The organism is Brevibacterium sp. UCMA 11754 (assembly GCF_021532275.1).
Classification (GTDB): domain Bacteria; phylum Actinomycetota; class Actinomycetes; order Actinomycetales; family Brevibacteriaceae; genus Brevibacterium.
Map to the genome: position 1 here is coordinate 1 of NZ_JACBOT010000024.1, position 115,343 is coordinate 115,343.

Annotated in this window: 95 protein-coding genes, 1 tRNA gene, 3 rRNA genes and 1 pseudogene (1 of these 100 running past the window's edge); 26 read left to right on the top strand and 74 right to left on the bottom strand. The window is 62.2% G+C overall.

The window, feature by feature from the left end; genetic code table 11:
• The 7 genes and pseudogenes from HX613_RS12080 to mraZ all read right to left on the bottom strand — a co-directional run.
• Positions 1–141, bottom strand: a pseudogene (locus HX613_RS12080) (phospho-N-acetylmuramoyl-pentapeptide-transferase); the annotation flags it as partial.
• Entirely contained in the window at positions 138–1,604 is a 1,467-nt protein-coding gene (locus HX613_RS12085; protein ID WP_235345564.1) for a UDP-N-acetylmuramoyl-tripeptide--D-alanyl-D-alanine ligase, read from the bottom strand. The gene HX613_RS12085 and the pseudogene HX613_RS12080, both read right to left, overlap by 4 nt.
• Position 1,605: 1 nt before the next feature.
• Complete coding sequence (locus HX613_RS12090) at positions 1,606–3,168, bottom strand: UDP-N-acetylmuramoyl-L-alanyl-D-glutamate--2,6-diaminopimelate ligase (RefSeq protein ID WP_235345565.1); 1,563 nt, start codon at positions 3,166–3,168, stop codon at positions 1,606–1,608.
• Positions 3,168–4,949: a peptidoglycan D,D-transpeptidase FtsI family protein gene (locus HX613_RS12095; protein ID WP_235345566.1), complete on the bottom strand. Its 1,782-nt coding sequence runs from the start codon at positions 4,947–4,949 to the stop codon at positions 3,168–3,170. The genes HX613_RS12090 and HX613_RS12095 overlap by 1 nt, the downstream gene beginning before the upstream one ends.
• Positions 4,950–4,998: 49 nt before the next feature.
• A complete protein-coding gene (locus HX613_RS12100) occupies positions 4,999–5,565 on the bottom strand; it encodes a hypothetical protein (RefSeq protein WP_143923788.1) in 567 nt (188 codons plus the stop codon).
• Entirely contained in the window at positions 5,562–6,524 is a 963-nt protein-coding gene (gene rsmH / locus HX613_RS12105; protein ID WP_235345567.1) for a 16S rRNA (cytosine(1402)-N(4))-methyltransferase RsmH, read from the bottom strand. The genes HX613_RS12100 and rsmH overlap by 4 nt, the downstream gene beginning before the upstream one ends.
• A gap of 166 nt (positions 6,525–6,690) precedes the next feature.
• Positions 6,691–7,122, bottom strand: a complete 432-nt coding sequence (mraZ, locus tag HX613_RS12110) for a division/cell wall cluster transcriptional repressor MraZ (protein WP_009883133.1) — start codon at positions 7,120–7,122, stop codon at positions 6,691–6,693.
• Positions 7,123–7,510: 388 nt separating this feature from the next.
• Here mraZ and HX613_RS12115 point away from each other — a divergent pair, with 388 nt between their 5' ends.
• The 4 genes from HX613_RS12115 (at position 7,511) to HX613_RS12130 (ending at position 12,220) form a co-directional block, all read left to right on the top strand.
• On the top strand, positions 7,511–7,678 hold the full coding sequence (locus HX613_RS12115; RefSeq protein ID WP_235345568.1) for a hypothetical protein: 168 nt from the start codon (positions 7,511–7,513) through the stop codon (positions 7,676–7,678).
• 63 nt (positions 7,679–7,741) lie between these two features.
• Positions 7,742–8,731: an AAA family ATPase gene (locus tag HX613_RS12120; RefSeq protein WP_204235976.1), complete on the top strand. Its 990-nt coding sequence runs from the start codon at positions 7,742–7,744 to the stop codon at positions 8,729–8,731.
• 4 nt (positions 8,732–8,735) lie between these two features.
• Positions 8,736–9,884 carry a DUF58 domain-containing protein gene (locus tag HX613_RS12125; protein WP_235345569.1) on the top strand — a complete coding sequence of 383 codons (1,149 nt, stop codon included), beginning with the start codon at positions 8,736–8,738 and terminating at the stop codon, positions 9,882–9,884.
• Entirely contained in the window at positions 9,848–12,220 is a 2,373-nt protein-coding gene (locus HX613_RS12130; protein WP_235345570.1) for a transglutaminase family protein, read from the top strand. Before HX613_RS12125 ends, HX613_RS12130 begins: the two co-directional genes overlap by 37 nt.
• 314 nt (positions 12,221–12,534) lie before the next feature.
• Here HX613_RS12130 and HX613_RS12135 read toward each other — a convergent pair whose 3' ends face one another.
• From HX613_RS12135 to dinB, 3 genes are all read right to left on the bottom strand, one after another.
• On the bottom strand, positions 12,535–13,200 hold the full coding sequence (locus tag HX613_RS12135; RefSeq protein WP_235345571.1) for an SDR family NAD(P)-dependent oxidoreductase: 666 nt from the start codon (positions 13,198–13,200) through the stop codon (positions 12,535–12,537).
• 390 nt (positions 13,201–13,590) lie between these two features.
• The gene (locus tag HX613_RS12140; RefSeq protein WP_235345572.1) at positions 13,591–14,001 is read right to left on the bottom strand and encodes a DUF3040 domain-containing protein; all 411 of its coding nucleotides are present in this window, start codon (positions 13,999–14,001) and stop codon (positions 13,591–13,593) included.
• A 130-nt stretch (positions 14,002–14,131) separates the two neighbouring features.
• Entirely contained in the window at positions 14,132–15,391 is a 1,260-nt protein-coding gene (gene dinB / locus HX613_RS12145; protein ID WP_235345573.1) for a DNA polymerase IV, read from the bottom strand.
• 66 nt (positions 15,392–15,457) lie between these two features.
• On the opposite strand from dinB, the gene HX613_RS12150 reads away from it, so the two are divergent.
• Both HX613_RS12150 and HX613_RS12155 read left to right on the top strand, forming a co-directional pair.
• Positions 15,458–16,000 carry a hypothetical protein gene (locus tag HX613_RS12150; protein ID WP_235345574.1) on the top strand — a complete coding sequence of 181 codons (543 nt, stop codon included), beginning with the start codon at positions 15,458–15,460 and terminating at the stop codon, positions 15,998–16,000.
• Positions 15,997–17,211 carry a polyprenyl synthetase family protein gene (locus HX613_RS12155; RefSeq protein WP_235345575.1) on the top strand — a complete coding sequence of 405 codons (1,215 nt, stop codon included), beginning with the start codon at positions 15,997–15,999 and terminating at the stop codon, positions 17,209–17,211. The genes HX613_RS12150 and HX613_RS12155 overlap by 4 nt, the downstream gene beginning before the upstream one ends.
• A 33-nt stretch (positions 17,212–17,244) precedes the next feature.
• Here HX613_RS12155 and HX613_RS12160 read toward each other — a convergent pair whose 3' ends face one another.
• Positions 17,245–17,595 carry an Rv2175c family DNA-binding protein gene (locus tag HX613_RS12160; protein ID WP_235345576.1) on the bottom strand — a complete coding sequence of 117 codons (351 nt, stop codon included), beginning with the start codon at positions 17,593–17,595 and terminating at the stop codon, positions 17,245–17,247.
• 156 nt (positions 17,596–17,751) lie between these two features.
• Between HX613_RS12160 and HX613_RS12165 the strand changes: the two genes are divergently transcribed.
• A complete protein-coding gene (locus tag HX613_RS12165; protein ID WP_235345577.1) occupies positions 17,752–18,870 on the top strand; it encodes a lytic transglycosylase in 1,119 nt (372 codons plus the stop codon).
• Positions 18,867–20,945, top strand: a complete 2,079-nt coding sequence (locus tag HX613_RS12170; RefSeq protein WP_235345578.1) for a protein kinase domain-containing protein — start codon at positions 18,867–18,869, stop codon at positions 20,943–20,945. The genes HX613_RS12165 and HX613_RS12170 overlap by 4 nt, the downstream gene beginning before the upstream one ends.
• Positions 20,946–21,089: 144 nt before the next feature.
• Here the strand turns inward: HX613_RS12170 and HX613_RS12175 are convergent, their stop codons facing one another.
• From HX613_RS12175 to gcvH, 4 genes are read right to left on the bottom strand one after another with little or no spacing between them, the layout of a single operon-like run.
• Positions 21,090–22,484, bottom strand: coding sequence for a class II 3-deoxy-7-phosphoheptulonate synthase (locus HX613_RS12175; protein ID WP_235345579.1), 1,395 nt, complete (start codon positions 22,482–22,484; stop codon positions 21,090–21,092).
• 10 nt (positions 22,485–22,494) lie between these two features.
• Positions 22,495–22,938 (bottom strand): bifunctional nuclease family protein, encoded by a 444-nt coding sequence (locus HX613_RS12180; RefSeq protein ID WP_235345580.1) that lies wholly within the window; start codon positions 22,936–22,938, stop codon positions 22,495–22,497.
• A gap of 52 nt (positions 22,939–22,990) precedes the next feature.
• A complete protein-coding gene (locus HX613_RS22715; protein ID WP_328284958.1) occupies positions 22,991–24,010 on the bottom strand; it encodes an FHA domain-containing protein in 1,020 nt (339 codons plus the stop codon).
• On the bottom strand, positions 24,010–24,414 hold the full coding sequence (gcvH, locus tag HX613_RS12190) for a glycine cleavage system protein GcvH (RefSeq protein ID WP_143923801.1): 405 nt from the start codon (positions 24,412–24,414) through the stop codon (positions 24,010–24,012). Before gcvH ends, HX613_RS22715 begins: the two co-directional genes overlap by 1 nt.
• Before the next feature lie 232 nt (positions 24,415–24,646).
• Here gcvH and HX613_RS12195 point away from each other — a divergent pair.
• Positions 24,647–24,723 (top strand) — tRNA-Pro (locus tag HX613_RS12195).
• 175 nt (positions 24,724–24,898) lie between these two features.
• Here the strand turns inward: HX613_RS12195 and HX613_RS12200 are convergent.
• Positions 24,899–26,134: an MFS transporter gene (locus tag HX613_RS12200; protein WP_235345581.1), complete on the bottom strand. Its 1,236-nt coding sequence runs from the start codon at positions 26,132–26,134 to the stop codon at positions 24,899–24,901.
• A complete protein-coding gene (locus HX613_RS12205) occupies positions 26,131–27,561 on the bottom strand; it encodes a sodium:proton antiporter (protein WP_235345582.1) in 1,431 nt (476 codons plus the stop codon). The genes HX613_RS12200 and HX613_RS12205 overlap by 4 nt, the downstream gene beginning before the upstream one ends.
• A gap of 281 nt (positions 27,562–27,842) precedes the next feature.
• Here HX613_RS12205 and HX613_RS12210 point away from each other — a divergent pair, with 281 nt between their 5' ends.
• Positions 27,843–29,243, top strand: coding sequence for a sugar porter family MFS transporter (locus HX613_RS12210; RefSeq protein WP_235345816.1), 1,401 nt, complete (start codon positions 27,843–27,845; stop codon positions 29,241–29,243).
• Positions 29,244–29,318: 75 nt separating this feature from the next.
• Here the strand turns inward: HX613_RS12210 and HX613_RS12215 are convergent, their stop codons facing one another.
• Together HX613_RS12215 and HX613_RS12220 are read right to left on the bottom strand one after the other, a co-directional pair.
• Entirely contained in the window at positions 29,319–29,819 is a 501-nt protein-coding gene (locus HX613_RS12215; protein ID WP_235345583.1) for a DedA family protein, read from the bottom strand.
• A gap of 192 nt (positions 29,820–30,011) precedes the next feature.
• On the bottom strand, positions 30,012–31,226 hold the full coding sequence (locus HX613_RS12220; protein WP_235345584.1) for a metal-dependent hydrolase family protein: 1,215 nt from the start codon (positions 31,224–31,226) through the stop codon (positions 30,012–30,014).
• Between the two features lie 198 nt (positions 31,227–31,424).
• On the opposite strand from HX613_RS12220, the gene HX613_RS12225 reads away from it, so the two are divergent.
• On the top strand, positions 31,425–35,420 hold the full coding sequence (locus HX613_RS12225) for a non-ribosomal peptide synthetase (protein WP_235345585.1): 3,996 nt from the start codon (positions 31,425–31,427) through the stop codon (positions 35,418–35,420).
• Complete coding sequence (locus HX613_RS12230; protein WP_235345586.1) at positions 35,413–36,711, top strand: M1 family metallopeptidase; 1,299 nt, start codon at positions 35,413–35,415, stop codon at positions 36,709–36,711. The genes HX613_RS12225 and HX613_RS12230 overlap by 8 nt, the downstream gene beginning before the upstream one ends.
• Positions 36,712–36,790: 79 nt before the next feature.
• Here the strand turns inward: HX613_RS12230 and HX613_RS12235 are convergent, their stop codons facing one another.
• Positions 36,791–37,480 (bottom strand): GNAT family N-acetyltransferase, encoded by a 690-nt coding sequence (locus tag HX613_RS12235; RefSeq protein WP_235345587.1) that lies wholly within the window; start codon positions 37,478–37,480, stop codon positions 36,791–36,793.
• Complete coding sequence (locus tag HX613_RS12240) at positions 37,477–38,793, bottom strand: MATE family efflux transporter (RefSeq protein ID WP_235345588.1); 1,317 nt, start codon at positions 38,791–38,793, stop codon at positions 37,477–37,479. The genes HX613_RS12235 and HX613_RS12240 overlap by 4 nt, the downstream gene beginning before the upstream one ends.
• A 334-nt stretch (positions 38,794–39,127) precedes the next feature.
• Here HX613_RS12240 and HX613_RS12245 point away from each other — a divergent pair, with 334 nt between their 5' ends.
• Positions 39,128–41,659, top strand: coding sequence for an HNH endonuclease signature motif containing protein (locus HX613_RS12245; protein ID WP_235345589.1), 2,532 nt, complete (start codon positions 39,128–39,130; stop codon positions 41,657–41,659).
• 76 nt (positions 41,660–41,735) lie between these two features.
• Here the strand turns inward: HX613_RS12245 and HX613_RS12250 are convergent, their stop codons facing one another.
• Both HX613_RS12250 and HX613_RS12255 read right to left on the bottom strand, forming a co-directional pair.
• Entirely contained in the window at positions 41,736–42,935 is a 1,200-nt protein-coding gene (locus HX613_RS12250) for an acetyl-CoA C-acyltransferase (RefSeq protein WP_235345590.1), read from the bottom strand.
• Positions 42,936–43,010: 75 nt separating this feature from the next.
• Entirely contained in the window at positions 43,011–43,754 is a 744-nt protein-coding gene (locus HX613_RS12255; protein ID WP_198396432.1) for an SDR family oxidoreductase, read from the bottom strand.
• 412 nt (positions 43,755–44,166) lie between these two features.
• On the opposite strand from HX613_RS12255, the gene HX613_RS12260 reads away from it, so the two are divergent.
• From HX613_RS12260 to HX613_RS12280, 5 genes are all read left to right on the top strand, one after another.
• Positions 44,167–45,390 carry an ABC transporter substrate-binding protein gene (locus HX613_RS12260; protein WP_235345591.1) on the top strand — a complete coding sequence of 408 codons (1,224 nt, stop codon included), beginning with the start codon at positions 44,167–44,169 and terminating at the stop codon, positions 45,388–45,390.
• A gap of 85 nt (positions 45,391–45,475) precedes the next feature.
• Positions 45,476–46,342 (top strand): branched-chain amino acid ABC transporter permease, encoded by an 867-nt coding sequence (locus HX613_RS12265; protein WP_198396434.1) that lies wholly within the window; start codon positions 45,476–45,478, stop codon positions 46,340–46,342.
• Positions 46,339–47,484, top strand: coding sequence for a branched-chain amino acid ABC transporter permease (locus HX613_RS12270; RefSeq protein ID WP_235345592.1), 1,146 nt, complete (start codon positions 46,339–46,341; stop codon positions 47,482–47,484). Before HX613_RS12265 ends, HX613_RS12270 begins: the two co-directional genes overlap by 4 nt.
• Positions 47,484–48,254 (top strand): ABC transporter ATP-binding protein, encoded by a 771-nt coding sequence (locus HX613_RS12275; RefSeq protein WP_235345593.1) that lies wholly within the window; start codon positions 47,484–47,486, stop codon positions 48,252–48,254. Before HX613_RS12270 ends, HX613_RS12275 begins: the two co-directional genes overlap by 1 nt.
• Positions 48,254–48,958, top strand: coding sequence for an ABC transporter ATP-binding protein (locus HX613_RS12280; RefSeq protein WP_235345594.1), 705 nt, complete (start codon positions 48,254–48,256; stop codon positions 48,956–48,958). Before HX613_RS12275 ends, HX613_RS12280 begins: the two co-directional genes overlap by 1 nt.
• Positions 48,959–49,022: 64 nt before the next feature.
• On the opposite strand, the gene HX613_RS12285 is transcribed toward HX613_RS12280, so the two are convergent.
• The 24 genes from HX613_RS12285 to HX613_RS12400 all read right to left on the bottom strand — a co-directional run bounded on the left by HX613_RS12285 (position 49,023) and on the right by HX613_RS12400 (position 74,041).
• Complete coding sequence (locus tag HX613_RS12285) at positions 49,023–49,643, bottom strand: L-threonylcarbamoyladenylate synthase (RefSeq protein ID WP_235345595.1); 621 nt, start codon at positions 49,641–49,643, stop codon at positions 49,023–49,025.
• 84 nt (positions 49,644–49,727) lie between these two features.
• Entirely contained in the window at positions 49,728–51,005 is a 1,278-nt protein-coding gene (locus tag HX613_RS12290; RefSeq protein WP_235345596.1) for an AI-2E family transporter, read from the bottom strand.
• Positions 51,006–52,517, bottom strand: coding sequence for a ribosome biogenesis GTPase Der (gene der / locus HX613_RS12295; protein ID WP_235345597.1), 1,512 nt, complete (start codon positions 52,515–52,517; stop codon positions 51,006–51,008).
• A complete protein-coding gene (cmk, locus tag HX613_RS12300; RefSeq protein WP_235345598.1) occupies positions 52,514–53,173 on the bottom strand; it encodes a (d)CMP kinase in 660 nt (219 codons plus the stop codon). The genes der and cmk overlap by 4 nt, the downstream gene beginning before the upstream one ends.
• A complete protein-coding gene (locus HX613_RS12305; protein WP_235345599.1) occupies positions 53,170–54,297 on the bottom strand; it encodes a prephenate dehydrogenase in 1,128 nt (375 codons plus the stop codon). The genes cmk and HX613_RS12305 overlap by 4 nt, the downstream gene beginning before the upstream one ends.
• Positions 54,294–55,154 (bottom strand): pseudouridine synthase, encoded by an 861-nt coding sequence (locus HX613_RS12310; RefSeq protein ID WP_232488296.1) that lies wholly within the window; start codon positions 55,152–55,154, stop codon positions 54,294–54,296. The genes HX613_RS12305 and HX613_RS12310 overlap by 4 nt, the downstream gene beginning before the upstream one ends.
• 18 nt (positions 55,155–55,172) lie before the next feature.
• Positions 55,173–55,805: an SMC-Scp complex subunit ScpB gene (scpB, locus tag HX613_RS12315; protein WP_235345600.1), complete on the bottom strand. Its 633-nt coding sequence runs from the start codon at positions 55,803–55,805 to the stop codon at positions 55,173–55,175.
• Positions 55,802–56,653 (bottom strand): segregation and condensation protein A, encoded by an 852-nt coding sequence (locus HX613_RS12320; RefSeq protein WP_268826865.1) that lies wholly within the window; start codon positions 56,651–56,653, stop codon positions 55,802–55,804. Before HX613_RS12320 ends, scpB begins: the two co-directional genes overlap by 4 nt.
• Positions 56,650–57,519, bottom strand: coding sequence for a ParA family protein (locus HX613_RS12325; protein WP_235345602.1), 870 nt, complete (start codon positions 57,517–57,519; stop codon positions 56,650–56,652). Before HX613_RS12325 ends, HX613_RS12320 begins: the two co-directional genes overlap by 4 nt.
• 39 nt (positions 57,520–57,558) lie before the next feature.
• Positions 57,559–58,506, bottom strand: a complete 948-nt coding sequence (gene xerD / locus HX613_RS12330; RefSeq protein WP_235345603.1) for a site-specific tyrosine recombinase XerD — start codon at positions 58,504–58,506, stop codon at positions 57,559–57,561.
• A 10-nt stretch (positions 58,507–58,516) separates the two neighbouring features.
• Positions 58,517–59,206 carry an NUDIX domain-containing protein gene (locus HX613_RS12335; protein WP_235345604.1) on the bottom strand — a complete coding sequence of 230 codons (690 nt, stop codon included), beginning with the start codon at positions 59,204–59,206 and terminating at the stop codon, positions 58,517–58,519.
• 12 nt (positions 59,207–59,218) lie between these two features.
• Positions 59,219–60,901 carry a CTP synthase gene (locus HX613_RS12340; protein WP_268826220.1) on the bottom strand — a complete coding sequence of 561 codons (1,683 nt, stop codon included), beginning with the start codon at positions 60,899–60,901 and terminating at the stop codon, positions 59,219–59,221.
• Positions 60,902–60,909: 8 nt separating this feature from the next.
• A complete protein-coding gene (locus HX613_RS12345; RefSeq protein ID WP_235345606.1) occupies positions 60,910–62,046 on the bottom strand; it encodes a group 1 glycosyl transferase in 1,137 nt (378 codons plus the stop codon).
• 33 nt (positions 62,047–62,079) lie between these two features.
• Positions 62,080–63,225 carry a glycosyltransferase family 4 protein gene (locus tag HX613_RS12350; protein ID WP_235345607.1) on the bottom strand — a complete coding sequence of 382 codons (1,146 nt, stop codon included), beginning with the start codon at positions 63,223–63,225 and terminating at the stop codon, positions 62,080–62,082.
• On the bottom strand, positions 63,222–64,946 hold the full coding sequence (gene murJ, locus HX613_RS12355; protein WP_235345608.1) for a murein biosynthesis integral membrane protein MurJ: 1,725 nt from the start codon (positions 64,944–64,946) through the stop codon (positions 63,222–63,224). Before murJ ends, HX613_RS12350 begins: the two co-directional genes overlap by 4 nt.
• On the bottom strand, positions 64,943–65,824 hold the full coding sequence (locus HX613_RS12360) for a hypothetical protein (RefSeq protein WP_235345609.1): 882 nt from the start codon (positions 65,822–65,824) through the stop codon (positions 64,943–64,945). Before HX613_RS12360 ends, murJ begins: the two co-directional genes overlap by 4 nt.
• A 1-nt stretch (position 65,825) precedes the next feature.
• The gene (locus HX613_RS12365; RefSeq protein ID WP_235345610.1) at positions 65,826–66,782 is read right to left on the bottom strand and encodes a copper transporter; all 957 of its coding nucleotides are present in this window, start codon (positions 66,780–66,782) and stop codon (positions 65,826–65,828) included.
• Positions 66,775–68,013, bottom strand: a complete 1,239-nt coding sequence (gene steA, locus HX613_RS12370) for a putative cytokinetic ring protein SteA (RefSeq protein ID WP_235345611.1) — start codon at positions 68,011–68,013, stop codon at positions 66,775–66,777. Before steA ends, HX613_RS12365 begins: the two co-directional genes overlap by 8 nt.
• A gap of 15 nt (positions 68,014–68,028) precedes the next feature.
• Positions 68,029–69,732 (bottom strand): DNA repair protein RecN, encoded by a 1,704-nt coding sequence (recN, locus tag HX613_RS12375; RefSeq protein WP_235345612.1) that lies wholly within the window; start codon positions 69,730–69,732, stop codon positions 68,029–68,031.
• Positions 69,733–70,674, bottom strand: a complete 942-nt coding sequence (locus tag HX613_RS12380) for an NAD kinase (RefSeq protein WP_235345613.1) — start codon at positions 70,672–70,674, stop codon at positions 69,733–69,735.
• On the bottom strand, positions 70,671–71,474 hold the full coding sequence (locus tag HX613_RS12385; protein ID WP_235345614.1) for a TlyA family RNA methyltransferase: 804 nt from the start codon (positions 71,472–71,474) through the stop codon (positions 70,671–70,673). The genes HX613_RS12380 and HX613_RS12385 overlap by 4 nt, the downstream gene beginning before the upstream one ends.
• Complete coding sequence (locus tag HX613_RS12390) at positions 71,471–71,713, bottom strand: hypothetical protein (protein ID WP_235345615.1); 243 nt, start codon at positions 71,711–71,713, stop codon at positions 71,471–71,473. The genes HX613_RS12385 and HX613_RS12390 overlap by 4 nt, the downstream gene beginning before the upstream one ends.
• Positions 71,706–72,743, bottom strand: a complete 1,038-nt coding sequence (locus tag HX613_RS12395) for an HAD-IIA family hydrolase (protein WP_235345616.1) — start codon at positions 72,741–72,743, stop codon at positions 71,706–71,708. Before HX613_RS12395 ends, HX613_RS12390 begins: the two co-directional genes overlap by 8 nt.
• The gene (locus HX613_RS12400; protein WP_235345617.1) at positions 72,740–74,041 is read right to left on the bottom strand and encodes a hypothetical protein; all 1,302 of its coding nucleotides are present in this window, start codon (positions 74,039–74,041) and stop codon (positions 72,740–72,742) included. Before HX613_RS12400 ends, HX613_RS12395 begins: the two co-directional genes overlap by 4 nt.
• Between HX613_RS12400 and HX613_RS12405 the strand changes: the two genes are divergently transcribed.
• The 4 genes from HX613_RS12405 (at position 73,979) to HX613_RS12420 (ending at position 79,445) form a co-directional block, all read left to right on the top strand.
• Positions 73,979–74,746, top strand: a complete 768-nt coding sequence (locus tag HX613_RS12405) for a hypothetical protein (RefSeq protein WP_235345618.1) — start codon at positions 73,979–73,981, stop codon at positions 74,744–74,746. The genes HX613_RS12400 and HX613_RS12405 overlap by 63 nt on opposite strands.
• A gap of 998 nt (positions 74,747–75,744) precedes the next feature.
• Positions 75,745–77,223, top strand: a complete 1,479-nt coding sequence (locus tag HX613_RS12410; protein WP_235345619.1) for an aldehyde dehydrogenase family protein — start codon at positions 75,745–75,747, stop codon at positions 77,221–77,223.
• Between the two features lie 13 nt (positions 77,224–77,236).
• Positions 77,237–78,799 (top strand): GMC family oxidoreductase, encoded by a 1,563-nt coding sequence (locus HX613_RS12415; protein WP_235345620.1) that lies wholly within the window; start codon positions 77,237–77,239, stop codon positions 78,797–78,799.
• 229 nt (positions 78,800–79,028) lie between these two features.
• On the top strand, positions 79,029–79,445 hold the full coding sequence (locus HX613_RS12420; protein ID WP_235345621.1) for a PaaI family thioesterase: 417 nt from the start codon (positions 79,029–79,031) through the stop codon (positions 79,443–79,445).
• A 138-nt stretch (positions 79,446–79,583) separates the two neighbouring features.
• Here HX613_RS12420 and HX613_RS12425 read toward each other — a convergent pair whose 3' ends face one another.
• The 15 genes from HX613_RS12425 to argC form a co-directional block, all read right to left on the bottom strand.
• Positions 79,584–81,380: a BCCT family transporter gene (locus HX613_RS12425; RefSeq protein WP_235345622.1), complete on the bottom strand. Its 1,797-nt coding sequence runs from the start codon at positions 81,378–81,380 to the stop codon at positions 79,584–79,586.
• 338 nt (positions 81,381–81,718) lie between these two features.
• Positions 81,719–81,837 (bottom strand): 5S ribosomal RNA (rrf, locus tag HX613_RS12430).
• A 160-nt stretch (positions 81,838–81,997) separates the two neighbouring features.
• A 23S ribosomal RNA gene (locus tag HX613_RS12435) occupies positions 81,998–85,114 on the bottom strand.
• Positions 85,115–85,549: 435 nt separating this feature from the next.
• Positions 85,550–87,081: ribosomal RNA gene (locus HX613_RS12440) — 16S ribosomal RNA — on the bottom strand.
• Together the 16S, 23S and 5S rRNA genes form the textbook arrangement of a ribosomal RNA operon.
• A 541-nt stretch (positions 87,082–87,622) precedes the next feature.
• Positions 87,623–88,024: a YccF domain-containing protein gene (locus tag HX613_RS12445; RefSeq protein WP_235345623.1), complete on the bottom strand. Its 402-nt coding sequence runs from the start codon at positions 88,022–88,024 to the stop codon at positions 87,623–87,625.
• Between the two features lie 298 nt (positions 88,025–88,322).
• The gene (gene tyrS, locus HX613_RS12450; RefSeq protein WP_235345624.1) at positions 88,323–89,609 is read right to left on the bottom strand and encodes a tyrosine--tRNA ligase; all 1,287 of its coding nucleotides are present in this window, start codon (positions 89,607–89,609) and stop codon (positions 88,323–88,325) included.
• 124 nt (positions 89,610–89,733) lie between these two features.
• The gene (locus tag HX613_RS12455; protein ID WP_235345625.1) at positions 89,734–89,991 is read right to left on the bottom strand and encodes a type II toxin-antitoxin system RelE family toxin; all 258 of its coding nucleotides are present in this window, start codon (positions 89,989–89,991) and stop codon (positions 89,734–89,736) included.
• Between the two features lie 9 nt (positions 89,992–90,000).
• A complete protein-coding gene (locus HX613_RS12460) occupies positions 90,001–90,246 on the bottom strand; it encodes a type II toxin-antitoxin system prevent-host-death family antitoxin (protein WP_235345626.1) in 246 nt (81 codons plus the stop codon).
• A gap of 82 nt (positions 90,247–90,328) precedes the next feature.
• The gene (gene argH, locus HX613_RS12465; protein WP_235345627.1) at positions 90,329–91,801 is read right to left on the bottom strand and encodes an argininosuccinate lyase; all 1,473 of its coding nucleotides are present in this window, start codon (positions 91,799–91,801) and stop codon (positions 90,329–90,331) included.
• Between the two features lie 102 nt (positions 91,802–91,903).
• The gene (locus HX613_RS12470; protein ID WP_235345628.1) at positions 91,904–92,455 is read right to left on the bottom strand and encodes an arginine repressor; all 552 of its coding nucleotides are present in this window, start codon (positions 92,453–92,455) and stop codon (positions 91,904–91,906) included.
• Entirely contained in the window at positions 92,452–93,375 is a 924-nt protein-coding gene (gene argF / locus HX613_RS12475; protein WP_235345629.1) for an ornithine carbamoyltransferase, read from the bottom strand. Before argF ends, HX613_RS12470 begins: the two co-directional genes overlap by 4 nt.
• Positions 93,376–93,468: 93 nt before the next feature.
• Positions 93,469–94,686 carry an acetylornithine transaminase gene (locus HX613_RS12480; RefSeq protein WP_235345630.1) on the bottom strand — a complete coding sequence of 406 codons (1,218 nt, stop codon included), beginning with the start codon at positions 94,684–94,686 and terminating at the stop codon, positions 93,469–93,471.
• Entirely contained in the window at positions 94,679–95,680 is a 1,002-nt protein-coding gene (gene argB / locus HX613_RS12485) for an acetylglutamate kinase (protein ID WP_235345631.1), read from the bottom strand. The genes HX613_RS12480 and argB overlap by 8 nt, the downstream gene beginning before the upstream one ends.
• Positions 95,677–96,855 (bottom strand): bifunctional glutamate N-acetyltransferase/amino-acid acetyltransferase ArgJ, encoded by a 1,179-nt coding sequence (gene argJ, locus HX613_RS12490; RefSeq protein WP_235345632.1) that lies wholly within the window; start codon positions 96,853–96,855, stop codon positions 95,677–95,679. The genes argB and argJ overlap by 4 nt, the downstream gene beginning before the upstream one ends.
• Positions 96,852–97,961 (bottom strand): N-acetyl-gamma-glutamyl-phosphate reductase, encoded by a 1,110-nt coding sequence (argC, locus tag HX613_RS12495; protein ID WP_235345633.1) that lies wholly within the window; start codon positions 97,959–97,961, stop codon positions 96,852–96,854. Before argC ends, argJ begins: the two co-directional genes overlap by 4 nt.
• Before the next feature lie 44 nt (positions 97,962–98,005).
• Between argC and HX613_RS12500 the strand changes: the two genes are divergently transcribed.
• Both HX613_RS12500 and HX613_RS22220 read left to right on the top strand, forming a co-directional pair.
• Entirely contained in the window at positions 98,006–98,980 is a 975-nt protein-coding gene (locus HX613_RS12500) for a quinone oxidoreductase family protein (protein ID WP_235345634.1), read from the top strand.
• Positions 98,981–99,356: 376 nt separating this feature from the next.
• Positions 99,357–99,488: a hypothetical protein gene (locus HX613_RS22220; RefSeq protein ID WP_268826841.1), complete on the top strand. Its 132-nt coding sequence runs from the start codon at positions 99,357–99,359 to the stop codon at positions 99,486–99,488.
• 112 nt (positions 99,489–99,600) lie between these two features.
• Here HX613_RS22220 and HX613_RS12505 read toward each other — a convergent pair whose 3' ends face one another.
• The gene (locus HX613_RS12505; protein WP_235345635.1) at positions 99,601–100,056 is read right to left on the bottom strand and encodes a helix-turn-helix domain-containing protein; all 456 of its coding nucleotides are present in this window, start codon (positions 100,054–100,056) and stop codon (positions 99,601–99,603) included.
• Between the two features lie 37 nt (positions 100,057–100,093).
• Between HX613_RS12505 and HX613_RS12510 the strand changes: the two genes are divergently transcribed.
• Positions 100,094–100,417: a hypothetical protein gene (locus HX613_RS12510; protein ID WP_235345636.1), complete on the top strand. Its 324-nt coding sequence runs from the start codon at positions 100,094–100,096 to the stop codon at positions 100,415–100,417.
• A gap of 44 nt (positions 100,418–100,461) precedes the next feature.
• Here the strand turns inward: HX613_RS12510 and HX613_RS12515 are convergent, their stop codons facing one another.
• The 10 genes from HX613_RS12515 to HX613_RS12560 form a co-directional block, all read right to left on the bottom strand.
• A complete protein-coding gene (locus HX613_RS12515) occupies positions 100,462–100,971 on the bottom strand; it encodes a hypothetical protein (RefSeq protein WP_235345637.1) in 510 nt (169 codons plus the stop codon).
• A 4-nt stretch (positions 100,972–100,975) separates the two neighbouring features.
• A complete protein-coding gene (locus HX613_RS12520; protein ID WP_235345638.1) occupies positions 100,976–101,905 on the bottom strand; it encodes a hypothetical protein in 930 nt (309 codons plus the stop codon).
• 52 nt (positions 101,906–101,957) lie between these two features.
• Complete coding sequence (locus HX613_RS12525) at positions 101,958–102,800, bottom strand: HNH endonuclease signature motif containing protein (RefSeq protein ID WP_235345639.1); 843 nt, start codon at positions 102,798–102,800, stop codon at positions 101,958–101,960.
• Positions 102,801–102,836: 36 nt separating this feature from the next.
• Positions 102,837–105,161 (bottom strand): DEAD/DEAH box helicase family protein, encoded by a 2,325-nt coding sequence (locus tag HX613_RS12530; protein ID WP_235345640.1) that lies wholly within the window; start codon positions 105,159–105,161, stop codon positions 102,837–102,839.
• 2 nt (positions 105,162–105,163) lie between these two features.
• Positions 105,164–107,068 carry a site-specific DNA-methyltransferase gene (locus HX613_RS12535; protein ID WP_235345641.1) on the bottom strand — a complete coding sequence of 635 codons (1,905 nt, stop codon included), beginning with the start codon at positions 107,066–107,068 and terminating at the stop codon, positions 105,164–105,166.
• Positions 107,069–108,031: 963 nt separating this feature from the next.
• Entirely contained in the window at positions 108,032–109,336 is a 1,305-nt protein-coding gene (locus HX613_RS12540; RefSeq protein ID WP_235345642.1) for an MFS transporter, read from the bottom strand.
• Positions 109,333–110,667, bottom strand: a complete 1,335-nt coding sequence (locus HX613_RS12545; protein WP_235345643.1) for an MFS transporter — start codon at positions 110,665–110,667, stop codon at positions 109,333–109,335. The genes HX613_RS12540 and HX613_RS12545 overlap by 4 nt, the downstream gene beginning before the upstream one ends.
• A 36-nt stretch (positions 110,668–110,703) precedes the next feature.
• Positions 110,704–111,852: a galactonate dehydratase gene (gene dgoD / locus HX613_RS12550; RefSeq protein ID WP_235345644.1), complete on the bottom strand. Its 1,149-nt coding sequence runs from the start codon at positions 111,850–111,852 to the stop codon at positions 110,704–110,706.
• Positions 111,853–111,900: 48 nt separating this feature from the next.
• Positions 111,901–112,515 (bottom strand): 2-dehydro-3-deoxy-6-phosphogalactonate aldolase, encoded by a 615-nt coding sequence (locus tag HX613_RS12555; RefSeq protein WP_235345645.1) that lies wholly within the window; start codon positions 112,513–112,515, stop codon positions 111,901–111,903.
• Complete coding sequence (locus tag HX613_RS12560; protein ID WP_235345646.1) at positions 112,508–113,488, bottom strand: 2-dehydro-3-deoxygalactonokinase; 981 nt, start codon at positions 113,486–113,488, stop codon at positions 112,508–112,510. Before HX613_RS12560 ends, HX613_RS12555 begins: the two co-directional genes overlap by 8 nt.
• 76 nt (positions 113,489–113,564) lie before the next feature.
• On the opposite strand from HX613_RS12560, the gene HX613_RS12565 reads away from it, so the two are divergent.
• On the top strand, positions 113,565–114,365 hold the full coding sequence (locus HX613_RS12565; protein ID WP_193078926.1) for an IclR family transcriptional regulator: 801 nt from the start codon (positions 113,565–113,567) through the stop codon (positions 114,363–114,365).
• Positions 114,366–114,547: 182 nt separating this feature from the next.
• Here HX613_RS12565 and HX613_RS12570 read toward each other — a convergent pair whose 3' ends face one another.
• Positions 114,548–115,343 carry the 3' portion of an AbgT family transporter gene (locus HX613_RS12570; RefSeq protein ID WP_193078925.1) on the bottom strand. Its footprint extends 821 nt past the window's final position, so only the last 796 of its 1,617 coding nucleotides appear in the window; the start codon falls outside the window, past its right edge; it ends in the stop codon at positions 114,548–114,550.

A 115,343-nucleotide genomic window follows, 5' to 3' on the forward strand; every position in this document is an offset into this window, starting at 1 on the left:
CGCGTTTCGTGGCATGTGAGGTCGGACCGTCATCACGGACGAACTGGCCGTAGCCTCGTTTGACCAGAACACGGATGACAGTGGCGTGCCGACCAGTGCCAGGATCAGTGCCAGGCAGGCGGCGAGCAGTACGGCGATCATTGGGCCCCCGATACACCGGCGATTTCATCTCCGAGATAGCGCAGACCGGCATCTCTGGAGGATTTGAACAGGACGATGTCCCCGGGTGCCAGTTCCGCACTCAGCAGGTCCTTCGCTTCGGCAGCGGTCGCGACCCAAGCCGCTTCGTTGCCCCATGAACCTTCGAGGTTCGCAGCGTTGAAGATGGGCTTCGCTCCGTCACCGACGACGATGGTGCGGGTGATGTTGAGTCGCACCACGAGCTCGCCGATATCGGAGTGTGCGGAAACGGATTCGTCGCCGAGCTCTAGCATCTCGCCGAGGACGGCGAACGTTCGACGTGGTCGGCTGTCTTCGTCGCCGCGGCCCATCGACGCCAGCGTCTTCAGAGAGGCGCGCATCGATTCCGGGTTCGCGTTGTAGGCATCGTTGAGCACGGTCACGCCCGACGGTGAGTCGATGAGCTCCATGCGCCAGCGGCTCGCGGCCGAGGAGGTTGAGAGCGTGGTCACAATGGACTTCACGCCCACCCCACAGGCGTGGGCGATAGCTGCCGAGGCAAGGGCATTGCCCACGTGATGTTCACCGATCAGAGCCAGACGAACGTCCTGCGGCTCCTCTCCTGGCAGGTTCAGCGAGAAGGCGGCGTGTCCGGAGGCGTCTGTCGACACGCCTGTTCCACGCACGACGGAGTCCTCACTGGCAACCCACTCGGGCAGCGATTCCCGTTGTGAGAACCACAAGGTCTCGACCTCAGGTGAGAGCACCTCACGCATCCCGGCCACTCGTGAGTCGTCGGCGTTGAGGATCGCGACAGAACCTGGCGTGAGGGACTCCACGAGTTCGGCCTTGGCACGGGCCGTGTTCTCGATCGACCCGAAAACGCCCGAGTGGGCGGTGCCGACCGCGAGTTCGACGGCGATGTCGGGGCGGACAAGGCTAGTCAGGTATGCGAGGTTGCCGATGGAACGGGCACCCATCTCCAGGACTAGGAAGCGCGTGGTCTCCCCCGCCTGCAGTGCAGTCAGGGGCACGCCGACCTCGTTGTTGTAGGAGTTTGGCGGCCACACCGTCTCGGCCTCGCCGGCGAGCAGATCGGCAGCGAGATCCTTCACTGTGGTCTTGCCGACAGAACCGGTGATCGCGATGACCGTGATCTCACCGACCTCACGCAGTGCCTCGATGTTGGCCTTGGCCAGCTGGCCAAGTGCTTCCGTGGCATCGGAGACGAGCACGGTGGGCAGGGTCGCATCGTCGAGGGTGGGAACGGATTCGCCGATGATCAGCGCTGCGCCTGCCTCCACGGCCGCTGCTGCGAATTCGATGCCGTCGAAGGACTCACCTCGGCGGGCAACGTAGATATCGCCGGGTCCGACTTCTCTCGAATCGGTAACCACTCCGGCGGACAATTTGGTCTCGGGGTCTACGCCGTACAACTCGCCGGAGACGGCGGTTGCTATTTCGGCTGCACTCAGTCGCTTCATATCAACTGTGAACTTTACCTGTTTGTGCGCCGCCAAGTCGCGTGCACAGCGCCGAGCGTGTCCTCGACCGGTCGTCGAAGTCGGTCACCACCCCGCCTGCGGACTGCCCGGTTTCGTGCCCCTTCCCTGCGATGAGCACGGTTGTGGAGGCTCCGGCAGCAGCGATCGCCTGGTCGATGGCGGCCCCTCTTTCTGCCACTTCAATGACTTTCTTCACACGTGCACCTCCGGTTGAGATCTCAGCATCGATGCCATCTTTGATGGCGGCCCGGATCGCTGCCGGGTCCTCGGTGCGCGGATTGTCATCGGTGAGAACGATCACGTCGGCTCCCCGAGCGGCTGCCTGGCCCATTCCGAATCGCTTGCCTCTGTCCCGGTCACCGCCGGCGCCGAATACGATCACCAGTTCGTCGCTGTCGGCGTGGAGTGACTCCAGCGCCTTCTCGATCGCATCGGGGGTGTGGGAGTAGTCGACGATCGCGCGTGGGAGGAGTTGCGGATGAGACTGGCCCTCGGCGCGTGGTCCGCTGACGTCGATGATCTCCATCCGTCCGGGGACCGATGCGACGAAGGTTCGACCGATTGCGTTGAGGTCGGTGGCCGGAATTCCGGCTTCCAGCAGCATGGCTGCGGCCAGTGCAGTGTTCGTGACGTTGAAATCCCCCGGCAGCGGGGATCGCAGTGCGATGCCCTCAGCATCGGGTCCGTCGAGGTGGAGGACGAAGTCTGATTCTCCTGGAGTGTGTTCGATCCGCCAGTCGCTGCGATCGTCGCGCCCCAGCGTGCGCACCGGCACCTGTGCGGCCTCGACCATCTTCTCGCCCCACCTGTCCTCGACGACGATGACGGCGGTGTCGGAGAAGGCGCGAGTGAACAGCTCGGCTTTGACGCCGAAGTATTCGTCCATGGAATTGTGGAAGTCGAGGTGGTCCTGGGAGAGGTTCGTGAAACCTGAGACAGCGAAGTGGGCACCGTCGACGCGGTGTTGGCTCAGCGCATGCGAGGACACCTCCATGGCACAGGTGTCGACATCAGCGGCGCGCATCTTCGCAAACAGTGCATGCAGCTCGGGAGCTTCGGGAGTCGTGCGCACGCTTGCCTCGGTGACACCGGCGATCAGCGTAGCCACGGTCCCGATGACACCGGTGCGATGACCGAGGGCCTCAAGCATGCCGTCGACCAGATAGGTCGTCGTCGTCTTTCCGTTGGTTCCGGTCACACCGATCAGCTGGGGACGCCCCGAGGTGCCGTACACGGCGGCCGAGACATAGCCCAGAACGGCCCGCGGGTGCTCCACGATCAGCCCGGTCACCTCGGCGAGAGTCTGCGGTTCGACGCTGTGGGCGATCATGTCCCAGCCGCTCGCGTCGGTGAGGATCGCAGTGACCCCGCGATCGATGAGATCCGGTGCGAACTTCGCTCCATGGACGTTCGCGCCCGGCAGCGCGGCATAGAGTTGGCCGGGCGCTGCCGTGCGCGAATCGTGAGAGACTCCCTCGACCTCACGGTCAGGATCTCCATGAATGGTTCCAGGGGCTGCCGGCAGCAGCTGTGAGATGCGCATTATTTCCATTCTCGAGCAGGGAGCTGGGGATCTGCGGTCGACGGTGGGATCTTCAGGTGCCGCATGGCGAAGCCGGCGACATCGGAGAATACCGGGGCGGCGGCGCTTCCACCGTAATAGCCGTTTCGGGGCCGCTGCAACGTCACAGAGATCGCGATCTGCGGGTCCTCGGCGGGGAGGACTCCGACGAAGGAGGCTGTGTAGCCGTCGTAGCCGCCGCCTTCGGCTGCCGGGGCCTGCGCGGTTCCTGTCTTTCCCGCCACCCTGTAGCCGGAGACTTGCGCCGATTTGCCGGTGCCTTCGGCAACGACGCCTTCGAGCATGGACAGAGTCTGGTCAGCGGCCTTCTTGCTGATGACGCGTTGAGGTTCGCCTGCCTGATTCGGGATCGTCTTCCCTGATGGGGAGACCGTTCCATCGACGAGCTTCGAGGGGACATGCACTCCGCCGTTGGCGATGGTCGCGATGACATCGGTGGTCTGCACGGCGTTCGCGGCCACGCCCTGGCCGAACATCACGGTGTATTTGGTGCGGCCGTCCCAGTCCTTGTAGGGGTGGAGGATGCCAGAGGTCTCGGCAGGGAACTCGATGCCTGTCGGCGAACCGAACCCGAACTTCTTCAAATAGCCGTAGCGCTGTTCTTCCGAGAGTTTGTTACCGGCCAGAATGGTGCCGGTGTTCGAGGATTCGGAGAGGATTCCGGCGAAGGTGAGCTTCTCGTCCGGGTGCGGGTGCGAGTCCCGGAATTCCTCTCCGTTGGGAGCCTTCCACTTGTCCGGAACCGTGAACTCCTGTTCAGGGGTGACCAGACCCTGGTCGAGCAGAGCCGCGGCCGTGACCATCTTTGCGGTCGAGCCGGGTTCGAAGACGTCGGTGAAGATGCGCGAACCACGGTCAGTGCCGCCCACTTTGCCCGGTGAGTTGGGATCGACGCTGGGCGCGTCTGCGGCGGTGAGGATCTTGCCGGTCTCGATGTCCTTGATGACGATCGAGGCTGATTCGGCCTCATTTTTTTTCCGCTGCTCCTCGATCGCCTGCTGGGCGTAGTACTGCAGGGCAGGGTCGATCGTTGTCTGCAGGCCTTTGCCATCGATGGCATTGCGCGTGTTGTTGTCCCCGAGCGGGATGATCTCGCCTCGAGCACCGCGTTCGTACTGCTGTTGACCGTCGCGCCCGTTCAACTGGTCGTTGTAGGCCATCTCCAGGCCTGCCTGAGGCTGGCCGTCCGAGCTGAGGAAGCCCACGAGGTTCCCTGCCACTGCACCTGACGGGTAGGAGCGCACGGCGTATTCCTCGGCGGAGAGGCCGAGGATGTTGAGCTTCTTCACGGCCCGCCAGGTCTCGGAGGTCAGTCCCTTGGCGACGGGGTTCCAGCGTTTGTCGCCGACTAGCTTCGGGTACAGCAGTCCGGGGTCGGTGTCGAGGGGCTTCGCCAGGGCTTCTGCAGCTCCCCAGGCACCGACCAGCTTTCCGTCAACTTTGTACTGGGCCACGTTCTGCTGGTCCACGACGAGCTGATATCGGGAGACGCTGTCGGCGAGGACCGTGCCGTCGGAGGCCAGAATCTGTCCCCGCGAGGCCGGCAGGGTCTTGGTGACGAGTCGGTTGGACAGTGCCTTCTCGGCCAGTTTCATCGAATCCATGCCCTGGATTGAGATCAGCCGTCCTGAGGTGACGAGGAGAACCAGGATGGACAGAGCCGCGATCAGTGCCATCCGCAGACGAAGGTTGGGTTTGCCTCGTCCGCCTTTTTTCTTCACCCGAGTGGCTCGTGGGCCCATTGCACTGTCCTTGGTCCTTGCTTGTCGGCGACTGGCTGTCGGACTCTTCTTATTTCGGAGTTTCCTGAGCCGGTGGCGCGATGTCCTTGCTGGGACTGCCCCCGACTACTGGCAGCTTCTCATCCGATCGTAGATTGGGACGGAGGTCTTCGCGGGTATTGGCACGCGGTCCGGGGACAACTGTCGGCTTCTTTTCTCCGCTGACGTCGATCGGTGGTGCATCGATGATCTTTCCGGTCTCCGCATCGAGGAACTCGGGCGAGGAATCGCGGACCAGTCCGAGCTCCTCGGCCGCGATCGAGATGTTCTGCGGAGATTCGCGGTACGAATTGTCTTCGACCAGTCGATCCTTCTGCTCGGCCAGCTGTTCCTTCTCGGAATTCAGCTGGTCAATCTGATACGAGGTGTGAGAGATGAAGATGTTGAGCAGCAGCACTGCCACGAGGGTGGCAACGAGAATCGCCACGCAGAGCATAGAGAACGGGACCCTGGCCTTCGGCAGCTCGAACTTCAGGAGCTTGAGCCGAGGCGGTACCGGCCGGCTGGCGGACTCTTCGAGGCGCCGCGTCCGTTCAGTGACGCGGGGTTGGCGGATGGCCGCTTGAGCGTTCCTCACGATCTTGCCTCCCTGATCTTCTGTACTGCACGCAATCGCACGCTCTTGGCGCGAGGGTTCCTGTCTGCTTCGTCACTGTCGGCCAGTTCCGCACCGCGAACGATTTCGGACAGCCACGGTTGGAGTTCCTCGGGGACGACGGGCATGTCCGGCGGCGCCGAGGTGGTGGTTGCGGAACGGAGTATCTTCTTCACGATCGTGTCCTCGAGGGACTGGTACGACTCGATGACCGCCACTCCCCCGATATGCAGTGCCCGCAGAGCCTCCGGCAGAGCTGTCCGCAGCACACCGAGTTCGTCGTTGACTTCGATGCGCAGGGCTTGGAACGTTCGCTTCGCGGGGTGGGACTTCTTCTTCGTCTGGGGAAGAACCCGACCCAGCATCGCTGCGAGCTGCTGCGAGGTCTCCCAGGGCGCATCATCACGGTCGGTGACGATGATCTTCGCGATCCGGCCGGCCATCTTCTCTTCGCCGTACTCACGGAGGATGCGCCGGAGTTCAGCTTCGGGGTAGGTGGCCAGCACCTCGGCGGCGGTCAGGGTCTGGGTTCGATCCATCCTCATGTCCAAGGGCGCCGGACGGGAGTAGGAGAATCCTCGCTCGTCCTCGTCGAGTTGCAGGGACGATACCCCGAGGTCGAGGAGAACGGCGCTGATGTGATCGACGCCGAGGTCGTCAAGGAGTTCTGGGATCTCATCATCGACGGCATGGACGACGTCGATGCGGTCGGAGAAGGGCGCAAGTCGCTTCGTGGCGATATCGATGGCCTGGGTATCGCGATCGACTCCGATGAGGTGGACATCGGGGAAGGCGGTGAGAATCGCTTCCGAGTGTCCGCCCATCCCCAGTGTTCCGTCCACGACGATCGGTACGTGACCGTTGTCTCTGGCGGCCTGGACTCCGACCCCGATGAGCTCGACCACGCGCTCCAGGAGCACTGGTACGTGCTGATCGTTCATAGGTGAGTCCTTCGTGGGTGGTGGTCGTGGGGGTGAACTGCTGGAGCCAGAACCTTGTCCGCCGCTGCCCTGGCACCGGGGAAGTGTGTCAGGACTGCCGAACTTCGGAAACGGGGAAGTTCCCCGAAACTCGAACACGGCGGGCAAGGATCAAACCCGAGCAGAATCAGATCACTCCTGGAATCACCTCGTTCTCACGTTCAGCGAATGCCTGCTGAGCGCCGACCAGGTAGTTATCCCATGTCGGTGAGTCCCAGATCTCGACGCGGTTGCCCATGCCGATCACCGCAACTTCCCGATCAAGTGATGCGTACTGCCGCAATATGTTCGGGACCGTGATGCGCCCCTGTTTGTCCGGTTGATCCGCAAAGGCCGCTGACAGGAACACACGCTGGTAATCGCGAGCTTCCTTATTCGTCTTCGGCGCGTTCTGGATTCGCTCGTGCTCGGCTTCGAATTCCGTGGTGGGGAACAGGGTGAGGCAGTTCTCCTGTCCACGGGTCAATACGAGACCGGGCGAAAGCTCCTCCCGGAACTTTGCGGGCAGGATGAGCCGACCTTTGTCGTCGAGCTTCTGCAAATGAGTGCCCAAGAACATGTCGTCTCACCCCTTTCGAAACCCAATTGGCTCCGATAGCAACCACAGTACTCCACTTCCCTCCACCCAATCTAGTGGTTTGCCCCTACGACACCCGTTCGACCTATAAAACCCCAGGTCAGATAGGTGGAGGAAAGTGGGGAAAATTTACGGACGGCGAGTCGGAAGTGGTGCGCAATGGGCCTTTTGCGGCGCATTTCGACCGTCAGGGCTTCCTCAACGCGGAATCCGCCAAGGGGCCAGATCCCTGATTTTCCGCGGGAGACCGAAGCCTGGAGCTACCCGGGGAGGAAAGTGGGGAGGAAAGTGGGGGTCTCTGGTGGAGCGAAGTGGGGAGCGATGTGGGGAGCGATGTGGGGGTCTCTGGTGGAGCGAAGTGGGGAGCGATATGGAGGGGCCTGTTCTGCAGGGCAGGAAAGGGCAGCTGCGCAGTCCCCCAGCTGCCGGCACCGTGGCCGAGACGCCAGAATCAGACCTGCGCGCCGACGCGGCCGGATATGCCGAACTCGGCTGGCCGAACGACCGACTGGTGACCATTCGAAAGGTCGAGCGATGACCGCCCGAAAGGCCCAACGATGCCCGTGTGGATGCAGGAGACGGGATAGGGGACAATAGGATTATGTCGATCAGCCAAGAAGGTACTCAGGCCAATTCCGTGATCGGTGCCGAGCACATCGAATGGGTGCAGCAACTCACCTCACGGGCACGCACAGCAATGAACGCCGTCCTCGAAGGCAAGGATGAAGCAGTCGGACTGTCCCTGGTTGCGCTCCTTGCCGGGGGCCACGTCCTCCTCGAGGACGTGCCCGGAGTCGGGAAGACTCTGTTGGCACGAGCCATGGGCAAGGTCGTGGATGGTTCGGTCAGGCGCATCCAGTTCACCCCCGACCTGCTGCCGACTGACGTAGTCGGCGTGAACCTGTTCAATCAGGAGACCCGGCACTTCGAGTTCCGGCAGGGCCCCGTGTTCGCCAATATCGTCATCGCCGATGAGATCAACCGCGCCTCCCCCAAAACTCAGTCCGCGATGCTTGAGTGCATGGCCGAAGGACAGGCCACCATAGACGGCGAGACCTACCCGATGCCATCGCCTTTCATTGTCGTCGCTACTCAGAACCCGATCGACATGGAAGGTACGTACGCGCTTCCCGAAGCACAGCGGGACCGCTTCATGACTCGAATCTCGCTGGGCTACCCCGAAACTGCCGACGAGATCGACCTTCTGGACAACCAGATCGAGCACGATCCGCTTTCCAGCGCAACTCCGGTGACCAGCCTCGAGCAGATCAACCAGGCCCGGGGAATCGTCCGACATGTCAGTGCAGCCAGAGAGCTGCGCGAATACATCGTCTCCATCCTCCATGCCAGCCGCAACGACGAGGCCATCCTCCTCGGCTGCTCACCCCGAGGCGGTGTCCATCTTCTCCGCGCGGCCAAGGCTCGCGCCGCGCTCTCGGGACGGACCTTCGTGACTCCGGATGATATTCAGGCTCTGGCCCCCTACATCTTGGCTCACCGGATCATCCCGCGCGATGGTGACGATTCGGAGCTGGCAGCCGAACTGATCGGACGCCTCCTGGCCCGCGTGCCCATTTCGACGGTTCAGTGACCACATGCGTCTGAGCACCTCAGGAATCATCTTCGTCCTCGCTGGAGTCGCACTGATCATCACCGCATATCGGTTCGCGCTCCCCGGGCTGCTGCCTGCTGGAATTCTGCTTCTCGCACTGGTCATCCTTTCGGCGCTGCTGATCACCTGGGGCACCCGCCGCGTTTCGATCACGCTGCGGACTGGACTGCCTACCGTGGCACTGCCTCAGTCCAGAGACCGCTACCCGCTTGCCCACGAGGGCAAAGAGGTTGAAGTCGAGGCACTGGTGACTAACACCGGGCGTCTGGCCATCCCGTCCTCGACAATCAGCTTCGTGGCAGGCGAGGGCTTCGGCGATTCCACGGTCGGGCAAGTTCCACCTCTGGCCCACGGAGCTTCACAGACGGTTCTGACGTCCTTCACCCCGAATCGTCGTGGTCTCAGCGGAGTGGAAACTGTGCTGATCACTGTCTCTGGCCCCTTCGGCCTGGTGACGAGGAAGAAGAAGGTCATCGCCGGCTACCCCGTAGCTGTCTCGGTGCCGATCCTTCCCGCACGGATTCCCACCGACTCGGCGATCAGACCGGCCCGCTTGGATGACGGCAAGGTCCGTGCCGGCCACACAGCTCGGGACTTCCACACGCGAGAATACGTTCCCGGAGACGATCTCCGACACGTCCATTGGCCGAGCACCGCGAAGTCCGGTGAGCTCATGGTCCGTCACGAAGCCGACGAGGAGACGCTCTACGCTCTCATCGTCGTCGATCTCAAGGGTGACGGTGACCGCCCGGACGCCCTTGAGATCGAATTCCTCCTGGCCGCGGCGGCCGCGGCCGGCACAGCGTTCCTGCGTGCCGGCTATGAGGTCTTCGTCGTCGCACCCGGCCATCAGATCAGGTTCAAAGGACAGCGCGATATCGACAGACTGCGATTGCTCACCGCCCTCGTCGAGGCCGGCCGAGTGCAACTGCCCTCCCATGACAACCCCAACCACATCGTCATCTGCGCCGTCGACGACGCTCGCGGAAAAGAGCTGGCTGCCCAATTCTCCCGGCGCGTTCCAGTGACCGTCCGAAGCCTCGACGACATCAATGACCTGACGATGGTGGGACTGAGCGAGGATCTGCCCGAATCATGGACCGCATTCGATTCGAAGCGGGTGAAGCGATGAACCCCGAATCATCAGAGACTGCAGACAGACATTCCCCGGCTTGGCTCGAGGCCTGTGCCGTGTTCGTGGCCATGGTCTTGGCCGCTATCGGACTCTCCGCCGTCTTCTCTGACTTCGCATGGCTTCCCGCCGTGCTCATCTCGATTCTCCTGATTGTTCTCGTCGGCGCGATCTTCCGCAGTGTCCCGGTCCTTCGGGCCACCGGAGCTGCCGTCATCGCGCAGTGCATCGTGGGTCTGATCGCAGTCCTCGTGCTATGTGCTCCGAGCACGCTCATTCTCGGTGTCGTGCCCACCGGCAGTTCATTCACCACCGTGATCGATCTCCTGTCCTCGGGAGTCAGCGACCTGTACGCCACGACTCCCCCAGCGCCCAGCACTCCTGGTTTCACCACGATGCTCACGATCGCGTTCACGCTGATCACCATCCTCATCGACGGACTCGTCTCCGACCTCAGAGCTCCTAAGGTGAGCGGCGTTCTGCTCCTGGTGCTGTGGATGATCCCGGTCTTCTTCGCCCCCACCCAGGTGAGGTGGTGGCACGTCGTCGCCATCTTGGCGGCATTCCTCATCCTCATGCTCAGCCCCTACTTCCCTGCAGCGAAGTGGCGCGGCGGTCTGACCGCAACCGTGGCTGGAGCTGTGGCCGTTGCAATCGGCATCGGAGCTCCCGTGCTCCTGCCGGAGGTTCCGACTCTGCCTGATCGCGCAGCGAGCGACAAGGGCGATCTCACCGTGACGAACCCGTTCCTCGACCTGCGTGCCGATCTCGGTGACCGTGACGATTCGACCCTCTTGACCTACACCACTTCGGAATCCGAAGGGCAGCCGATCAGGCTGACCTCGATCAACTCCTTTGACGGCCAGTCGTGGGCACCGACCCCGTTCCCCCTCGACCCCTTTGCAATCGCGAACGAGGGACTGCCCTGGCCGCAGGGACTGCCACGCGAGAAGAACTACAAGGAAGAGCGCATCGACGTCACAGTCTCTGACGACTACGATCAGCAGTATCTTCCCACCCCGTACGCCCCACAGCAGCCGACTGGCTTGGACCGGCGCTGGATCTATGACGAGACATCGCTGACAATCGTCGGCAATGGCGAGAAGTCGGGTGGACAGGACTACTCGATGGAGTATCTCTCCATCAATCCCGACGTCAACGATCTGCAGAGCGCAGCACCGGTGAACTCCAGCGATTTCGAGACGGAACTCGAAGTTCCGGACAGCCTGCCGGGCAGCGTGAAAGAGACCGCCGAGAAGATCACTGCGGACGCAGACAACCAATGGGAAGCCGCTGTCCTGCTCCAGGCCTACTTCCGAAGCGGCGACTTCGAATACTCGCTTGATGCTCCCGAAAGAGCCAGCGGAGATGCGATCTCTGACTTCCTCGTCGATAAGAAGGGGTACTGTGTTCAGTTCTCGTCGGCCATGACGATCATGGCTCGGACTATGGGAATTCCGGCACGCATCGGCGTCGGTTACGGCGAAGGCACCAAGAGCGGTGAAGGCTTCGAGGTCAGCATGCAGGATTCGCATGCGTGGCCGGAATTGTACTTCGAGGGAGCCGGATGGGTCCGCTTCGAACCCACTCCAGGCGGTCCTGCCGGCGACCCGCCGAAATGGACGGTCGCCAGCGGCAGCACCGAAGGGGACTCCGAGGAGGATTCCGAAGAGACCTCGTCACCGTCTGAGGAGCCCACAAAGGGCTCCGAGGAATCGGAAGCGGCGAAATCCGAGAGCTCCAGCCCCGAGACATCAGCGGCTGGGGAACCAGCTGGTGCAAATCTCGGTACGTACCTGTGGGCGGGTCTCATCGTGCTTGCGATCCTGCTGATTGCAGCGATTCCGGCGCTGTGGAGACTCATTCTGCGGCGTCGACGCACACGTGACCCTGACGAACTTGAGAAGGTCTGGACGGAGATACGGGCGCTGTCGACCGACTATGGTCAGAGCCTCGACCCCAGCCGAACGTTGCGATACAACGAACTCGTATTGGCCAGCAGAGCCGGTGGAGGGACCGCTGAATCTGAGGACTCCACTGCGGAGCCTGGTTCTTCGTCTTCTGACGCACGTGGCGATTCCAGTGATGGATTCACCGCGCTGCGCAGCCCGGCCCCGCCGTCAGGGTCACGCAACGCCGGCGATGACACTGCATTGTCAGCCTTCGTCGACGCTCTTGAAACCCAGCGCTACGGCGCGAGTGAGAAGAGCATCTCGTCAACCGAGGTCAGCGCCCTCATCGACGAAGTCAGGACCGACCTCGCAGACAACGCGTCTCCCGGAAACAAGATCAGTGCCATAATCTGGCCGGCAAGCATCTTCAATCCACCGCGCTGATTGCGAAGCGCTGTTGCTGCCCGGACGCTTTCCGCGTCCGGGGCAGCTCCTATTCCGTGGCTGCGTGCGTTCGAGGCTGCGTCCGCTCAAGGTGCCATCGTTACAGCCCTCATCGCACGCGGCTCTCCCCGCCGCCATCTGATAAGAGCTTCAGCGATATATGGCGGTGATATGTCAATATCTTCGTGGCGACGGACCCGCGTTCATCTTCGGCGCGAACTTGTGACCATAGGACCGGCCCGGCCGCCAGGTTCAGTTTCGGAACGCACCCAATAGAAGCTATGCCCCTTGCTCGTGAACATTTTCAAGGTCGATCAGAAGCGCGCAGAGAAGCCGCCATCTGCTTGGAGTAGTTGGCCACTGATCCATCGTCCCTCAGCTGACAGTAGAAAAGAGGTCACAGCGGCAATGTCTTCTGGCGTACCGAGCCGACCCAGTGGATGGTAGGGGCCCAGCTGCGTCTCTGTCTCTTTGTCCGTCCAACCGGTGTCGATGGGACCAGGGTTGATGACGTTCGCGGAAATATTCTGTGGACCAAGCTCTCGGGCTGCTGAGATGACGATGCGGTCGAGTGCCCCCTTTGAGGCGCCGTAGGGGAGGTTGCCCGTCGTGTGATCGCTTGTGAAAGCGACTACTGCTCCTCCTGAGCTTGCTGACTGTCGGGCAAACGCTGCGATCAGGAGGAGTGAGGCGCGGGCGTTGACGGCAGTGTGATGATCGAAGCTTTCAGCGGTGGTGTCGAGTATCCCGGATTCTTCGCCATGCGCGTGACTAAGAACAAGCCCTTCAATCGGGCCGTGCTCGGCCGATACGCGGGTGATGAGCTCGTCTGGTGCCTCGGGATCAGAGAGGTCGCAGGGATAGTCGGCTGAAGTGAGGTCACTGGTGCACACGTTCCACCCATCCAGACGGAGGCGTGATGAGATTCCTGCGGCGATACTGTTTGGCCTGGCAGCGCCAGTGACGAGGACAGTTGGCATGTTCAAACTCTAGCGAATGACCATCACGTGGCTGGCAGTGGTAGTTTCCGATAACGAGGATGCTCGCGGCCGAGTGAACGGTAGTTGCGGGAGAACCCGAGGCGTTTCCGTAACCGGAGACTGTGCCTGCAGACGCCCACGCAGGCCGAAGACGACGCGTGACGGCGCTGCGCATGCCGAAGCCAATGCGTGATGATGCCTGCTGATGCCGATGCACTATCGAGCACGAAAAAGCGCCCCCTCTGCAGAGGACGCTTCACTTGGATGGATCGTGCACCAAGTATTAATCAAAGAGTATCCGCGGGCAACGACGACGATCGGCCGCAGGTCATCCGGCTGACAATCAGTCTCAGCGGCCAGCCTCAGCGGTTCGACCGAGTGCCGCGAAAATCATTCGCCGCGCTGGCGCTTCTCCCACCGATCTTCGATCCGATTCATGAAACCGGACGGCCCCTTGGCCTCAGACTGGGAACCTTTCGACGGCTGAGCGCGCTTGGCTTTGTCGCCGATCTGACGGGGGCGGCTGAATGCCCAGTACATTCCGGCAACCATCAGCCCGAAGCCGACGACACCGAGGATGATCCACCATGTGCTGTTTGTCACCATCGAGATGGCGAAGATCGCTGCGGCGAGTCCTACAAGCGTGAGCAGAATACCCAGCACGAATCGCTTCGCGGAGAACCCTGGCCCATTAGCTGCTGCCTGGGTTTCAGAAATATTGCGTGCGAAACGTGGGTCTTCACTGCGCAGCTGCTTCTCCAACTGATCGAGCAGCTGCTGTTCGTGATCGGAGAGTGGCATCTCGAACCCCCGTTTCCTTACTATGGCCTGATGACACAATCATAGTCTCTGTACCCTGAAAAAACATCTTGAGGACCGTTGCATCCCCTGGATTCTCACTGCGTCCTCAGACTATGAGGCACCTCACTGCCTAAACGTGGTCAGGTCCCGTATTTTCGGGGTCAGGGCGCCTTCTGAGCAGAGACGCCTGCGAGATCGAAGCGGTCCCGAACTTTTTTCGCACATCGTCAAGAGCAACCTCTGCTTCTCTGCCTGAGTGCTCGGCCTCGTCCAATCTCGCCTGTCTGCCGCTGGCGGCGAAGTCCATCAGACCGGCCGCGCGAATACCCAGCAGACGCACCCCCTTGGATTTCTGCTCCCGCAGGTTCCTCATTGCCGGCCGCAGGGCCTCATAGATCTCACGGGCGAGGTCGGTGGGAGCATCGAGAGTGATCGATCGCGACAATGTGGTGAAATCACCGAGTCGATATTTCAGCCCCAAAGTGGTGGCGACCTTGCCTTCGGCCCGAACCCTGTGCGCAACTTTGTCCGACAGCCGCAGCAGCTCGTGCTCAAGCTGACTCAGATCCCAGACGTCGTCGTTAAAGGTGTGCTCGGCGCTGATCGACCGGTCCTTCACCTGCCTGTCCATGCCATGTGAGTCCAGTCCGTGGGCGCTGCGCCACAGATGATGGCCGTGGGCACCGAATACCCGACCTGCCCACGCTTCGTCGACTGCCGCTAAGTCCCCGATCAGACGTATGCCGTACTTGAAGAACCCCTCCTTCGTCTTCTCCCCCACTCCTGGAAGCGCTTCGATCGGCATCGGATCGAGGAATTCCTGAGTCGCCGACAGCGGGACGAGCAGCTGTCCGCGCGGCTTGGCACGGGTGGACGCGAGCTTCGCCACGACTCGGCTGCCGGCGATCCCCACGGATGCGTTCAGCCCCGTCTGTGCTTCGATCTCGGCTCGAAGCTCGGATGTGATCACCACCGGCGATCCCAATCTGCGCACCGCTGCTGACACGTCGATGTACGCTTCGTCGACACTCACCTGGTGAAAATCAGGTGTCACCTCGCCCACCAGGTCGAAGACCTTCTGGGAATACGAGGAGTACAGGCCATGCGAAGGAGGGATCACCTCGGCGAAGGGACAGAGACTCATCGCCCGCCCCATGGGCATGGCTGCGTGGACGCCGAACTCACGAGCCTCATAACTCGCCGAAACCACGACTCCCCGCCCGCTGCGACCACCGACGATGACGGGCCGGCCGAGAAGTTCCGGGCGGCTCAGAAGCTCCACCGACACGAAGAAGGAGTCCATGTCCAGGTGGAGCATCGTGGCTCCGGCATCGTCCGTCCCGAGACGGCTGAGATCGCCACCGGATCGTGACAGCTGTTTACGACTCATCGAGCACTCATGTGTCTGCGTTGGCTCCTTTCGGCTCCCGTCGCCGAGTCCGGGTAGTCTGTAGTCATGGTAACGCGCGCCACTGTCATGACATTGCCCCTCGCCGCCGCTCTCCTCCTCGCAGGATGTTCAGGACCGGCCAACGAGGCGGCCGAAGGATCACCCACTCCGGAGAAGACCCAGTCTTCGTCCGCAGCCTCGACGTCCGAAGGTTCGGGGGCTGCGAGCAGCGAACAGCCGAGCAAGGATTCCGAGGCTGCCGACACCGACGTCGAAGATCTCCCGAAATACCTAAAGCCCTACCCGGACTCGACTGTGCTGTCGAGCGCCCGTGCAAAGGCCGAGAACGGAGCCGATTCAGGAAAGCTCGAAGAGGTCAGCCTCGTCATGAGCGCCAAGGCCGAGCCCAAGGACATCTTCACGTTCTACTCCAAGGCCCTGAAGAAGGCCGGATTCGAAACGTATGGCGACCAGATCAAGACGAAGAGTGCCCAGGTCGTGAACTTCCGACACAAGGACAATGAAGGACTGCTCGTCGTCACAATCGCCAAAGACCCCTCAGAGAAGGCGAATTCGATCGTGACGGTCGGCGGGAACATCGTTCCATGATGGGTGCCGATTCTCCGTTCGCGGTTGGGGCGGAGACCGCGGGGACCGCAGAGACACCACAGGCTTCCGACCGGAACAGCACCATCGAAGCCCTCGAGTCCCCTAAGTCCATTGCGGCCGAGGTATCGACGAGAATCAAAGGGTTCCTCGAATCGAAAGCGGCCGAGTTCCTCACGATCTCACCCGATGCGCACGACATCGGACGGGCGCTCCTCGACTTCACACGGGGCGGGAAGATGATCCGTCCGGTCCTGCTGTGGTGGGGCTACCAGCTGGCAGCCGGAGACGATCCTTCAAGGGACAGCTCGACCGGCGGCGTCGCCGAGGCCGCCGGATCGCTCGAACTTCTCCACGCGGCCGCTCTCATCCATGACGACGTCATCGATCATTCCGATACGCGTCGAGGCAAGCCGGCACTGCATCGCCAATTCGAGTCCCATCACGCCGAACGCAGCTACCAAGGCGGAGCCGAACCCTTCGGAATCGCGGCCGCCATCGTCGTCGGAGACATCTGCCTCGCCCTCAGCGAAGAGCTTTTCGAGAGATCCCAGACAGTCCTGGGCATCACGCCCTTGGCACGAGATCTGCGTGCCACGCTCCGCAGGGACGTGATGGTCGGGCAGTATCTCGACGTCCTGGCCGAGGTGGTCCCGCTTGAGGACGAACGCATCGGCGAAAGGGCCTGGGAGGTTCTCAGCTACAAGTCCGCGAAGTATTCGGTCGAACAGCCGCTCCTCCTCGGCGCGGCCTTGGGAGGTGCCGACGAGGAACAGCTTGCGGAGATCTCCAAGTTCGGGTTGCCGCTCGGGCAGGCATTCCAGCTTCGCGACGATGTGCTCGGCATCTTCGGCGATCCCGCTGCAACCGGAAAACCAGCCGGCGATGACATCCGTGAGGGCAAACGCACGGTGCTCATCGCCGAGAGCATGAAGAACCTTCGCCCGGAGCAGGTTCAGGTCATGGCCGAGCGTCTGGGAGATCCGAATCTCTCCGATGACGAGGTCGACGAGTGCGTGGTGATGCTCACCGAATCGGGCGGTCTCGACGCGGTCGAATCCTTCATTCGGACCAAGTATGACGAAGCACTGTCCGTAGTCCACGAATGGGCGGATAAAGGTGCCCACGCTGACACAACTCGGACAACGATCGGCGCCGCAGCCCAGAGGCAGCTCGAGGGCTTCGCCGAGTCTCTCAGCTATCGGACGAGCTGAGAGACCCTGCTGAACGACTAGAAGGCTGAGGTATCAGAAGGCCAGGGCCTGGGCCCGCCGTCTGACCTCTTTGCGATTGCCGGCTCGCAGCAGATCGATGGGACGCCCGGGCAGAGAATCATCCGGGGTGAAGAGCCAGTCGATGGACTCGCGGTCGTCGAAGCCCGCATCCCGCAAAGTGCTCAGAGTGCCCTTCAACGGGGTCAGCACCGAGCCGTCGACGAAGAACGCCGTCGGCACCTTCATCACTTTGGGTGTCCCGTGCTTATAGCCGCAGATCGCGCCGTCTTCCAAGAGCCTGCGCACCTGCATGATGCCAAGACCCGTCGACTCGGCGATATCTGGCAATGTGGCCCAATCCTGGACGAGTTCTTCCGTATTCACATCCTCAAGCCTAGCAATATTTGAGAGAAACACCCCGCCATGCGGAGTCGAATGCTCGGGTGCAGGCCGGGCACTCGATAGTCTGGAGTGTGAAACTTCCCCATCCGATATGAAGTCAACAGGTGACAGATGACACGTATGCGACGGAATCCTCAGGTGCCCGTTACCGCCGCTCCTGACATCCGTGCTGCTTCAAAGGTGAATTCCACCGGCCCCATCCCGGGACTCACCGACCCCATCCCCACGGATCATGACAACGCTGACCTCGACTTCGCCGAGGCGGCCCCCTCCCCCCGTGCCGACGACCTTGAGAGCTCCCCCGGCACACCGAACGACTCCCCAGCGTCGTCATCGGTGACTGCCCCGGGTCCGCAATGGACGTCTGGAACAAACGGCGAGACCATTCCAGTGACTCACGGCGGTCGCACCTACAAAACCAGAGAAGGCGACACCCTGTACGGAATCGCCAGCAAACATGGCGTTTCCGTGCCCGCTCTGGCTGAGCTCAATCGCATCTCGCCTCGTCAGAATCTCCATCAGGGTCAGGTGCTGTCCCTGCCTGAGAAGAACGACCTGCCCGATACCGACCCTTCGCATGTCGTCGCACCGGGCGAAACTCTGCCCGGAATCGCCGCCAGACATCAGATGTCGCCCGGCAGCCTCCGTCGTGCGAATTCGATGGGCGACGACTCGTTCCTCCAGGTCGGCGAGCTGCTGCTGCTCAGAGATTCGACGGCTCGACGGCATCGCACACCGCCCCAGCCACCGGCCGATATTCCGCGCGTCGCCACAAGCGCACAGGTCGAGGGCATCAGGCCCAATGTGCTCGCAGCCGCACGACTGAACAAATTCACTCTCCTGCAGAGAACACATCCGGCACCGGCCCAGGCCCGATTCATCATTGCGTCAATCGCCGAGGAGCTCGGAGCCGACCCGGCACTGATGCAGGCGGTTGCCGCGCAGGAATCAGGTTTCCAGCACACCACGGTCTCGGCTGGGAATGCCATCGGCATCATGCAGGTCACTCCTCGATCGGGCAGGTGGGCCAGTGACATCGTCGGCCGCAGTCTCAATCTCCTTGATCTCGGCGACAACATCGTTGCGGGAACAGTCATCTTGGGGTGGCTGATCGAAACTGCAGAATCGGAGAACGAGGCACTGGCGGGCTACTATCAGGATCTTCGCTCCGTGAGATCCGAGGGATTGCTGCCCGAGACGAAGGCCTTCGTCCGCGCCGTTCAAATGCAGCGACAGCGAATGCAGGAGGCGCTATGAGTGCCCGCACGGATCCGCTCATCGGCACCATTCTCAATGACCGGTACAGCATCGACGCGAAGATCGCGCGCGGTGGAATGGCCATGGTCTACCGCGGCACGGATCTGCGCCTTGACCGTGAGATCGCGATCAAGGTCATGCATGACCACCTCATCAGCGACGATACCTTCGTCGAACGGTTCCGACGCGAGGCCATCAACGCCGGACGGCTGACCCATCCGAATCTCGTGGCCATCCATGACCAGGCCCGCGACGGCGACACGGTCTATCTTGTGATGGAGTACCTGCCGTCGGTGACTCTGCGCCGCGAGCTCAAGCACCGGGGCACCTTCACTCCGCGTCAGGCGATCGTCGTCCTCGATGCGATCCTTGCCGCACTCGAAGCAGTCCATTCCACGGGAATCATCCATCGCGATCTCAAACCCGACAATGTCCTCCTCGGCACCGATGGTCAGGTCAAGCTCGCGGACTTCGGCTTGGCTCGCGCCGTCACCACCGCGACGACGACCAAGACCCTGATCGGCACCGTCGGATATGTGGCGCCTGAGCTCGTCACGCGTACTGGTGCCGATATCCGCACCGACCTCTACACGGTCGGCATCATGTTCTACGAGATGCTCACCGGGATGCAGCCCTATACGGATGAAGTCCCCATCCAGGTCGCCTACCGCCACGTACATGATTCCGTACCGCCTCCGTCAGACCAGGTCGCCGGACTGAGTCCGCGCCTCGACGCCCTGGTGCTGTGGGCGACGTCGAAGGACCCCGCCGACCGTCCCGATGACGCCGCGCAGTTCCGTCATGCCCTTGCCGAGGCCCGATCCGAGATGAGCGAGAGCGAACTGGACCTCGGCGACCCCAATGTCGTACCGGGTGAGCACTCCCCCAAGCTGACAGCGAGCATCGACCTCGGAGCTGAAGCTCCGAAGGAGAAGCGATCGCGCACCGACGAGATCCCCTACCTCGAGAACGACGAAGACAACGAGAACGCCGAGGCGGAGCACGCCGATACTGACACCGACGAAGAGTCTGGTACGGCGGGGACAGCCGCAGCGGCTGGTGCCGCAGGCATCGGTGCCGCTGGTGCCGGTGCGGCTGGTGCCGCTGCCGCCTCGAAGGCAGACGATGCGGGGACCTCCCCCGACCGTGCGTCCCAGGAGGCCACCGATCACGATAACGAGAACGTACCTGAGCACGGCGAAGACGAGGCAGACGGCAAGACCGCAGTCGCGGCGGCAGCAGCCACAGCCTCGGCGACTTCAGCACCAACCCGTCGACGCAGACGACGACTGGCGGCAACCGTCGGGGCTGCGTTGCTCGTGCTCGCCCTCGTGGCCTGGCTGGTCATCGCAAACCTTCCCGCGCCCACCTCGATCGTGCCGGCACAGCTGGCGGGCAAGGACCTTGACAAGGTGACCTCGCAGATCGAGGACACCGGTCTCGACGCTCGGCCGAAGGAAGTCTACGACGACAGCGTCCCAGCTGGTGTCGTCATCGGAACCGAACCGGTCGGCGGATCCGAACTTGCCCCGGACTCGACCGTCACGGTCGTCGTGTCCAAGGGCGAAGAGATGTTCGCCGTTCCCAAGCTTGAGGGTCTCAGCGCCGACGAGGCTGAGGCCGCACTGAAGAAGGCCGAGTTGAAGCTCGGCAAGGTGGACGAGGAGTACAGCGACTCGGTCGACAACGACGACGTCATCTCAGCGTCGAAGAAGCCGGGCGAGGACCTGTCCAAGGGCACCGAGGTCGACCTCGTCGTGTCCAAGGGTGTCAAGCCGACTCCCGTTCCCAATGTCGAGGGTCTGACCTTCGAAGCCGCGTATGCGACCTTGGCCAAACGCGGATTCCGTGTGGGCAAGGACGAGGTCTTCTCAGACGACATCCCCAAGGGCAAAGTGGTCTCACAGTGGCCGAAGAGCTCTGAGGCGAAACCCTATGACTCTCTCATCATCGTCCGCGTCTCCAAGGGCAAGGAGAAGAAGGAAGAGTCCAAGGACGACAAGAAGGACGAGAAGAAGAAGGACGACGGCAAGGACAGCAAAAAGGACGAAGACAAGAAGAAGAAGGACGACTGATCACATCGATCAGGATCCTTCCCCACAGCGGGTCTTTCTCTGAAGCCGAATGAAGTAACAGGTGGCCGTGCGATTTCTTCGCACGGCCACCTGCTTCTCTGGTATCTGAGAAGACGAGTCGACGCCTGTCAGCCGACACTCACATCAGTTGCGACGAGTCAGGTACTCCGCGACCTGGAAGGCCATCTCGAGTGACTGGTCGTGATTGAGGCGAGGATCGACGAGTGTCTCATAGCGACGGCGCAACCCCTCGTCGTCGATCTCGGTCGCTCCGCCCATGATCTCTGTGACGTCATCACCGGTGAGTTCGATGTGCAGTCCGCCCGGAATGGTCCCAGCTTCCTGATGGGCGCTGAAGAATCCTTCGACCTCGGCCATGACATCTTCGAACCGGCGGGTCTTGTACCCGGTATTCGAGGTGATGGTGTTGCCGTGCATCGGATCGCAGACCCAGGTCACGTGAGGCAGGCGGTCACCGACTCCGGCAAGCAGCTTCGGCAGCGCCTCGGTGATCTTCCCTGCACCCATGCGAGTCACGAAGGTCAGTCGGCCGGGCTCGGCACTCGGGTCGAGCTTCTCAGCCAACGCCAGCGCTTCGTCCGCGGTGGCCGTCGGACCGAGCTTGACGCCGATCGGATTGCGGACCTTCGACAGGAAGTCCACGTGGGCTCCGTCGATGTCACGGGTGCGTTCGCCGATCCACAGGAAATGTCCGGACACGTCGTAGGCTTCGCCTGTCCGCGAGTCGATCCGCGTCAGTGCACGTTCGTATTCGAGCAGAAGAGCCTCATGAGCGGCGTAGAACTCGGTGGTTCTCAACGCATCGAAGTCAGCTCCGCAAGCGTCCATGAAGCGGATGGCGCGATCGATCTCGCGCGCAGTCTGCTCATAGCGTTGGTAGCCGGGGTTCGAAGTCAGGAATCCGCGGTTCCACTCGTGGACGAGTCGCAGGTCTGCGAAACCACCCTGGGTGAAGGCACGGATGAGATTGAGCGTCGACGCCGAGACATGGTATCCCTGCAGCAGTCTCGCTGGATCGTGACGCCGTGATTCCTCGGTGAACTCATAGCCGTTGACGATGTCGCCGCGGTACGAGGGAAGCGTGACGCCGTCGCGCGTCTCCATATCTGCGGACCGGGGTTTGGCGAACTGGCCGGCCATGCGACCGATCTTGACGACCGGCATCGAACCGCCGTAGGTGAGCACCGCCGCCATCTGCAGCACAGTCTGCACTCGGGCGCGGATCTTGTCAGCTTGAGCGCCGGCGAAGGACTCGGCGCAGTCACCACCGGCAAGGACGAAGGCCTCGCCGCGAGAAGCAGCTGCAATGCGCTGTTTGAGGACGTCGGCCTCGCCCGCGAAGACCAGCGGAGGAGAGCTGCGCAGGCTGGTCAGCGAATCGTCGAGGGCCTGGCCATCGAGATAGGTCGGCTGCTGCTGCGGATTCATCTCACGCCAGTCGTCTAGACCGCTGAGATCGTTCGTGCCCGCTGGGGCGCTGTCCCTGTTGGCGAATACCGGATCGATATGGAGGCTCACAATCGTTCTTTCATGATGTTTCGGTACCGGTTTCGAAGTCCTCGGCCGAGACGTTGTCGAGGAAGTCCCGGAACTGGGCCACTTCCTCTTCGTCAGCTGCTGGTGCTTCGATTCCGGACTCTTCGAGAAGTTCTGAATCGACGTAGACGGGACACTGGGCCGTGAGAGCCAGCGTCACCGCGTCGGATGGTCGTGCAGAGATCGACTTTCCATCGTTCGTATGAAGTTCGGCCAGGAAGATCTGCCCGTCGCGGCCGGTGATTGTCACGTCGGCCAATGATGCTTCATATGCTTCGAGCGTGTCGAGCAGAAGTGCATGTGCCATCGGCCGCGGCGGGGTCAAGCCCCGCTGCGCGATCGAGAGTGCATTTGCTTCGATGGCTCCGACCCAAATGGGCAGGTAGTAGGCCGGTTCGGTTGCTTTGAGCAAAAGGATCGGCTGGTTGGCTGGCATTTCGATGCGAACACCAACAACCTCAACTTCGATGTTTGACATTATCCCCCGGTCAGGAGCGCGGACGCTGCTGGAAAATCATCCGGAACTTGCCGATCTGCACATCGGCTCCGTTCTGCAGTTCAATTGAATCGATCAGCTGACGACCCACATAGGTCCCGTTGAGCGACCCGGTGTCGCGAAGCGTGAATCCGCTTGGAGTCCGAATGAACTCGGCGTGCTTGCGTGAGACTGTGACATCGTCAAGGAAGATGTCCGCGTTCGGGCTGCGCCCCACTGTCACCACATCGGTGTCGAGCAGGATCTGCGAACCCGAGTCCGGTCCCGACACGACGACGAGCAGCGCATCTGTGTCCTGCAGACCTTCAAGGTCGGGCACAGGGTGGATCTCGCCGGTATGCGGATCCAGAATTCCATGGAACTGCTGGCTGCCGGAATCGTTGGAGCCCGGCCCGTCGTTGCCGTACTGCTGGCCCTGACCATTCCCGTTGTACGGGTTCTGGCCCTGGCTGCCGTACTGCGGCTGATTGCCGTACTGCGGCTGACCGCCCTGACTATTGGGATCCTGTGGAATATAGCCACCGCCCTGGGGCTGATTGCCCTGAGGAGGATACTGCCCCTGATCCTGCTGGTACTGCGGCTGCTGATATGGAGGCTGCTGACCCTGCTGATACGCAGGCTGCTGACCGTTGTTGTACTGGCCCTGCTGCGCCTGGTTCTGCGGCGCACCATACTGACCGTAGCCGGGCTGCTGAGCACTGTTCTGCTGCGGAGCATTGCCGTACTGCGGCGCCTGCGATCCGTTGTTCACGGGCTGCTGGCCGTAGGGAGGTGTCTCCTGCGGAGCTGGTCCGCCCTGTGGCTGCGACTGGGCATAGTTCTGGACGTTGCCCTGGCTGCCGCCGCCGTTCTGACCATATGGACTGACCAACGGGTTGTGACGTGTCTCGGGGTCCGCGCTCTCATCACCATTGCCGGCGCCGAACGGAAACTTCTTCGATTGCGGCACTTGACCGTTGTCATACCAGGTCTGCGAGGGGTTGGGACGACCTTGATCGTTATTCTGCGACATTACGCCTCCTCGCTCTTAATGAGCTCTTGGTACTGCTCGCTGTCCAACAGCGCGTCGACCTGCTCTGGATCACTGAGTTCGACGAGATACATCCAACCGTCCTGGAAAGGGGATGAATTCACGGTCTCGGGAGCGTCGTCGAGTCCTTCGTTGACTTCCGTGACCGAACCGGACACGGGTGCGATGAGATCGGACACGCTCTTCGTGCTCTCAACCTCACCACAGGATTCTCCAGCAGTGGTCTTATCGCCGACATCAGGAAGATCGACATACACGACGTCACCCAGCTGTTCCTGGGCAAAATCGGTGATACCCACCCGCACAACTGCACTGTTGTCCGTGGTCTCGACCCATTCGTGGTCGCGTGAGTATCGCAAGGACACTGGATAATCCAGGTTTGCCATGTCGACTCCTCTTAGCTTGTTGGTCCTCCAAGCATAGCCGCCCGAGGTGGTTTCATAACAATCACGAAACAGAAATGTTACCGATCCTCGGGACCAGCCCAGGCTCGCACCCGCCTCTCACGTGACTACCTGGGATGATACCCGTTTTTTCGAGGTCACGAAACGCGGTTTTGGCACTTAGCCGGGGATCGTTATAGGCTGGGTCTCGTTGCTTTCCGAAGCAGCACGGAAACGGGCTATAGCGCAGCTTGGTAGCGCGCTTCACTGGGGGTGAAGAGGTCGTGGGTTCAAATCCCGCTAGCCCGACCATGTGATGTGTCGCGACATCGTTCACTCGATGTTGCGGCACATTTCTGTTTTCTGACTCGGGTCTGTCTCATTTCTGACCCGGCCAAATCTCACGACATCGCGCGCACATTCGGGTGCAAATCTCACGACATCGCGCGCACATTCGGGTGCATGTCTCACGTCAGCTTGTCTCACGTCATCGTTCCGCCTGCTCCTGCGCTCCTCCGAGCCGACCGGCGAAGATCATTGTGACCGCGCCGATGACGATCAGCACGGACAGACCCCAGCGGAGCGTGCCGAGGCTTGCGATGATTCCCACCAGCGGGCTGGTACCCAGGAATCCGACCCTCATGATCCAGTTGACCAGCGTCACTCCTCCGGCTCTGCCCACACCTGGAATGTGAGCAGCGGCTCCGAGCGCTCCTGGAACCAGAGTCGCCGATCCGTACCCCATGAGTGCCAGGCCGACCAACAGCTGAACCGGCTCGAAGGCAGTGACGACACCGATCCCGCCGAGGCCGATGAGGCCTCCCCCGAGGCGAGCGATCCGGCTGGAGCCGAAGCGCTGGACCAGGAAGTCGCCGCTGAAACGGCCCAGACACTGACTGCCGATGACCATGCTGAAGGCGATTCCGGCGGTTGCGGCAGTCACCCCGCTGAACTCAACAGCTGCTATCGCGGACCAGTTGTTCGCAATGTCCTCCACAGCCGTTCCGCAGATTGCGACGACGGCCAGCGGCAGCGCCACCAGCAGAACCGCACGCTTCGAACTTGGTCGAGCACCGCCCGAAGGCTCGCTGACATCGGCTGCGACCTCAGCGTCAGCCTCAGCGTCAACGCCCGTTCCTGCCCGCCGTCTGCTCTGGCCAACGTCTCCGATCAGCCTGCGGGCCGACATGATCACGATGAAAGTCACCACCGCGATCAGGGCCAGATGGACCCTCATGTCCACGCCGTTCGCGGCGGCAATGGTGGCAGCTGCACCACTGGCGAGACCTCCGAGACTCCACAGCGCGTGCATCGACGAGAGAATGACGCGCGACAGACTCTCCTGCACCCCGATGCCGACGACGTTCTGCGCCACATCAACAATGGCATCGAAGAAGCCGACGAAGAACAGACAGGCGGCCATCATCCAGCCATTGACGGACCACGCTGTGGCGGCCGCGGAGAGTCCCAGGAGAAGAGTGCCTCCAACGACGACAGCGTTGGCTCCGAACCGTGAGATGAGGTGCGCCGGGACGACAGAGGAGGCGATGGCGCCGAGGGCGAAGGAAGCGACGACGAGCCCGAACTCCCAGGAACTCAGCCCCAGTCGCTCGACCAACAGCGGGTACCACGGCAGCAGTGCCGCGAACATGAGGCCGTTGCAGCCGAAGTAGAGACCGACGCCGGCTATCGCACGGGCTCCGGAGCTGGGCCGATGGCTCATTCGCCGGACTCGCTCGTCCGGTCGAACGAGGCCGGTCCTTCCTTCGCTTCACGTCGGCCTGCTCGCACATTCAGCCCGGCCCGCCCGAGCACGAGCAGAGTCAGCAGGATCCCGAGGAGTTTCCACCACATGCCATCGGTCATGAACAGCAGCACCATTGCCGCCAGGATCGGGACCAGGTGGGACATCGACCACCCGACATAGCCTCCGAAACTCGGCATGGCCACGTTCGCCGAGTCCGCAACGGATTTCACCATGAAGTTCGGCCCATTGCCGATGTAGGTGATCGCCCCACCCATGACTGCGCCCAGGGACACCGCGATCAGCAGAGTCTCTGCAACACCAGCCACCCGGGGCTCCCCCTGCACCTGAGATGCCATTTCGAAGAAGGTCACATATGTCGGAGCATTGTCGAGCACCGAGGAGAGGCCACCGGTGAAGACGAACAGAGAGATCTCATTGAGCGGTATCCGATGCGCGATCTGACCAAGGTAGGCCAGCGCCGGCATCATCGTGAGGAAGATGCCGATGAACAGTGCTCCGACTTCCAGAATCGGGGTCCATGTGAATTTGTTGAGGTTGAAGCGGGCGCCTCGGTCTCCGAAGAGGAACGATGCGATTGCGGCTGTGAGCATCACGACCTCGCGCCAGGGAACGTACTGCGACAGGCTCGCGTGCCCGGATTCGACCGCATGCATGTCGATCGAGGGGATGAAGGCGACGGCGATGATGATGACAGCGAGGAAGGCGAGTCCGCTCGCCCCTCGCAGTCCCAGCTTGGTGACGTACTCCGCATCCTTCGCCAGCGCCACGGCGGGCTCCTTCGCATACATTCTGCGATCGAGTGCGTAGAAGCTGACCAGGAGCAGCGAATTGACGAACAGCCAGTACGGCCACAGCCCGAAGGTCCACTCGAAGGGAACCCCGCGCAGCATTCCGAGGAACAGCGGCGGATCGCCCAGAGGGGTCAGAAGCCCACCGCAGTTGGCCACGATGAAGATCGTGTAGACGACTGTGTGGGTACGGTGCCTGCGGTCCTGGTTGGTGTTGAGGATCGGCCGGATGAGGAGCATCGCCGCTCCTGTGGTGCCGATGAACGATGCCAGCACTGCGCCGATCGCCAAGAAGATCGTGTTGTTCTTCGGTGTTGCCCTGATATCGCCGACGAGGAAGATGCCCCCTGAGGCAACGAACAGGCTGCCGATCAGAACGATGAATTGGAAGTACTCCACCAAGGCGTGGGAAACGGTGGAACCGGCTCCGCCGATGACGAACCACACAGCGATCGGCACGCCGAGGACCAAGGCCACTGAGAGTTTGACGAGATTGCGGTCCCAGATCTTCTCGGTGGCCGGGATGAGCGGCAGGACTGCGACGCAGCCCAACAGCAGAACGAACGGGAGGATACTCCACCAGGCAACAGCCATCCGGCGGTCCCTTTCTCCTAACGGTGATGACGAGTTCCACCGAGCTCGTCGACGATCGCGTGGCACCACTCTACTGACATCCGGGTCCATTCCCCGCAGTGGCCCACTTCACGGACAGTCGCGTGCTCAACACCATCTCGGTGGCATACCCTGGGGTGCAGCTCATCGACGTCCCATTCGCGCCGCGTGCCGAATGTCATCCTCAGGAGGAGACTCGCTTGTCTCAGAACGCACCATCCCCCGATGGCAGACTGCACGGTCGAGAACGTGTGAATTCCCGGATCGTCGGAATCTCACTGGCCGCCGCGCTGGGCGGATTCCTCTTCGGCTTCGACACAGCTGTCATCAACGGAGCCGTCGACGCCCTGGCAGAGGAGTTCGCCCTCAGCGCCGGACTGAAGGGCTTCGCCGTCTCCTCGGCGCTGCTGGCGTGCGCACTCGGAGCCTGGTTCGCCGGTTCTGTGGCCAATCGCTACGGCAGACTCCCCGTCATGGTCGTCGCGGCGGTCCTGTTCCTCCTCTCTGCCATCGGCTCGGGCCTGGCCTTCGGCGTCACGGATCTCATCATCTGGCGTATGGTCGGCGGACTCGGCGTAGGCGCTGCCTCCGTCATCGCTCCTGCCTATATCGCCGAGGTGTCCCCCGCCCGAGTGCGTGGTCGCCTCGGGTCGCTGCAGCAGCTGGCGATCGTGACCGGTATCTTCGCGGCACTCCTGTCGAATGCGCTTCTGGCCTCACTGTCCGGAGGAGCCGCCGATCCGCTGTGGTTCGGAATCGAGACCTGGCGCTGGATGTTCATGGTCGAGGCACTCCCCGCTCTGGTCTACGGACTCATGGCATTGGGGCTTCCGGAATCTCCGCGGTTCCTTGTGGCCCGTGGCAGAGAGGACGAGGCCGCACGAGTTCTGCGTGTCTTCACAGGGGTCACCGACACCGGTTCCCTCATCGAACGGATCCGCGATTCGATCCGACGGGAGGACAAAGAGTCCTTCAAGGACCTCATCGGCAGACGGTTCGGCCTCAAGCCGATCGTCTGGATCGGAATCCTGCTGTCCGTGTTCCAGCAGTTCGTCGGCATCAACGTCATCTTCTACTACTCCACGACGCTGTGGAAGTCGGTCGGATTCGACGAATCCAGTGCCCTTCTGACCTCGGTCATCACCTCGGTGACGAACATCGTCGTGACGGTCGTGGCGATTCTCCTCGTCGACAAGGTCGGACGTCGGAAGATGCTGCTGGCCGGTTCGTTCCTGATGGGCACCTCCCTGGCGATGATGGCGGTGTCATTCTCGTTCGCCGAGCTCGCCACCGCCGCCGACGGCACCACCAGCGCCCATTTGGATGCACCGTGGTCGATCATCGCGCTGATCTCAGCGAATGTGTTCGTCGTCGGATTCGGTGCCACGTGGGGCCCTCTGGTCTGGGTGCTCCTGGGCGAGATGTTCCCCAACCGGATCCGTGCCGGTGCCCTGGCTGTGGCTGCTGCGGCCCAGTGGATCGCGAACTTCGCCATTTCGACGACGTTCCCGATCTTCTCCGATATCAGCCTGACCTTCGCCTACGGCTTCTACGCCTTCTTCGCGATACTCTCGTTCTTCTTCGTCTGGTGGAAGGTTCCCGAGACGAAGGGAATCGAGCTGGAGGACATGACCGAAGAGCTCACGGTGCGTCCACGCGATTGATTCCGCCGAGGCTGTCCCAGGGAGGACTGCCCCGGGGAGGGCCGGTCACGCCGAGGTGGTTCCGGGCAGGACCGGTCAGGCCGTGCCGTGGGCGGCGGGCTCGGTCTGCTCGTCCTTCTTCTTCAGCCCGATGAACAGGCCGAGGATGGCCAGGACGAAGACGGCGCCGAGCCCGATGGTCAGTCCGGGCTCCGCTTGGTAGGCCGTGGCCAGGGCCTTGAAGCCGATGAGGCCGACGGTCGAATAGATCAGGGCCCACAGAGACCCGCCGACGACGAGAGCGGGAAGATAGCGGCGATAGCTCATGCCGCTGGTTCCAGCCGCCAGATTGAGCACGGTCTGGACCCCGATCATGAGGAAGCTCACGGCGATCACCGGTGCCCCGAAACGCTCGATCATCGCTTCGGCTCGGCGGTACTTCGGACCGGACATGATCGTGTCGATGCGTTCGATCTTTCGAATGCCCTTGCGCGCCAACCGCCCCAGGAGGAAGGTTCCTCCCGCGCGGGCCAGGATGATGCCGAACAGGATGAGCCACGTAACGGCGATGGGAAACGACCAGTTCAGCGGGTTCATCGTGAATCGTCGTCCCTGCAGGCTGCTGCGTCTGGGGCTCCGCTGTCGGCACTGGCACCGGCACATGCACTGGCACTGGCACTGCACAGATGGTTTCGATTGCTCACGCCACGATTGTACGCCAGGTGAGGTTAGTCTTCCCTCACCTGGCGTACTCTCCCGCTGTCGTGCTCAGGCGTTCGGCCGGGCTCCTCAGATGAGGTCGCCACCCAAATGCACTGAGCTCACTCGCGACTCGATTCCCCTGACATCTTCGGTGCTGAGGTCACCGTCGACGACCACGAGGTCGGCGAGCGCCCCCTCAGCGATCCGGCCGATGTTGTCGTGGCCCAGCAGTTCGGCTGCGACGGAGGTCCCTGCTGCCAGCGCTTCGGTGGTGGAGAGGCCGACGCCGGCGAGGAGACTGATCTCTTCGAGGTTCTCACCGTGCGGGCCGACACCGGCATCGGTGCCCATCGCGATCGTCACCCCCGCCTCGTGGGCCCTCGTGATCGACTCCTGGTGCGCCTCGATCACGGAGTGGGCCTTGTCGACCACGGACTGGGGCAGAGCCGATCCGGCCTCGGCGGCCTTGATCACCGCCTGCGGTGCCTGCAGGGTCGGGACCAGGAAGGTGCCGTTTTCGAGCATGAGATCGATGGCTTCGTCATCAAGGTAGATGCCGTGTTCGATGGAGCGCACTCCCGCGCGGACAGCATTCTTGATTCCCGGTGCGCCCTGCGCATGGGACATGACGTGCGCGCCCTGGGCAGCCGCCTCGGCGACGATGACTGCGATCTCCGCCTCGGTGAACTGGGAGTGCCGGGGATCATCACGCGGCGAGAGCACGCCTCCTGTCGAGCAGATCTTGATGTGATCGGCTCCGGCACGCAGCAGCTCACGGGTCTTGCGCTGGACTCCTTCGAGACCATCGGCCACGCCCGAGGGCCGGCCGGGGTGTGGGGCTAAGAATGGCGAATCGGCCCCCGAGACCAGGTGGAAGTCACCATGCCCGCCCGTCTGGGACATGATGTTCACCGCAATCGACATCCGTGGCCCACGAACGATGCCCGTCTCGACGGCGACCTTCGCGCCGAGGTCGGTGCCACCGGCATCGCGCACGGTGGTCACTCCGCCCTTGAGCGTCTTCTCCATATTGTCGACGGAGTTGTAGAACTGCAGCGAGAACGGATCATGGAATGACGAGGAGTTGCTGGCCCCCGTGCTCATCAGGTGCACGTGGCAGTCGATGACGCCGGGAATGATCGTCTTGCCTGCACAGTCGACATAGGTGCCTCCGGCATCGTGTGAGCCCTGTCCGCCCTCGGTGACCGAGGAGATCGCTCCCCCATCGACGACGATGTCTCGCAGCCCCGGAAGGAACCTGGTTCCGTCGAAGACCTTGGCGTTTTTGAAGACTGTGACCATTGGCGTTCTCCTCATCATTGAAAATAGTGCGGGTGGATTAAGGATAATGAAGTGCCTGCACCATAGTGAAGAGGCTCACTGTCCGAGATGCCATCACCGCCCTGTTCACATTCGAGACACCTTGCCGATATATAGTCTTGGTCGGTGACTGGCGGCACGCACGCCGTCGTCCATCTCCAGCCCCGATCCGGAAGTCCTGTGACCATACATTCGGCCCAATTCCCCGCAACTTCGCGACCACGCGAGGACCGCACACTCATCGACGTCCTCCTCGAGGTTGCAGGCGCACACGGTGATCAGCCCGCAATCGATGACGGGCGCGGCGTCCTCAGCTATTCCGAACTGATCGTCGAGATCCGTGATCTCGCTCTCGAATTGGCCGCTGCCGGCATCGGGCCGGGAGACAAGGTCGGCATCCGAGTGCCGTCCGGCTCCGCCGATCTCTACGTCTCCATCCTGGCCACGATGATGCTCGGCGCTGCATACGTTCCCGTCGACGTCGACGATCCCGATGAGCGTGCACACACAGTCTTCACCGAGGCGGCTGTCACAGGCGTCATCACCGCCGACCGAGCGATCGAGTCGCGAACCGATCGGGGTCCGCTCGCACGATCTGAGCTGCGTCGCCCGACCCCCGATGATGACTGCTGGGTCATCTTCACCTCCGGATCGACGGGCAAGCCGAAGGGCGTGGCAGTCTCCCACCGCAGTGCGGCCGCATTCGTCGACGCCGAGGCGGCGATGTTCTGTCAGGAGGAGCCGCTGGGACCCGGAGATCGAGTGCTGGCCGGTCTGTCCGTGGCCTTCGACGCCAGCTGTGAGGAGATGTGGCTGGCCTGGCGACACGGCGCCTGTCTGGTCCCGGCACCCCGTGCCCTTGTGAAGTCCGGAATGGACCTGGGCCCGTGGCTGTCCTCACGTGGCATCACCGTCGTCTCGACCGTTCCCACCCTCGCAGCGCTGTGGCCCGCCGACAGTCTCGATGCCGTGCGTCTCCTCATCTTCGGCGGTGAGGCATGTCCGCCCGAACTCGGACGCAGGCTCAGCGATGAGAGCCGCGAAGTCTGGAACACCTATGGCCCCACCGAGGCGACCGTGGTGGCCTGCGGGGCACAACTCGATGGCTCCGAGCCTGTTCGGATCGGACTGCCCCTGGACGGCTGGTCCCTGGCCGTCGTCGATGCGGCAGGCATCCCGGTCGCTGACGGCCAGACCGGTGAGCTCATCATCGGCGGGATCGGTCTGGCCCGCTACCTGGACCCGGCCAAGGACGCCGAGAAGTACGCTCCGATGCCGACCCTCGGCTGGGACCGGGCCTACCGTTCGGGCGATCTCGTCATCAGCGACCCCGAGGGATTGATCTTCGTCGGCCGAGCCGATGAGCAGATCAAGCTCGCCGGCCGTCGCATCGAGCTCGGTGAGATCGATGCCGCTCTCCAGGCCCTGCCCGATGTCGAAGGTGCTGCGGCCGCAGTGAAGCAGACTCCGGCGGGCTCGGACATCCTCGTCGGCTACATCGCGTCGAGTACACCGAAGCCCGAGGACCGCATCTCCGAATGGGAACAGGCGCTGCGAGCCGAGCTGCCTGCGGCTCTTGTGCCACGGCTGACGCTCATCGACGAACTTCCGACGAAGACCTCCGGTAAGGTCGATCGCAACGCACTGCTGTGGCCGATGGGCGATGGCGCCGAGACCGAGGACAGCTCCGAGACCTTCGAGCCCGAGGTCGAGTGGATCGCCGAACAGTGGTCGGCAGTGCTCGGATCACGGCCGGGATCGGACAGCGACTTCTTCACCTCTGGCGGCGGCTCACTGGCAGCTGCGCAGATGGTCTCCCGACTGAGGACCCAGCATCCCAGCGTCACCGTCGGCGACATCTATGCCCACCCGCGCTTCGGCGCACTCGCGAACCTGTGCCGCGCCGACGACGGAGCCGCGGCGGGCGCCGGTCGCCCGAAGCGGACGATCACTCGGACGTCACGGGGGATGCAGGCCTTCCAGACTCTGCTCGCGGTGCCGGTCCACATCCTCGGCGGGGTCAGGTGGGTCGTCATTGCGATGGTCCTCGCGAATCTCGGCAGCAGCCTCGGCGCGGATCTCCCTGTCACCCCCTGGCCTGTGGTCATCACCCTGTTCCTCGTCTTCGTCACCGCGTGGGGCCGTATGCTCATCTCCGCCGGCGCCGCGCGCGCACTCATGCTCGGTATTCGTCCGGGTGACTATCCGCGGTCGGGGTGGGTGCATAAGCGCCTGTGGCTGGCCGAGCACATCGCCGATCTCGCGGCGGCCGTCTCGGTAGCCAGCGCCCCCTGGGTGACCTGGTACGCCAAGCTCCTGGGCAACCGGATCGGCTCCGATGCCGATCTGCACTCGGCTCCCCCGGTGACCGGTTTCCTGACCGTGGGCGAGGGCGCCGCGATCGAGCCGGAGGTCGATCTCAAGGGCTGGTGGGTCGACGGTGACCTGCTGCGCATCGGCACGATCGACGTGGGCTCCAACGTGACGATCGGAGCTCGTTCCACACTGATGCCGGGCACTCGAATCGGTGAAGGCGCACTGGTCGAAGCCGGATCGGCTGTGACCGGCAAGGTGCGCCGGAACCAGATCTACTCCGGTTCCCCCGCTGTCCGGATCGGCAAGGCCAAGAAGAGCTGGCCCGCTCCACCGCCTCGCCGTCGGCTGCCCTTCCTGCTCTATGCTGTGGGCTCTCAGCTCAACGCGGCTCTGCCCTATCTGGCTGCCGTGCCGGGCATTGCGCTGATGATTGCGGTCTCAGGCATCGGCGTCGTCGAGTCCCCGTTGCTCGTTCTCGCCTGGTCCCCTCTCATCGCCTGCATCTGGTTCGTCTGCACCGCCCTGTTCATCCTCGTGTCGGTGCGGCTGCTGGCCATCGGAATGAAGGAGGGAGAGTTCCCGGTCCGTTCTGCTCACGGCTACCGTATCTGGGCCACGGAGCGCCTCCTCGACTTGGCCCGTGATCTCCTCTTCCCTCTCTATGCCTCGATGCTCACCCCGTGGTGGCTGCGACTGCTCGGAGCGAAGGTGGGGCCGGGCACCGAGATCTCAACGGTGGTGTTCGTCCCCAAGATGACGACCATCGCCGCGGGGGCGTTCCTGGCCGATGACACCATGGTGGCCAGTTACGAACTCGGTCACGGGTGGATGCGAGCCGGCAAGGCGAAGGTCGGCAAGCGCGCCTTCCTCGGCAACTCGGGCATTGCCTCCCCTGGACGGCGAGTGCCAAAGAACGCACTGGTTGCCGTGTTGTCGGCAGCCCCGGCGAAGGCGAAGAAGGGCTCATCGTGGCTCGGCTCTCCCCCGGTGCAGCTGCGCAGGGCAGCGGTCGATGCTGATGAGGCGCTGACCTATGCCCCGAAGCTCGGCGTCAGATCGGCCCGGGCGTTCTTCGAGACCCTGCGGATCACCTCGGTGATGGTCGCCGGTGCACTCGTCGCCGCGGTCCTCCTCACGATCGTGTTCCTCCTCGGACTGCCGGGGCCAGGGACGTCTGCAGCTGGTGCGGGCGCGGCCGGTGGCGCGGCAGGCGATGGCGGATCGTTCCTGGCCTCTGTCGGGCTCGCCCTGCTGACCTCGGGCATCGTGATGATGGCCGCTGGTGCGGTGGCGGCGGGGCTCGCCATCGCGGCCAAGTGGATCTGCGCCGGTCCCATCAGAGCCGGCGAGCATCCCCTGTGGTCATCGTTCATCTGGCGCAACGAGGTGGCGGACTGCTTCGTCGAGCTCATCGCCGCACCATGGTTCGCCCGGAACGCCGTGGGAACTCCCGCCATCGTGTGGTACCTGCGGGCTATGGGAGCGAAGATCGGCCACGGAGTGTGGTGCGAAAGCTACTGGCTGCCCGAAGCCGACCTGGTCAGCCTGGGCGACAACTCCACGATCAACCGCGGCTGCGTGGTCCAGACCCATCTCTTCCACGACCGGGTCATGAGCTTGGACACCGTCGAGTTAGAGCAGGGATCGACTCTGGGGCCCAACAGCGTGATCCTGCCCGCCTCCAGCTTGGGCACGAATTCCACGGTGGGTGCGACCTCCCTGGTCATGCGCGGAGAGTTCGTGCCGGCCCACGCCTATTTCAGCGGCAATCCTGTCATACCCTGGGTGGATGCACCAGAACTTCCCGAGGGCGGATCCAGCGAGCCCGAAACAACGTCAAGGCGGCACCACGATGCTTGATCCCTATACCCCGAACGTCGGCAGCGCCGAGCTCACCATCGACCACTACGACCTCGACCTCGACTACCGGATCGGGCCCAACCGCCTCTCCGCACAGGCGAGCCTGACGGGTCGTGTGCTGGAGGAGACGAAGACGATCCTCCTCGACCTCACAGGTCTGCGAGTCACGAAGGCCGCCGTCAACGGCAAGAAGGTTCGGTACTCCACGCGGGGCAACAAGCTGCGCCTGACGACAGATCTCCTGCCGAAGAACCAGCCGGTGCGCATCGACGTCTCCTATGTCGGAAACCCGCAGCCTGCGATCGGGACCTGGGGTGACGTAGGTTGGGAGGAGCTCGAGGACGGTGTCCTCGTGGCCGGGCAGCCCGTCGGGGCCTCAACCTGGTTCCCGTGCAACGACCACCCCTCGGACAAGTCGAAATACCGCATCCGTGTGCTCACGGAAAACGAATATACGGTCGTGTCCAACGGAGAACTCGTCGACAAGGTTCGCAAGGCCGGCCGCACGGCATGGACCTACGAGTCACAGACTCCCCTGGCGACGTATCTGGCCACGGTGCAGATCGGCCGTTACCGGCACACCCAGATCGACGCCGAAGATGGTGCTGAGCCTTCTCCTGTCTCCCTGGGCCTCTACGCCGGCGAGCATTGGACGGCCGCGTCCACCCGTCTGCAGATCCAGCACTCCATGATGAACGAGTTCATCGAACGGTTCGGCCCCTACCCCTTCGACCGCTACGACGTGGTCGTGACCGACGACGAGCTCGAGATCCCCCTTGAGTCACAGCCTCTGTCCGTGCTCGGCCCCAACCATCTTGGCGAGGAGTGGGAGGCCGAGCGACTCGTCGCCCATGAGATGGCCCATCAATGGTTCGGGAACTCGCTGACGCCTCGGCGCTGGTCAGACATCTGGCTCAATGAGGGCTTCGCCTGCTATTCGGAGTGGCTGTGGTCGGAGGCATCGGGCCGCAGCAGCGCACATGAGTGTGCGCAGACCTGGCGGGAGGCCCTGGCCGACGAGCCGCAGGACTTCGTACTCAGCGACCCGGGCGGTCCCGATATGTTCGATGACCGTGTGTACAAGCGCGGGGCGCTCTGCTTGCACGCACTGAGGCTCGAGATCGGCGATGAGGACTTCTTCGCTGCGATCTCCGAGTGGACGACGAAGCATCGTCATTCTTCGGTCGAGACCTCGGACTTCCTCGAGTGCATCTCCGGCGTCGTCGGCCGCGACCTCGCCGAGGTTGTCCGGCCGTGGCTGTTCGAAGAGGAGCTGCCCGAGCTGGCCTAGCCGATTCGGCTAGTTCAGCTAGTTCGGCTGGCTGGGCTGGTTCGGCTGGCTCCTGATGTCATTGCTGACCTCGGTTCAGTCACTTGAGCTGGCGGACGAGAATATCGGCGTCTCCATTGCGCCCGACCGTGACGAACCCGCGGTCGTGGTAGAGACGAGCCGCGCCGTTTCCGTCCTCGACGGACAGACTGACGGCCGGGAAACCACTCATCTTCGCCAAAGTGCACACCACGTCGAGGAGCATGCCGCCGATTCCCTGGGACTGATGATCGGGCAGAACAGCCAATGACAGCTCGGGGATGTCCCCGGCCACCCAGCCGTACCCGGTGAAGCGTGAGTCCGCCTCGGCGGTGGTGTCGGTCGACTTTTCGATCACTGCATCGAACGCGGCCAGACGCAGCCATGCGAGACCGATGATCTCCGGTTCTGAATCCGCGGCGGGGGGTTGTCCGTCGGCGGGCTGGTCTTCGGTGGGGCGGTCTTCGCTGGGCTGCTCGTCGGCGGCGTCTCCACCGTTCGGGTCCTTCGCATAGGCGGCCACCGCAATGTCACCCTCGCGCCCCCAGTCCTTGAAGTAGAAGGCCGCATCGTCACGCTCGAGAAGCTCGTCGACGTCGATCCTCGGCTTGTCCATAGACCAGTTGAAGCAAAGATCGAGGAAAGGGAGGAATGCCTCGTCTGGGGTCTCTGCACCCAGCGGACGGATCCGTGACCTGAGTTCGGTCCGGCGGGCTGCCTCGGCGGAATCCTGGTTCTGACGTTCGTTCATGAGGTTCCTTTCTCGACCGCACGAGTGATCCAACTGCGATTGCGCACCCGCCATCCCAAAGTCAGCGCCCGGAGGCCGACGAAGCCGATGCAGAACGCGGCCCACAGGCCCAGAGCACCAGGCCAGTAGAGGACGATCGGAATCAGCAGGATCGCATATCCGCCCACAGCAACCAATTGTGCCAGAGCCAGATACCTGGCGTCCTCGGCACCCATGAGGACGCCGTCGAGGACGAATACATAGCCGGCGATGGGCATACTCAGGGCCAGCACGGGAAGGAGACTCGTCATCAGTGCGACGACTGCCGGGTCCGAAGAGAAGCCGCGCGGGATGATTCCGGCACCTGCTAAGAGGATGAGACCGACGACGACCCCGAAGACGATGCCCCACAGACACAGCCTCCGATTGATCGCGGCCACCGCGTCGACGTTCCGTGCGCCCAGCTGCAGTCCGATCAGGGCCTGACCGGCAATCGCCAGCGAGTCGAGGGCAAGTGCGAGAGCGAAGAAGATGCTCTGTGCGACTTGGATCGCGGCGAGTTCGGTCGTTCCCATAGCAGTGGCGAGGAAGACGAGGATGATCAGAGCCGCGCGCAGGGATGCATTGCGCACCAGCAGCCAACCGGAGGTCTTCGCCGAGGAGAGCACCCCGGACCAGTCAGGCCGAAAGGAGGCGTGGAAGCGTCGTGCCGCCCTGATCGAGATCGCCACGTAGACGGAGCACATCCCCGCTTGCGCGATGACGGTGCCCAGCGCAGAGCCGGCAACTCCCATATCGAGGCCGTAGATGAAGAGCGCGTTCAACCCGATGTTGGCGATGCATCCGACCGCAGCCACGATGAGTGGTGTGCGCGTGTCCTGCAGCCCGCGCAGTAGTCCTGTGGCGGCGATGACGACCAGCATGAAGGGCAGTCCCCACCAAGAGATGGCGAGATAGGAGTGCGCCCCCTCGGCGATCTCGGCGCCGGGTTCGAAAGCAGCGATCACCGGCTTGAGCAGAGGCAGCCCGATCGCCAGCAGCAGCACTGAGGTGCACAGAGCAAGCCAGATACCGTCGAAGCCCGCGTTGATGGCACCAGAGCGGTCTCCGGCACCCATTCGCCTGGCGACCCGCGGGGTGGTGGCATAGGCGAGGAAGATCATCAGTCCGAGGACGGTCTGCAGAATCGTCGACGCGATCGCCAGCGATCCCAGTGCACCGGCGCCGAGGTGGCCGACCATGGCCGTGTCAGAGAGCAAGAAGATAGGTTCGGCGATCAGTGCTCCGAGGGCCGGAAGTGCCAAACGGAGAATGTCTTTGTCGATCGCTGCCACGTATCGAGTCTAACGAATCGGTGGCGCAGTCTCTCGTGACGGCGCGCAGACTCTCGGGTCAGTGGCGACCGTTCCTGTGTCGGTAGCGCAGCTTCTCGTGTCAGTGGCGAATGGGATCATATAACAACAAACAGGACCCTGAATCCAGCAATGGCTGAGGAAACCTCACAGACGTATGAAAGTGACGTCCCTACGCGCTAGATCTATGGTCCCAACGTTCCATGTTCGTCGATTATTCGAATTTCTATGGTTATAAGTTCTATTATCAGTTATAATGAAACTAGGCGCCAAACTATCAGCAGACTCCACATCGCAGTGGAGAGGAGGCGACGCGATGAAGCACATGGACGACGACGGCTCTCACTACGGCGTGCACTCCGACGACTCCAGCGCATCAGCCTTCAGCGGACGCAGCCTTGATATCGATGAAGATTCACCGTTCAGCGACCTGTCGGCCGTCTACGCCTGCAGCGACCAGGCACAGTTTGCGGCACTGGAGGCAACCAGCAGCATCTTCGCCCGAGAGGTTGCGCATTATCTTGGCCTCGCGAGTCCCGACCTGACGATTCCATACGACTTCGCGCCGCTCGCGGAGACCGTCCGCCGGCACAGCAGCCGCAAACGCCCCCGCAGCCGTTCCGCGAAGGGCACGAAGGCGAGCGCCAAATCGGACGATATGGGTGACGCCGGCACCTCGGGTGGCGCGGGCACCTCGGGTGACGCGGACACGGCTGGCACTGCTGATACCGCTTGCGGGTCAAGCAGAAAAAAGGACCGTGGAGCGGGGCGAAGGGTACGTCGTGAACGGAGGGAAGCCCGAGAACATCCCGAACCGCTTCCCGATTTCCCTGCATACAGACCCACGTCGACGTTCAACGGATGGACGCATCAATACGCTTGTGCTGAAGACATCAGCGAATACTCGGCACTGCTCGGCGCGACTACGTCCGGAGCCTATAAGCACATCACCTCTGCGATGACGTTGGTGCACGGGCTTCCGAAGTTCCACCAGCGTTGCGCCGACGGCGATTTCACCATTGAACATGTTGCCTTCGTGACCCGTCGTTGCCGGGACGTCGCATTCAGATACCTGCCGAGCATTGATGACTATTTAGCCGACAGGCGTGCGGATATCACAATCGAAACGTTCAAACGCTCTCTCGCACTGAAGATCGCGGCGACTCAACCAGCACAGGAGACCCTTGAGAAGGTCGCAGTTCGCCGCCGAGTCGATATCAGCACAGGTGATGACGGCACCGCCTACCTCACTCTCACCGGTCCTGCCCCAGAGCTCACCGCCTGCTATAGAAGAGTCGAAGCATTCGCTCGCTCCGTCTACAAGGGAAACACCTCCGCGTTCGGCGACCAGCTGAACCCCGGGGAGTCATTCAAAGACAATCGCGGCATCGATGCGCTCATGCTCGACATATTCACTCGAACTCGGCCGCAGGTGAAACTGCGGATCACCAGCAACAACACCACAACTGGCGAGACGACGAGTACCGACTTCCCGATCGACGGTCTGTTCGTAGGACCAGACGGTGTCCCCATGTCTCCCGAGGAATCTATGCTCGATTACATCGAACGGACCTTCGGCCAGATGGACGACGAGGCTTCAGCACCGGCCGACGCCGGAAACGAAACTCAGGGGCAAGCATCGTCCGACTGCTGGCTGCGCGACCCACGGTTCCTCGAAGCGCTGAAGAGCAGCCGACCAGCACCCGGTACCCCTTTCTGGCCGACGGGGTTCGATCCTGCTACAGAATTCGGCACTGATTCCTCGTCCGACGGATCAAAGTGCAAAGTCGACTACGAGGTTCTCCTCGACTTGCCGACCCACGAGTATTGGCTCTCCCACCAGGCGCGGACGACGATCACCGTTCCCATGTTCACGCTGCTCAGCCAGTTCCTGGCTACCTCCGACGACGCAGCGAGTGCAGCAGAAACCACGGCCGCAGAAGGAACAGAGGCAGCCACGGCGACAGTGTCGACAAAGTCCTCTTCGACCGACACCGCTGGTGAGAAGCGGACCGATACAGATGTATGCGATTTGGCCGGCATGCTTCCAGACGGCTCTCCCCTTCCAGCCGACATGGCGCGCCGGCTCGCCGGATATGCATCGACATGGACCAGGATCCTCACGGACCCAGCAACCGGTACGCCACTCGATGCAAAGGCAACCAGCTACGCGATCCCCAACAGCATTCGACAGCCTCTCGCCGCCCAGTGGATGAACTGCACCATGCCCGGTTGCACTCGTCGTGCCGAGCTCACTGAGGTCGATCACATCATTCCCTTTGACCACGACAGTCCACAGAGCGGCGGCCACACTCGATTCGGCAATCTCCACAATCTGTGCAAGCTCCATCACCAAGCCAAGACAGACCGGAAGTTCTCAGTCAGAATGACAGAACCTGGGCGGCTCGAATACATTCTCAGGCACGGAATCACCACCGAAGTCATGCCGCCCGACAATCCGATCAACGTCGAGCACGCGAGACTCTTCCTCAAATATTTCGCCACACCCCCGCCCCAGACGACTGATCCACCTCCGGCTGCGTCTTCGACAGCTGAGTCCTCGACGGGGCCTGCACCTCCGACGGGAGCCGCACGTCCGACGGAACCTGCCCCTCCGACGGAACCTGCCACAGCGAATCCGCCCAGGAAGAAGAACCGACGCAAGAAATCGGAGACGGCAGAAGAAAAGCCGTCGACCATGCAGTCACAGACTGCACAGCCGACGGCTGGTCCCGCCGAAGGACTTCAGTCCCCCAGCCAGGCCGAATACATCGATCCCTTCTCCCGCCTACCCGGCCAGAACGCGAAGCAGTGGTTCTGGGACTCGGGTGAGCAGCCACCGTTCTGATGACTCAGTATGTTCAGTTGGCTCAGCGAGATCTGATGTATCAGCTGGCTCTGGTGTTTCTCTCGGCTATGGTGACTCAGCAGACTTCGAAGAGCCCCGCAGCACCCTGGCCGCCGCCGATGCACATCGTGACGACTACATACTTGACCCCGCGACGACGTCCCTCGATAAGAGCATGGCCGACAAGGCGACCACCGGTCATTCCGTATGGGTGACCGACTGAAATACCGCCACCATCGACGTTGTACTTCTCGGGATCAATCCCCAACCGTTCACGGCAGTAGAGAGCCTGCACCGCAAATGCTTCGTTGAGCTCCCACAGTCCGATGTCATCGATTGACAGCCCCTGCGCCTTGAGCAGCTTCGGAATCGCGAAGACGGGTCCGATCCCCATCTCGTCGGGATCACAGCCGGCTACTGCCATACCTCGATAGATGCCCAGAGGTTCCAAGCCTCGCCGACTCGCCTCGTCGCCCGACATCAGCACTGAAGCAGAAGCGCCGTCGGAAAGCTGTGAGGCATTGCCCGCAGTGATGCTCGGAACCTTGGACGCATCGCCAGGCTTGAGCACGGGATTCAGCCCTGCCAAACTCTCCAATGTCGTCGATGGGCGGTTCCCCTCGTCGCGGTCAAGCGTCACCTGCTGGGTTGACGATTCCTTCGTCTCTTTGTCGACGACGATCTTCGTGGTCGGCAACGGTACGATCTCATCGTCGAACCGGCCGGCCTCCTGAGCTGCGGCAGTCCGCTGCTGCGAGGACAGCGAGTATTCGTCCTGCGCTTCACGACTGACGCCATACCGTTCGGCAACCACCTCGGCGGTGGCGAGCATCGGGTAGTAGATTCCGGGAACATGTTCGACCAGCCACGGGTCCTGCGCCCGGTACATGTTCATCTTGTCGTTCTGCACCAGTGACACCGACTCAACGCCGCCGCCGACTGCGATCTCCTGGCCGTCGAAGAGAATCTGCTTCGCTGCCGTGGCAATGCCCATCAGACCGGAGGAGCACTGACGATCGATCGTCATTCCGGGGACTGTTGTGGGGAGACCTGCTCGGAGTGCTGCTTGGCGCGCGACGTTGGTGGACTGGCTGCCCTGTTGGAGGGCCGCACCGAGGATGACGTCATCGACTTCGCCCCCTTCGAGACCAGCCCGTGAGACAGCGTGAGAAATGGCGTGGCCAGCAAGTTCCTGGGCCTGAGTGTTGTTGAACGCTCCTTTGTACGCCTTTCCGATCGGAGTTCTGGCGGTGGAGACGATAACTGCTTCGCGCATGACATGCCTTTCTTCAGTGTGGTGCGCCGAACCTGAGTTCGCCGCGATGATCATGGAACCAGAATTCGCTGCGGGTCAGTCCTTCGGCCCTCCGGCCACATAGATGACCTGCCCGGAGACGAACCCGGCGCCTTCGGAGGCGAGGAATGAAGCGGTGTGGGCAATGTCTTCGGGTTTCCCCGTGCGCGCCACCGGAATCTGGCCGACTCCCGCTGCGATGAAGTCCTCATAGTTCACGCCCATCCGCTCGGCGGTGGCTTTGGTCATATCTGTTTCGATAAGGCCCGGTGCGATCGCGTTTGCCGTGACCCCGAACTTGCCGAGTTCGATCGACCACGTCTTCGTCATCCCCTGGATGCCTGCCTTGGCAGCGGAGTAGTTCGTCTGCCCACGGTTGCCCTGCGCCGATGTCGACGACATCGACACGATGCGCCCGAACTTCGCTTCCACCATGTATGACTGAACGGCCTTGGTCATCAGAAATGCCCCGCCGAGGTGAACGGAGAGGACCTTTTGGAATTCCTCATGAGTCATCTTGAACAGCAGGTTGTCCCGGAGAATGCCGGCATTGTTGACGAGGACAGTCGGAGCACCGAGAGTCTCCGCGACAGTCTTCACGGCGGACTCCACGGAGGCTTCGTCAGAGACATCGGTGTCGACTCCCAGCCCCTTCATACCTGCGGATTCGACAGCCTTAACCGAGTCCTCGGTGGGGCCCATGTCGAGGATCGCGACGTTCATTCCGTCCGAGGCCAAGCGCTGGGCGATGGCGGCACCGATGCCGCGGCCGCCACCAGTGACGATTGCTGTCCGAGTCATGACGATTCTCCTCCGAGATGATAGTTCGTAATTGATGACGAAGAGGGTGACTTGAATCTCACCTCTCGCAGTTTCCACCATAGACCACAAAAGTAACTGAACGATTGTTTGCTCAAACTTTGGACCGCGATTTGCACCCGACCCTGCCAGATGCTGACGTCAGCGCAAATCGGGTGCACGTCAGGAACGAACACGTCAGGAACGAACACGTCAGGAACGAACCAGCCCCACAAGAATTAAGGACAGATGTCAGGGATTTCGAAAATGCGATTGACATCACATTTGATGATGTATAGGTTCCATTCTAAGCCTCAATCGAATATTCGTTCAGATTGGCTTCGGGCTTCCGCTCAGGCATCCCGACAACCTTGAGGAGCGCTGTTGCTCCGTCTCACTTTTCAAAGGAGAAAAGATGACCTCAATCCCGCGAAGGGCGAGCCGTCCTGTGCTTGCGGCGGCCGTGATCAGCACATTCGCACTGGCCCTCGGCGCCTGTGGTGGGGGCGGTGGAAGCGGTGACTCCGGTGGCGACGGCTCGGTCGTCATCGGCTATACCGGCCCCCTGAGCGGCGGCGGCGCGGCCTATGGAGAGAACGTCCAGACGGGCCTCCAGATGGCTGTCGATGACCTCAACAAGGATGGGCTCGAGGTCGACGGGAAGAAGGTCACCATCGAGCTCAAATCCCTTGATGACAAGTACGCGCCCTCCACCGCGGCCAGCAACGCTCAGCGACTGGCAGACCAGGACAAAGCGCCAGTCGTCGTCTCCCCCAACGCCGGCGCGATCAAAGCGATCCAGCAGATCAACAACGGCCGATCCAAGTTCATGATCTCCGCGTACACCTCGGATCCCGCCATCGTGCAGTCTGACAATCCGCTGACGATGATGATTCCGCCCAACTTCGAGTCCTACGCCAAGCCGTTCACCGAACAGGGAATGAAGAATGGCGGCAAGAAGCTCGCGCTGCTCGGCACACAGAGTGAATACGGTCAGCAGTGGACGAAGGCGATCACGGACGAGTGGAAGAAGGCGGACGGCAAGATCGGTGCAGACAACAGCATTGACTACGCCACCGTGTCTGACTTCGCAGGCCCTGTCTCGAAGGCCCTGTCCGAGAAGCCGGACAGCATCTTCGTCGGTGGCCCCTCACAGCCGACCGCGCTGATCATGGAAGAAGCGAAGAAGCAGGGCTTCAAGGGCAGCTTCCTCGTCATGGACCAGGCGAAGCTCGACGAGATGGCGACCGTGACGAAGCCCAAGAACCTGACGAATTCCGTCGGAGTGCTGCCTGTCAAGGAATACGAAGATCCTGGCACGGAGGGCTTCCTGAAGAAGTTCGCGGAGGTTGCCGGCGAGAAGAAGGTGGCGACCAGCGAGACGGCTCTGAACTATCAGAGCATCGCCATCATCGCCAAGGCGATGGAAGTCGCAGGGACCACCAGCGATCCCGAGAAGATCCGGGCGGCAGTACCGGATGCGCTGAGCAAGGTCGACGACAAGTACAAGGTCAACGGCTTCCCGACGAAAATCACTGATCAGGGACATTTGATGAATCCCGATTTGGAGGTCACCTACCTGGACAAGGACGAGAAGTACACGAAGGTACCCGTCGAACAGGTTTCCGACGCCAAGTAGTCTCCACCGTCGGCGCTTCCCACAGCGGGGTATGAGCTTCATACCCCGCTGTCGCGCCGTCTGACGTCCTGTGAGGATTCGCTTCATGACACTTTTCACCCAACAGCTCTTCAACGGCGTTGCCCTCGGCGGCGTGTACTGCCTTGCCGCAATCGGCCTGACACTGGTCTTCGGCGTCCTGCGCATTCCCAACCTCGCGCACGGTTCGCTGTACATGCTCGGCGCCTATGTCACCTACTTCTTTCTGACCACTGTCGGTGTGCCCTACGTGGCTGCCATCGGCATTGCGGCGCTCATCCTGTTCGTCCTCGGTGTGCTGCTCGAACGCTTGGTCTTCCACCCGCTGCGCAACTCACCGCACACTCATCACATGATTGCCGCCATCGGTGCCATGTTCTTCTTCCAGGCCGTCGCGCAGGCGATCTGGGGTGCTGATTTCCGGCGGATGGAGACACCGATCTCCGGGAGCGTGCACATTCTGGGCGCAGAGATCTCCGCGCAGCGCATCGTGATCATCGTGACTGCGGTCGTTGTGCTCTCCCTGCTGACTTGGTTCATCAAACGGTCCATTCACGGCCAGACGATCGAGGCAATCGAACAGGATCGCACCGGAGCCGCTCTGGTCGGAATCAACCCCGCGATGGTCTCGATGCTCACCTTGGGCCTATCGGCACTTCTGGTGACAATCGCCGCCGGTCTCGTGTCTCCCATCAACCTCCTATCCCCCACCATGGGTGATTCGCTCAACCTCAAGGTGTTCGCGATCATCATCCTCGGCGGGCTGGGTTCACTGCCGGGCGCCATCGTCGGCAGCTTCGCACTCGCCATCGCCGAGACGATGACATCGACGTACATCTCCTCGGCCGTCGGAGAGGCCGTGGCCTTCATCGTTCTGGTGGCGGTCCTGGCGATCAAACCCACGGGCCTGTTCGCAAAGGCGGTGCAGCGATGAGTGCACTGAAGAATCCTCGAATCATCGGAACCTTGGCCGTGCTGCTCATCATTGCCCTGACACCAGTGGCATTCGGCGATGAGAATTACATCATGCGAGTGATCACCGTCGGCCTGTGTTCGGCGATCGCGGTCTACGGGATGAACATCATCCTCGGCTTCACAGGCCAGCTGTCTCTGGCCCAAGGCGGCTTCTTCGGCATCGGAGCATACGCAGTCGGCTTGCTGACAACCGATTTCGACTGGTCGTTCTGGCAGGCTTTCCTCGTCGGAGTGGTCGGCACTTCTGCCATCGGGTACCTGTCCGGACTGATCGCACTGCGCACGAAGGACGAGTACTTCGCCATCTTCACGATGGCCATCGGCTTCATCATCTACCTGACCATCAGCCGGTGGGAGGCGGTGACTCACGCCCATTCCGGCGTCAACAATGTGAAGTTCCCCGAGGCAGGAGACATCGTGGACTTCAGCAATCCGACAGCGATGTTCTACCTCGTCTTCATCATCCTGCTGATCTGCGTCTACATCACCTACGCGATTCGACGCTCCAGCGTTGGACGCACGCTGCTGACGATTCGAACCAGCGAGGACCTTGCCGATGCGATCGGCGTCAATGTGGGGCTGAGCAAGCAGCTCGCGTTCGCCGCCTCGGCGTTCTTCGGCGGGATCGGCGGCGGCCTCTACGCTTCTGTGGTCGGTTTCATAGGCCCCGATGCGGCGACCGTGGACAAGACCTTCGAGTTCCTGATGTTCATCCTGGTCGGAGGAATGGGCACGGTCGCGGGGCCACTGGTGGGCACCATGATTGTGACCTTCCTGTTCGAACTCTTCCAGGACTTCCAGGCCTACCGTTTCATCGTTCTCGGACCCATCATCATTGCTCTTGTGATCTTCGCACCTCGCGGAATCGTGGGGTATCTGGGAGGGTTCATCGACAAACGAGCTCGGAAGCGACGAATCGGTTCCGCCCACAAGGATGGGGCCGCCCGGTCGCACGGCACCGCACAGACAGACGGCACTGCCACGAGCAAGGACTCTGTCCGGGCCGACAAGTCTGATCAATCAGACGGCTCCACTCGCACTGACGCTGCTGAGCGCAGGGGAACGGCTGCCGACACCATCACCGAGGATGAGGAGAAGTGATGCTGCTCGAAATTCGAGGGCTCGGGAAGCGCTTCGGCGGCCTCGATGCCGTGAAGAACGTCGATCTCGATGTGCAGGAAGGACAGATCACCGCTGTGATCGGCCCGAACGGTGCCGGCAAGTCAACGCTGTTCAATCTCATCCACGGGTTCTATCGTCCCACCGCCGGAACCGTGTCCTTCAACGGTCGGGATATCACACAGTCGTCTCCGCACAACTCGGTCAACGGGGGTATTGCGCGAACCTTCCAGACGACGCACCTCTTCGACGATTCCACGCTGTTGGAGAACGTGTTGGCCGGTCGCATCGTGCGTTCCAAGTCCAATGTGTTCGACGCGATCTTCCACACTCCACGGCATCGACGCGAATCCGCACTCAACCACGACAAGGCGCTCGAGGCACTCGAATTCTGCGGTGTCGCCGATTTCCGCCACGATCTTGCTTCAAATGTGCCGCAAGAAGTGCAGAAGCGCACGGCCGTTGCCATGGCGTTGGCGACCGAACCGGAGCTGATACTCCTTGACGAGCCGGCTGGAGGCATTCCCGAGGAGGAGACGACGGACTTCGGCAACCTCATCCGTTCTCTGCCCAGCCGCGGGGTGTCGGTGCTGTTGGTTGAACATAAGATGTCGATGATCATGGACCTGGCGGACACGATCCTCGTCCTCGATCACGGCCAGAAACTGGCGATCGGCTCCCCCGCGGAGATCCAGAGCAATCCAGACGTGATTCGTGCCTACCTGGGATCGACCAAGGATGAGGAGAACTGATGCTTACTCTGGAGAACATAAGCGTCGGCTATGACGCGACTGATGTGCTGCACGGGGTGAGCATCACCGCCCGGCCCGGTGAGCTGACGGTGATCCTTGGGGCGAACGGGTCTGGAAAGACCACCCTGTTCAAAACCATCAGCGGACTTCTGCGAACTCGCTCGGGAACGATCGAATACGACGGACAGACGATCCAACGAACGCGCCCGAACAGCATCGTCAAGCGCGGCATCGCACATTGCCCCGAGGGGCGGCATCTGTTCGGAAAGATGTCAGTGGAGAAGAATCTTCGGCTGGGCACGTACCCGCACAGGGACCGCACCCGCACCGAGGAGATCCTTGACGAAGTGCTCGAGCTGTTTCCCATCCTGAAGGAGAAGTCAGCCCAGCCGGCAGGTTCGCTGTCAGGCGGGCAGCAGCAGATGGTGGCGATCGGTCGCGCACTGATGTCGGACCCCAGTCTGCTGATCTTGGACGAGCCGTCCATGGGGTTGGCTCCCCTCGTTGTCGAACAGGTGCTCGAATCGATTGCCCAGATCAACAGGAACGGGATCGGTGTGCTGCTCAGTGAGCAGAATGCGAAGGCTTCATTGGCGATCGCTCACCGCGGTTATGTGCTGGCAGAAGGACGCGTAGTGCTCGCCGACGATGCCGACAAGCTGCTCGACAATCCCCAGGTGCAAGCAGCCTACCTGGGGCTGTGAGCTGGGACTGTGAGCTGGGGCTGTGAGCTTGGGCTGTGAGCGAGCTCGTTCGAACCGCTGACGCTCATTCGAAGCGTGAAACGTCTCCGGCCCCGACGCGTGCGACCTCTGGTTCCCGACCGGTGAAGTCGATGACGGAGGTGGGAACTGTTCCCGGCACTCCCGACTCGATGACCACATCCACATCGTGGCCGATCTGATCGACGACATCCTCGGCCTGGGTCAGCGGGTCCTCTGCGCCAGGCAGCAGCAACGTCGATGACAGAATGGGTTCGCCCATTGCCTCAACAAGCGCCAGAGCTGTCACATTCTCCGGGATCCGCGCACCGACCGAGTGCTTCTTGGCGTGCATCATACGACGTGGGACTTCCTTCGTCGCCTTCATGATGAACGTGTAGGGTCCCGGGGTCATCGACTTGATGACCCTGAAATCAGAGTTGTCGACGATGACGAACTGTCCCAACTGCGCGAAGTCGCGGCACATCAGAGTGAAGTGATGTTTCGAGTCCAACTGTCGGATGCGGGTGATCCGTTCGATCCCGGCCTTGTTGTCCAAGGCACAGCCCAGCGCATAGCACGAGTCTGTGGGGTAGGCGATCAGTCCGCCGTCCCGCAGAGTCTGCACGGCCTTGTCGATCATTCGGTTCTGTGGATTCTCAGGATGAATATTCAGTAGTGTCGCCATACTTCATGCTAACCATTCACAGCGCACGAGGCGAGGGGCCAGGCGCAATCGCTCGGACAATTCTTCGCCCGTCGCCCCTCAGGGTCAGTTCGTCGGCGACTCGTCTGCCCGCGTCACAGGTGACTTGCCCGAGGTCGACACGGGAGCTTGTTCATCAAGTGAATCAGGCGTCTCGCCTTCTACCGCCGTCCCGGGGACATCGTCCCCAGAGTCCTCCTCTGCCGTCCCGAGAGGCGACACCGGTGGCTCCTGCGTCGACGAATTCGCCGTCCCCGGGTCGGATGCGATCAGGATGTTCACCCATTTCGCCTTCGGGTCCGCGTCGACGAGCAGCGCCTTCAGCAGCAGTGTCGCAGGCAACGCGAGCAGTGCGCCGAGCCATCCAAGCACCCACACCCAGAACAGCAGCGACAGGAAGGACACCAGCGGTGTGACTCCGACCGACTCTCCTGTGAATTTCGGTTGGATGATCGATTGGATGACGAAGTTGAGCACGCTGTAGGCGATGACGACCCACAGGCCCGCCTGCCACCCGCCATCGACGAGCGCGAGCAGCGCGGGAGGAATGAGACCGATGACGAAACCGATGTTCGGAATGTAGTTCGTCAGGAATGCCAGCACACCCCAGACCCAGATCAGCGGCACATCGATGATCGCCAAGGCGATGACGTCGAGGAGAGCGACGATGAGGCCGAAGACCGTCGCCACGATCCAATAGCGTCGGACACCGCTGGCGAAGCCGCCCAGCGAAGCCGACAGCGAAGGTTTGACGTCCAGCAGCATCCGCATGCGCCGGTCGATGCCCATGGAGTCCATGGCCACGAAGAACACTGCCATGACCACAGTGGTGAGCAGACCCGCAACAAGCGAGACATTGGTCAGCAGCGGATAGACGGCATCGATGAGGGATCTGACGTTGAACTGCTTGAACTGCTCTTCGAGCACCGTGGACGTCACACCGATGTCGGACAGGAATGCCAAGGTGCTCTGATAGGTCGCCACGAGCCGTTCGCCGTAGCTGGGGATGAGGAGCACGAGTTCGGCGACGGACCATGCCGTCAGCCCGAAGAAGCCGAAGATCATCACAAGTACGAGGATCACCGAGACGCAGGCACCGATTGCCCGTGGGATCTTCAGCCTGGTCAGATACTTCTGCAGAGGATAGACGACAATGTAGAAGTTCAGCGCCAGAAACACTGGAGCGACGATGTCCTGAAGTCCCTTGAAGAACATCAGAGCATACGCGAGACCGGCAAGAGTCAGCGCGACTACCAGCACCCTGGCAGGCTGACTCGTATGCCAAGCACGATGCTCCCGAGTCAGCCCCTGCGGCTGCTCGCGGACCTGACCGTCATCGCTCACTCAGCGCCCTTTCCGCTTCTCCCTGATCCGCATCGACACCTCGATGGGGGTTCCCTTGAACCCGAACGTCTCACGCAGACGCCTGATGATGAAACGACGATACCCTGGATCGAGGAAGCCGGAGGTGAAGAGCACGAATTTCGGCGGGCGAGACTGTGCCTGGGTTCCGAACAGGATCCTCGGCTGCTTGCCTCCGCGCACCGGGTGGGGGTTCGCTGCGACCAGTTCCCCGAGGAATGCGTTGAGTCGTCCGGTCGGGATGCGCGTGTCCCACCCCTCCAGAGCCGCTTCCATCGCTGGGACCAGCTTGTCGGCGTGGCGTCCCGTCTTCGCTGAGATGTTCACTCGCGGTGCCCAGGCCACATGTGCCAGATCCCGTTCGATCTCACGTTCGAGGTAGTAGCGACGTTCGTCGTCGAGCAGATCCCACTTGTTGAACGCCAGCACCACGGCACGACCGGCCTCGGCGGCCGTCGTGACGATGCGGACGTCCTGCTCACTCAGCGGTTCCTGGACCTCGAGGAGGACCAGGGCCAGCTCAGCGCGTTCCAGAGCGGTCTGGGTGCGCAGCGCCGCATAGAAGTCAGCACCGCTGGCCTGATGTGCTCGACGGCGGATGCCGGCGGTGTCAACGAACCGCCACTGCTTGTCACCGAGCTCGATGAGTTCGTCGACCGGGTCACGGGTGGTGCCGGCGACATTGTCCACGAGCACACGGTCGGAGCCGATGAGCTGATTGAGCAGGGAGGACTTTCCGACATTCGGTCGACCCACCAGAGCAATCCGGCGCGGTCCGCCCTCTTCGATGCGGGTTTCGACGGCGGAGACCTCGGGCAGGATGGTCAGCACTTCGTCGAGGAGGTCAGCGACCCCGCGACCGTGGAGTCCGGACACCGTCCATGGCTGTCCCAGGCCCAGGCCCCAGAGCTCGGCGGCCATGAGCTCGCCGCGTTCGTCATCGACCTTGTTCGCTGCCAGGATGACGGGCTTCTTCTTCCTCCGCAGCATCTTCACGACCAGTTCATCGGTCGCGGTCGGGCCGGTCGTCGCATCCACGACGAGGACCACGGCATCGGCCATGTCGACTGCGACCTCGGACTGGATCGCGATGCGAGAGGCCATGCCCTTGGAATCGGAGTCCCAGCCGCCGGTGTCGACGAGGGTGAATTCCTTCGTGTTCCATTCCGCCCGGTAGCTCACCCGGTCACGGGTGACTCCGGGGACGTCTTCGACCACGGCTTCGCGGCGGCCGAGGATCCTGTTGACCAGGGTCGATTTGCCCACATTGGGGCGACCGACGACGGCCAGGACGGGATCAGCCCCGCGGGACTCCTCGTCTTCGAACTCGAAGCCGTAGGCGTCGAGCAGTGCCCGGTCTTCGTCTTCGAGGTCGTAGCTGGAGAGACCGGCCTCGAGAGCAGTCGCCCTCTTCTCGGCCTCCTCGTCGCTGATGCTCTCGAGACGCTCGGCGAGATGCTCGTCCGGGTTCTCGTGGAATTCTGATTCAGTCATTGTGAGTCCTTCACCAGTTTCAGCACCGTCTCGACCACCTGGTCGAAATCGATGTCACTGGTATCGAGTGTGTAGACGCCTTCGGAGGCCTCTAGGAAGCTTGTTGTCGCTGAGTCCTTGGCGTCACGGCCTGTGACCTGGGATTGGGTGGCGGCGACAGCCTCGGCGTCGGCATTTCCGTGGAGCTCCTTGGCCCGGCGGGCCACGCGCACCTCGTCACGAGCGGTCATGAGGATACGGACCGGGGCGTCCGGAGCCACGACGGTCGTGATGTCACGCCCCTCGACGACGATTCCCTCGGGTGCTGCGGCGATGATGGTCCGCTGCATGTCGATGAGCTCTTCGCGGGCATCGACGACGGAAGACACGGTCTGCACGTTCTCCGACACCTCGGGTTCACGGATCTCCTCGCTGACATCGAGTCCGTCGACGGAGACGAAGAACTCATCCGGATCGGTCGAAATCTCCAGATCGACCCCGCGCACCTGTTCGAGGACGTCGACCGGGTCGCTCACACCCCGGTTGAGGCACAGCCAGGCCATCGCACGGTACATGGCACCCGTGTCGAGGTAGCTGTAACCCAATCGGCGGGCCGTTTCCTTCGCAGTGCTCGACTTGCCGACCCCGCTTGGTCCGTCAATGGCGACGACGCTCATGCAATTCCCTCTTTCTCGATGGCGGATTCAGGAATCTGCCATCCCTTCGACAACAAACCGATTTCAAGTTCCTGCTGGGTGGCCGGTACCACCGAGACATCGACGATTCCGAGCTTCTGGTCCGGTGCGTGGTCCATCCGGAAGTCCTCGACGTTGATGTTCAGGTCACCGATGTCCTTGAACAGTGTGGCCAGGGTTCCCGGGGTGTCGGGAATCAGGATCGTGACTACAGCATATTTGGTCGGAGCCTGTCCGTGCTTGCCCGGGATCCGATCGTGACCTTCGTTGCCCAAGGCTATGGCCTTGGCCAGCGCACCGGTCGCGCCCGGGCCCATCTCCAAGGCGGTGATGACCTCGTCGAGTTCCGTCCGCAGATCCAACAGCACGGAGCGGACCTCCTCAGAGTTTCCGGCCAGGATCTGCGTCCACAGGCGCGGGTCGGAGGCGGCGATCCGCGTCACGTCTCGCAGTCCCTGACCTGCCAGTGCGACTTCCTCCAGCGGCGCATGCCGGAGCTGGGAGGCGACGAGAGAGGCGACGACCTGCGGCACGTGGGAGACCTTCGCGACCGCGGCATCGTGGATGCGCGGATCGAGGTGGATGACCGAGGCGCCGGTGGCCTCCGCCATGGCCACGACCTCGCCGAGGCGGTTGTGCGGTGTGTTCTCGTCCGAGCAGATCACCCATGGTCGAGCTGTGAACAGGTCCGACCGGGCAGCGATCGCTCCCGACTTCTCCCGGCCCGCCATCGGGTGGCACCCGATGTAGCGGTCGAGTTCGCTTGGTTCGACGAGTTCACGCACCGATTCGAGCAGGCTGGTCTTGACGCTTGCGACGTCCGTGACCGTCGCGTTCGGGTACGTTTCCAGAGCCGTTGCGATGGTCTGGGCCGCAACATCGGGTGGGGTGGCGATGACGACGATCTGCGGATCCCCGCCATTGCCGTCATCGGCCCCATTGCTGCCATTGCTGCCATCGGCGAAGATCGTCCCTGCACCCAGATCGGCGGCCAGCTGCTGAGCAGTCGGTGAGGTGTCCTCGAGGCTGACCTGGTACTTCTGTGCGTTCAGCGCCAGTCCGAGGCTTGCACCCAGCAGACCCGTGCCGATGATGTGGATTCTCACAACCCGACGGCCTCGAAGAGCTCGCCGATCTCGTCTGAGCGCAGTGGGCGGATCTTGCCCTGCTTCTGTTCGTCCAAGGTGATCGGACCGAACTTGATCCGCACCAGACGCTCGACCGGGTTGCCGACCTCCTTGAGCAGTCGCCGCACGATCCGGTTGCGACCCGAATGCAGAGTCAGTTCGACCACCGACTTGCCAGGTGTCGAGTCCACGAGTTTGAACCCATCGACCTTGACGAAGCCGTCGTCGAGGTCGATGCCGGCCTTGAGACGGGAGCTGACGTCCTTGGCCAGCTGTCCCTTGACCTGAGCAAGGTAGGTCTTCGGAATCTCGTAGCGCGGGTGAGCCAGTCGGTTGCTCAGCTCTCCGTCATTGGTCAGAAGGATGAGTCCTTCTGTCTCCGTGTCGAGGCGTCCGACATGGAAGAGTCGTTCGACGTGGTTGTTGACGTAGTCGGCCAAGCAGGGACGACCGTCAGGATCGCTCATCGTCGACACGACACCTGCGGGCTTATTCAGCACCAGGTAGACCTTCGCGGTCTGTGTCGAAATTCTCATTGTGTCCACGTACACGGACTGGGTCTCGGGGTCGATTCGGGTGCCCAGCTCGGTCACCATGGCACCATCGACTTCGACCCGACCGTCGAGGATCAGCTGCTCACATGCACGACGTGAGCCCAAGCCCGCCTCGGCGAGGATCTTCTGGAGTCTCACACCCCCGCTGACATGGGCATCCGACTTCTGGCCCGTGCCTGACTGCGAACGCTGGGACCCCTTCGAAGAGGTGCTGGATCGCTGTTTTCGGGTCGGACGATTGTTGCGCCCGCCTGGCGCTCGGGGATCACGGTATGGACTCATAATCTCCATTCTCTCAAATCAATCGTCAACTCGTGACATCTCGTCGTCGAGATCGGCCATTTCGTCGTCTGCGGAGGCCAGAACCTCGGAGTTGTCGGCACCCAATTCGGCGACGTCGGCGTCTTCGGGAAGGTAGGGAGCGATCTCCGGCAGGTCGTCGATGCTGTTCATCCCCAACGCGTCGAGGAACTGGTGCGTGGTGGTGTAGAGCAGCGCCGAGGTGGTCGCTTCCTTCCCGGCTTCGACGATGAGTCCGCGCAGGAGCAGAGTGCGAATGACACCGTCGACGCTGACGCCGCGGATGGCGGCGATGCGCGGGCGCGATATCGGCTGCCGGTAGGCGATGACGGCGAGTGTCTCGAGGGCGGCCTGGGACAGTTTCGCGCTCTGGCCAGACGTGAGGAAGTCCTTGACGATCTCGTGATAGTCCCCGCGGGAGAAGATCCTGAAGCCTCCGGCGACCAGGCGGATCTCGAATCCGCGCTGCCGGCCGCCGTCTCTGCCGTCGTAGTCGGCCTTGAGTTCGGCAATGGCATCCGTGATCGTGTCCTCGTCGAGTCCGAGGGCAGTGGCCAGCTCATTCGCCGAGACTGCGGAGTCGCTGATCATGAGGACCGCTTCGATCCCGGCCAGAATTTCGTCGTCGATCATGCAGATCCCTCTTCGTCATCGTGGGCACTATCCCCATCGCCGTCCCACTCCCCCTCGGTGCGCAGGTCCACCCCGTCGTCGGTGGACTCGGTGCGGGAGATGAACAGCGGTCCGAGCGGCTCCTCCTGGGCGAAGTCGCAGAGGCCGACCTTGAACAGTTCCAGCAGTGCCAGGAATCGGGCCACGACGACCAGCGTGTTATCGGCCGTGTCGAGGAGTCTTTGGAAGTCGAGGTCCCCGGCGCGCAGCAGGCTGAGGATGTGGCCGCGCTGCTCGGAGACGCTGACCAGCGGCAGGTGGATGTGGTCGACGGCGACGCTCGGCGGCGTGTGGTCGCGTTGGAGCACAGTCGCATAGAGTCCAGCCAGCTCACCTGGACCGATATGGATCTCCAGCGGCGGCAGCACGTCCTGGAACTCGGGTTCTAGTCCAACGCTGCGCGGCGCCCTGATCGATCCCGCGGCCATGGCATCGGCGAAGAATCTGCTCACGGACTTATAGGCCCGGTACTGCAGCAGGCGGGCGAAGAGAAGGTCGCGGGCTTCGAGCAGTTCGAGGTCGAGTTCCTCTTCGCCGTCTTCGTTCGGCAGCAGACGTGCCGTCTTGAGGTCGAGGAGAGTCGCAGCCACCAGCAGGAACTGGGAGATCTCGGCGAGGCTGGAACCGGCTTTGGCACCTGCCCGTTGACTCAGACCGGTCGTGTAGGCGATGAACTCATCGGTCACCTCGGCGAGGGCGATCTCTGTGACGTCGAGACGACGTTTGGAGATCAGGCCCAGGAGCAGGTCGAAGGGACCGGAGAAGTTCTCCAGCTCAACCTGGAACCCTTCACTGACGGTCTCGCTCAGGGTGCGCCTCCGCGGGCGATGAGCTCCCTGGCGAGTCGACGGTAGGCCTCGGAGCCCGCGTGCTTGGGGGCGAAGCTCGTGATCGGTTCGGCAGCGACCGAGGCGTCCGGGAACTTCACGGTGCGATTGATGACCGTATCGAAGACCTTGTCATCGAAGGCCTCGGTCACGCGCGACATGACCTCCTTCGAGTGGAGGGTGCGCGAGTCGAACATCGTGGCCAGGATCCCGTCGACGACGAGGGAGGGATTGAGGCGGTCCTGGATCTTCTCGATGGTCTCCACCAGCAGTGCGACGCCGCGAAGGGCGAAGAACTCGGTTTCGAGCGGAATGATGACACCGTGCGCGGCGGTCAGAGCGTTGACGGTCAGCAGGCCAAGGGAGGGCTGGCAGTCGATGAGGATGACATCGTATTCGTCGGTGACCTTCGACAGCACTCGTGAGAGGATCTGCTCACGGGCGACCTCGCCCACGAGCTGGACTTCGGCGGCGGAGAGATCGATGTTGGCCGGGAGGATGTCGATGTTCTCGAAGTCGGTGCTGACGATGACCTCGTGCGGATCCATACGCGAATTCATCAGCAGGTTGTAGATGCTGATTTCCAGGTCGTAGGGATTGACGCCCAGACCCACGGACAGTGCGCCCTGCGGGTCGAAGTCGACGAGGAGCATCTTGCGTCCGTAGGCGGCCAGAGAGGCGCCGAGGTTGATCGACGAGGTCGTCTTGCCGACGCCGCCCTTCTGGTTGACCATCGCGATGATGCGGGCAGGCCCGTGACTGTCCAGCGGTGCTGGCTCGTCGAAGTCCTGCTGCTCAGGGTCAGTGGATTTCGACTTGGGAATATCCAGCGCCTGTTGCGTATTCATCACTCGGATGGCCACCTTTCGTTGCTCTTGGCTCCAACCCTACCGCGCCCGGGGGTGCGAGGTCGCGTACACTTCCCGCAATGTTTCCTCTGACACCTTGGTGTAGATCTGCGTGGTCGTGACTGACGCGTGTCCCAGCAGTTCCTGGACGACGCGAATATCGGCACCGCCCTCCAGCAGGTGTGTCGCGAACGAGTGCCGGAACGTATGCGGTGAGACTTCAACTTCCAGCCCTGCCAGTTCGCCGGCATCCTTGACGATCTGCCACGCGGTCTGACGCGACAGGCGGGTTCCCCGCGCGTTGAGGAACAGGGCCCCGGCCGGTGCTGATGATCTGACCTTCGCGGCCATGCTCGGCCTGGTCCGTGACACCCAGGCGCCAAGTGCTGTGGAGGCGTGGGAGCCGAAGGGCACGATCCGCTCCTTCCCGCCTTTGCCGTAGAGGCGTACGAGGCTGGCCTCGAGATCGACGTCGTCGAGGTCGACGCCGACAGCTTCGGAGATCCGTGCCCCCGTTGCGTAGAGCAGCTCCAGAAGTGCGGCCGCTCTGATCTGTGCGGGCTCCTCGCCGCCTGTTGTCGCCAGCATGGCTTCGACATCGTCCAGAGACAGTGCCTTGGGCAGGCGCAGGCCCTCCTGTGGTGGGCTGACCTCGGATGCCGGATCCGTAGCCGCCAGCCCCTCGCCGAGGGTGAATCCGTGGAACCGGCGCACCGCGACGAGAGCTCGTGCACGGGTCCGTGGGGCCAGGTTCTCATCGAGGAGGTGGAGGGCGAAGGCCTCGACATGGGTGCGTGCGACCTCGCCGAGGTGGCCGATCCCCTGCCCATTCAGCCAGGTGCCGTACCTGGCCAGGTCACGGGCGTAGGCATCGATGGAGTTCCGCGAGAGCCCACGCTCGAACCGCAGTGAGTTCAGGTACGTCTCAAAAGCGCGGGACAGCGACTGCGGCAGCTCCGGGAGCAGTTCGGCACCGTGCCGGGCCATGGCTCAGACCTCAGGCTCGCGGTCGGTCTGAGCCGCCGGCAGTGCCCTGGTCAGCAGCATCGTCACGGCCATCAATGAGACGGCGGGGCGCATCGACGCTGCGGGTTCTGATCGGCTTCCCGGCGGCTTCGGCACGCAGGATGCGATCCACCTGTAGGATCGCCAGCTGCGCGATCGAGTTCGTGATCTCCCCCGCGCTGACTGCGTCGAGAGCCTCGTCGAGGCTGGCCCAGCAGAATCTGAAGCCCGCTTCCTCTTCGCTGCGTGCGTGCCGGTCCTCGTCTGCGATGAGCTCGAGGTCCCGGGCCAGGTAGAGGCGGATCGATTCGCTGCTGCCGCCTGGTGTCAGGCAGGAGTCGGTGAGGACTTCCCAGCGCCCGGCTCGCAGATCGGCTTCTTCTGCCAGTTCTCGCTTCGCAGCGTCGAAGGGATCTTCGCCGGGGATATCGAGGAGACCGGCGGGGACTTCCCAGAGCCTGGCCCGGACGGGATGGCGGTACTGCTGGATGAGCAGGATCCGCTCCTGCTCATCCACGCACGCGATGGCCACAGCACCCGTGTGAGCCATCATGTCGCGCACCAGCCCAGATGCTTCGGGCAGGTCGAAGGTCTCTCGCCGGATGTTCCACACCGCTCCGTGGTAGACCACGTCGGATGCGGTGATGGTCGGCGTATAGGCCTCGTCGCGCAGATCGCTCAATTGGGGCCCTGCCTACTTCTTGGCCTTCAGTGCCGCTGCCACGAGTCCTGCGAACAGCGGATGGGGCTTGGTCGGGCGTGACTTGAGCTCGGGGTGAGCCTGCGTCGCCACGTAGTAGGGGTGCTCGGATTCCGGCAGCTCGACGAATTCCACGAGTTCACCGCTGGGCGAGGTGCCCGAGAAGCGGAGACCTGCCGTGGCCAGCTGATCACGGTAGGTGTTGTTGACCTCGTAGCGGTGACGGTGACGTTCGGTGATGAGCGTCGATTCGTAGACTCCGGCGACGACACTGCCTTCGTCGAGCTTCGCCTCGTAGGTGCCCAAGCGCATGGTTCCGCCCAGGTCGCCTTCGCCTTCGACGATGGAGAGCTGTTCGGCCATCGTGGCGATGACGGGGACCTGCGTATCGGGGTCGAATTCGGAGGAGGATGCCTCGTCGATGCCGGCGACGTTCCGGGCATATTCGATGACCATGCACTGCAGGCCCAGGCACAGACCCAGGGTCGGAATGCCGTTTGTCCGGGCGTATTCGAGTGCGCCGAGCTTGCCGTCGATGCCGCGGATGCCGAAGCCGCCGGGCACGCAGATCGCGTCCAGGCCGGACAGACGCTCACGAGCGCCTTCCTCGGTGTCGCAGTCATCGGAGGCGATCCATTCGACCTTGACCTTGGCGTTGTTGGCGAATCCACCGGCGCGCAATGCCTCGGTGACCGAGAGATAGGCGTCAGGGAGGTCGATGTACTTGCCCACGATGCCGATGCGCACGACGTGCTCGGGGTTGTGGACGCGCTCGAGAACCCAGTCCCACTTCGTCCAGTCGACATCACGGAAGGGAAGGTTGAGGCGACGGATCACATAGACGTCGAGGCCACCGTCGTGGAGGACCTTCGGAATGTCGTAGATGCTCGGTGCGTCCACGCAGGACACGACCGCGTCGGACTCCACGTCGCAGGAGGAGGCGATCTTCGTGCGGATCGAGTCCGGAAGCTCCCGGTCGGAGCGCAGCACGATCGCGTCGGGCTGGATGCCGATCGAGCGCAGTGCTGCCACAGAGTGCTGAGTCGGCTTCGTCTTCAGCTCACCGGAGGGCCCGAGGTACGGAACCAGGGACACGTGGATGAAGAACACGTTGTCGCGGCCGATGTCGTGTCGGACCTGACGTGCGGCCTCGAGGAACGGCTGGGATTCGATGTCACCGACGGTTCCGCCGATCTCGGTGATGATGACATCGGGACGTTCGTCGATGGGACGTTCGGCCTGGGCCCGCATCCGCGACTTGATCTCATCGGTGATGTGCGGGATGACCTGAACAGTGTCGCCGAGGTAGGCCCCGCGACGCTCCTTGGCGATGACCGAGGAGTAGACCTGTCCGGTCGTCACGTTGGCTGCGCCGTCGAGATCAACGTCGAGGAAACGTTCGTAATGGCCGATGTCGAGGTCGGTCTCAGCACCGTCTTCGGTGACGAAGACCTCGCCGTGCTGGAAGGGATTCATTGTTCCGGGATCCACATTGAGGTAGGGATCCAGCTTCTGCATTGCTACCGAGAGTCCGCGCTGAGTGAGCAGGTGGCCGAGGCTCGAAGCCGTCAGTCCCTTGCCCAACGAAGAGGCAACGCCTCCCGTGACGAAGATGTGCTTTGCCGTATTTGTGCCGCCTGGGCCAGTTCGATTCACCACGGGATTTGATCCTATCAAAGTTGGGCTCACGAATCCGACGATTCGGCGACTTCGGCGTAGAGGTCAAGCAGCGTCGCAGAGATCGCTGCCCCGTTGTTCACGTCAATCACGCGCTTCTTTGCGGCCACAGCCTGCGATCCACGTCCCGCTGGGTCGTCGAGAAGATGATTGATCTCACTCAGAAGCGCGTCGGTGTCGTCGGCTGCGACGGCCTTGGCCGCAGCACCCCAGATGCCGGCGCGTCTCTGGTTGCCGATGAAGACCGCCGGCTTCGACAGCTGCATGAGGTCTTCATGGCTGAGTCCTGTCATGGTCTCGCTGGCGATGACGACGTCCGCGGCAGCTGCGACGTCGACGAGGTCACCGGACGGGGCGACGATGACGCCGCGGTCGGCGAAGGCGGACTCAATCGTGGACCGGTCCTTGCCGGTGCCGGTGAGGACCGTGACGACGGAACGGCCGGGCCGCTTCGTGTTGATCTGGTCGGCCGCATCGAGGACCGTGGCCAGAGCGGTGTGGTCGCGCAGGGCAATGGGGCTGGCGACCATCCACGTGCCCTCTTCGACGCCGAGTTCCTTACGCACCTGTGCACGCGGTGTTCTGACGGTGAGGTCGACGTCGATGTCCGGGTGGACGAGCTCGGCGCGTTCGACGATCGGGACCTTGCCCCCGAAGTAGTCGACGACCGGTTCGGTGGTGCCCAGGAGCGCGGTTGCGGTGCGGCCGACGATCTCCGCGCCGGTCTTCTCGATCACGCCGGCTGCGTCGAAGGACTCGATCGTCGCGACGACCTTCGGGTGCAGGCGGGCGGGGAGACCGGTGAAGGCGAGGCCGGCGAGGGTCGCAGCATGCAGGCCGTGGGCGTGGACGATGTCCACGTGCTGGTAGTACTTGTGCAGAGTGAATGCGGTATTGGGATCTGCCAAGGTGAAGCGTCGTCGGGCTGCCAGCTCGATCTCGCGGAAGTTGTCCGCCAGGTCCTCGGGGACTCCGAATGTGCCCAGCAGCGAACGGTGGGCAGCGACTGCTACCTTGAAGCCGGCGCGCAGATGCCCGAGGACTGCGAGTTTCGCGACTTCGACGACGGGACCCGTGGTTTCGGCGAGTACATGCAGAATCCTCGTGTCTGCGCTGAGTGGGTGGACCTCGCCGGATTCGCTCATTTCCTCATCCTTTTCATTAGATCGACGCTGCTTCTACCCTACCTGGGAGGGCATGAGTTCCGTGTATATGCCCACCAGTTCTTTGGCCACTTCCCTCTCATCGGGAAGTTGGGCTCCGCGGGCCTTGGCCCGGGCGGCCAGCTGGGCTCTGCGAGCGGGATCCGAGGCCAATTCGCCGATGGCTGCGGCAAGGCCCATGTCGTCATCGTCATCGATGAGAATGCCCGCATCCCCGACGAGTTCCGTCGTGCCACCCGTGCTGGTGGCGATGATGGCTCGTCCGGAGATCAGCGCCTCCTGCAGCACCAGTGCACGGGCCTCCCAAACACTGGTGAGCACATAGATATCGGCGGCCGCATTGAGTTCGGCGATATCGTCTCTGGGGCCCAGGAAATGCAGAGCAGGCACCGCCGAGGTGGCGGCGAGGTCCTCGTACTGCCCGTGCACCTCGTCGAGGACGGCGCGGTCGGCGGCTCCTGCGATGAGGAAGACGAGTTCTGGTCGTTGACGCCCGCCGAGGTGGCCCAGGGCCCGGACGAGCATCGGATAGTTCTTCTGCGGTGCGACACGCCCGACGGCGAGCACGATGAGCGCGTCTGGCCCGAATCCGAACTCCGCGGCCAGTGCCGCACGAGTGGCAACGGCCGCCTCGGCGGGGACCTCTTGGACTTCCGGGGCTGCGGCGGGCACGAACCTGGCATCGCGTGCGCCGAGTTCCCGCGCCCTGTCCACCAAGTCGGTGCTGGCTCCGATCGTCAGGTCCGCGCCCTTGGCCAGCAGAGTCTCGATACTGGTCTCGACCGTGGCTCTCAGCCCCTGACCACTGGCCCGGTTGTGCAGGCTGATGATGAGGCGGGGGCGATGCCGAAGGGACCGCGCGGCCAGCAGTGCGACGAAGCCTGCCCGGAAGCCGTGGGCGTGGACGATGTCGGCGGTGAAGGTGCCGATGAGCTTTCGCAGGCGGATGATCAGAGCGCCGTCACGGGCACCGATTCCGGTTCCCATGTCGAGTGCGGCGAAGCGGACTCCGGGCAGAGAGGAGAAGCCGAAGTGCTCATCGGTGGACGCGGGACCGATGACCCCGAGCTCGTGGCCGGAGGCTGCGAGGTCACGGGCCAGGGCACGCACATGGGTGCCCACTCCCCCGGTCGATGTGCCGAGCACGTAGACGATTCTCATCTCTCATCCTCATTCTCGCTCGGAGTGATCGGTCGCTGCGCCTGTACGGCAGGGTCGGTCTGTTCGGCGAGGTCGGGACCACCTCGGCGATTCGACAGCAGTCCGCGAACCTCGGTGAAATAGCTGCGGTCGATGGCGAGGATGCCGATGAAGATCACCACGCCGACAAGGGCGGAGACCACGCCGTTGATCACCGACCCCACGGCTGCGGTGCCGAGAGGGCCGACCAGCCACCCGGACACGAGGACACCGGCGACTGAGGCGACGGCCGCGGCCAGCAGGGAGTGCAGGCTGCGGCGCACAATGCCGCGCAGGCCAGCCGCTCCCAGGACCCGGCGCATCGAGACGAGCAGGAACAAGCCGGCAACGCTCATACCGAGGACATAGCCGGCGCAGATTGCCACGAGGGTCAGGCCGGCGTCTCCGTCGGCGTTCGTGACCAGGATCGCGAGCACCATGCCGACGATGACGAAGACCCACCCGACCGTTGTGGCCACGGCCGCGTGACGGGAGCGTTCCATGGCGTAGAAGACTCGCGTCCCCCAGGCGACGAAGGACCAGCCGGGGACTGCGAGGGCCATGACCATGATCGCCTGGCTCATCGAGGAGAAGGGCGCAGACCCATGTCCGCTCGCAGCATCGATGGCAGTGAAGAACGTCTCCAGGGCGCCGGCAGCGGTCATCAGGATCACCGTGCCCAGCAGGCCGATGCTGACGATGACCGTCGTGGTCGTCGACGTCAGCTGGTGCAGGCGCAGGGTGGCCGCTTCTCGGTCCTCGGCGCTCGAATCGGGATCCTTCGTCCGCCCCACCCATCCGGACACGGAGGGGAACATGACCGTGACCAGTGGGATCGCGAGTACCCCATAGGGCAGGAGGTAGACCGCGTTGATATAGGCGAAAAGTACGTAGGTGCCCTCACCGCCGGAGTAGTTCGCCATTATCAGCGTCGACAGCACTGCCGCCTGCTGAGCGAGCAGCGCGGCCATTCCTGCTCCGGCCAATCGCAGTGCACGGTGGGCGACGCCGGGAGGGAAGGTCCAGGTGGGCGAGATTGTGAGACCGGTCGAACGCATCGGCAGGGCCAGCGGCAGTGCCAGTGCCGCGACGCCGATGGTGGTGCCCCAGCCGAGCCAGCCGATGTGGGACTGCCAGGTCCCGTCGGTGCCGCCGACGCTCTGGTAGGCGAAGTAGCATCCGATGACGACGAGACTCGAGAGCAGCGGCGCGAATGCCGGCCAGAGGAATTTCCGGTGGGCCTGGAGGACACCGGTGAGCACGGCGCCGACGCCGTAGAGGACGAGCTGAGGTGCGAACATGAACAGGAAGACTGCGGTGGCTCTGTGCTGCTCGCCCCCATCCTCGATCAGCAGGTTGGCGATCGGGTCGGCGAAGACCGCGAGGATGATGCTCAACGGCAGGGTGACTGAGACAGCCCAGGTCAGAAGTGCCGAGGCGATCCGTCCCGCCGTCTCCTTGTCCGAGCGGGCCAGGGGAATCGCCAGAAGTGGAATGACGGCTCCGGCCAGCGCGCCGCCTGCGACGACTTCGAAGAGGATGTTGGGAATCTGGTTCGCCGACTGATAGGCGGTGCCGACGGTGCCGACACCCACCGTCGGCGAGAAGACCAGCCACCTCAGGAACCCGATGAGGCGGGTGAAGAGGGTGATGACCGAGACGAGCAGCGCCGCGGAGGCGAAGACTCGAACCAGCTTACTCACATGGCCTCGCGGCCGAAGGCGTCGATCTCACGCAGTCCGGGGGTGGATTCGATGATGGAGGTGAACGAGACCTTCTCACTCAGCAGGGTGAGGCCGGCCAGTCCGGCCAGCACCAGACAACGTTGGGTGGCCGTCGACTTCTCGGCGACGATCGTGCCCAGCGCGGCGCCGAGGGCGTTGGCGCCCGTGTCGCCGAGCATCACCGCACCGTCGAGGTCGTCTGGCCACGCCGCCGCACTGGCCCCGGCGATGGCTGCGCTGGGCGCCCAAGTCAGGCCGTGCTTGTGGGGCATGAAGGACAGCGTCAGCAGCCCTGCCTTGAGGGCGCGTCCAGGGCGGAGATCGAGCAGATTGAACAGGTTCGCGGTTCCGGCGATGACTCCCCCGGTGACGACGACGTCGATCGCGGACCCGAACCAGGTCTGGTCCGCCGTCGTTGAGTTCGAGGTGAACAACCCATGATTGCCTGTGCTTGTGCCTGTGCCGGTCCGCAGAATCGTCGCAGCCGCGATCGAGGCCAGCGGGATTCCGATGACCTTGATCCCGCCGGTCGTGATCTGGCCATGGGCCAGGGCGCTGAGGTGACCGCGCAGTCCCTTCGATTCACCGGATTCGAGGAAGTCATCAACAGCACCCAGACCTCCGGCGACGGTGGTCACCAGCAGGGTTGCTGCGCGCTGACGTGGTGCTTCGATGAGGAAGCTGCCGGCGAGCAGTCCCGCGGTCACCGCTGGACCTTCGACGAGCGAGACGTCATGGCCGGCATGGTTCGTGCGCACGACCTTGTCGTGGGTGCGCAGCTTCGAGGACAGGATCGCCTTGGTCGCCGTGTAGCCGAGGAGGCCGGCGACGGCGGAGCCGACGAGTGAGCGGATCATCTCAGTCCTTTCCCTTTCCCGGCATGATCTCTTCGGCATCATCGGAGAAGCCGTAGTGGCCGTGGGTTCCGGCTTCGCCTGCGGCAAGGGCGCGGACGGTGATGACGGCCCCGGCTCCCAGGCCGAGTCCGTCGACGGTGCTGGCCCGCGACTTCTCGGTCCTGAGGATGGACACGAGCCCGTTCTGGGCCGAGCCCGCGTCTCCGGCCACGACCACGGACTTCGAGTCAGAGGTCAGCGAATTGATGAAATCGGTGATGAGGGTGCGGTTCGCCTTGTCATTGGTCGCTTCGGGGCTGGGCTCGGTCTCATCGGCGAGCTTCGAATTCTCATCATCGATGACGACGAAGAGTGAGGTCGGCTTGTGGTCGGTGTCGGTGCGCAGACGTCCCGCGTCGACGAAGGCGTCGAAGATTCCGGAGGACTTCTTCTCCGCAGCGTCCCGGTCCTGACCGCGTTCAAGCATTGTGGCCTTGCCGGTGAGAGCGATGACGAGGGCGGAGCGAAGCGCCGTCGAATCGTCCTTCGGCAGGCTCGGCACCGAATCTCTTAAGGTTTTGAGGAAGTCTTTGGAGTCCTTCAGCGACAAGGTGTTGTCCACGAAGGAGACGTCTCCGCCGATCTTTCCGCCGGCTTCCTTGATTCGGTTGGTGACCTCTTCGACCTGCTCGGGGTCGGCATTCGGTGCGCCGATGATGCTGACGTCTTCACCCTTGAGCGTGTCCCCGATGAGCTCGGGGGCGGCAGAGGTCACGAAGTCGTTCTGCTTGTCGATGTTGCCGTTGGCTGCATCGATCTTCGCGCGCAGATCGTCACGGTCTGCGCGCAGTGAGTCGACCTGGCTCTGCAGGGACTCACCGATCGGCTCCTTCAGCGGTCCAGCGCCCAGGACGATTCCCACCGCCAGGGCCAGGAAGACCGAGACGAGAGAGACAAGGTGGTAACGAAAATCAATCACTGGTCAGTCCTTGAATGATGCTGGAAGATTCTGAGGATGCAGCGGGGTCGCCGCCGAACAGGGAGCCGATCCAACCGAAGACCCCGTCGAGTTGAGCTCCGACGAGCCCGATGAGCGTCTGGCCGGCAGCTGTTGCGAACAGTGCCACACCGAGTGCGACGAGGCCCGCGATGATCAGGATGCTCAGCTGCAGGTTGGAGATCCGCTGTCGGTACAGCAGCGATACGCCCTTGGCGTCGATGAGCTTCGAGCCCACGCGCAGGCGCGTGATGAATGTCGAGGCCATGCCTTTTCGACCCTTGTCGAGGAATTCCATCACGGTGTCATGTGTGCCCACGGCCACGATCAGGCTTGCGCCCTTGTCGTCGGCCAGCAGCATGGCGATGTCCTCACTGGTGCCCGAGGCGGCGAAGGCGACGCAGTCGACGCCCAGGGAATGGACGCGCTCGGTTCCGGGTGCGTTTCCGTCCCGGTAGGCATGGACGACGATCTCGGCCCCGGACGTCAGCGCAGTGTCGGACACGGAGTCCATATCGCCGACGATCATGTCGGGTTTGTACCCGGCTTCGATGATGGCGTCGGCTCCACCGTCCACGCCCACGAGAAGCGGACGATACTCCCGAATGTAGGAGGCGAGGATCGCGAGGTCCTCTTTGTAGTGGTAGCCGCGGACGACGATGAGGGCGTGTCTGCCGTCGAACTTCGTGGCTACCTCGGGGACGACGAGTTCGGCCGAGAGCAGGTCGGAGTCCTTGCGGATGTATTCGATCGTGTTGTCGACGAAATCCACGAGCACGGAGTTCATTCCGGCCTCGGCTGCGTGCATGTCCTCCGCAATCGTCTCCGAGGTCTGGACTATGCCGGTGGCGATCTCCTTCTCGTCGAGGAGCACCGTGTCATCGGCGATGCTGATCTGGGAGTTCTCCTCAACCAAATCGAAGATCTCCGGGCCGGTGGCGTCGATGAGCGGGATTCCTGCGTCGACGATGATTCCCGGTCCCAGGTTGGGGTAGCGACCGGAGATCGACTTGTCCGCATTGATGACTGCTGCGGGTCTGCAGGCAACGAGTGCCTCGGCAGAGATCCGGTCGATGTCGGCGTGTTTGATGACCGCGATATCGCCTGCACTCAAACGCTTGGTGAGGTCTTTCGTCCGCCGATCGAGTCTGGCAGGAGCCGGGCCGGACCTGGTTGGGACTGTGGGCTTCTCCCGGGTTCTACGCACTTTCATGGTCCGCCCATTCTCTCATGTCAGCGCCGTCTGGCCGGTCTTGACCTGCCGTGCTGAGTCGAGGAGTTCGGCTGCATGGGCCTTCGCCGAGGAGGAGTCCTCCATTCCGGCGAGCATCCGTGAGAGTTCGATGACCCGTTCGTCTTCGCTGAGTTCTCTGACGCCGGATTTCACGGTCTCGGCGTCGTCGTCCTTGACGATGGTGACGTGGGTGTCAGCCCAGGCTGCGACCTGGGGCAGGTGAGTGACGACGATGACCTGTGCATTCTCAGCAAGCTTGGCGAGGCGTCGGCCGATCTCGATGGCGGCCTTTCCTCCGACACCGGCGTCAACTTCGTCGAAGACGTAGGTGGGGATGGCCTCCCCTGCCGCACGGACGACTTCGATGGCGAGCATCACGCGTGAGAGCTCACCGCCGCTGGCGACCTTGCCGATGTCATCACCGGCCGAGGAATCGTGTGGGGCGAAGGTGAGGCGGACATCGTCGCAGCCGTGTGCTGTCGGTTCCCGTTCGGTGAGTTCGAACGTCACCTGGGCCTTCGGCATCGACAGGGCTGCGAGCTCTGCGCTCACGGCTCGGGAGAAGGATGCTGCCGTGGCGGTTCTGATCTCTGTCAGCGCGCTGCCGGCTGCTTCCATTGCGCTGCGTGCTTCGTCGAGTTCGGCGTCGAGCTGTCCGAGGTCGCGGTCATCGGCTTCGAGCTCGGCCAGTTCCTGAGCTGAGCGTGTCTCGAATTCCAGCACCTCGGCCACGTTCTGCCCGTAGGCGGCCAGTGATCCGAGTTCGGCCCTGCGAGCTTCGGTCTCTTCAAGTGAGGTCTCCCCCAGTTCGTCGAATCCGGTGAGGTAGGAGCTGAGCTCTGCGGCGGAGTCGGAGAGGCGCAGGACCGCGTCATTGAGGGCGGCTTTGATTCGAGCCAGTTCCGGGTCCGCGGATTCCACGTCGGTCAGCGCGCTGATGGCCTGGTGCACGTGGTCGACGGCGGCGCCGGCATCGTCGAGTTCGCTGCCGAGGAGGAGGTCGTGGGCACTGCCGACGGCCTGTGTGATCTCGGCCGCGGCTCCGAGCTTCGCGGCCTGCGCGGTCAGGGCTTCATCTTCGCCTGGGACCGGGCGGACCTTGTCGATGGCTTCCAGGCAGCCGCCGAGCCACAGGATCCTCTCCCGTCTGGCCGCGGTGCTGTCCTTGATTCGGGCGACCCGGGCCTCGGTTTCGCGCCAGTTCTCAAATGCTGCACGGTATCTGCCGGCCACGGCCTCGAGCTCGGGGCCTCCGGCTGCGTCGAGCAGCTGCCGCTGTTGGGCGGGGCCTTTGAGTCGCAGCTGTTCGGACTGTCCGTGGAGGGTGATGAGTTCATCGGAGATTTCGGTCAGGACGGAGATGGGGACGGTGCGTCCACCGGCGGTGGCGCGGGCGCGACCCTTCTGTGCCACGGTGCGGGAGATGATGGCTTCATCCTCGGCGCTGCCTCCGGCCTCTTCGATGCGGGAGCGCACGGAGTCGGTGACGGCGGAGAAGATGCCTTCGACCTCGGCCTTCTCCGCACCTTTGCGCACCACACCTGCACCGACCTTGCGGCCCATGAGCAGGCTCAGTGCTGAGACGAACATCGTCTTACCGGCACCGGTCTCACCGGTCACGACGGTGAAGCCGGTGGAGAGTTCGACCTCTGCTTCGGCGATCACGCCGAGGTGGGAGATTCTGAGTTCGGAAATCATCTACGCCTCCTCGATCGGTCCCCGCCAACCGGAGACGGGCAGTCGGAACTTCGCCACCAATCGATCGGTGAAGGGACCCTTGTGAAGTCGGGCCAGCTTGATCGGTGACTGTGAACGTTTGGCTTCGATCCGCGCCCCGGCCGGCAGTTCCAGAGCTCTCCGTCCGTCGCACCACAGGACGGCGGAGAAGTCGGGATTGCGCGGCGAGATCTCCACGCCGAGGCGGGAGTCGGGGTTGACGACGAGCGGTTCGGTGAACAGGGCGTGGGCTGAGATCGGGATGAGCAGCAGAGCTTCCACCTCGGGCCAGACGATGGGGCCGCCGGCGGAGAAGGCATACGCGGTCGATCCGGTCGGTGTGGCCAGGATGACTCCGTCGCAGCCGAATGAGGACACCGGTCGGGCGTCGACGCCGAGGACGACGTCGATCATGCGGGCCTTCGACGTCTTCTCGATGGTGGCCTCATTGAGGGCCCAGGCGTTGAAGATCGCCTCCCCCTCGTGCCACACGGTCACGTCCAGGGCGAGGCGCTCCTCAACGAGGTAGTCACGCTGGGAGGCCCGATGGACCGCCTCGGCGAGATCTTCTCTTTCGCTTTCGGCGAGGAATCCCACATGTCCGAGGTTGACGCCCATGAGCGGGACCCCGGAACCGTGGAAGCGTTCGGCTGCTCGCAGGATCGTGCCGTCACCGCCGAGGACGATGACGAGTTCGCATCTGGTCTTCCAGGTCGCCAGCTGGGCCGGGTCGATGACCTCGCAGCGGCTGAGGAGCTCCTGCTGCACGTCTGCGTGGGAACTGCGTTCGGCGAAGTCGAGGACCTCTTCGTCGAGGACGACTGGGGTGATTCCGTCGTCGAGGAGCGCCTTCCACACGCTCACTGCTGCCACTGCTGATTCCTCGCGCTGGGGATGCAGCAGCACCATGATGTGTCGGCTCACGGCTCTCCTCTCATGATCTGGTCCAGGTGGGTTGCGATGTCCGCCTCGTTGAGCCTATCGGACTCGGTTCGTGTTTTCCCTGGTCGAACACGCAGGAAGTACTCCCGGTTTCCACTGGGACCGGGAAGCACGGAGCCCGCGACGTCGACCACGCGGGCCTCGTGTTCGGCGATGCCGGCGAGGACGGAGTCAAGGGCCCGCCGTCGCTTGCTCACGGTGGAGACGACGCCGTGCTTGTCGAGTGCACCGCGGGCGAGTTCGAACTGGGGTTTGACCATGAGGAGAAGTTCGCCGGTGGACTGTGTGGCTGCCAGCAGCGGAGCCAACAGCAGGCGCAGTGAGATGAATGACACGTCGGCGACGACCACATCGACTCGCGGCACGTCGGAACTCTCCAACTCACGCAGGTTGAGGCCCTCCCGGACACGGACTCTTGGGTCCTGGCGAAGTCCCGCGTCGAACTGGTCGTGTCCGACGTCGACGGCCCAGACCTCCTTCGCTCCCCGGTGCAGGAGGACTTGGGTGAATCCGCCGGTGGAGGCGCCGGCGTCGAGCGCGGTTCTGCCTGCGAAGTCGGTGATGGAGAAGGAGTCCAGTGCGCCGAGGAGTTTGTGTGCGCTTCGTGCCACCCAGGGGTCGGGTTCTGTGATTGTGAGCTCGTCGGCGTCGCTCACATCCTGCGAGGGCTTCGCGGCTGCTCGGCCGTTGATGCTGACCCGTCCGGCGGCGATCTCCCGTGCCGCTCGGGACCGTGTGGCGATCAGTTCCCGTTCGACCAGTTCGCGGTCGAGTCGGCTCACAATGAACTCACCTTGGAGTCGAGGTCATCCAGCAGTGCAGACAGGAGTTCGTGTCGTTCGGCGCTTGGTGCTTGGTCGATCTGCTCAAGGTCACGGCGCCAGTTTTCAACCGGCACATCGCCGTTGGCAGAGGCCGGGGTGGGTGCCGGGGTGGGTCGGCTCGACGATGCCGGTTGGCCAGGCGCTTCGGCCTGCGGTGGTTCGTCGTTCTGCTGTGGTTCGTGCATCGGTTCAGTCATGGATCCTCCGTGGCAGATTCCCTGGAGCCACGTCCTCGCCGCGGTCCATCGCCTCCCATGCTAGTCGGAGAGCGTCCTCGACGATGGCGGCCCCAACATGGGCAGAATCGTCCAGGTGCAGTTCACCATCGACGATCCGAGCGCCCGCGGATCCATGCTCTCCGTCGGCGGATCCATGCGTATCCTCGGCGTCGATGAGCTTCGGCAGGCCGCGCAGGCTGGGCAGGATATAGGTGGGACGCAGACCGGGACTGGCTCGGAGGGCGTCATGAATGTCGTGGACGCCGGTGAGGACGAGAGCGGTTTCGAACCCTGCTGAGTTGCCGCCCTCGATATCCGTGTCGAGGCGATCGCCGACCATGAGAGGTCGTTTGGCTCCGATCCTGCGTGCCGCGAACTCCATCATGTGCGGGGAGGGTTTGCCCACGACGGTGGGCTCAGCACCGGTGAGCTTGGAGAGCATGTCGATGAATGCCCCATTGCCTGGGACCCGGCTCCTGGGACCGACCATCGAATAGTCGGGATTCGTCGCCCACCACTCGATGCCTGATGTGATCGCTTCACAGGCGCGCACGATCGACTCGTACGTGATGCCCGGGTCGAGGCCCTGAGCGATGGCGACGGGGCCCTCATCCAGATTGTGCGTGAGTGTCAGCCCCTCGGACTCCAGCGCCGCGGCCAAGCCGGTCGTGCCCACCAGGTAGATGAGCGCCCCGGTTCCGAATCTCTCGGCAAGCCGTCCGGCCAGCACCTGCGCCGAGGTGGTCACCTCGGCCGGTGTCGTACTGATTCCCAGCGTGGAGATGTGCTCGGCGACCACCTCGGCGGTGCGAGTGGCGTTGTTCGTCACATAGTTGACGGGGATGGACTGCTCGTGGAGGAAGTTGATGCCTTCCGCAGCTCCGGAGATCGGCTCCGGACCGTGGTAGACGACGCCGTCGAGGTCGAACAGCACACAGTCGATCGGTGCGCCCGATTCCTCAGGCGCCCGTCGATCGACCGATGCTGCTGCGTTGGCGGCTGGCGTCACTGATGACCGTTCAGCCGATACGACACGTTCGTCTCCTTTGAGCTCGCGTTGTCGGCAGGCTTGAGGCTCGTGCCCGATTCTTCGGGTTCCGCGTGAGCGTCTTCGGCGTCCTCGAGCAGTTCGTCGAGTTCAGCTTCGATCTCCTCTTCGGAGACCTTGACCTTCTTCAGTTCCTTCTCCGAGACATGCGTCTTCGACTTCGCCGGAACGTGATCGTCTCCAGCCGCGTCAGCAACGGCGTCTGTGATGGCATTGTCTGCAACCAGGCTGGCCGTGGTGGCCCTGTCAGCCTCGGCGTCGCCAGCGTCCTCGTCGAACTCTGCATTGTCAGCGTCCTGGGCGTCTGCGTCGTCGAAATCGACATCATCGGCGTCTGAACCAGCCGCGGTCGGAACCTCGGTCTCGGCATTGTCGAACTCAGCATCTTCGAGTTCTGCAGCGTCCCTGTTGTCAACGCCAGCCATCCCAACAGCATCGGCATCGTGTGCCGAGCCGTACTCAGCCTCAGCCTCAGCAGGAGCATCGTCGAGCGAGGCAGGCTCATCATCTTCGATCTCTTCGACGGTCTCGATTTCCACGCCGAGGTTGGGGTCTGGCTCTTCGTCCCCGAAGAGAGTTCCCGTGGCCTTGGCAGTGCGACGCGAGAGCTCTTCGTACTTGTCGGCCATCTCGGTTTCCCCGTGCAGGCGCAGCACTTCGGAATACGCGGCCATCAGTCGCACCAGTGCACCGCTTGGCTTCTGGGTGAAGTCCTCGGCTTCGATCAGAGCCCGTGCGCCCTTGAGGTCGCCGAGGTCCGATTTCGCTCCGGCGGCGACGATGACGAGTTCGGTGCGAGCATCGTTGTCGAGTTCGAGCTCACCGGACGATTCCAACAGTTCGATGGCCTTCTGAGGCTTGTCACGACCGCGTTCTGCATCTGCGATGAGCGCAATGTTGTCGTTCGAGCCGGAGATTCGTCGGTGCGTGCGCAGTTCGCGAACTGCCTCGTCGTACTTCTCCACGTGATAGGCGGCAATGCCGAGTGCTTCTCGGACCAGGCCGACGCGACCCGCGCGGGCCATGGCGGCCTTCGCATGCTCGTAGGCGCGTTCCGGATCGACATCCAGGAACCCTCCGGCGGAGACGAGGTGCTTGGCAACTGCTGCTGCGTTCTCCTTGTCGAGAGTACGCAGCTGTCCCAGCAGCTCTTTGTCGAGCTCCTTGCCGGTGACCTCATCGGGAATCGGCGGCTCTTGGATGCGCGGACGGCGCGCGCGCTGTTCGCGTGCGTATTCGCCGGTCTCGGTAGAGCGCACAGCTCTGCGGTCGTTATTGTTACGCCCGAAGCCTCCGCGGTCTCCGCCGCCGTCGCGACGTCGACTTCCTCCGCGGTCATCGCGGCGGTTGCCCTGGTAACCACCACGCCGTTCACCGTCATTGCGACGGTCTCCGCCGAAGCCTCGGCGTTCACCATCGTTAGACCGGTTTCCCTGATAGCCGCCGCGACGTTCACCGTCGCTGGAGCGGTTGCCCTGGTAACCGCCACGACGTTCTCCATCGTTGCTCCGGTTGCCCTGGTAGCCTCCGCGGCGATCATCGCGACGGTCGCTGCCGAAGCTGCGGCGCTCACCTTCGTTAGAACGGTTGCCCTGGTAACCACCACGACGATCATCGCGACGGTCGCCACCGAAGCTGCGACGGTCGCCGTCGTTAGAACGGTTGCCCTGATAGCCGCCACGACGCTCACCATCGCTGGAACGGTTACCTTGGTAACCACCGCGACGCTCACCATCGTTGGAGCGATTACCTTGGTAACCGCCACGACGGTCGCCGTCGTTAGAACGGTTGCCCTGATAGCCGCCACGACGCTCACCATCGCTGGAACGGTTGCCCTGGTAACCACCGCGACGCTCACCATCGTTAGAACGGCTACCTTGGTAACCACCACGACGCTCACCGTCGTTAGAACGATTACCCTGGTAGCCGCCTCGGCGGTCGTCGCGACGATCGGAGTTACGTGACCCGCGCTCGTCCCGGGACTGGTGGGAGTCCTGTCGACGATTGTGATTGCTGTCGCGATCTGAGCGGCGCCCGCCGTCCGAGCGGCGGTTCTGCTGGCTGTCTCGCGAATCCCCTGGGGCCACGATTCTCCCTATAAAGTCTTTTCAATGATTCCGCACCATTCTAGTCCACTCGAAACGGGTAAGTCCTGTGCGTGGGAACACGTATTCATTGTCGGCGGAGTGACGCGGTGGTCACGGTAAGTTCTCTTTCGCAGCCACCGGTCAGGTCCAGGCCGCACGATCCGCAGTCTCCGGCCACCTCGATTCGCTGGACGAACCGGCGGCGCATGATTAGGCGGACCAGTCCCCTATTAGGCATCAGGTCATAACATCAAATCAAGATCGCCTCTAAGTGCTCTGTTAGAATCATGGCGAACCGTGCCCTCGGCAACGGCCTGCGGGGACACACGGTCATCTCATCGCGGTCAGTAGGGGATTCATGAAACCTGGTGTGGAAAATTCGAGCATGCTGGTCCGCTCCTCTCATATCCCCGCTTCAACCGCATTACCGTCACGGCAAACTACATCAGCAATTGACCCTTTTCTGATATCACACGCTAATACTGGAACGCAGATTAGGCGCCGTCGCGGTATTGCCCGGCGTTTCAAATACCCCATCGATGTCCCGACAATTGTGCTCATTGTCACCGCAGACTCAGTGCACAGATCGAAGCACGAGGTTGCGCACAGCATCGACTGTTCCGGACCTCGTGCAGACACGGAAGACTTCATCCGAGACCATGCAAGGCCGTATGTGCGCACAGCATCGTCGGCAATCTGTGACCCTGTTCATTCGATTGAGCATCGGATGCCCTTGTTCGCATATCGTGGCTCTCGGAAGCGTCACCACCAGCGGAAAGAGGGGATATGCACACAGCATTGACTCGCACTTCGACATGGGTGGACCAGACAGACTCATTCTCAACGACATTCACCATCAAGAAATAGGAGACATCGTGCCCAACACGCTTTTCATCGATGGACAGTGGGTTTCGGCCCAGAACGGCGGGATCAGAGAGATCCACAATCCGGCCGACGGCAGTTTCGTCGCCGAGGTGGACGAAGCCAGCCCAGCCGACACCGAGCTGGCAATCGCTGCCGCCCGTCGGGCCTATGATTCGGGGGTCTGGTCGAGCGTGCCCGCCAGCGAACGGGGCGATCTTCTCCTCAAGTTCGCGTCGGTCCTGCGTGAGCGCAAGGCCGACTTCGCTCGCGCCGAGTCACTCGACACCGGCAAGCGCTACGTCGAGTCCGAGATCGACATGGACGACATCGCCAACTGCTTCGACTACTTCGGCAAACTGGCCGCCAACGACGCCGGACGTGTCGTCGACGCCGGCACCGACACTGTCGCCAGCCGCATCGTCCACGAACCTGTCGGCGTCTGCTCCCTCATCACACCGTGGAACTACCCGCTGCTGCAGGCCGCATGGAAGATCGCACCGTGCCTGGCAGCCGGAAACACCTTCATCCTCAAACCTGCCGAGCTCACCCCGCACACCGCGATCCTGACGATGCAGGTGCTCGAAGAGCTGGGACTGCCAGCTGGAGTCGGCAACCTGATCCTCGGCGCCGGTGCAGATGCCGGTGCACCCCTGTCGACCCATGAAGACATCGACATGGTCTCCTTCACCGGTGGCCTGGTCACGGGACGCCTGCTGGCGGCCAACGCGGCAGCGACCGTGAAGAAGATCGCCCTCGAGCTCGGCGGCAAGAACCCGAACGTCGTCTTCGCCGATGCTGACTTCGAAGCCGCTGTCGACAATGCGCTCAACGCCGCCTTCGTCCACTCCGGTCAGGTCTGCTCCGCCGGTGCCCGACTCATCGTCGAAGAATCGATCGCCGAGAAGTTCGTCGACCGCCTCGTCGAGCGTGCTCAGCAGATCCGCCTCGGCGGGCCCTTCGATGATAGTGCCGAAACCGGACCGCTCATCTCCGCAGCCCACCGCGACAAGGTCACCGCCTATGTCGACAAGGGCGTCGCCGAAGGCGCCCGCGTGCGCTGCGGCGGCACATGGGGCGAGGGCGAACTGGAGAAGGGCTACTATTACCTGCCCACCATCCTCGACCAGGTCGAACGTGGAATGTCTGTCGTCTCCGACGAAGCATTCGGCCCTGTCGTCACCGTCGAGACCTTCTCCACGGTCGACGAGGCCGTTGAGATCGCCAACGACACCTACTACGGTCTCGCCGGTGCCGTCTGGAGCCAGGATGCGGGCAAGACTCAGCTGGTCGCCCAGCGTCTGCGCCACGGAACCATCTGGATCAACGACTTCCACCCCTACCTGCCCCAGGCCGAGTGGGGCGGATACAAGCAGTCAGGCTCCGGTCGCGAACTGGGACCGACCGGTCTGGCCGAATACCAGGAAGCCAAGCACATCTACCAGAACCTCGAGCCCGCCGTGACCGGCTGGTTCCCCGACCACAGCAAATAAGGAGAGTCAGAACGTGGAAACTACTCATAGCTTTGACTATGTCGTCGTCGGCGGAGGCTCCGCGGGCGCTGCCGTGGCCGCGCGCCTCAGCGAGGATCCCGAGGTCAGCGTAGGACTGCTGGAAGCGGGCCCGACCGATGTCGGCGAAGACGTCATTCTCAGCCTCAACCGGTGGATGGAACTGCTCGAGTCAGGCTTCGACTGGGACTACCCCATCGAGAAGCAGGAGCACGGCAACTCTCATATGAGGCATGCCAGGGCGAAGGTCCTCGGCGGATGCTCCTCTCACAACTCGTGCATCGCTTTCTGGGCACCGCGTGAGGACCTCGACGACTGGGAGACCAAGTTCGGTGCCACCGGGTGGGGATCGAAGAACACCTTCGGCCTGTACAAGAAGCTGGAGAGCAACGAGCTTCCCGGTGACCACCACGGTCACGACGGTCCCGTGCACCTGATGAATGTGCCGCCGAACGACCCATGCGGTGTTGCCCTGCTCGATGCCTGTGAGCAGGAGGGCATCCCCCGCGTTCAGTTCAACGAAGGCGAAACCGTCATCAACGGTGCCAACTTCTTCCAGGTCAACCGGAAGGCCGACGGCACTCGTTCGTCCTCCTCGGTGTCCTACCTGCACCCGATCCTCGACCGTGAGAACCTCACGATCCTCACCGACACTCAGGCCAAGGTCCTCGAGTTCGATGATCAGGAGAACTGCACCGGCGTCCACGTCGTCAACAACGCCTTCGGCCACACCAAGCGCATTGAGGCCAAGCGCGAGGTCATCGTCTCCTCCGGTGCGATCAACACCCCGCAGCTGCTGATGCTCTCGGGCATCGGTCCCAAGGATCACCTCGCCGAGGTGGGTGTCGATGTTCGCGTGGATTCGCCGGGTGTCGGCGAACACCTGCAGGACCACCCCGAAGGTGTCATCGCCTGGGATGCGAAGAAGCCGATGGTCGACGACTCCACCCAGTGGTGGGAGGCCGGAATCTTCACCCCCACCGAAGAGGGCTTGGACCGCCCCGACCTGATGATGCACTACGGTTCTGTGCCGTTCGATATGCATACACTGCGTCAGGGCTACCCGACGTCGGAGAACACCTTCTGTCTGACACCCAACGTCACGCATGCCCGCTCACGTGGAACCGTGCGTCTGCGTTCGCGTGATTTCCGGGACAAGCCCTACGTCGATCCTCGGTACTTCACCGACACTGAGGGCCACGATATGCGTGTCATGATCGCAGGCATCCGCAAGGCCCGTGCCATCGTGGCTCAGGACGCCATGTCCGAGTGGGCCGGTGAGGAGCTCTTCCCCGGCAAGGATGTCCAGACCGATGAGCAGATCGAGGACTACATCACCCGCACCCACAACACCGTCTACCACCCGGTGGGCACGGCGCGGATGGGTGCAGCCGATGACCAGTCGTCGCCATTGGATCCCCAGCTGCGGGTCAAGGGCGTCAATCGACTGCGCGTCGTCGATGCCTCCGCAATGCCAGAGATCACGACGGTCAACCCCAACATCACGGTGATGATGATGGGTGAGAAGTGCGCCGAAATGATCAAATCAGGATCCTGATCACCGTCACCTGACACTGATCGGTCAACACTGAGCTGTATTCTGACGCAAGGTGATAGGACCATCGAGAAGGGCTCCGCTGATAAGCGGGGCCCTCCTCTTCACATCTCACGGCTCACGGCTGATAAACCACTGGCCGCTTCTGTGCCTTCGACTATGTGCAGTCCCGGCAACTGCCGCATAGTAACCTGACGAAGACCTCACATGAGCCACAGATGAATCGGAGTCGATGATGACCAGCCCTTCACTCGAGGATGCACAGTCCGTTCTGGCATCTCAGCCGTTCAGCACAATGATGGGCACGAAGCTGTCCCAATACGACGACGAGGGTGTCACCCTCGAACTTGAACTGACGCAGCACCATCTTCAGCAGCATGGCTACGTCCATGGCGGCGTCCAATGCTATCTGGCCGACAATGCCCTGACCTTTGCCGGTGGGCAGAAGCTCGGCCCGGCAGTGCTCACGGCCGGGGTCAACCTGACCTATCTGAGACCAGCCGCAGGCGAGAAGCTCATCGCGCGAGCTTCCGTCCAAGCCGCCACGTCGCGATCGGCAGTCACCCAGGTCGAAATCAGTGCGATCAAAGATGGGCAGGAATACGTGTGCTCCGTCGGATCCGGGACCATTTCAACAATGAGGAAATAGCCGACCGACTGCCCTGCTGGCACAGGACAGTCGGCCACCGGCCGCGAAACTCAAGGCGATGAACTGATATAGGACTGGCCATACCCGACATGCGGGTATGGCCAGTCAATTCGCCTGTCCTAGGTGGGAATCACCACATCACTCGGATGACGTCGGAGCCTGCGGTTGCTTCTTGGCACTGCCGGTCCTGCTGGCGAGAGTGCCATGACGCCCTTTCTGCTTACCCTCATCGGTGATGTAGGGGTCACGGAACTCCGGCGCCGGCTCAACCGCTTCAGGCGCGGTGACGACCTCTTCCTCATCGTCGTACTCGTGACCGAAGACGTCATCATCGTCGGCTCTGCGCTCGACTTCCTCGGGTGGGAGAACCTTTTTCCATTTGCGCATTCGCACTCGTGGCAGTTCACCTGCATCTTCGCGCAGTGCACGCATGAGGGCGTAGATCTGGAAGTACGCGATGACGAAGAAGGGCAGCCCGACGAGAATGATCGTCGACTGCAGTGCCTCGAGTCCGCCCGAACCGGAGAAGACGAGCAGGGCTGCGGTGACGACTGCAACGGAGACCGCCCAGAATATGCGCTGGCCCAACGGATTGAAGTCTTCGTGACCGTTGTTCATGGTGTCCACCACCAGCGCAGCAGAGTCCACCGAGGTGACGAAGAAGATGATCACAAGGATGATCGCAATCACCGATACTGGCCCCGCGAGCGGATAGTGATCAAGGAAGGCGAAGAGGGCTCCTGGGATGTCTCCCTCTCCGACAACCCGATCGACGAGGCCACCACCCTTGTTGAACTCGATGTCGAAGGATGCGTAGCCGAAGACTCCGAACCAGAGGATGGAGAAGGCCGAGGGAACGGCGAGGACTCCGATGACGAACTGTCGGATCGTGCGACCACGGGAGATTCGGGCGATGAAGATGCCGACGAAGGGCGACCAGGTGATCGTCCACGCCCAGTAGAAGACCGTCCACGTATTCTGCCAGCCGGTATCGGCGAACGTATCGTTCCACAGTGCCAGCTCTGGAAGAGTCTGAACGTAGGTGCCCAATGACTCGAAGATGCCGCGGGCCATGAACAGAGTCGGCCCCAGAACGATGATGAAGATCAGCAGCAGCACCGCCATGACGATGTTGATGTTCGACAGAACTTTGATGCCCTTGTCCAGGCCCAATGACACGGAGATGGTTGCCAGGCCGCAGACGACACCGATGATGATCAGCTGCCAGAGGGCATTCTCTGGAATTCCGATGATCTGTGCCAGACCACCGTTGATCTGCAGAGTGCCGAGACCGATAGATACCGCAATGCCGAATACCGTGCCGATAATGGCGACGACGTCGATGAACTTACCGATGGGACCGTGGATCTTCTCACCAAGAATCGGTTGGAAGATGGAGCTCACACGCGGCGGAAGGTTTCTCTTGTGGATGAAGTAGGCGAAGCACAGAGCCGGGAGAGTGAAGATCGTCCAGGTATGCAGGGTGAAGTGGTAGTAGGTGAAGTTCATAGCGTCCGTCGCCGCTTCAACGGTGCCAGGTTCGATGCCAAGTGAGGCTCGCGGCGGATCACCGAAGTGGCTGACTGGTTCTGCTACTCCCCAGAACATGAGGATCGAACCGATGCCAGCAGCGAACAACATGGCGAACCAGGCACCGTTCGAGTGCTCCGGCTCTTCATTGTCCGGACCGAGCTTGGCCCGGCCGTACCGCGATGCGGCAATGTAGATGAGAAAGACCAAGAAGACGGTGACACCGAGGATGTAGAACCAACCGAGGTTCGTCAGCAACCAGTCCGAAGCTGCAGAGACCCCAGTGTCAAGAGCGTCGGTGAAGAAGATGGTAGCAAGTACGAACAGGACAATGACCGCGGCTGATGAAAAGAATATCGCCGGATTCGTCCGGAGTCTGAGGGCATCGTGCAGACGGTTGAGCATGAGCGGTACCTTCCTATGTTAAGTCACCACCACACTACCCAACCAGTGACGATGTGGGTGCGATCACGGTCGGAAAGGTTCTGCATTGTTGCTCGATGGGCTGCGCACCATCCACTCACCCGATGCAATGACGATCTGCGCCACCTCAACGTGAATATGAAAAACGGGGGCCATCCCGCAACACACGAGACAACCCCAACACAACCCCACGCACATGAAAACACACAAGGCCATGAATACGAGAAAGGGGCCACCCCACCAAACATGGAATGACCCCTCACCACACACAAGAAGGCCACCCCGTCAACGACAGGATGGCCTCCCCATTTTAAAGAATATTGCGGCAGTCACTTACTCTCCCACAACCACCAAGTTGCAGTACCATCAGCGCGAATGGGCTTAGCTACCGGGATCGGAACGGTTAACCGGGCGTTTCCCCACCACTATCACCACCGCAAAACCACACGAACCACCACCACCCCAAGCAACCAAATGCTCAAAGAGTGTAGTAGCAGTCCAAGAACCGTACAGCGAACGCGAACACCATCATGCAACATGACCCGTTAAGCCTTATAAAACCCGTAAACGTTACTCCCACACACCAACCAACAAAATGGTTGTATGAGTGATCGGCGTATTAGTACCAGTCAACTCCACACCTCACAGTGCTTCCATACCCGGCCTATCAAACCCATAATCTATAGGACACCTCACCCCCAACAAATGGGGTTGGAAATCTCATCTCGAAGCAGGCTTCCCGCTTAGATGCTTTCAGCGGTTATCCTTCCCGAACGTAGCCAACCAGCCATGCACCTGGCGGTACAACTGGCACACCAGAGGTTCGTCCGTCCCGGTCCTCTCGTACTAAGGACAGGCCTCCACAAATTTCCTACGCACGCAGCGGATAGGGACCGAACTGTCTCACGACGTTCTAAACCCAGCTCGCGTACCGCTTTAATGGGCGAACAGCCCAACCCTTGGGACCGACTACAGCCCCAGGATGCGACGAGCCGACATCGAGGTGCCAAACCATGCCGTCGATATGGACTCTTGGGCAAGATCAGCCTGTTATCCCCGAGGTACCTTTTATCCGTTGAGCGACCACGCTTCCACAAGCCATGGCCGGGTCACTAGTCCCAGCTTTCGCTCCTGCTCGACACGTCCGTCTCACAGTCAAGCTCCCTTGTGCACTTACACTCGACACCTGATTGCCAACCAGGCTGAGGGAACCTTTGGGCGCCTCCGTTACTCTTTAGGAGGCAACCGCCCCAGTTAAACTACCCATCAGGCACTGTCCCTGAACCCGATCAGGGTCCGAAGTTAAGAAATCCAGTATAGTCAGAGTGGTATTTCACTTGACGACTCCACCACCACTAGCGTGATAGTCTCACAGTCTCCCACCTATCCTACACAAACCACACCGAATCCCAATACCAAACTATAGTGAAGGTCTCGGGGTCTTTCCGTCCTGCTGCGCGTAACGAGCATCTTTACTCGTAATGCAATTTCGCCGAGTTCGTGGTTGAGACAGCAGAGAAGTCGTTACGCCATTCGTGCAGGTCGGAACTTACCCGACAAGGAATTTCGCTACCTTAGGATGGTTATAGTTACCACCGCCGTTTACTGGGGCTTAAATTCTCCGCTTCACCCCTAAAGGGTTAACGAGTCCTCTTAACCTTCCAGCACCGGGCAGGCGTCAGTCCGTATACATCGACTTACATCTTCGCACGGACCTGTGTTTTTAATAAACAGTCGCTTCTCTCTGGCCTCTGCGACCACCACCAGCACATCACCAAGCACGTTGGCTTCACCAGGATGGTCCCCCTTCTCCCGAAGTTACGGGGGCATTTTGCCGAGTTCCTTAACCACGATTCTCTCGATCACCTTAGTATTCTCTACCTGACCACCTGTGTCGGTTATAGGGTACGGGCAACACACAACCTCACGCCGATGCTTTTCTCGGCAGCATAGGATCACCAGATCACCCCACCAAAATGGGGCGCCCATCAGCTCTCACACTACGTGTGGGGACGGATTTACCTACCCCCACGTGCTACGACCTTAGACCACGACTACCATCGCGTGGCCTGGCTACCTTCCTGCGTCACACCTCGCGCTTACCGACTCCACACTCAGGTCCTTACCAACTCGCCAACATCACATCCGAAGACGCAAAGGACGAGCCAGAAAGTTAGTATCATGTGTTTTGGTATTGACGGTTGAGCGTCGGTACCAGAATATCAACTGGTTGTCCATCGACTACGCCTGTCGGCCTCGCCTTAGGTCCCGACTTACCCAGGGCGGATTAGCCTAGCCCTGGAACCCTTGGTCATCCGGTGGACGGGTTTCTCACCCGTCTTTCGCTACTCATGCCTGCATTCTCACTCGTACCGGCTCCACCACTCGTTCACACGGCGACTTCACTGCCAGCACGACGCTCCCCTACCCAACACCCCACCATTACGGCTATAAAGGGATGCTGCCACAACTTCGGCGGTGTACTTAGCCCCGCTACATTATCGGCGCTCAATCACTTGACCAGTGAGCTATTACGCACTCTTTCAAGGATGGCTGCTTCTAAGCCAACCTCCTGGTTGTCTTCGCAACTGAACATCCTTTCCCACTTAGCACACGCTTAGGGGCCTTAGTTGATGGTCTGGGCTGTTTCCCTCTCGACAATGAAGCTTATCCCCCACTGTCTCACTGCCACGCTGAACCTTACCGGCATTCGGAGTTTAGTTGACGTCAGTAACCCGGTGGGGCCCATCAGCCATCCAGTAGCTCTACCTCCGGCAAGAACCACGCAACGCTGCACCTAAATGCATTTCGGGGAGAACCAGCTATCACAGAGTTTGATTGGCCTTTCACCCCTAACCACAGGTCATCCCCTCCATTTTCAACTGAAGTGGGTGCGGGCCTCCACGCGCTCTTACACACGCTTCACCCTGCCCATGGCTAGATCACTCCGCTTCGGGTCTAGGACACGCGACTGGGACGCCCTATTCGGACTCGCTTTCGCTACGACTACCCCTCTCGGGTTAACCTCGCCACGCACCGCTAACTCGCAGGCTCATTCTTCAAAAGGCACGCCATCACCCCAACAAAGGAGGCTCTGACGGATTGTAAGCACATGGTTTCAGGTACTATTTCACTCCCCTCCCGGGGTACTTTTCACCATTCCCTCACGGTACTATCCGCTATCGGTCATCAGGAAGTATTTAGCCTTACCAGGTGGTCCTGGCAGATTCACACGACATTCCACGAGTACCGTGCTACTCGGGTGTATGCATAACGTCGGGGTCACATGTTTCGTCTACGGGACTCTCACCCACTGCGGTACTGTTTCCCACCAGCTTCGACTACACGCAACACACATCAACGTCCCCACCATGCTGGATGAGACACGCATACCCCACAACACCGAGTCAGCAATACCAGCACGCTTGACACTGACACGGTTTAGGCTCTTCCAGTTTCGCTCGCCACTACTCCCGGAATCATATTTTATTTTCTCTTCCTACGGGTACTGAGATGTTTCACTTCCCCGCGTTCCCTCCACACATCCTATATATTCAGATGCGGGTCACCACACTCTCATGTGGCGGGGTTTCCCCATTCGGACACCCTCGGATCACAGCCCGTTTATCGGCTCCCCGAGGCTTATCGCAGATTTCCACGTCCTTCATCGGCTCCTGATGCCAAGGCATCCACCATGCGCTCTTACACACTCATACCAACCAACCATGTTGGTTGATGATTGTGTGCGCGAAAAAAACACTTTCGGATTTCACAAGAAAAATCACATTACATAACAACACAACAAAGTTGTGTTGTTGATGCTCGCGTCCACTATACGATTCTCAAACCACTACCAAACACCACCCACACCCACCCTGCATAGCAGCGCACGTATGGTCTGGGTCGGTCCGTTGATTGAAACCACCACACCACACACCACCGCAGCCACAAAGGACTGTGCTGTGTGTGGGGCCTGTGATTCCAGGACCCAATAACGTAAATGTTCTAGCCCACCGATCACCCTCGTCGACAAGGCATGTGCCTCAACGCCGCTGGCTGGATGAGCGAAGATAGGGATGTTCCACCCTTGAGCTACCCAACCAGACACACAATCGGTGTCTGCTGTTGGGGTTCTGATGTGTGCTCCTTAGAAAGGAGGTGATCCAGCCGCACCTTCCGGTACGGCTACCTTGTTACGACTTAGTCCCAATTGCCAGTCCCACCTTAGACGGCCCCCTCCACAAGGGTTGGGCCACCGGCTTCGGGTGTTACCGACTTTCGTGACTTGACGGGCGGTGTGTACAAGGCCCGGGAACGTATTCACCGCAGCGTTGCTGATCTGCGATTACTAGCGACTCCGACTTCACGTAGTCGAATTGCAGACTACGATCCGAACTGAGACTGGCTTTAAGGGATTCGCTAAAACCTCGCGGTCTCGCATCTCTCTGTACCAGCCATTGTAGCATGCGTGAAGCCCAAGACATAAAGGGCATGATGATTTGACGTCATCCCCACCTTCCTCCGAGTTGACCCCGGCAGTCTCCTATGAGTTCCCACCATCACGTGCTGGCAACATAGAACGAGGGTTGCGCTCGTTGCGGGACTTAACCCAACATCTCACGACACGAGCTGACGACAACCATGCACCACCTGTACACCAGCCCCAAAGGGGAAAGACTGTTTCCAGCCCGGTCTGGTGTATGTCAAGCCTTGGTAAGGTTCTTCGCGTTGCATCGAATTAATCCGCATGCTCCGCCGCTTGTGCGGGCCCCCGTCAATTCCTTTGAGTTTTAGCCTTGCGACCGTACTCCCCAGGCGGGGCACTTAATGCGTTAGCTACGGCGCGGAGAACGTGGAATGTCCCCCACACCTAGTGCCCAACGTTTACGGCATGGACTACCAGGGTATCTAATCCTGTTCGCTCCCCATGCTTTCGCTCCTCAGTGTCAGTTACAGCCCAGAGTCCCGCCTTCGCCACCGGTGTTCCTCCTGATATCTGCGCATTTCACCGCTACACCAGGAATTCCAGACTCCCCTACTGCACTCTAGTCAGCCCGTACCCACTGCACGCGCAACGTTAAGCGTTGCGTTTCCACAGCAGACGTGACCAACCACCTACGAGCTCTTTACGCCCAATAATTCCGGACAACGCTTGTACCCTACGTATTACCGCGGCTGCTGGCACGTAGTTAGCCGGTACTTCTTCTGCAGGTACCGTCACCGATAAAGGCTTCTTCCCTGCTGAAAGCGGTTTACAACCCGAAGGCCGTCATCCCGCACGCTGCGTCGCTGCATCAGGGTTTCCCCCATTGTGCAATATTCCCCACTGCTGCCTCCCGTAGGAGTCTGGGCCGTGTCTCAGTCCCAGTGTGGCCGGTCGCCCTCTCAGGCCGGCTACCCGTCGTCGTCTTGGTGAGCCATTACCTCACCAACAAACTGATAGGCCGCGAGCCCATCCCCAACCGAAAAAACTTTCCACAACCAAAGATGCCTTCGGTTGTCATATCCGGTATTAGACCCAGTTTCCCGGGCTTATCCCGAAGTCGGGGGCAGGTTACTCACGTGTTACTCACCCGTTCGCCACTCATCCACCCACAGCAAGCTGCGGGCTTCAGCGTTCGACTTGCATGTGTTAAGCACGCAGCCAGCGTTCGTCCTGAGCCAGGATCAAACTCTCCATAAAAAATTATGTTACGAATGAATCCCAGCAAGACAGCCAACCAACGGTCACGGGGTGACCGCGGTCAACTTAAAAATTTCATGTCCACACACGCTGGCGTCACCACCCCGGCGAGGGGGTAGGAACATGTGTGTGAACATGTGATTGTCTTACCAGAAAAACAATGTTTCTGGCATCACTATCTGTTCAAACAAATACGCTATTGGATTCTCAAACCACACACACTCACCCGTCACCACACACCATCAATTAATGGAGGCGTACACCGGGGGTGTCAGTTTCAATTTTTGTTGTCACACCCTGTCCAATAACCAACCAACCTAAACTGTGTTTGTGCTGGTCATACCGGGTGAAAACTGTTCTCGAAGAGTTCGTTTTCTGCGGGGCAACGAGATACAACTCTAGACCAGGCCGTGACGCTCGTGCAACTCGAAACCGGAAAACTCAGCGTGACGCCCGTCACCAGGCACGATGCGACAGCCTCGTCCCCCGGAATACCGGGGATCGAGGGCTGCGCGAGGCCCACAAGACAGTGCGCCGACGATCAGGCTCCGCGGTAGCCCGGCATGAGGGAGTCGCTGTCGACGATCTGCTTGCCCAATGGCATGAGAGACACGGGGATGAGTTTGATGTTCGCCCACCCCAGGGGAATGCCGATGATCGAGACGAAGAGCGGGATCGAGGTCACCACGTGCCCGATGGCCAGCCAGATGCCGGCGACGATCACCCAGATGATGTTGCCCAACGTCGTTGCAATACCTGCCGGCCTGGTTTCGATGACCTCACGGCCGAAGGGCCAGAGAGCATAGTTGCCGATCCGGAAGGAGGCGATTCCCCAGGGGATGGTGACGATGAGGATGCAGCAGATGATGCCGGCGAGGTAGTAGCCGAGTGCCAGCCACAGTCCGCTGAAGATGAACCAGATGATGTTGAGCAGCGTGCGCATGTTCTCCTCGTTTCGACGATGTTCTCTTTCCAGTCTCGGTCACTGCCCGCGCTGATGCCATGAGGCTGTCCAGATATCTCACGAATGACATCCCCCAGAGCTTCGAACTACCGAAGTCTCAACCCGCCAGCCCGAGTACCGATACAAGTGAATGGCTTGTCATCGACGATAACAAGCAGTTCGCTTGTACATTGCAGCTCACCGTCGTCTCCGGTGCTTTCAATGTGTCGATGGTGAATACGACGACACCGTGCCCTCGAATCGATCAAGGACACGGTGTCGGCGGCAGTCACGCAGCTCAGCTGATGATGTCAACTGCCCCCAGGGTCTTCTTTCCCCGACGCAGGAGGATCACTCCTCCGCCTTCGGTGGGGAGCACCTCGGCAGGGGTCAGTGTCTGGTCGTCACCGGTGACCTTGACGTTGTTGACGTAGGCGCCGCCGTCCTTGATGGCTCGACGTGCCTCACCCTTGGACTTCACGATGCCGGCAGTCACGAAGGCATCGACAACGGGCACGCCCTCAGCCAACTGCGTCGAGCTGACATCGCCTCGAGGCAGCTCGGATGTCGCAGCCCCCAGAGTGGAGGCGTCGAGGCTGGCAAGCTCTCCCCCACCGAACAGGGCAGAGGCCGCTGCGATCGCCTGCTCGTACTTCTCCTTGCCGTGGACCAAAGTCGTCACGTCCTCGGCCAGCACCTTCTGTGCCAGACGGGTGTGTGGTGCCGCGGTGAACTCGGCCTCGATCTCCCCAATCTCCTCGAGGGACCGGAAGGAGAACACCTTGAGGTACTTCACGACGTCGCGGTCATCAGCATTGAGCCAGAACTGGCTGAACGCGTATGGGCTGGTCAGGCTCTCGTCCAACCACACGGTGCCGGACTCGGTCTTGCCGAACTTGGTGCCGTCGGCCTTGGTGATCAGCGGTGTGGCCAGGGCATGGACACTGTGCTGTTCGACGCGACGGATGAGATCAACGCCCGAGGTCAGGTTGCCCCACTGGTCGGAGCCACCGGTCTGCAGGGAGCAGCCGTAGCGGCGGTGGAGTTCGAGGTAGTCGTTGCCCTGCAGCACCTGGTACGAGAACTCGGTGAATGAGATTCCTGCTTCGCTGTTGAGGCGAGCCGAGACCGATTCCTTGGCCAGCATCCGGTTCATCGGGAAGTGCTTGCCGATGTCGCGGAGGAAATCGATGGCCGACATCTCGGAGGTCCACTCATAGTTGTTCACGACCTGGGCGGCGTTCGGGCCGCTGAAGTCGAGGAACTTCTCGACCTGGGCTCGGATCTTTTCCAACCATTCCTCGACGACCTCGCGCGGGTTGAGCGTGCGCTCTCCCGACATGCGGGGGTCACCGATGAGCCCGGTTGCTCCGCCGACGAGGGCCAGGGGGTTATGTCCTGCCTTCTGCAGACGCGCGGCGGTGATCAGCTGGACCAGGTTGCCCATGTGCAGGCTGGGCGCGGTGGGATCGAAACCGACATAATAGGTCAGCGATTCCTCATTGAGAGCCTTCTGCAGGGCGGCTTCGTCGGTTGAAACCGAGACGAGGCCACGGGCCTTGAGTTCACTGAAGATGTCGGTCACTTCGGTCCTTTCAGATGTGTATGAAGTGTCGGCGAGAAGCCGACGAAGTCAATTCTAAGGGGTGTTCTGAGCTAGTCCCTCACACCTGGGCGCACCGGCACACCTGGGCGCACCGGAATCTTTTTCAGCGATACACTTCACGTCGATGCCCGACGCGCAACACCAGTACGAGAAGTTCTCCGTCGTATACGTCGTAGATGATCCTGTAATCGCCGACCCGAATCCGAAGTTCCCCGTCACCGCCCTTGAGCTGAATACTCCCCTGTGGACGAGGATCCTCGGCCAATTGACCGATCGCCGCCAGCAACCTCCGCGCTACAGGCTGATCGAGCTTGCGCAGCGTCTTCGCCGCCGATGAGACGTAAGTGATCGAGTAGCCCATCGAGGAAGCTCAGATGCCAATCTCTCGGACGAGGTCCTCGTGAGTGACTCGTTCGGACTCATCACGCGCCGCAGCGGCAGATCGAATATCAGCCTGATCCTCCAATGCCTGCAGAGCACGGTCATAGAAATCCGGAGACACGACGACGGCACGACGACCCGCCCCGCGCGAGGTGATCTCGACGGGCTCGCGCTGCGCAGCGGCAATGTAGTTACTCTGCTGATTGCGGAACTGGGATAACGTCACTGAACTCATAACACCAGCGTACAACTTGTACAAGTTGTACGCAATGCTCGACAGTGTCCCTGAATTCGTGCTTCTTCGTAAAGAAGTACGCTCACACGCTGCGCGCGGACTCCGCGAACTCGCGCAGCTTCGCCACCTCGGCCTTGGCGTTAGCCACCTGCTGGTCCACAGCCGACCGAGCCGTTCCACCTTTGGACGAACGCGAGTCGATCGACCCGAGCGTGGTGAGCACTTCGCGGACGTCTGGCGTCAGGTCCTCGGAGATGCCCGCGAACTCTTCGTCCGTGAGATCCCACAGCTCGGCATCCTTCGACTCAGCCAGCTGCACGCATTCTCCGGAGAGCTCGTGGGCGATGCGGAAGGGCACGCCCTTACGGACGAGCCATTCGGCGATGTCGGTGGCCAGGGCGAATCCGCGCGGTGCCAGGTAGGCCATGCGTTCGGTGTTGAACTTCAGCGTGGCGACCATGCCGGTGAAGGCCGGGAGCAGAAGTTCGAGGGTGTCGGTGGCATCGAAGACCGGTTCCTTGTCTTCCTGCAAGTCGCGGTTGTAGGCCAGGGGCAGTGCCTTGAGCGTGGAGAGCAGCCCGGTGAGGTCACCGATGAGGCGTCCTGATTTGCCACGGGTCAGCTCGGCGACGTCGGGGTTCTTCTTCTGCGGCATGATCGACGAGCCCGTCGAGTACGCATCGTGGAGGGTGACGAAGGAGAACTCCTTGGTCGCCCAGGCGATGACCTCTTCGGAAAGACGGGAGAGGTTGATGCCGATCATCGTGGTGATGAAGAGGTATTCGGCAAAGACGTCGCGACCTGCGGTGCCGTCGATCGAGTTCTCTGCCGAGTCGTTGAAGCCCAGATCTGCGGCCACAGCCTGTGGGTCGAGACCCAGCGACGATCCGGCCAGGGCACCCGAACCGTAGGCGGAGATGCCGGCACGCTCATCGAAGTCGACGAACCGGGCGACGTCACGCAGCAAGGGCCATGCGTGGGCCAACAGGTGGTGCGCCAGGAGCACAGGCTGTGCGTGCTGCAGGTGGGTGCGACCGGGCATCGGCGCTTCGGGGTGCTCTTCAGCCTGGGCGATGAGGACGTCGACGGCGTCGAGGACCAGGCTGGCCAGGTCACGAGCGTGATCGCGCAGGTACATGCGTCCCAGGGTCGCGATCTGGTCGTTGCGGGACCGGCCGGCACGCAGTTTTCCGCCCAGGTCGGGTCCGGCGATCTCGATGAGTCCGCGCTCGAGTGAGGAGTGGACGTCTTCATCCGATTCTGCGGCGACGTATTCGCCGGTTTCGACGCGGCGGCCGAGTTCGTCAAGCGCCTCGGTCATGCCCTGCAGCTCATCGTCGCCCAGCAGACCCGAGCGGTGCAGCACCTTTGCGTGGGCCTTCGAACCGGCGATGTCGTAGTGGGCCAGGCGCCAGTCGAAGTCCGTCGACTTGCTCAGCGCGGCCAGTGCATCGGCCGGGCCGTCCGAGAATCGTCCGCCCCATAGGCTCAGTCGTTCGCTCACAAAAGGTCCTTCCCCACCGTCGGCGCTTCCACGCTGCCGGTTTGAATCCATCGGTTCGGTGTTCCAGTTCCCGGTCGGCCGGGTCTGCGTGTATCTCAGGTCTGGCTGTGTGTTCCAGGCCCGTGTGTATCAGTCATACGTGTATCGGGTGTATCAGCTCTCGGCGGCGTTTCCGGCAGCATATTCGAGGAATGTCTCGGCCAGTGCCTGTCCCCCGACGGAGGACATCGCGATGACGAGAACAGTATCGTCTCCTGCGATTGTGCCAAAGATCCCGGTCATCGAGGAGCGGTCGATCGCCGACGCCAAATACTGGGCGGCTCCGGGTGGAGTACGCAGGACCACTGTATTGTCCTGTGCCGCCGCGGAGACGAGGAGCTCTTCGAGCAGCCGGGGCAGCTTCGCATCCAGGCTGTCACCGGTCGATTGCTGCAGGCTCCGGTCCCCTCCCTCACCGGGGACGGCGTAAACGGATCCGGCGGTGGACCGGATCTTCACAGCCCCCACCTCGGCGAGGTCGCGTGAGAGTGTCGCCTGGGTGACGGTGATGCCCATCGTTGCCAGGTTCTCGGCCAGGTCGATCTGGGAATGCACGGATTTGCGGGTGATGAGATCGATGATCTTCTGCTGCCGGGCCGTCTTCGTCAGGGGTGCGGAGTTCGCCGGTGGCGCGGCGTTCCTCGGCGGAGTGGTGTTCTCGCTCATCGCTTCTCCAGCAGGAATGTCATGAGTGCCTTCTGTGCGTGGAGTCTGTTCTCGGCTTCGTCGAAGACCGCCGAGGCGGGTCCGTCGATGACCTCGGCGCTGACCTCTTTGCCCCGGTAGGCCGGCAGGCAGTGGAGGAAGATCGGGTCGTTGCCGAGCGCCATGAGCTCGGACGTGACCTGGTATTTCACGAAGGGTGAGGCTTCGTCGTCACGGCCGGCGGCGTCCTGTCCCATGGACACCCAGGTGTCGGTGACGAGGACATCGGCGCCCTGGGCGGCAACCACGGGGTCGTCGGTGACCGTGACGGATCCGCCGGTGGTCTGGGCGAGTTCGTTCGCCTCGGCGATGATGGCCTCGGCTGGCTGGTAGTCGGCGGGGGCGGCGATGCGCACGTGCATGCCGGCATTGACTCCGCCGAGGACGTAGGAGTTGGCCATGTTGTTGGCCCCATCGCCGTAGTAGGTCATGGTCTGACCGGCGACGTCGCCGCGGTGTTCGCGGATCGTGAGCAGGTCGGCCAGGATCTGGCAGGGATGATAGTCATCGGACAGCGAGTTGATGACAGGGACGTTGGAGTTCTGGGCCATCTCTTCGAGGCCGGCTTGGGCGTAGGTGCGCCAGACGATGGCCGAGACCATGCGCGACAACACCTGGGCGGTGTCGGCGATGGATTCCTTATGTCCCAGCTGCGCCTCACCGGGGTTGATGATGAGCGGCTGCCCGCCGAGCGCCGCGATCCCGGCGGCGAAGGACACCCGGGTCCTCGTTGAAGTCTTGTCGAAGATGACTGCCGCGGTCTGCGGTCCGGCCAGCGGGGTGCGCGAGTACGGGGCGGCCTTGAGCTCAACCGCGAGGTCGAGAACCTCGGCCAGCTCTGCCGGGGTGAGGTCGGTGTCCTTGAGGAAATGCCGTGTCATGGTGTGTCCTTTGTCAGTCTGTGTGGGGCAACCGGGCTGTGTGGGTCGATGGCCCGTTCGCCGAGGTGGCCGCTAGGTGGGCGGCGAACGTGTTCAGCCGTGCAGCAGTCCGGGCAGGGCGGTCAGGAACGGTGCGAGATCGTCTTTCGTGATGATCAGCGGTGGTGCCAGGCGCAGGCGTCCGGGTGCGACGGGGTTGATGATGAACCCGGCCTCGAGAGCGCGGGCGGCGATCGCCTTCTCATCGAGGCCCTCGGCCAGTTCGAGGCCCAGTAGCAGTCCGGTGCCGGTGACCTTCTCGATTCCGTCGATGGTCAGCAGCTGTTCGCTCAGCCAGGCTCCAGTGTCGCGGGTGTGGTCGAGTAGGTTCTCGGCATCGATGGTTTCGAGGACGGCCAGTCCGGCCGCGCAGGCGATGGGGTTTCCGCCGAAGGTGGTCCCGTGCTGTCCGGCCTCGAGGAGTTTGGTGTTGGCATCGCCGACGGTGATGGTGGCCCCGATCGGCATGCCTCCGCCCAGGCCCTTCGCCGAGGTGATGATGTCCGGGACGACGCCTTCGCCGATCTCCGGGTTCTGGTAGGCGAACCACGATCCGGTCCTGGCCACACCGGACTGGACCTCGTCGAGGACGAGGAGGGCCCCTGCCTCTCGGGTGAGCTCACGGACCTTGGTGAGATAGCCGGCCGGGTGCTGCCGGACTCCGACCTCGCCCTGTACGGGTTCGATGAAGACGGCGGCAGTGGTGTCGTTGATGGCGGCGGCGAGCGCGTCGGCGTCCCCGTAGGGAATATGGACGACGCCGGGCACTCCGGGTGCGAAGGGTTCGCGGTAGGCGGCCTTGGCCGTCAGCGCGAGCGCGCCCATGGTCCGGCCGTGGAAGGCACCCTCGATGGCGATGATGATCGGGCGTGATCCACCCCCAGCGCGGCGGGCCATCTTGAAGGCGGCCTCATTGGCTTCGGCGCCGGAGTTCGAGAAGAACACGGCCGAACCGCTGGGCAGGTCGAGGACCTCGTGAAGTTTTTCAGCGAGCGCGATCTGCGGTGGTGAGGTGAAGAAGTTCGAAATGTGGCCCAGGGTCGACGCCTGCTCGGTGATGGCCTTGACCCAAGCGGGGTGGCAGTGACCGAGCGCGTTGACGGCAATGCCGGCCAGCAGGTCGAGGTATTCCTTGCCCGAGGCGTCCCACGCGTGCACGCCCGCTCCGCGGACGAGGTCGAGCTGGGGTGAGCCGAAGACCGGTGAGAGGACCCTGGAGAAGTCATCGCGCCAGGTCTGCGCCTGGTCTGTCACAGCGTTTGTCTCATTCATCGTTCGTCTCCTCCGTGCTTGTCTCGTGTCCCTCACCCTTGTGCCCGTCACCCAGTGGTGCGGGTTCGACGACGGTGTCTTCGACCATGGTGCCGATGCCCTCGGAGGTGAAGACCTCGAGGAGAAGCGAGTGCGCCATGCGGCCGTCGATGATGTGGGCCTGCTGCACCCCGTGCTCGATGGCCTCGAGTGCCGCGGTCATCTTCGGGATCATGCCGGCGTCGAGGCTGGGCAGCAGTTCGCGCAGCTTCTTCGGTCCTATGCGCGAGATCAGGCTCGAGGTGTCGGGCCAGTTGGCGTAGAGGCCTGGCACATCGGTGAGCATGATCAGCTTGTCGGCACGCAAGGCTTTCGCGACGGCGGAGGCGGCGAGGTCGGCGTTGATGTTCAGCGGCTTGCCTGCTTCACCGTCGATCTCCGAGGCGATCGAGCAGATGACGGGCACCCGTCCGGCATCGAGGAGCTCGGTGAGCACTGTGGTGTTGACTTCGGCGATCTCGCCCACCCGGCCGAGGTCGATGACTTCACCGTCCACCTCGGCGTGGGTCTTGTTGGCCAACAGCAGGTCCGCGTCCTCACCGGAGAGCCCGATCGCGGCGTTGCCGTTCTGGTTGATGCGGGAGACGATGTCGCGGTTGACCTGGCCGGAGAGGACCATGCGGATGACCTCGGCCGCTTCTTCGCTGGTGACTCTCTGTCCGGCCTTGAACTCGCTTTGAATACCCAAGCGAGCCAGCATCTTCGTGATCTGGGGTCCGCCGCCGTGGACGACGACTGGTCGGATGCCCGCGAAGCGCAAGAACGCGATGTCATCGGCGAAGGACTGCTGCAGCTCCGGGGAGATCATCGCGTTGCCGCCGTACTTGATGACGATCGTGGCACCGGCGAAGGTCTTGATCCACGGCAGCGCCTCGGTCAGGGCCTCGGCCTTGACCTGGGCGGCGGCGAGCCGGGCGGCCGTTGACTTCGTGGACATGTCGTGTGGGTTGCTCATGTGGAGTAGGCGCTGTTCTCTTCGACGTAATCGTGGGTGAGGTCCGAGGTCCAGACCGTGGCGGTGTGATCTCCTGCGTGGAGGTCGATGACGACGTCGACGTTGCGCCCGAATTCGACCTTCTCTGGGTCCTCATAGGGGCCAGAGGCCCGGCACACCTCGGTGCCGTTGATGATCACGTCGATGGCCGTGGGGTCGAAGGTCGCCGAGGTGGTTCCCACCTGGGCAACAACACGTCCCCAGTTCGGATCCTGACCGAAGATCGCTGCCTTGAACAGGGCCGAACGTGACACGGAGCGGGAGACCTCGACGGCCTCGGCTTCACTGGCCGCACCCTGCGTGGTGATGGCGATGTCGTGGTGGGCGCCTTCGGCGTCGACGTGGAGCTGGTGCATGAGGTCGAGGCAGAGTTCGCGCAGCAGGTTCGTGAACTCATCTGTATCGACTGCCGCGTCGTGGGCGCCGGAGGACATGAGGATGACGGTGTCATTCGTCGACATACACCCGTCGGTGTCGAGGCGATCGAAGCTCTGACTCGTCGAGGCCCGCAGAGCCTGATCGAGCACGGCCTGGTCGACCTTCGCGTCGGTGGTGATGACGACGAGCATGGTGGCCAGGCCCGGGGCGAGCATTCCTGCGCCCTTGGCCATGCCGCCGATCGTGTACCCGCTGCTGCCTTCGCGGGTGGCGGTCTTGGCGACGGTGTCGGTGGTCATGATCGCTTCGGCGGCGTGCTCGCCACCGGTCACCGTGTCCTCGGCTGCTGCCACGAGTGGCGGGAGGTGGTCGATGATGGTGTCGCGGAAATCCTGGCCGCCGACGCCGATGAGTCCGGTCGAGCAGACGAGAACGTCTTCGGTCGCTGTTGCAGTGCCGGCCTCGGTGAGGAGATCGGCAGTGGTCTGGGCCGTCAGCGTGGTCGTCTCATACCCGAAGTCGCCGGTGTAGCAGTTGGCTCCCCCGGAGTTGAGGACGACGGCGCGGGCCTGACCGTTCGCGGATACCTTCTGGGACCACAGGACGGGGTTGGCCTTGCAGCGGTTCGAAGTGTAGACGGCGGCGACGGCAGTGTCGGGGCCGGTGTTGATGACGAGCGAGAGGTCTTTGGTCCCGCTGGGTTTGAGTCCGGCGGTCAGGCCGGCGGCTGTGAAGCCGAGTGGTGCGGTCACGCTCATGGTGCGACTCCTTCAAGGGGAAGTGCGGTGGTCTCGTCGAGGCCGAGGGCAAGGTGGATGGACTGCAGTGCCTGGCCGGCAGTGCCACGGACCAGATTGTCCAGGGCCACGACAATCAGGATCTTGCCTGCCCGTTCGTCGACGGTGAACTGGATGTGCGCGAGGTTCGATCCGGTCGTCGAGGAGGTGCGCGGCCACTGGCCCTCGGGCAGGACGTGGACGAAGGGTTCGTCTGCGTAGGCCTGTTCGAAAGCCTGTGCTAGCTGGTCCTTGAGTGCCACAGCGTCGAGGAAGCCCTCGGCGGTTCGGCGTGCGGACTCCCCCGCGTCGGCCGTGATGGTGGCGAGGATTCCGCGGGCCATGGGCACGAGCGTCGGGGTGAAGGAGATCCGGGTCGGGCCCTCTGCGGCGGCGGCACCGAGGGCTCCGTTGAGGTTCTGTTCGATCTCGGGCACGTGCCGGTGGGTGCCGCCCGTGCCATATGGAGAGGCATCTCCGAGGACCTCGGCCGCGGTCAGGTGCGGTTTGAGTGCCTTACCGGCTCCGGAGACGCCATTGGCCAGAACCGCGTTGAGTCCAGCAGGAGCGGCGAGACCGGCCTGGATGAGCGGAGCGAGCCCGAGAGTCACGGCAGTGACATTGCAGCCGGGCACGGCGATGCGATTCGCGTCCTTGAGTGCTTCGCGCTGCTTCATGCCGTCGGCGGTGAGCAGCTCGGGCAGACCGTAGGTCCAGGTGCCCTGGTGGGTCGAGCCGTAGAACTTCTCCCAGGCGGCGGCGCTGATGAGGCGGTGGTCGGCGGCGAGGTCGACGATGAGCGTCTCGGGGCCCGACTGTTCGAGCTCGGCCGCTATCGTCCCGGACTGACCGTGCGGGAGGGCGAGGATGACGACATCGTGGCCGGCGAGCACCTCGGCGGTGGACTCCTTGACCACGAAATCGGAATATCGGGCAAGATGGGGTTGATGTCGGCCGAGCGTCTCGCCCACGGAGGAATGTCCGCACACCGTGGTGACGTTGAGATGAGGGTGAGTGCTCAGCAACCGGAGGACCTCTCCCCCGGCGTATCCGGTGGCACCGGAGACGGCAACCGTAAGATCATTCATATGTATAACTATACCAGCACATTAAATTATATGCAGGAGGCGTGATGACCCAGGCTATTCAGGCGATGCGAGCAGGTGGACCCGAGGTTCTCGAGTTCAATGAGGTCGACACCCCTCGGCCCGGTCCTGGTGAGGTCCTCGTTGACGTCGCGGCCGCGGGCGTGAACTTCATCGACACGTATCGTCGCTCGGGCACGTATCCCATGAGCTACCCGCACATCGTCGGCTCCGAGGGCACCGGTCACATCGCCGAGGTGGGCGAAGGTGTGGCGAGCTGGTCCGTCGGCGATCGCGTCGCCTGGCACGAGGGCCCGGGTTCGTACGCGACCCAGGTCGTCGTCAAGACCGATAACCTGTTGCGTGTGCCCGAGGGCGTGAGCACCGAGGTCGCCGCCGCGATGCCGCTGCAGGGTCTGACCGCCCAGTACCTGGCCACGAGTTCACATGAGATCAAGCCCGGCCACACTGCTCTGGTCCATGCCGGTGCCGGCGGAGTCGGGCTCCTGCTCACCCAGATCATCAAGCACCTGGGCGGCAATGTCATCTCGACCGTAAGCACCGAGGAGAAGGCTGAGCTGGCTCGCAAGGCCGGAGCCGACGAGGTGTTCCTCTACGGCGAAGGCGCCGACATCACAGCGGAGGTCAAGGAACTCACCGACGGCGAGGGCGTCGAGGTCGCCTACGACGGGGTAGGCAAGACCACCTTCGATGCCTCGCTCGCATCGCTCAAGCCGCTGGGTTCAATGGTGCTCTTCGGCGGAGCCTCGGGTCAGGTGCCTCCGTTCGACATCCAGCGACTCAACGCATCGGGCGGAATCTTCCTTTCCCGTCCGTCGCTGGCTTGGTTCGTGCGGTCGTCGGAGGAGCTGGCGAAGCGCTCCTCCATGCTGTTTAACGGCATCGAGCACGGGTGGCTGAACTTCCGCGTGGGTGCCACGTTCCCGCTGGCTGATGCCGCGGACGCGCACCGAGCGCTTGAGGGTCGGGAGACTACTGGAAAGGTTGTGCTTACCGTGTGATTCGTCGTCGGCAGTTGGGGCTCAGAATCCTTGTGAGTACGTATCATTCTGGGCCCCGCATTTGGCGCAGGCGCCCGTCCCGGGAGTTGAACAATCCTATGCCCCAGGCACAAAATCAACACCGTATTTTTCTATTTTTTTCGCCGCATCGACGCGAGCCGTCTCGACCGCCATGAACTCGGATCTCAAATTTTTACATGTAGCGGAATCCCACGGAAACTCATGACAACGACACGAACTCTAAGGGTGCCGCGTTTCCTGTGTTCTAGAGGCAGACGCCACAGAAACTCTCGGACTCGACCCCAGACCAAGCCAATTTGGAGCCACGCCGAATCGACGTAACCGTGGGGTTCTTGGTGGCAGAAGGTGAGTGCGCATGATCGCCAACTGCACCAACTGCGACAATGAGCTCGGCAAACTGTTCGTATTAATCGACCGACACACCGGCTTCTGCCTCGACGGCGCCGAGAAGCGCACAGCAACGATCGACCGACAGCAGACTGAATAACAAAGCGCCTCCCAGGTGTGCATCCATCCAATTGGGTTCGGGGAACGCTTTCGTTGTACTCAGTTCAGCCCCGGCCTCACTCTCGCAGCGGAGTTGGCGCCATTCGTCATTGCTACTTTATGCCATATGGATCGCCCGAGCGTTGCCGGTAGTCGCGAACGAACCCAGCCACAGCAGTGTATGACCGCCCCAGGAGCTCGGCACGTTCCGCGATCGACAGGTCTGTGCGCGTGTACGCAACCACAGCATCGTCGCGAGTCCAAGGTCGCCATTGGTTCGGTGCCAGCGACCGCCCGAACTTGCCGGCTGCCGGCCGTACGTCCCATTCTCTGAACCACTTGCCCAACGTCGACTCGTTGATGCCCACCGAGGCAGCAATGTCGGCGATGCTCTCACCGGCTATTCGCCTCTCCGCTACTTCGTAGCGCACCCGCTCCCTGGTCTCTCGAGTCGTGTACTGACGCGTCTGGTTAGGGCCGAGCCCGCGTTTGTACCGTGCGTAGCACCGTTTGCACAGGCCACGCACCACTGAGGTGCGGTCACACCACACGACAGCACACACGCTCATGGCATAAGAATAAGGCACCACTGCTGGAGGTACCACCATGGCTTGGAAGACCATTGTTGAGAGTGTGACTGTGCACTATCCGCAGTTCACGGTGACCGGCTCCATCGAGCACGACGCGGAGCAAGCGGCACTTGCTCAGATCGACGTCGAAACCGGTGAGGATGAGGTGCTCTCCGTCGATCTCTCTGAGTACGGCTATGTGCCCGCTCCCGGGGAGATCTTCGTGAAGGATTGGTCGGAGCACCGAGGATTCCCTGCTGCGTTGCAGGCGGCAGGCGTCGGCGACATCATCGAAGAAGTCTTCGTGGGACCATTCGTGTCGAGGGCGCACAGGGTGCGACTTGTGAGGCGATCACACTAGAGATGTGTGCCTGCGAAGACCAATGACGGTCACGTGCGGCGGAGTCAGATCCGACGCATCGCGATGCGCTCGTAGGCCCTGCGCAGCCGCTTGAGGCACATGCCGATCACGACGAGGAAGTGAACCGTCGCAGCAACCGCCACGCCTGTCAGAACGGACCCTATCCGGTCGTCCCCGATCCACTTCCCGGCGTCACCGACGACGAGGAACAGTGCTAGAGCAAGACCCCAGAGGATGGCCCACAGAGTGTTCGCCATGCATTCGTCCACGAGTACGTAGTCGTCCTCCCCGAGCCTCTTGTCCGTGCCCAGAGTGACGCGCAGCTGGAACAGGAACACGGCCATGGCGAAGAGCAGCCCGGCCACAATTGAGATACCCGACACGGCAGCACTGACCTCGCCCATCTTGGCCCCGAGTTTCCAGGCGGCCACGCCAGCGCCCAAAGGAAGGACCATCTGCCAGACGATGGCCGACCAGTCGGGACGTCCCGTGCGGTTGTCGTAGAGCGTGCGGAAGTGATCGGTGGGCACGCTCCAGAGAGACGCCTTGCCCATCTCGTCACGCCCCTTGCTGTGGCGGTCTGCTCCATGCCACATCCCACTCGCCGCCGGTCCGTGCTGACAGGTCGCGTACCTTCTCTGTGCACGTCTCCACCAGCTTATCGACGTCGAGAGCCTCCTCGTTGGAGTCGTTGAGCACCTCGCGGATCGCGGGTGCCCCCTCTGAGCCAAGTTGGAACTTCTTCGTCCGCCCGTTGCGCAGCATCGTCACGAAGACGTCGTGATCCTCGGGCAACTCGTCTACCGCAACCACCTCCGCCGCCACGCTGGTGCGGTGCAGTTCCCCGAGGAGCTTGCCCGGAAAGACACCACGCTTTTCCGGCCGCGCGACGTGCGACACCCTCCCCACCTTTACTGTCAGGCCGTCCGCGACGTCCGCGCTCTTGCCCGTAACGCGCACCTCCACTTCTGTGAGTTTAGCCGCCTCCCGCCACGTCTCGCCTTCGGTGACCGGAGCGGCTTCCATGGTGATCTGATCGGTGTAGCGACTGAAGTATTTCTTGAACAGACGCAAGATGTGTCCGCCCGCCGAACCCCTCGACGACTCCTCGGAGAGAAAATGCGTTCGTTCTCCGCGCTCCGGCACGAACAGCATTGCCCGGTTCTCTCCGGTGGGCGCCTGGTGGTCCTCGATCTGGCCGACAGGGTCGCCGGTGCTGATGTCCACGAGGTCTCCGGGCTCGCCGTAGGCGCCCACCCGCAGGTCGAGCATTATCACGCGAGGCGCGTAACGCACCACTTCCGCGACGCTCACCCATGTTTGCCGCTTCTCGTTGTGCGTGTCGGAGGTATTCAAGCCCTTCGCCCACGTCTCGAAGACGTCCAGAAGGTCTTCACCATTGAGGTCGGCGGGCGCGAAGCTTGCTGGGTTCCGCTTGAACTTCTGGTGGAAGGTCAGCTCCGATACGGTTAGGACGCGACGGCCCATAGGTTCCTCCTCGGCGTAGTAAACAAACGCGTGGCGCACACGGTGGTCAACATCAGGCGTCCAACACCGAGAAGTCGAGGTCATCGATAATTCGTCGGATCACGTCGGCGTCACCCTCTGCGAGTTCGTCAATCGCCACGAAGAGATCCCAGCCGACGCTGTCTGCAGTCGGATCCACCAGAACGAAGTACCAAAGACCTTCGTCATCTTCGATCGAGAGAAGTCCGTCGTGTTCCAGAGACAGCGCTCTGCGCTTCAGTTCGTCGGGTGTAACTGATGAGGAAACCGCCTCGATCCTCGTTGTCGTGGCTCGGATTCTGGTAGAACCCCAGTGGTTCTCTGCTTTTCCGTGGACGAGGACGAGAGAGATGACATCGCGGAGAGCAGCTGGTTGCTTGAGTAGAGCATCAACGAAGGGAGTCGCCATCAGAACATTCTCTCGAATTTCATCTTCGGTCATGTTGGTGCAGAAGCCGTCGAGCGCACATAGGTTCTCAGGGCGCTTGACGACCTGCCCTGCGGTGCTGTCGATGATGCGTCCCAGCCCAAGAAGAGCCGTCCTGAACTTGGCCTCATGTCGCGCTTTGATGCCTCGGACCACGTCGACGGTGTAGATCAACTCCAACTTCTTGTTGTCGATCTTGGTGTGATGGTTAGGGCACATGAGCACGAGATTCGACGATTCGCGTAGTTCCTCATTCGTAAGGTTGTGATCTCCTCGCGCGGAGCCCTGTTTGACCCCGAAAATGTGCGCGACCTCGCAGTTCCAGTTCCCGTCCGGCTGAAGCAAGACCTCAGTACAGCCTGTGAAGGCGCACTGGTTTCCTGAATAGAGGTATAGCTCTCGCGTCGTTCCGTCGACCGGCGGGAGCCGCTTTCGACCTGAGTCCGACATCCTTCTCCTCCTTTCGGGAGCTGGCAGATGCTCCTATTATCCGGCTTTGAAGCTCTTCGCGACCGAGGCAAGGTCCTCGAACTCCTGGGTTCGCAGGGATCGATCGCTGCCGAGCGCCCACACTGAGAAGCCCTCCTTGCCGTCCGGTGTGCCGTCCGCCTTGAAAGTTCCCTCGGTCACGAACTTCACCTCGACGGTAGTTGAGACGTCCTTGTGCGGCTGGATCGACAGGAGCTTCCGGCGAGCATCGCCCTCGACCAGGTGATTGCCCTTCGTGTCGACGCAGAGCACCCTGTCGCCGGACCACACCAGGAAGTCGGGGAAGAACCACACCGTCTGCCCGAGGGAGACGAGAGGGATCTTGTAGCCCGTCTGAGAGCGGTTCCTCGCCCACGGCAGGCCGGTCTCGTCGAGTGCCCGGGCGAACCTCAGCTCGAACGGCCGCAGATCGTCGTAGCCCTCGTGCAGAGCGTTCTTGAACGTTTCCATCGACCCGCGACGTGCTAGCGTACTGCCGATTTCGTACGGCTTCGGTTTCAACTGCTTCACCACAGCGTGGCGGAGGTACTCGTCGACCGCTTCGGCGGCGTAGTCGGTCAAGCTGGCGTAAGCGGTGCTGCCGACGCCGACTTTGGCGTCGAACTTCTGCGAGTCAGTCTCCATGATCGAGAGCGACGGACGGTACCTTCGGGCGACCTCGCGGCGGAACACCCAGCGGGCGTTCACTCGATTCGACTGCTCGAAGTCGACCCATTCCGAGTCTTTCGCCTCTCCTGCGCCGATCGCCTGCTGCACAGTCCTGCGCCGTCCGACACCGCGGGTGTTCACGGTATCCCGGCTGTAGTCGTGAACCTTCGCGAGAACTTTTGAGACCGGCTCGACTGTGGGGCCGTTGTCAATCGCCGTGCGTGGCACGGATCGCGACTCTTTGGTTTCGAGGCTCGCTGGCAGTTCCGACCCAGGAGGCGATGTGAGGATACGAACCTCGGGCGCATCTCCGCCGAGCCCCTTGCGGACGTCCTCGACGACCTGCGTGAACGTGTCGTTGCGGTCGACGCGGACGTAGAAGTGGGCTGTGTTCAGCCGGTCAGACTCGTAGTGCGTCGCGCCCGGCTGACGCAGCACGCGGCCAACAACCTGAGTGATCTGGATCGACGACTCCATCGTCTTATCGACGTAGGCGAAGTAGACGCTCGGATCGTCCCAACCCTCCTGGAGGGTCCTGTTGAAGATGATGTGACGGTAGTCGCCCGCCACGAAGTCGTCGTAGTCGCTCTCACCGCCGTTGAAGAGGACAAAGTCGGACGGCAACGGGAAATCACGATCGGTCTTGAGGTCGGCGTAGACGGCCACCTCGTCGGCCGGGACGCCGCATTGCTCGGTGAGGTAACGCCAGATCAGTATCGGCGGTGCTTGCCGCTGGTCGAACGGCTGCTTGGGATCGTCCGTCTGCCCCGCATCGTCGGCGAGGATGTTCGTGTTGCAGACGTAGATCGCTTTCGGCCGGAAGCTCAGTCTCTCCGCCCCCGCGGCCGCTTCAGTCTCCTCCATGTCGGCGAGCAGCTCAGAGACCGTCTCCTGCATCGGTGCGTTGAGCCCGTCGAGCGAGATCATGCCCTTCACGAGCCCCGAGGATACCACGGTGGAAGACTTGACGGAGGTGATCAGATCCTCGTCCTGATAATCGGCCTGCGTCCGGAGCTGCTGGATGACCTCGGTGTCGAACCGGGCCGGGAACTGTAGCGTCGCGCTGGCCAGGAGGAACACCGACGGCTGCTGCTCCAGCAGCAGGGTCGTCTGCTGATCGCTGAGGTTCTGAGCCTCGTCGTAGACCACCACGAGAGGGCGACGTGTGCCGTCGGCCGTCTCGCGCGTCTTGAGCGACTCCCAACGGGTCGACTCGATCTCGTCGGTATCGAGCGCGTAGATCTTGAGATTGCTCTCTTCCTTGTCCTTCTGGTTGAAGGTCCCGACGGTCGCGAAGTAGAGCAGTGCCTCGCTCGAATCGGCGACGTCCGCCGGGTCATACTCGCTGAGCAACCGCACCGTGACATCTGTGAGCAGGTGGTCGTACTTTCCACCCCCGGCGAGGTTGGCGTAGCTCTGCTGCACCACCACCTTGCCCTTCGACAGCCAGAGGATCACCGGCGGCACCTCTGACATTGCGACGATCTCGCTCACCGCTTGGGCAAGGATGGCCGTCTTGCCCGAGCCCGTGATGGAGGAGAGCGCCTGGTAGAACGGCACCTCTCGACGCTTCGCGCCCCGACCGAAGCTGAGCGGCTCATCGCTGTACTTGATGTAACGGTCGGCGATCTGAGATGCCGCGTCCTGCTGGAACTGGAAAAGTTCAAGCGCCATGATCAGCCCTCCTCGGTGAACGACTCGGTGCGGACATCGAGCCCGAAGTCGGACAAAATCCGATCGGGTATCTGGTACCAGATCACGTCATCGGTCACGAGGAGGTTCCGGCGGCTGTAGACGTGGTAGACGTCAGCCAGTTCGGCTCGCTCGGCCTCCTCGGTGATCGCCTCGTAGACGTCCTCAGTCAGGTCCGTGTTCGAGCCAGCACCCGACCACACGAGGAAGATCCCCTCGTTGGCCGCGTTCTTCGCCACCAGGTAGGTGTACGGCTCGTTGTCTTCGTCGACCACGGGGATGAGTACCGCCGCCCTGCGGCTGCCGAGGCTGGAATGCGAGGCGATGACCGTGTCGATCATCTCGTCCCGCTCCATGAGGAGGAGTGTCTGCGCGTCGACCTTCTTCTCAAGAGTCTTGAATGTGAAACCGCTGCCCAGGCTGGTCCCTTTGACGTTATCCCACTTTCCGTTTACGACGCGCTTCAAACGGTCCGCTGTGAGCGCCCGGGCGTAGGAGTCGCCCCGCTCCGGTCGCCCCTGCTCGACGAGGATGAACCGCCGATCACCGCCGGATACCGAGTTCAGAGCCAGTACAGCGTGTCCGGTGGTTCCAGATCCGGCGAACGGATCGAGCACCGTTCCGTCGGTGGGAACCCAGAGCTGGATCAGTTTCATCATCAGCTTCAGCGGCTTCACGGTGGTGAAGCCGTGTCCTCGGCCGACGATCGCCGTGAGTTCGCTCGCTCCATCAGCACTACGGCCCGACTCTTCGTAGTCCCACGACGTCGAGCCCAGCTCGACGGGGAGACCGAGATCGTCATCAGCCCAGTATGTGACGGGGACCTTCCCCTTCTTGATCTGCTCCAGGTAGGTCTTGGTGCGCGGTCTACCCTGTCCGTCGCGGCCGAACCAGATGAACGGCCATTCCGGCTCTGCCAGACGCGCCTCAGCTCGTTTCGCGGCATCCGGAGCGAAACCATCTTTCAAGACAAGAGCTTTCACCTTGCCGTCCCCGAGGGCCTTCTCGACATAGGCCGAACCCCACTGGCTCAGCCACTCCTTGATGTTCCGCTTCGGATGCGCCCAGGCCCGCTCGCCGGGCGGGTAGAAAACCTCGCCGGTAAACGGTGACTGGATACCGAAGTCGCCAGATGTGCTGTAAGTCCTGGCCGAGAGGTTGTTCTCGCGCCAGAGTCCACGCGAGTCGTTGTCCGGATTCCCGTAGCGCCGATTGTCGGCGTCCGTCCGTTCAAGGGACGCGGTCCTCGCTCTGGCGATGTTACGCGCGTAGACGAGCACGTACTCGGTCGTCGTGGTGACGCCGTCCTTGTCCGAACGAGGTGCGGCTGTCTTCTGCCAGTTGATGATAGCCAAGCGGTTCTCTTCGCCAAACAGCTCGTCGAGCATCTGTCCAAGGTGGAACAGCTCACGGCTGTCGATACAAATCGCCAGCACGCCTGACGGCTTCAGCATGGCGCGCATCATCTGAAGACGCGGGTACATGAACTTCATCCACTTGGTGTGCTTCGCGGGGTCGTCGCTGCCTACGAACTCGCCCATTTCGGGATCGTTCGGGTCCTTGTCCCACTTGTCGTTGTACCGGAAGTCACCGCCGGTGTTGTACGGCGGGTCAGTCAGGATCATGTCGATCTGGCCCCGCTCGCGGTAAAGCGACGCGAGCGCCTGGAGGTTGTCGCCCTCGATCAGGAGGTTTCGTGAGCGCCCGTGCTCGTCACCGGCGCTCAGCGACTTCACCGTTCGCTGGTTGCGAGGACGCACCCGGCGGCCCAGCTGGCGAGCGAGGAGCTTCCCCGGGAAGGAGAGGTTGACCCCAGCGCCAGTCTTCTCCCTGATCATCTCGATCAGCTGCTCAACCGGTAGTTCTTCGAGCACGGTGGCGTCGTCCATCACTAGTCCCTCTGCATCGTCAGCGTTCCATAGGCGTACCCCGCTCGTGTTGCGTGCACTGTCCCGATTCTAATCGAGGGGTCAGACATGGAAGGGGCGGAAGCCCTCGACTGGCGAGCCGCGGGTCCGATCTGCGACATACCTGGGCCACTTTCCGGCCAGGGGCAGGGCAGACAGTGGCAAGAATGTGGTCAGGTGCCCGACCCTCTCCGTCGTCGCTCACGTATGGGCGGCCGCGTGGCCACACCTGGCCCGTTCTGGGCAGGATTGACGACAACGCCGCCGGAGGCGGCTCGGGATCTCTCCCCGCTAGAGCAAGCATCTTCAGCTCTGACGTGGCCGAACGTTTCAGTGTGCTGATCGCTCGGAAAGCCGCCGCGACCGAAGCGCACATAAGAATGAGTCTCTGGACGATCTCGTCACTGGTGAGTTCTGAGAAGTCGTCGATAGCCTCTGCCGCGTGCTGGACCACGACGAATGACTTCCTTTGGTAGCAGTCAGGCTGTTCTCGCCGATCGATGGGCCACCGAACGTCACGCACACCTCGTGAGTAACGGCGAGCGCCACCGGCGGGACCCGTCAGGTCAGCATCAGATCCGCTTTCGCCGCTAGCCCGCCAACCGAACGAGGGAAAGCTCCCGTGCCATGAGCGGGAATCCCCACTGACCTTCTGTACTGCAGAGCACTACTGTCATTGGTACAGGCGAATCGGCACCGCAGAGAGGCGAGCCGAGGTAGGCGTACTGATCTCCCCCTCCAGAATTCGCGCTCCAAGTTCCCAAACCCGAGCGAAAGGGTGTACTGGTGAACGTGCTTCACGGATGAAGTTTCTCCATCACTTCGATGACTTCACGACTCCAGCGGTCCCTAAACCACCTGGGACTCTCACCAGTTATTTGCTGGCGAACAACGAATTCACACGAGCGAGAAATCGTCGCATCCGCCGAAGCGGCGAATAGCCACTCATTCCTCCACCCGCTCAACCTTTCCAACAAGGAACACGTACGACAGCACACCGACAATGGTTATGGCTGCCATGTAGACGAAGGCCGGGGCGAAGTCGATGTCGGTGACGAGGAAGCCGATGACGATCGGAGTGGCGATCGAGGACAGGTTGCCGATGAAGTTGAACATACCGCCGGTCAGACCGAGCAGTCGTTCCGGCGCTAGTGCGGACACCAGCGACCAGGTGATCGAGGCGAAGCCGTTGCCGAAGAAGGCGATCGACATGAACACGATGACCAGCGCAGTCGAATCCGTGTAGTTCGCCCCGAGCATGAACACCGTCATTGCCAGACCGATGATGATCGGCAACTTGCGGGCAGTGCCAAGCGTCAGACCCTTCTTGACCATGAGGTCAGAGACCCACCCTGAGAGCAGCACACCGACGAGGGCTGCGATGAATGGCAGTGACGCCATGAAGCCCGACTCGATGTAGTCCATTCCGCGGTAATCAACGAGGTAAGTCGGGAACCAAGTGAGGAAGAACCACAGGGTCGATGTCAGACAGAACTGGCCGAGGTAGATGCCCCACAGCTTCCGCCGGGTCAGCACGACTTTCACGTCGGACCACTTGAGCTTCGGCTTGGTCTCCTTCTTCGTACCACTCTCGACGTCGACCAGTCCTCCGCCGGAGGCGATGAGGTCGATCTCGGCCTGGTTGACGCCCGACTTGTCACGCGGCTCGCGGTAGACGAACCACCAGATGGATGCCCAGATAACGCCGACGACTCCGGTGAGGATGAACACCCAGTGCCAAGTGAGAACCGTCTGCAGCCAGGACAGCACGGGGGTGAGCAACGCCAGGCCAATGAACTGGCCCGAGGTGTAGAAGGCGATGACCCGTCCGCGCTCACGCTCCGGGAACCACGCCGTGGCCACCTTGTTGTTGATCGGGTACGCCGGAGCTTCGAACCCGCCGACCAAGAGCCGGAGGATGATGAGAGCGACGAACCCGCCGGACATACCCATGAACAGCGTGGCCAAAGACCACAGCACGAGGCAGGAGGCATAGAGCACCCGCGGCCTCACCCGGTCGACGAGCCACCCGCCGGGCAACTGCATCGCGGCGTAGGTCCACCCGAATGCCGAGAGCAGAAGCCCCTGCTGGCCCGTGGTGAGATCGAACTCTTGGGACAGCGCCGGCATCGCAATGGACAGGTTGGCCCGGTCCATGTAGTTGATGACGACGGTGATGAAGAGCAGGAGCGCGATGATGTAACGCATCCGTGTCGGCCGCGTGGCCGTGTGCTCAGCGATTTTCGTCATGAGCGGGTGTCTCCGATCTCTGGGGTGGAGCTGTCTACCCGAATCGGGGCACGCAGCAGGAGCAGATAGGCAATCCCCGCGATCACCGCGACAACGGCGCCGAGGACGAATGGAATGAGGTAGGACCCCGTTGTCGTCACCAGCACCCCGGTGAGCCAGGGCGAGAGCGAGCCGGCGAAGTAGCCGCCGAAATTCTGGATGGACCCCAAAGATGCGACACGGCTTCCGGTCACGACATCAGCGGGAATCGACCAGCCCACGGCACTCAGTGCACCGCAGAAGAACAGAGCCAGGCTCATCGCTGTCAGCTGCAAAGCGAAGTGGCCGGTGGTGACTCCAACGAGGATCGAACAGATGGCGAGCGCCCCACCGTAGATGGCAGCGATCCGCCGCTTGCAGGCAAGAGGCGTCAGATGAGACCGCATCCTCGAGTACTTCGTGGTGAACCATCCGCCGAGGATTCCGCCGATGCCGCCGACAGCGAACGGGATCGCGGTGTACCAGCCAAGCGCCTCGTCAGCGACGGAATAGATGTCGCCCAGCATCAGCGGGAGGAAAGTCACGAAGATGTTGAGGGTCCACACCACAGCGACGAATCCCAGCACCATAGCCCAGGTCTGTGGCTTGGTGAAGAGACGCAGCCACGGGATGTTGCCTGTCGGAGCGTTGTTGTCTTCCTCTCTTGCCCGGATGTGCTCGAGTTCAGCCGCCGAGACCCTGCGGTCGTGTTCCGGGGACCGATAGAAGACCCAAAACCCGACCGCCACGATGATGCCGAGCACACCGAGGATGACGAACATGGCACGCCACCCGAACCCGATGATGAGGAAGGTGAGAATCGGTGGTGCCACCGCCGGGCCCCACTTGCTTCCCGAGTCGTAAACTCCGACTGCCGCTCCACGTTCCCTCGGCGGGAACCATTCGGAGACAATCTTCGCCGAGGTGGGTGAGACCGGGGCTTCGAAGACGCCGAGCAGGACGCGCGAGATCATGAAGTGCCACATGTGGTGGCCGAATGCCATGAGTGAGGTCGCGATCGACCAGAAGCCCAGTGCAATGACGTAGACCGGTTTTGCGCCGAGGCGATCCGTCAGCCATCCGCCGGGCAGCTGGAAGAACGCGTACGTCAGAGAGAACGCGGTACCCAGCAGCCCGATATCGGCAGCGGTCAGCCCCAGCTCGTCGATCATGTGTGGGGCCGCGATCGACAGCGATGATCGATCCATGTAGTTGATCATCATGGCTGCCAGCAGCCAGCCGAGGATCCACCACCGGGCTCGCCCCGGCGAGGCAGCACGACGCTGCTTAGTCGCTGCAGTCTGTGAGTTCATCCTTGAACGTCCTTCTCTCTTACCGAATCCGCCGGCTCACCATTCCGCAAAGGAGCCGTCGGCATGACGCCAGATGGGGTTACGCCATCTGTGGCCTTCGGCCGAGCGTTCGATGACGTAGTCCTCATTGACTTCGATGCCCAGCCCGGGTCCCGCAGGTATATCGATCATGCCTTCGTCGTAGTTGAACACGGAGGGGTCGGTGACGTAGTCGAGCAGGTCGTTGCTCGTGTTGTAGTGGATGCCCAGGCTCTGTTCCTGGATGAACGCGTTGTAGCTGCCGGCATCGACCTGCAGGCAGGAGGCGAGCGCGATCGGGCCCAGTGGGCAGTGCAGCGCGAGCGCGACATCGTAGGCTTCGGCCATCATCGCGATCTTCCGCGTCTCGGTGATGCCGCCGGCGTGGGAGACATCGGGCTGGATGATGTCGACGGCACCGGAGGCGATCACCTCGCGGAAGTCCCAGCGGGAGAAGAGTCGCTCCCCCAGCGCAATCGGTGTCGGGGTGTTCGCCATGACGTCACGCAGCGAGCCGAAGTGTTCGGAGAGCACCGGTTCTTCGATGAAGAGGAGTCGATAGGGTTCGAGTTCCTTGATGAGGACCTTGGCCATCGGCTTGTGCACGCGACCGTGGAAGTCGATGCCGATGCCGAAATCGTCACCAGTGGCCTCACGTACCGCCTGCACGTTCTCGATGACCTGGTCGACCTTTGTGTAGGAGTCGATGAACTGCAGCTCCTCGGTCGCGTTCATCTTCACCGCGGTGAACCCGCGGTTCTTCGTCTCCAGTGCTGCCGCAGCTGTGTCACCGGGACGGTCTCCGCCGATCCATGAGTAGGTGCGGATCCGATCCCGGACCTTCCCTCCGAGCAGCTGGTGCACCGGCTGTCCGAGAGCCTTGCCCTTGATGTCCCACAGCGCCTGGTCAATGCCTGAGATGGCGCTCATGAGGATCGGTCCACCGCGGTAGAAGCCACCGCGGTACATGATCGTCCACAGGTCCTCGATGTTTGCGGGATCCTTGCCGATGAGCAGATCAGAGAGCTCATCGACCGCGGCTGCCACTGTCGCGGCCCTGCCCTCGATGATCGGCTCGCCCCACCCGACGATCCCTTCATCCGTTTCGATCTTGAGGAACAGCCACCGAGGCGGCACGGTGTACGTCGTCATCGACGTGATCTTCATTGTTCTGGCCTTTCGTCTGGCATTGTCGTTCGCGTGTCGTCGTTGGGTTCAGTGGGCCTGGACCCACGCCGAGGCGATGGTCTGTGCCCGGTCGTGCACGTCGGCGGGGCGGTCGCCTCGGCGATAGAGCGAGGAACCGAGGCCCAGGCCGGCAGCACCGGCGTTGCGCCATTCGGCAGCGTTGTCGGCTCCCACTCCCCCGACAGGGAAGAGTTCGGTGCCTGCGGGGAGAACTTCTCGCCATGCCTTGAGTCCACTGATTCCGACTGCCGATGAGGGAAAGAGCTTGACCTTGGTGGCTCCGGCCTTGATCGCGGCGAAAGCCTCGGTCGGTGTTGTGGCACCCGGGTACGGTGTCAGTCCCAACTCGAGTGCGGTGGAGATGACCTCGCGGTCGGTATCGGGGGCGACGATGATGCGGGCACCGGCCTGCTCACACTCGCGAACCTGATCGGCGGTGAGCACCGTGCCCGCTCCGATCTCCACCTCGTTCCCGAATCGAGCGACCAACGCGGCGATCGAGGCCAAGGGGTCCGGGGAGTTGAGCGGAACTTCGATGGCGGAGAACCCGGCGGCGACGATGCCCTCGGCGATGTCGAGGACCTCGTCAGAGCGAACCCCGCGGAGGATGGCGATAAGGCCTGTGGGGACGGTGTCAGTCATTGATGTTCTCCTTGGTCGGCACGAGGCCGGATTGTTCGGCGATGCGGAAGAGTCCTGTGGCCGCGGCCCGAGGGTCCGCATCGGCCGCCTGCCTCCCCTGTCGGCGGAGGGCGCGTGAGTATCGCATCGTCAGGTCCGCGGTTCCACAGACGATGACGGGAGCTGCAGGGTCGGCTGTTGTCCTGACCTGGGCGGCCACCTCGGCGCCGATGAGCATTCCCGAGAGGTAGTCGTTGATTTCCTCGGCGTGCAGTCGTCCGTCGAGGGCCCAGGTGCGTGCGGAGAAGATCGAGGAGGTGAGCGCGGCAGGGTCGTCAGCCCCGACACTCAGTCCCCAGTCGAAGGCGTCGGGGTGGAAGTCATCAGCAGGTTCGGCCAGACGACTGAGGATCGACGAGGTGCTCAGCAGACCGAACATCTCTCCGCTCATCGAGGTGGAGAAGTCAGTCACGCGCTGGCCCTGGCACTTCACCCATTTGGTGTGCGTGCCGGGAAGGATCACTGTGGTCGCGTCGACCTGCTCTGCGTCGAGCAGGCCGAGCAGTTGGGTCTCCTCTCCACGGATGACGTCGGGGGCAGTCGCTTCGGTCGATGTCTTCTGCAGTCCGGGGACGATGCGGAGTTCGCCGATGGTCAGTTCGACTGAGGTCATATGCCTACCCAGGGCAGAAAGTTCGGTGGGCAGGTCGAGGTATCCCGCCTCGGCGACACCCTGGGTCGAACCGATCATTCCGCAGGCGAGGAGAGGGAGGTGGCCGTGATCGCTGAGCCAGTCGCCGATGGCAGCGTGAGCGAGCCGGGAGAAGTCGCCCTTGAGATCGCCGGTATCCGGACCGACGGCCATGATCCCGTCTGATCCGTTGCGTTCAGCGAGGATGCCTCCGTCGCTGTCGATGAGGAAGGCTCGCAGCGAGCTCGTCCCCCAGTCGAGGCCGATCATCTGCGGGGCCTCGGTTGGTGCCAGTTCTGTCATAAGTGCCACTATGGGCAGGTGTTCCACCATGCGCCACTAGTGTCCCTATATGTGGGATCGGTGTCATACTGTTGTGATGAGTGAGGACGCCGATACCGTTGCAAGCAATGCCATCCCCCAGGGCACGCAGACCCTGGCCAGAGGTCTGCAGATCGTCAGTGCCGTCGCCCATGGGTCCACCACGTTGAAGTCCGTCGTCGACGCCACGGGAATCGGTCGATCAAGTGCGCACAGGATGATCCAGCTGCTGGTGCACATGGGTTATCTGCGGCACGGTTCGCCGGGAGAGTTTCGCCTGGGCCCCACTCTCATCGAGTTCGGTTTCACCGCGCTCAACCAGGATCCATTGCCGGTCGTCGCCCGGGAGAGTCTTGAGGCTCTCGCGGCCCGGACACAGGACACGATTCATCTCTCGGTCGAGGATGGCGAGTCGGTGCTCTACCTCCACAAGATCCCTGGAACGCGCGGTGCTGAGATGCGCTCACGCATCGGTCACCGGATGCCGATGACGCGCACCGGTGTGGGGAAGGCTTTGCTGCTGGGGCAAGCAGAGCGATGGGAACGGATTTTCACAGCCGAGAATCCGGGGGCAGACCCAGCTGCCCTCACCGCTTTCCACGCACGAATGAAGGACTACACCTACGACGGCGCTTCCTTCGATCTTGAGGAGAACGAACCCGGCATCAGGTGTGTGGCGGCCCCTATCCGCGATGGCAGTGGGCAAATTGTCGCCGGAGTCTCGCTTTCGGCAACTCGGCCGTATATGCCTAAGGATCGAATGCAAGCGCTGGTCCCAGTGATGAAAGCTGCAGCCCGTGAAATCTCGGTGAAGCTGGGATATAGCGCCGATCGCGACCGGCCCGGAGGTCGCAACTAATGCGGGCCTCGCAATTCCTTAAGGTAGGTAACGACGTTGAACGCTGGGCGACAATCGCCACGAAACCCGCGGTACCGAAGAGGTGCACTTCTCTGGAACCACCACTGTGAGCTGCCGAGCCCGCAAATGCTATCGGTGCGAACTGAACCCACAAACGAGTTCGGCCAGCACAGAATCCTGAGTCAGTGAAGCACGACCCCTGGGCCAAGTGGAATGCCTAACAGGTACCACACGCAGAAGAAGATTCCCCAACCGATGAGGATCGCGACCGAGAGCGGAACGGTGAAGGCCATGAGCGTGCCGATACCCGCGTCCTTCCGGTATCGCTGTACGTATCCGAGCGCAAGAACGAAGTAGGCGCTCATCGGTGTGACTGCATTCGTCACGGAATCCCCGATCATGAACGACACCATGGCGGCCTCAGGGCGAACTCCGTAGTACATCATCATAGGCACGAGGATGGGCGCGAAGATCGCCCACATTGCTGAACCACTTGTCACGATCATGTTGATGAACGCCACTCCGACGACGATGACGATGAGCACGACCAAGTGCGGAGCCTCGAGTCTCTGGAGTAGATCTGCACCGTTGACTGTGAGCACGGAGCCGATCCCGGTCCAACTGAAGTATGCGAGGAATTGGGCCACTGCAAAGAAGAGGACAATGACGGGGGCAAGACTGACCACACCCGAGATCATCGCCTCCGGAACAGCTTTGACAGTGGTGAATACCTTGGCGCTGTATCCGTAAACAATTCCCGTCAACGTGAAGAACAGCGAAATGAAGATCGCGATGTTGTCGAGGACCATCGATTCGACCAGCGACTGGCCGGATTCAATGAAAGGTGAGTCCGGCAGCCACAAGATGACTACGACCGCGATGATGAAGACCACTCCGGCCGCTGTAGCCCGGAGCAGGCTGCGAGTCTGGCTGTTATCGAGTGTCATCGACTCGGTGTCTTCCTCCCCCGGTCGACCG

Coding starts and splice junctions, on each gene's coding strand:
- HX613_RS12085 (WP_235345564.1), bottom strand. CDS start 1,604: ATGAAGCGACTGAGTGCAGCCGAAATAGCAACCGCCGTCTCCGGCGAG.
- HX613_RS12090 (WP_235345565.1), bottom strand. CDS start 3,168: ATGCGCATCTCACAGCTGCTGCCGGCAGCCCCTGGAACCATTCATGGA.
- HX613_RS12095 (WP_235345566.1), bottom strand. CDS start 4,949: ATGGGCCCACGAGCCACTCGGGTGAAGAAAAAAGGCGGACGAGGCAAA.
- rsmH (WP_235345567.1), bottom strand. CDS start 6,524: ATGAACGATCAGCACGTACCAGTGCTCCTGGAGCGCGTGGTCGAGCTC.
- mraZ (WP_009883133.1), bottom strand. CDS start 7,122: ATGTTCTTGGGCACTCATTTGCAGAAGCTCGACGACAAAGGTCGGCTC.
- HX613_RS12115 (WP_235345568.1), top strand. CDS start 7,511: ATGGAGGGGCCTGTTCTGCAGGGCAGGAAAGGGCAGCTGCGCAGTCCC.
- HX613_RS12120 (WP_204235976.1), top strand. CDS start 7,742: ATGTCGATCAGCCAAGAAGGTACTCAGGCCAATTCCGTGATCGGTGCC.
- HX613_RS12125 (WP_235345569.1), top strand. CDS start 8,736: ATGCGTCTGAGCACCTCAGGAATCATCTTCGTCCTCGCTGGAGTCGCA.
- HX613_RS12130 (WP_235345570.1), top strand. CDS start 9,848: ATGGACCGCATTCGATTCGAAGCGGGTGAAGCGATGAACCCCGAATCA.
- HX613_RS12135 (WP_235345571.1), bottom strand. CDS start 13,200: ATGCCAACTGTCCTCGTCACTGGCGCTGCCAGGCCAAACAGTATCGCC.
- HX613_RS12140 (WP_235345572.1), bottom strand. CDS start 14,001: ATGCCACTCTCCGATCACGAACAGCAGCTGCTCGATCAGTTGGAGAAG.
- dinB (WP_235345573.1), bottom strand. CDS start 15,391: ATGAGTCGTAAACAGCTGTCACGATCCGGTGGCGATCTCAGCCGTCTC.
- HX613_RS12150 (WP_235345574.1), top strand. CDS start 15,458: ATGGTAACGCGCGCCACTGTCATGACATTGCCCCTCGCCGCCGCTCTC.
- HX613_RS12155 (WP_235345575.1), top strand. CDS start 15,997: ATGATGGGTGCCGATTCTCCGTTCGCGGTTGGGGCGGAGACCGCGGGG.
- HX613_RS12170 (WP_235345578.1), top strand. CDS start 18,867: ATGAGTGCCCGCACGGATCCGCTCATCGGCACCATTCTCAATGACCGG.
- HX613_RS12180 (WP_235345580.1), bottom strand. CDS start 22,938: ATGCCAGCCAACCAGCCGATCCTTTTGCTCAAAGCAACCGAACCGGCC.
- HX613_RS22715 (WP_328284958.1), bottom strand. CDS start 24,010: ATGTCGCAGAATAACGATCAAGGTCGTCCCAACCCCTCGCAGACCTGG.
- gcvH (WP_143923801.1), bottom strand. CDS start 24,414: ATGGCAAACCTGGATTATCCAGTGTCCTTGCGATACTCACGCGACCAC.
- HX613_RS12200 (WP_235345581.1), bottom strand. CDS start 26,134: ATGAGCCATCGGCCCAGCTCCGGAGCCCGTGCGATAGCCGGCGTCGGT.
- HX613_RS12205 (WP_235345582.1), bottom strand. CDS start 27,561: ATGGCTGTTGCCTGGTGGAGTATCCTCCCGTTCGTTCTGCTGTTGGGC.
- HX613_RS12215 (WP_235345583.1), bottom strand. CDS start 29,819: ATGAACCCGCTGAACTGGTCGTTTCCCATCGCCGTTACGTGGCTCATC.
- HX613_RS12220 (WP_235345584.1), bottom strand. CDS start 31,226: ATGGTCACAGTCTTCAAAAACGCCAAGGTCTTCGACGGAACCAGGTTC.
- HX613_RS12230 (WP_235345586.1), top strand. CDS start 35,413: ATGCTTGATCCCTATACCCCGAACGTCGGCAGCGCCGAGCTCACCATC.
- HX613_RS12235 (WP_235345587.1), bottom strand. CDS start 37,480: ATGAACGAACGTCAGAACCAGGATTCCGCCGAGGCAGCCCGCCGGACC.
- HX613_RS12245 (WP_235345589.1), top strand. CDS start 39,128: ATGAAGCACATGGACGACGACGGCTCTCACTACGGCGTGCACTCCGAC.
- HX613_RS12250 (WP_235345590.1), bottom strand. CDS start 42,935: ATGCGCGAAGCAGTTATCGTCTCCACCGCCAGAACTCCGATCGGAAAG.
- HX613_RS12255 (WP_198396432.1), bottom strand. CDS start 43,754: ATGACTCGGACAGCAATCGTCACTGGTGGCGGCCGCGGCATCGGTGCC.
- HX613_RS12260 (WP_235345591.1), top strand. CDS start 44,167: ATGACCTCAATCCCGCGAAGGGCGAGCCGTCCTGTGCTTGCGGCGGCC.
- HX613_RS12265 (WP_198396434.1), top strand. CDS start 45,476: ATGACACTTTTCACCCAACAGCTCTTCAACGGCGTTGCCCTCGGCGGC.
- HX613_RS12270 (WP_235345592.1), top strand. CDS start 46,339: ATGAGTGCACTGAAGAATCCTCGAATCATCGGAACCTTGGCCGTGCTG.
- HX613_RS12275 (WP_235345593.1), top strand. CDS start 47,484: ATGCTGCTCGAAATTCGAGGGCTCGGGAAGCGCTTCGGCGGCCTCGAT.
- HX613_RS12280 (WP_235345594.1), top strand. CDS start 48,254: ATGCTTACTCTGGAGAACATAAGCGTCGGCTATGACGCGACTGATGTG.
- HX613_RS12285 (WP_235345595.1), bottom strand. CDS start 49,643: ATGGCGACACTACTGAATATTCATCCTGAGAATCCACAGAACCGAATG.
- der (WP_235345597.1), bottom strand. CDS start 52,517: ATGACTGAATCAGAATTCCACGAGAACCCGGACGAGCATCTCGCCGAG.
- cmk (WP_235345598.1), bottom strand. CDS start 53,173: ATGAGCGTCGTCGCCATTGACGGACCAAGCGGGGTCGGCAAGTCGAGC.
- HX613_RS12310 (WP_232488296.1), bottom strand. CDS start 55,154: ATGAGTCCATACCGTGATCCCCGAGCGCCAGGCGGGCGCAACAATCGT.
- scpB (WP_235345600.1), bottom strand. CDS start 55,805: ATGATCGACGACGAAATTCTGGCCGGGATCGAAGCGGTCCTCATGATC.
- HX613_RS12325 (WP_235345602.1), bottom strand. CDS start 57,519: ATGAATACGCAACAGGCGCTGGATATTCCCAAGTCGAAATCCACTGAC.
- xerD (WP_235345603.1), bottom strand. CDS start 58,506: ATGGCCCGGCACGGTGCCGAACTGCTCCCGGAGCTGCCGCAGTCGCTG.
- HX613_RS12345 (WP_235345606.1), bottom strand. CDS start 62,046: ATGAGCGAATCCGGCGAGGTCCACCCACTCAGCGCAGACACGAGGATT.
- HX613_RS12350 (WP_235345607.1), bottom strand. CDS start 63,225: ATGAGAATCGTCTACGTGCTCGGCACATCGACCGGGGGAGTGGGCACC.
- HX613_RS12360 (WP_235345609.1), bottom strand. CDS start 65,824: ATGATCCGCTCACTCGTCGGCTCCGCCGTCGCCGGCCTCCTCGGCTAC.
- steA (WP_235345611.1), bottom strand. CDS start 68,013: ATGAAAGTGCGTAGAACCCGGGAGAAGCCCACAGTCCCAACCAGGTCC.
- recN (WP_235345612.1), bottom strand. CDS start 69,732: ATGATTTCCGAACTCAGAATCTCCCACCTCGGCGTGATCGCCGAAGCA.
- HX613_RS12390 (WP_235345615.1), bottom strand. CDS start 71,713: ATGACTGAACCGATGCACGAACCACAGCAGAACGACGAACCACCGCAG.
- HX613_RS12420 (WP_235345621.1), top strand. CDS start 79,029: ATGATGACCAGCCCTTCACTCGAGGATGCACAGTCCGTTCTGGCATCT.
- HX613_RS12425 (WP_235345622.1), bottom strand. CDS start 81,380: ATGCTCAACCGTCTGCACGATGCCCTCAGACTCCGGACGAATCCGGCG.
- HX613_RS12445 (WP_235345623.1), bottom strand. CDS start 88,024: ATGCGCACGCTGCTCAACATCATCTGGTTCATCTTCAGCGGACTGTGG.
- HX613_RS12455 (WP_235345625.1), bottom strand. CDS start 89,991: ATGGGCTACTCGATCACTTACGTCTCATCGGCGGCGAAGACGCTGCGC.
- HX613_RS12460 (WP_235345626.1), bottom strand. CDS start 90,246: ATGAGTTCAGTGACGTTATCCCAGTTCCGCAATCAGCAGAGTAACTAC.
- argH (WP_235345627.1), bottom strand. CDS start 91,801: ATGGATTCAAACCGGCAGCGTGGAAGCGCCGACGGTGGGGAAGGACCT.
- HX613_RS12470 (WP_235345628.1), bottom strand. CDS start 92,455: ATGAGCGAGAACACCACTCCGCCGAGGAACGCCGCGCCACCGGCGAAC.
- argF (WP_235345629.1), bottom strand. CDS start 93,375: ATGACACGGCATTTCCTCAAGGACACCGACCTCACCCCGGCAGAGCTG.
- HX613_RS12480 (WP_235345630.1), bottom strand. CDS start 94,686: ATGAATGAGACAAACGCTGTGACAGACCAGGCGCAGACCTGGCGCGAT.
- argB (WP_235345631.1), bottom strand. CDS start 95,680: ATGAGCAACCCACACGACATGTCCACGAAGTCAACGGCCGCCCGGCTC.
- argJ (WP_235345632.1), bottom strand. CDS start 96,855: ATGAGCGTGACCGCACCACTCGGCTTCACAGCCGCCGGCCTGACCGCC.
- argC (WP_235345633.1), bottom strand. CDS start 97,961: ATGAATGATCTTACGGTTGCCGTCTCCGGTGCCACCGGATACGCCGGG.
- HX613_RS12500 (WP_235345634.1), top strand. CDS start 98,006: ATGACCCAGGCTATTCAGGCGATGCGAGCAGGTGGACCCGAGGTTCTC.
- HX613_RS22220 (WP_268826841.1), top strand. CDS start 99,357: ATGATCGCCAACTGCACCAACTGCGACAATGAGCTCGGCAAACTGTTC.
- HX613_RS12505 (WP_235345635.1), bottom strand. CDS start 100,056: ATGAGCGTGTGTGCTGTCGTGTGGTGTGACCGCACCTCAGTGGTGCGT.
- HX613_RS12510 (WP_235345636.1), top strand. CDS start 100,094: ATGGCTTGGAAGACCATTGTTGAGAGTGTGACTGTGCACTATCCGCAG.
- HX613_RS12515 (WP_235345637.1), bottom strand. CDS start 100,971: ATGGGCAAGGCGTCTCTCTGGAGCGTGCCCACCGATCACTTCCGCACG.
- HX613_RS12520 (WP_235345638.1), bottom strand. CDS start 101,905: ATGGGCCGTCGCGTCCTAACCGTATCGGAGCTGACCTTCCACCAGAAG.
- HX613_RS12525 (WP_235345639.1), bottom strand. CDS start 102,800: ATGTCGGACTCAGGTCGAAAGCGGCTCCCGCCGGTCGACGGAACGACG.
- HX613_RS12530 (WP_235345640.1), bottom strand. CDS start 105,161: ATGGCGCTTGAACTTTTCCAGTTCCAGCAGGACGCGGCATCTCAGATC.
- HX613_RS12535 (WP_235345641.1), bottom strand. CDS start 107,068: ATGGACGACGCCACCGTGCTCGAAGAACTACCGGTTGAGCAGCTGATC.
- HX613_RS12540 (WP_235345642.1), bottom strand. CDS start 109,336: ATGACGAAAATCGCTGAGCACACGGCCACGCGGCCGACACGGATGCGT.
- HX613_RS12545 (WP_235345643.1), bottom strand. CDS start 110,667: ATGAACTCACAGACTGCAGCGACTAAGCAGCGTCGTGCTGCCTCGCCG.
- dgoD (WP_235345644.1), bottom strand. CDS start 111,852: ATGAAGATCACGTCGATGACGACGTACACCGTGCCGCCTCGGTGGCTG.
- HX613_RS12555 (WP_235345645.1), bottom strand. CDS start 112,515: ATGACTGACACCGTCCCCACAGGCCTTATCGCCATCCTCCGCGGGGTT.
- HX613_RS12560 (WP_235345646.1), bottom strand. CDS start 113,488: ATGACAGAACTGGCACCAACCGAGGCCCCGCAGATGATCGGCCTCGAC.
- HX613_RS12565 (WP_193078926.1), top strand. CDS start 113,565: ATGAGTGAGGACGCCGATACCGTTGCAAGCAATGCCATCCCCCAGGGC.